At 68.7% G+C, this 111016-nt stretch carries 113 protein-coding genes, 1 tRNA gene and 2 pseudogenes (2 of these 116 only partly in view); 56 read left to right on the top strand and 60 right to left on the bottom strand.

The annotated features are described in order from the left end of the window. Together ccmA and QE363_RS01240 are read right to left on the bottom strand one after the other, a co-directional pair. Positions 1–428, bottom strand: the 5' portion of a protein-coding gene (gene ccmA / locus QE363_RS01235; protein WP_309690971.1) for a heme ABC exporter ATP-binding protein CcmA. It extends 163 nt beyond the left edge of the window; 428 of the gene's 591 nt are visible here — the first part of the coding sequence; its start codon is at positions 426–428; its stop codon lies off the left edge, out of view. Continuing rightward, positions 425–844 carry a metallopeptidase family protein gene (locus tag QE363_RS01240; RefSeq protein WP_309690974.1) on the bottom strand — a complete coding sequence of 140 codons (420 nt, stop codon included), beginning with the start codon at positions 842–844 and terminating at the stop codon, positions 425–427. The genes ccmA and QE363_RS01240 overlap by 4 nt, the downstream gene beginning before the upstream one ends. On the opposite strand from QE363_RS01240, the gene QE363_RS01245 reads away from it, so the two are divergent. After that, entirely contained in the window at positions 814–1191 is a 378-nt protein-coding gene (locus tag QE363_RS01245) for a 4a-hydroxytetrahydrobiopterin dehydratase (protein WP_307101539.1), read from the top strand. The genes QE363_RS01240 and QE363_RS01245 overlap by 31 nt on opposite strands. 154 nt (positions 1192–1345) lie before the next feature. On the opposite strand, the gene QE363_RS01250 is transcribed toward QE363_RS01245, so the two are convergent. After that, complete coding sequence (locus QE363_RS01250; RefSeq protein WP_309690981.1) at positions 1346–2347, bottom strand: fumarylacetoacetate hydrolase family protein; 1002 nt, start codon at positions 2345–2347, stop codon at positions 1346–1348. 278 nt (positions 2348–2625) lie between these two features. Here QE363_RS01250 and QE363_RS01255 point away from each other — a divergent pair, with 278 nt between their 5' ends. After that, complete coding sequence (locus QE363_RS01255; RefSeq protein ID WP_309690983.1) at positions 2626–4011, top strand: DEAD/DEAH box helicase; 1386 nt, start codon at positions 2626–2628, stop codon at positions 4009–4011. A gap of 197 nt (positions 4012–4208) precedes the next feature. Continuing rightward, positions 4209–4475 (top strand): hypothetical protein, encoded by a 267-nt coding sequence (locus QE363_RS01260; protein WP_307101545.1) that lies wholly within the window; start codon positions 4209–4211, stop codon positions 4473–4475. 39 nt (positions 4476–4514) lie between these two features. On the opposite strand, the gene QE363_RS01265 is transcribed toward QE363_RS01260, so the two are convergent. Next, positions 4515–6473, bottom strand: coding sequence for a potassium transporter Kup (locus QE363_RS01265; protein ID WP_309698032.1), 1959 nt, complete (start codon positions 6471–6473; stop codon positions 4515–4517). 146 nt (positions 6474–6619) lie between these two features. On the opposite strand from QE363_RS01265, the gene pdeM reads away from it, so the two are divergent. Then, positions 6620–7282, top strand: coding sequence for a ligase-associated DNA damage response endonuclease PdeM (gene pdeM, locus QE363_RS01270; RefSeq protein ID WP_309690988.1), 663 nt, complete (start codon positions 6620–6622; stop codon positions 7280–7282). Between the two features lie 3 nt (positions 7283–7285). Here the strand turns inward: pdeM and msrA are convergent, their stop codons facing one another. From msrA to pabB, 4 genes are all read right to left on the bottom strand, one after another. Continuing rightward, positions 7286–7951, bottom strand: coding sequence for a peptide-methionine (S)-S-oxide reductase MsrA (gene msrA / locus QE363_RS01275; RefSeq protein ID WP_309690991.1), 666 nt, complete (start codon positions 7949–7951; stop codon positions 7286–7288). Positions 7952–8098: 147 nt separating this feature from the next. Next, positions 8099–8236, bottom strand: coding sequence for a hypothetical protein (locus tag QE363_RS01280; protein WP_307101551.1), 138 nt, complete (start codon positions 8234–8236; stop codon positions 8099–8101). Positions 8237–8480: 244 nt separating this feature from the next. Then, positions 8481–9680, bottom strand: coding sequence for a pyridoxal phosphate-dependent aminotransferase (locus tag QE363_RS01285; RefSeq protein WP_309690995.1), 1200 nt, complete (start codon positions 9678–9680; stop codon positions 8481–8483). Positions 9681–9734: 54 nt separating this feature from the next. Next, entirely contained in the window at positions 9735–11483 is a 1749-nt protein-coding gene (gene pabB / locus QE363_RS01290) for an aminodeoxychorismate synthase component I (protein WP_309690997.1), read from the bottom strand. Positions 11484–11564: 81 nt separating this feature from the next. On the opposite strand from pabB, the gene QE363_RS01295 reads away from it, so the two are divergent. Then, a complete protein-coding gene (locus QE363_RS01295; RefSeq protein ID WP_307101557.1) occupies positions 11565–12236 on the top strand; it encodes an MBL fold metallo-hydrolase in 672 nt (223 codons plus the stop codon). A gap of 148 nt (positions 12237–12384) precedes the next feature. Here QE363_RS01295 and QE363_RS01300 read toward each other — a convergent pair whose 3' ends face one another. Beyond that, a complete protein-coding gene (locus QE363_RS01300) occupies positions 12385–14013 on the bottom strand; it encodes a M28 family metallopeptidase (RefSeq protein WP_309691025.1) in 1629 nt (542 codons plus the stop codon). Further along, positions 14013–14447, bottom strand: a complete 435-nt coding sequence (locus QE363_RS01305; RefSeq protein ID WP_307104673.1) for an MAPEG family protein — start codon at positions 14445–14447, stop codon at positions 14013–14015. Before QE363_RS01305 ends, QE363_RS01300 begins: the two co-directional genes overlap by 1 nt. Positions 14448–14652: 205 nt before the next feature. Between QE363_RS01305 and rpmF the strand changes: the two genes are divergently transcribed. The 5 genes from rpmF to QE363_RS01330 all read left to right on the top strand — a co-directional run bounded on the left by rpmF (position 14653) and on the right by QE363_RS01330 (position 17603). Continuing rightward, positions 14653–14832 carry a 50S ribosomal protein L32 gene (gene rpmF / locus QE363_RS01310; RefSeq protein ID WP_230482852.1) on the top strand — a complete coding sequence of 60 codons (180 nt, stop codon included), beginning with the start codon at positions 14653–14655 and terminating at the stop codon, positions 14830–14832. Between the two features lie 38 nt (positions 14833–14870). After that, entirely contained in the window at positions 14871–15899 is a 1029-nt protein-coding gene (gene plsX, locus QE363_RS01315; RefSeq protein WP_309691027.1) for a phosphate acyltransferase PlsX, read from the top strand. Next, on the top strand, positions 15896–16864 hold the full coding sequence (locus QE363_RS01320; RefSeq protein WP_309691029.1) for a beta-ketoacyl-ACP synthase III: 969 nt from the start codon (positions 15896–15898) through the stop codon (positions 16862–16864). The genes plsX and QE363_RS01320 overlap by 4 nt, the downstream gene beginning before the upstream one ends. 90 nt (positions 16865–16954) lie before the next feature. Continuing rightward, on the top strand, positions 16955–17254 hold the full coding sequence (locus QE363_RS01325; RefSeq protein ID WP_307101566.1) for an integration host factor subunit alpha: 300 nt from the start codon (positions 16955–16957) through the stop codon (positions 17252–17254). Continuing rightward, positions 17238–17603: a MerR family transcriptional regulator gene (locus tag QE363_RS01330; protein ID WP_307101568.1), complete on the top strand. Its 366-nt coding sequence runs from the start codon at positions 17238–17240 to the stop codon at positions 17601–17603. The genes QE363_RS01325 and QE363_RS01330 overlap by 17 nt, the downstream gene beginning before the upstream one ends. A gap of 105 nt (positions 17604–17708) precedes the next feature. On the opposite strand, the gene QE363_RS01335 is transcribed toward QE363_RS01330, so the two are convergent. The 5 genes from QE363_RS01335 to pheS all read right to left on the bottom strand — a co-directional run bounded on the left by QE363_RS01335 (position 17709) and on the right by pheS (position 24381). Further along, positions 17709–18230, bottom strand: coding sequence for a hypothetical protein (locus tag QE363_RS01335; protein ID WP_309691033.1), 522 nt, complete (start codon positions 18228–18230; stop codon positions 17709–17711). Between the two features lie 57 nt (positions 18231–18287). Next, positions 18288–19814 carry a peptide chain release factor 3 gene (locus tag QE363_RS01340; RefSeq protein ID WP_309691036.1) on the bottom strand — a complete coding sequence of 509 codons (1527 nt, stop codon included), beginning with the start codon at positions 19812–19814 and terminating at the stop codon, positions 18288–18290. A 256-nt stretch (positions 19815–20070) separates the two neighbouring features. Continuing rightward, entirely contained in the window at positions 20071–20952 is an 882-nt protein-coding gene (locus QE363_RS01345) for an aldose 1-epimerase family protein (RefSeq protein ID WP_309691039.1), read from the bottom strand. Then, entirely contained in the window at positions 20945–23308 is a 2364-nt protein-coding gene (gene pheT, locus QE363_RS01350) for a phenylalanine--tRNA ligase subunit beta (RefSeq protein WP_309691042.1), read from the bottom strand. Before pheT ends, QE363_RS01345 begins: the two co-directional genes overlap by 8 nt. Continuing rightward, positions 23305–24381, bottom strand: coding sequence for a phenylalanine--tRNA ligase subunit alpha (gene pheS / locus QE363_RS01355; RefSeq protein WP_309691045.1), 1077 nt, complete (start codon positions 24379–24381; stop codon positions 23305–23307). Before pheS ends, pheT begins: the two co-directional genes overlap by 4 nt. A 277-nt stretch (positions 24382–24658) precedes the next feature. Between pheS and QE363_RS01360 the strand changes: the two genes are divergently transcribed. After that, the gene (locus QE363_RS01360; RefSeq protein ID WP_309691049.1) at positions 24659–25831 is read left to right on the top strand and encodes a GGDEF domain-containing protein; all 1173 of its coding nucleotides are present in this window, start codon (positions 24659–24661) and stop codon (positions 25829–25831) included. A 21-nt stretch (positions 25832–25852) separates the two neighbouring features. Here QE363_RS01360 and QE363_RS01365 read toward each other — a convergent pair whose 3' ends face one another. Further along, positions 25853–27064 (bottom strand): LL-diaminopimelate aminotransferase, encoded by a 1212-nt coding sequence (locus QE363_RS01365; protein ID WP_307101582.1) that lies wholly within the window; start codon positions 27062–27064, stop codon positions 25853–25855. Between the two features lie 120 nt (positions 27065–27184). Between QE363_RS01365 and QE363_RS01370 the strand changes: the two genes are divergently transcribed. The 9 genes from QE363_RS01370 to QE363_RS01410 all read left to right on the top strand — a co-directional run bounded on the left by QE363_RS01370 (position 27185) and on the right by QE363_RS01410 (position 34532). After that, positions 27185–28900, top strand: a complete 1716-nt coding sequence (locus QE363_RS01370; RefSeq protein ID WP_309691054.1) for a class I poly(R)-hydroxyalkanoic acid synthase — start codon at positions 27185–27187, stop codon at positions 28898–28900. Positions 28901–28981: 81 nt separating this feature from the next. After that, complete coding sequence (locus tag QE363_RS01375; protein WP_309691057.1) at positions 28982–29797, top strand: phasin family protein; 816 nt, start codon at positions 28982–28984, stop codon at positions 29795–29797. A gap of 399 nt (positions 29798–30196) precedes the next feature. Continuing rightward, positions 30197–30451 (top strand): hypothetical protein, encoded by a 255-nt coding sequence (locus QE363_RS01380; RefSeq protein ID WP_309691059.1) that lies wholly within the window; start codon positions 30197–30199, stop codon positions 30449–30451. Positions 30452–30465: 14 nt separating this feature from the next. Then, entirely contained in the window at positions 30466–31407 is a 942-nt protein-coding gene (ribD, locus tag QE363_RS01385) for a bifunctional diaminohydroxyphosphoribosylaminopyrimidine deaminase/5-amino-6-(5-phosphoribosylamino)uracil reductase RibD (protein WP_309698035.1), read from the top strand. A 1-nt stretch (position 31408) separates the two neighbouring features. Beyond that, positions 31409–32011 carry a riboflavin synthase gene (locus QE363_RS01390; RefSeq protein WP_309691062.1) on the top strand — a complete coding sequence of 201 codons (603 nt, stop codon included), beginning with the start codon at positions 31409–31411 and terminating at the stop codon, positions 32009–32011. Further along, positions 32001–33152, top strand: coding sequence for a 3,4-dihydroxy-2-butanone-4-phosphate synthase (ribB, locus tag QE363_RS01395; RefSeq protein ID WP_309691063.1), 1152 nt, complete (start codon positions 32001–32003; stop codon positions 33150–33152). Before QE363_RS01390 ends, ribB begins: the two co-directional genes overlap by 11 nt. Continuing rightward, positions 33152–33571, top strand: a complete 420-nt coding sequence (ribH, locus tag QE363_RS01400) for a 6,7-dimethyl-8-ribityllumazine synthase (protein WP_056436225.1) — start codon at positions 33152–33154, stop codon at positions 33569–33571. Before ribB ends, ribH begins: the two co-directional genes overlap by 1 nt. After that, complete coding sequence (locus QE363_RS01405) at positions 33568–34116, top strand: GNAT family N-acetyltransferase (RefSeq protein ID WP_309691074.1); 549 nt, start codon at positions 33568–33570, stop codon at positions 34114–34116. The genes ribH and QE363_RS01405 overlap by 4 nt, the downstream gene beginning before the upstream one ends. After that, entirely contained in the window at positions 34113–34532 is a 420-nt protein-coding gene (locus tag QE363_RS01410) for a hypothetical protein (RefSeq protein ID WP_309691076.1), read from the top strand. Before QE363_RS01405 ends, QE363_RS01410 begins: the two co-directional genes overlap by 4 nt. 141 nt (positions 34533–34673) lie before the next feature. Here QE363_RS01410 and QE363_RS01415 read toward each other — a convergent pair whose 3' ends face one another. Further along, positions 34674–35768 carry an alkene reductase gene (locus tag QE363_RS01415; protein WP_309691078.1) on the bottom strand — a complete coding sequence of 365 codons (1095 nt, stop codon included), beginning with the start codon at positions 35766–35768 and terminating at the stop codon, positions 34674–34676. A gap of 65 nt (positions 35769–35833) precedes the next feature. Here QE363_RS01415 and QE363_RS01420 point away from each other — a divergent pair, with 65 nt between their 5' ends. The 6 genes from QE363_RS01420 (at position 35834) to QE363_RS01445 (ending at position 42062) form a co-directional block, all read left to right on the top strand. Further along, positions 35834–36814 carry a DMT family transporter gene (locus QE363_RS01420; RefSeq protein ID WP_309691081.1) on the top strand — a complete coding sequence of 327 codons (981 nt, stop codon included), beginning with the start codon at positions 35834–35836 and terminating at the stop codon, positions 36812–36814. Continuing rightward, complete coding sequence (locus QE363_RS01425) at positions 36811–37485, top strand: COQ9 family protein (RefSeq protein ID WP_309691084.1); 675 nt, start codon at positions 36811–36813, stop codon at positions 37483–37485. Before QE363_RS01420 ends, QE363_RS01425 begins: the two co-directional genes overlap by 4 nt. A 207-nt stretch (positions 37486–37692) precedes the next feature. Further along, positions 37693–37944 (top strand): ferrous iron transport protein A, encoded by a 252-nt coding sequence (locus QE363_RS01430; RefSeq protein ID WP_373424655.1) that lies wholly within the window; start codon positions 37693–37695, stop codon positions 37942–37944. Positions 37945–37966: 22 nt separating this feature from the next. Further along, a complete protein-coding gene (locus tag QE363_RS01435) occupies positions 37967–39826 on the top strand; it encodes a ferrous iron transporter B (RefSeq protein WP_309691086.1) in 1860 nt (619 codons plus the stop codon). Positions 39827–39847: 21 nt separating this feature from the next. Beyond that, positions 39848–40447: a single-stranded DNA-binding protein gene (ssb, locus tag QE363_RS01440; RefSeq protein ID WP_309691089.1), complete on the top strand. Its 600-nt coding sequence runs from the start codon at positions 39848–39850 to the stop codon at positions 40445–40447. 91 nt (positions 40448–40538) lie between these two features. Next, entirely contained in the window at positions 40539–42062 is a 1524-nt protein-coding gene (locus QE363_RS01445) for a PAS domain-containing protein (RefSeq protein ID WP_309691092.1), read from the top strand. An 81-nt stretch (positions 42063–42143) separates the two neighbouring features. Here the strand turns inward: QE363_RS01445 and QE363_RS01450 are convergent, their stop codons facing one another. The 3 genes from QE363_RS01450 to QE363_RS01460 all read right to left on the bottom strand — a co-directional run bounded on the left by QE363_RS01450 (position 42144) and on the right by QE363_RS01460 (position 44363). Beyond that, positions 42144–42536: a response regulator gene (locus QE363_RS01450; RefSeq protein WP_309691094.1), complete on the bottom strand. Its 393-nt coding sequence runs from the start codon at positions 42534–42536 to the stop codon at positions 42144–42146. Positions 42537–42609: 73 nt separating this feature from the next. After that, positions 42610–43206 carry a methionine biosynthesis protein MetW gene (gene metW / locus QE363_RS01455; protein ID WP_309691097.1) on the bottom strand — a complete coding sequence of 199 codons (597 nt, stop codon included), beginning with the start codon at positions 43204–43206 and terminating at the stop codon, positions 42610–42612. Beyond that, entirely contained in the window at positions 43203–44363 is a 1161-nt protein-coding gene (locus QE363_RS01460) for a homoserine O-acetyltransferase (RefSeq protein ID WP_309691100.1), read from the bottom strand. The genes metW and QE363_RS01460 overlap by 4 nt, the downstream gene beginning before the upstream one ends. Positions 44364–44427: 64 nt before the next feature. On the opposite strand from QE363_RS01460, the gene hisC reads away from it, so the two are divergent. Then, positions 44428–45546 carry a histidinol-phosphate transaminase gene (hisC, locus tag QE363_RS01465; protein WP_309691103.1) on the top strand — a complete coding sequence of 373 codons (1119 nt, stop codon included), beginning with the start codon at positions 44428–44430 and terminating at the stop codon, positions 45544–45546. Further along, positions 45546–46457 (top strand): prephenate/arogenate dehydrogenase family protein, encoded by a 912-nt coding sequence (locus tag QE363_RS01470; RefSeq protein WP_309691106.1) that lies wholly within the window; start codon positions 45546–45548, stop codon positions 46455–46457. Before hisC ends, QE363_RS01470 begins: the two co-directional genes overlap by 1 nt. 100 nt (positions 46458–46557) lie before the next feature. On the opposite strand, the gene QE363_RS01475 is transcribed toward QE363_RS01470, so the two are convergent. Genes QE363_RS01475 through ftsE form a run of 4 tightly spaced genes read right to left on the bottom strand, consistent with a single transcriptional unit; the run spans position 46558 to position 49419 of the window. Continuing rightward, entirely contained in the window at positions 46558–47268 is a 711-nt protein-coding gene (locus QE363_RS01475) for a lysophospholipid acyltransferase family protein (RefSeq protein ID WP_309691107.1), read from the bottom strand. After that, complete coding sequence (locus QE363_RS01480) at positions 47265–47801, bottom strand: YdcF family protein (RefSeq protein WP_307101622.1); 537 nt, start codon at positions 47799–47801, stop codon at positions 47265–47267. The genes QE363_RS01475 and QE363_RS01480 overlap by 4 nt, the downstream gene beginning before the upstream one ends. Continuing rightward, positions 47798–48685 (bottom strand): FtsX-like permease family protein, encoded by an 888-nt coding sequence (locus tag QE363_RS01485; protein ID WP_309691110.1) that lies wholly within the window; start codon positions 48683–48685, stop codon positions 47798–47800. The genes QE363_RS01480 and QE363_RS01485 overlap by 4 nt, the downstream gene beginning before the upstream one ends. After that, complete coding sequence (gene ftsE / locus QE363_RS01490) at positions 48682–49419, bottom strand: cell division ATP-binding protein FtsE (RefSeq protein WP_309691113.1); 738 nt, start codon at positions 49417–49419, stop codon at positions 48682–48684. The genes QE363_RS01485 and ftsE overlap by 4 nt, the downstream gene beginning before the upstream one ends. Before the next feature lie 155 nt (positions 49420–49574). Between ftsE and QE363_RS01495 the strand changes: the two genes are divergently transcribed. Then, entirely contained in the window at positions 49575–50309 is a 735-nt protein-coding gene (locus QE363_RS01495) for an MJ0042-type zinc finger domain-containing protein (RefSeq protein ID WP_309691116.1), read from the top strand. 38 nt (positions 50310–50347) lie between these two features. On the opposite strand, the gene QE363_RS01500 is transcribed toward QE363_RS01495, so the two are convergent. Continuing rightward, positions 50348–51739, bottom strand: coding sequence for an MATE family efflux transporter (locus QE363_RS01500; protein WP_309691119.1), 1392 nt, complete (start codon positions 51737–51739; stop codon positions 50348–50350). 135 nt (positions 51740–51874) lie between these two features. On the opposite strand from QE363_RS01500, the gene QE363_RS01505 reads away from it, so the two are divergent. Beyond that, positions 51875–51961, top strand: a tRNA-Leu gene (locus tag QE363_RS01505). A gap of 332 nt (positions 51962–52293) precedes the next feature. On the opposite strand, the gene QE363_RS01510 is transcribed toward QE363_RS01505, so the two are convergent. Next, complete coding sequence (locus tag QE363_RS01510) at positions 52294–52884, bottom strand: PilZ domain-containing protein (protein WP_309691123.1); 591 nt, start codon at positions 52882–52884, stop codon at positions 52294–52296. Positions 52885–53087: 203 nt separating this feature from the next. On the opposite strand from QE363_RS01510, the gene QE363_RS01515 reads away from it, so the two are divergent. Beyond that, on the top strand, positions 53088–55298 hold the full coding sequence (locus QE363_RS01515) for a PBP1A family penicillin-binding protein (RefSeq protein ID WP_309691127.1): 2211 nt from the start codon (positions 53088–53090) through the stop codon (positions 55296–55298). On the opposite strand, the gene QE363_RS01520 is transcribed toward QE363_RS01515, so the two are convergent. The 3 genes from QE363_RS01520 to QE363_RS01530 are packed head-to-tail and all read right to left on the bottom strand — an operon-like array spanning position 55274 to position 56957. Then, the gene (locus tag QE363_RS01520) at positions 55274–55942 is read right to left on the bottom strand and encodes a M48 family metallopeptidase (RefSeq protein ID WP_307101637.1); all 669 of its coding nucleotides are present in this window, start codon (positions 55940–55942) and stop codon (positions 55274–55276) included. The two genes, QE363_RS01515 and QE363_RS01520, sit on opposite strands and share 25 nt — an antisense overlap. After that, on the bottom strand, positions 55939–56367 hold the full coding sequence (locus QE363_RS01525) for a YcgN family cysteine cluster protein (RefSeq protein ID WP_309691131.1): 429 nt from the start codon (positions 56365–56367) through the stop codon (positions 55939–55941). Before QE363_RS01525 ends, QE363_RS01520 begins: the two co-directional genes overlap by 4 nt. Further along, a complete protein-coding gene (locus QE363_RS01530; protein ID WP_309691134.1) occupies positions 56367–56957 on the bottom strand; it encodes an SCO family protein in 591 nt (196 codons plus the stop codon). The genes QE363_RS01525 and QE363_RS01530 overlap by 1 nt, the downstream gene beginning before the upstream one ends. Before the next feature lie 69 nt (positions 56958–57026). Here QE363_RS01530 and QE363_RS01535 point away from each other — a divergent pair, with 69 nt between their 5' ends. Then, positions 57027–57626: an ankyrin repeat domain-containing protein gene (locus QE363_RS01535; protein ID WP_307101643.1), complete on the top strand. Its 600-nt coding sequence runs from the start codon at positions 57027–57029 to the stop codon at positions 57624–57626. Positions 57627–57680: 54 nt separating this feature from the next. On the opposite strand, the gene QE363_RS01540 is transcribed toward QE363_RS01535, so the two are convergent. Further along, on the bottom strand, positions 57681–58085 hold the full coding sequence (locus QE363_RS01540; protein WP_309691140.1) for a DUF1489 domain-containing protein: 405 nt from the start codon (positions 58083–58085) through the stop codon (positions 57681–57683). A gap of 175 nt (positions 58086–58260) precedes the next feature. On the opposite strand from QE363_RS01540, the gene QE363_RS01545 reads away from it, so the two are divergent. Then, entirely contained in the window at positions 58261–60408 is a 2148-nt protein-coding gene (locus QE363_RS01545) for a TonB-dependent siderophore receptor (protein ID WP_309691144.1), read from the top strand. Positions 60409–60638: 230 nt separating this feature from the next. On the opposite strand, the gene rplT is transcribed toward QE363_RS01545, so the two are convergent. Beyond that, positions 60639–61004 (bottom strand): 50S ribosomal protein L20, encoded by a 366-nt coding sequence (gene rplT, locus QE363_RS01550; protein ID WP_307101652.1) that lies wholly within the window; start codon positions 61002–61004, stop codon positions 60639–60641. 21 nt (positions 61005–61025) lie between these two features. After that, positions 61026–61229, bottom strand: coding sequence for a 50S ribosomal protein L35 (rpmI, locus tag QE363_RS01555; protein ID WP_007406658.1), 204 nt, complete (start codon positions 61227–61229; stop codon positions 61026–61028). 176 nt (positions 61230–61405) lie between these two features. Here rpmI and QE363_RS01560 point away from each other — a divergent pair, with 176 nt between their 5' ends. Beyond that, a complete protein-coding gene (locus QE363_RS01560; RefSeq protein WP_309691178.1) occupies positions 61406–63523 on the top strand; it encodes an AsmA family protein in 2118 nt (705 codons plus the stop codon). A 39-nt stretch (positions 63524–63562) separates the two neighbouring features. On the opposite strand, the gene QE363_RS01565 is transcribed toward QE363_RS01560, so the two are convergent. Then, positions 63563–64384, bottom strand: coding sequence for an inositol monophosphatase family protein (locus tag QE363_RS01565; protein ID WP_309691181.1), 822 nt, complete (start codon positions 64382–64384; stop codon positions 63563–63565). A 94-nt stretch (positions 64385–64478) separates the two neighbouring features. Here QE363_RS01565 and QE363_RS01570 point away from each other — a divergent pair, with 94 nt between their 5' ends. After that, positions 64479–65012, top strand: a complete 534-nt coding sequence (locus QE363_RS01570) for a peroxiredoxin (protein ID WP_307101657.1) — start codon at positions 64479–64481, stop codon at positions 65010–65012. A 144-nt stretch (positions 65013–65156) separates the two neighbouring features. Continuing rightward, positions 65157–66182: a diguanylate cyclase domain-containing protein gene (locus tag QE363_RS01575; protein ID WP_309691185.1), complete on the top strand. Its 1026-nt coding sequence runs from the start codon at positions 65157–65159 to the stop codon at positions 66180–66182. Between the two features lie 392 nt (positions 66183–66574). Here QE363_RS01575 and QE363_RS01580 read toward each other — a convergent pair whose 3' ends face one another. Then, the gene (locus tag QE363_RS01580) at positions 66575–67195 is read right to left on the bottom strand and encodes a YbhB/YbcL family Raf kinase inhibitor-like protein (RefSeq protein WP_309691188.1); all 621 of its coding nucleotides are present in this window, start codon (positions 67193–67195) and stop codon (positions 66575–66577) included. 18 nt (positions 67196–67213) lie between these two features. After that, positions 67214–68245, bottom strand: coding sequence for a DUF1176 domain-containing protein (locus QE363_RS01585; protein ID WP_309691191.1), 1032 nt, complete (start codon positions 68243–68245; stop codon positions 67214–67216). Positions 68246–68323: 78 nt separating this feature from the next. Between QE363_RS01585 and QE363_RS01590 the strand changes: the two genes are divergently transcribed. Further along, entirely contained in the window at positions 68324–69193 is an 870-nt protein-coding gene (locus QE363_RS01590; protein WP_309691194.1) for a 3-hydroxybutyryl-CoA dehydrogenase, read from the top strand. A 137-nt stretch (positions 69194–69330) separates the two neighbouring features. Here QE363_RS01590 and QE363_RS01595 read toward each other — a convergent pair whose 3' ends face one another. The 4 genes from QE363_RS01595 to mgtE form a co-directional block, all read right to left on the bottom strand. Further along, on the bottom strand, positions 69331–70659 hold the full coding sequence (locus QE363_RS01595) for a carbohydrate porin (protein WP_309691196.1): 1329 nt from the start codon (positions 70657–70659) through the stop codon (positions 69331–69333). A gap of 26 nt (positions 70660–70685) precedes the next feature. Next, positions 70686–70832: a hypothetical protein gene (locus QE363_RS01600; RefSeq protein WP_307101670.1), complete on the bottom strand. Its 147-nt coding sequence runs from the start codon at positions 70830–70832 to the stop codon at positions 70686–70688. Positions 70833–71089: 257 nt separating this feature from the next. Beyond that, the gene (locus tag QE363_RS01605) at positions 71090–72349 is read right to left on the bottom strand and encodes a NupC/NupG family nucleoside CNT transporter (protein WP_309691199.1); all 1260 of its coding nucleotides are present in this window, start codon (positions 72347–72349) and stop codon (positions 71090–71092) included. A 240-nt stretch (positions 72350–72589) separates the two neighbouring features. Continuing rightward, positions 72590–74002 (bottom strand): magnesium transporter, encoded by a 1413-nt coding sequence (gene mgtE / locus QE363_RS01610; RefSeq protein ID WP_309698037.1) that lies wholly within the window; start codon positions 74000–74002, stop codon positions 72590–72592. A 116-nt stretch (positions 74003–74118) separates the two neighbouring features. Here mgtE and QE363_RS01615 point away from each other — a divergent pair, with 116 nt between their 5' ends. Next, positions 74119–74574, top strand: coding sequence for a peptidylprolyl isomerase (locus tag QE363_RS01615; RefSeq protein ID WP_056436311.1), 456 nt, complete (start codon positions 74119–74121; stop codon positions 74572–74574). A 219-nt stretch (positions 74575–74793) separates the two neighbouring features. On the opposite strand, the gene QE363_RS01620 is transcribed toward QE363_RS01615, so the two are convergent. Further along, entirely contained in the window at positions 74794–75573 is a 780-nt protein-coding gene (locus tag QE363_RS01620) for a crotonase/enoyl-CoA hydratase family protein (RefSeq protein WP_309691202.1), read from the bottom strand. A gap of 42 nt (positions 75574–75615) precedes the next feature. Here QE363_RS01620 and QE363_RS01625 point away from each other — a divergent pair, with 42 nt between their 5' ends. Together QE363_RS01625 and QE363_RS01630 are read left to right on the top strand one after the other, a co-directional pair. Next, entirely contained in the window at positions 75616–76047 is a 432-nt protein-coding gene (locus QE363_RS01625; RefSeq protein ID WP_309691206.1) for a PaaI family thioesterase, read from the top strand. Further along, the gene (locus tag QE363_RS01630; RefSeq protein ID WP_307101677.1) at positions 76044–76457 is read left to right on the top strand and encodes a PaaI family thioesterase; all 414 of its coding nucleotides are present in this window, start codon (positions 76044–76046) and stop codon (positions 76455–76457) included. Before QE363_RS01625 ends, QE363_RS01630 begins: the two co-directional genes overlap by 4 nt. Here QE363_RS01630 and QE363_RS01635 read toward each other — a convergent pair. The 7 genes from QE363_RS01635 to QE363_RS01665 all read right to left on the bottom strand — a co-directional run bounded on the left by QE363_RS01635 (position 76436) and on the right by QE363_RS01665 (position 85077). After that, a complete protein-coding gene (locus tag QE363_RS01635; protein WP_309691210.1) occupies positions 76436–77188 on the bottom strand; it encodes an SGNH/GDSL hydrolase family protein in 753 nt (250 codons plus the stop codon). The genes QE363_RS01630 and QE363_RS01635 overlap by 22 nt on opposite strands. Further along, complete coding sequence (locus tag QE363_RS01640) at positions 77185–80589, bottom strand: glycosyl hydrolase 2 galactose-binding domain-containing protein (protein WP_309691212.1); 3405 nt, start codon at positions 80587–80589, stop codon at positions 77185–77187. Before QE363_RS01640 ends, QE363_RS01635 begins: the two co-directional genes overlap by 4 nt. 238 nt (positions 80590–80827) lie before the next feature. Beyond that, a complete protein-coding gene (locus QE363_RS01645; RefSeq protein ID WP_309691214.1) occupies positions 80828–82075 on the bottom strand; it encodes an adenosylmethionine--8-amino-7-oxononanoate transaminase in 1248 nt (415 codons plus the stop codon). Beyond that, entirely contained in the window at positions 82072–82692 is a 621-nt protein-coding gene (gene bioD, locus QE363_RS01650) for a dethiobiotin synthase (RefSeq protein WP_309691216.1), read from the bottom strand. Before bioD ends, QE363_RS01645 begins: the two co-directional genes overlap by 4 nt. Then, positions 82689–83798 carry an 8-amino-7-oxononanoate synthase gene (locus QE363_RS01655; protein WP_309691217.1) on the bottom strand — a complete coding sequence of 370 codons (1110 nt, stop codon included), beginning with the start codon at positions 83796–83798 and terminating at the stop codon, positions 82689–82691. The genes bioD and QE363_RS01655 overlap by 4 nt, the downstream gene beginning before the upstream one ends. 162 nt (positions 83799–83960) lie before the next feature. Next, a complete protein-coding gene (locus QE363_RS01660; protein WP_309691219.1) occupies positions 83961–84689 on the bottom strand; it encodes a class I SAM-dependent methyltransferase in 729 nt (242 codons plus the stop codon). A 4-nt stretch (positions 84690–84693) separates the two neighbouring features. Continuing rightward, positions 84694–85077 carry a GtrA family protein gene (locus tag QE363_RS01665; protein WP_307104683.1) on the bottom strand — a complete coding sequence of 128 codons (384 nt, stop codon included), beginning with the start codon at positions 85075–85077 and terminating at the stop codon, positions 84694–84696. A gap of 119 nt (positions 85078–85196) precedes the next feature. Here QE363_RS01665 and QE363_RS01670 point away from each other — a divergent pair, with 119 nt between their 5' ends. Next, positions 85197–86966 carry an AcrB/AcrD/AcrF family protein gene (locus QE363_RS01670; protein WP_309691221.1) on the top strand — a complete coding sequence of 590 codons (1770 nt, stop codon included), beginning with the start codon at positions 85197–85199 and terminating at the stop codon, positions 86964–86966. Positions 86967–87075: 109 nt separating this feature from the next. Here QE363_RS01670 and QE363_RS01675 read toward each other — a convergent pair whose 3' ends face one another. From QE363_RS01675 to QE363_RS01690, 4 genes are read right to left on the bottom strand one after another with little or no spacing between them, the layout of a single operon-like run. Further along, on the bottom strand, positions 87076–87699 hold the full coding sequence (locus QE363_RS01675; RefSeq protein WP_307101691.1) for a MarC family protein: 624 nt from the start codon (positions 87697–87699) through the stop codon (positions 87076–87078). A gap of 4 nt (positions 87700–87703) precedes the next feature. After that, a complete protein-coding gene (gene folD / locus QE363_RS01680; protein WP_309691225.1) occupies positions 87704–88582 on the bottom strand; it encodes a bifunctional methylenetetrahydrofolate dehydrogenase/methenyltetrahydrofolate cyclohydrolase FolD in 879 nt (292 codons plus the stop codon). Beyond that, the gene (locus QE363_RS01685) at positions 88579–88881 is read right to left on the bottom strand and encodes a DUF167 family protein (RefSeq protein ID WP_309691228.1); all 303 of its coding nucleotides are present in this window, start codon (positions 88879–88881) and stop codon (positions 88579–88581) included. The genes folD and QE363_RS01685 overlap by 4 nt, the downstream gene beginning before the upstream one ends. Further along, on the bottom strand, positions 88881–89192 hold the full coding sequence (locus QE363_RS01690) for a YggT family protein (protein WP_307101698.1): 312 nt from the start codon (positions 89190–89192) through the stop codon (positions 88881–88883). The genes QE363_RS01685 and QE363_RS01690 overlap by 1 nt, the downstream gene beginning before the upstream one ends. A 121-nt stretch (positions 89193–89313) precedes the next feature. On the opposite strand from QE363_RS01690, the gene QE363_RS01695 reads away from it, so the two are divergent. Next, positions 89314–91173, top strand: coding sequence for an AsmA family protein (locus QE363_RS01695; RefSeq protein WP_309691233.1), 1860 nt, complete (start codon positions 89314–89316; stop codon positions 91171–91173). Between the two features lie 137 nt (positions 91174–91310). On the opposite strand, the gene QE363_RS01700 is transcribed toward QE363_RS01695, so the two are convergent. Next, positions 91311–92288, bottom strand: a complete 978-nt coding sequence (locus QE363_RS01700) for an NAD(P)H-dependent glycerol-3-phosphate dehydrogenase (RefSeq protein WP_309691236.1) — start codon at positions 92286–92288, stop codon at positions 91311–91313. Continuing rightward, a complete protein-coding gene (tsaD, locus tag QE363_RS01705) occupies positions 92285–93310 on the bottom strand; it encodes a tRNA (adenosine(37)-N6)-threonylcarbamoyltransferase complex transferase subunit TsaD (RefSeq protein WP_307101706.1) in 1026 nt (341 codons plus the stop codon). The genes QE363_RS01700 and tsaD overlap by 4 nt, the downstream gene beginning before the upstream one ends. Before the next feature lie 66 nt (positions 93311–93376). Between tsaD and hemC the strand changes: the two genes are divergently transcribed. The 4 genes from hemC to QE363_RS01725 are packed head-to-tail and all read left to right on the top strand — an operon-like array spanning position 93377 to position 96738. Continuing rightward, positions 93377–94288, top strand: a complete 912-nt coding sequence (gene hemC, locus QE363_RS01710) for a hydroxymethylbilane synthase (RefSeq protein WP_309691241.1) — start codon at positions 93377–93379, stop codon at positions 94286–94288. Positions 94289–94292: 4 nt separating this feature from the next. Then, positions 94293–94976, top strand: coding sequence for a uroporphyrinogen-III synthase (locus tag QE363_RS01715; protein ID WP_309691244.1), 684 nt, complete (start codon positions 94293–94295; stop codon positions 94974–94976). Continuing rightward, complete coding sequence (locus QE363_RS01720; protein WP_309691247.1) at positions 94973–95929, top strand: hypothetical protein; 957 nt, start codon at positions 94973–94975, stop codon at positions 95927–95929. The genes QE363_RS01715 and QE363_RS01720 overlap by 4 nt, the downstream gene beginning before the upstream one ends. 56 nt (positions 95930–95985) lie before the next feature. After that, a complete protein-coding gene (locus tag QE363_RS01725) occupies positions 95986–96738 on the top strand; it encodes a hypothetical protein (RefSeq protein WP_309691250.1) in 753 nt (250 codons plus the stop codon). Positions 96739–97173: 435 nt separating this feature from the next. Here the strand turns inward: QE363_RS01725 and QE363_RS01730 are convergent. Then, positions 97174–99490 (bottom strand): annotated as a pseudogene (locus QE363_RS01730) (DNA translocase FtsK). Between QE363_RS01730 and QE363_RS01735 the strand changes: the two are divergent. The 4 genes from QE363_RS01735 to QE363_RS01750 are packed head-to-tail and all read left to right on the top strand — an operon-like array spanning position 99390 to position 101809. Continuing rightward, positions 99390–99605, top strand: coding sequence for a hypothetical protein (locus QE363_RS01735; RefSeq protein ID WP_309698254.1), 216 nt, complete (start codon positions 99390–99392; stop codon positions 99603–99605). The pseudogene QE363_RS01730 and the gene QE363_RS01735 overlap by 101 nt on opposite strands. A gap of 10 nt (positions 99606–99615) precedes the next feature. After that, complete coding sequence (locus QE363_RS01740) at positions 99616–100830, top strand: UbiH/UbiF/VisC/COQ6 family ubiquinone biosynthesis hydroxylase (RefSeq protein WP_309691253.1); 1215 nt, start codon at positions 99616–99618, stop codon at positions 100828–100830. Between the two features lie 18 nt (positions 100831–100848). Continuing rightward, entirely contained in the window at positions 100849–101262 is a 414-nt protein-coding gene (locus QE363_RS01745) for a VOC family protein (protein WP_309691255.1), read from the top strand. Beyond that, positions 101246–101809, top strand: coding sequence for an MAPEG family protein (locus QE363_RS01750; protein WP_309691257.1), 564 nt, complete (start codon positions 101246–101248; stop codon positions 101807–101809). Before QE363_RS01745 ends, QE363_RS01750 begins: the two co-directional genes overlap by 17 nt. A gap of 122 nt (positions 101810–101931) precedes the next feature. Here QE363_RS01750 and QE363_RS01755 read toward each other — a convergent pair whose 3' ends face one another. The 4 genes and pseudogenes from QE363_RS01755 to gltX all read right to left on the bottom strand — a co-directional run bounded on the left by QE363_RS01755 (position 101932) and on the right by gltX (position 105017). Continuing rightward, complete coding sequence (locus tag QE363_RS01755) at positions 101932–102099, bottom strand: Trm112 family protein (RefSeq protein ID WP_309691260.1); 168 nt, start codon at positions 102097–102099, stop codon at positions 101932–101934. After that, positions 102096–102701, bottom strand: coding sequence for an LON peptidase substrate-binding domain-containing protein (locus QE363_RS01760; RefSeq protein WP_307101727.1), 606 nt, complete (start codon positions 102699–102701; stop codon positions 102096–102098). The genes QE363_RS01755 and QE363_RS01760 overlap by 4 nt, the downstream gene beginning before the upstream one ends. Before the next feature lie 6 nt (positions 102702–102707). Beyond that, complete coding sequence (locus tag QE363_RS01765) at positions 102708–103604, bottom strand: tetratricopeptide repeat protein (RefSeq protein ID WP_309698040.1); 897 nt, start codon at positions 103602–103604, stop codon at positions 102708–102710. Between the two features lie 86 nt (positions 103605–103690). Then, a pseudogene (gltX, locus tag QE363_RS01770) lies at positions 103691–105017 on the bottom strand (glutamate--tRNA ligase). Positions 105018–105114: 97 nt separating this feature from the next. On the opposite strand from gltX, the gene QE363_RS01775 reads away from it, so the two are divergent. Then, positions 105115–106050, top strand: a complete 936-nt coding sequence (locus QE363_RS01775; RefSeq protein WP_309691267.1) for a ribose-phosphate pyrophosphokinase — start codon at positions 105115–105117, stop codon at positions 106048–106050. A 193-nt stretch (positions 106051–106243) separates the two neighbouring features. On the opposite strand, the gene QE363_RS01780 is transcribed toward QE363_RS01775, so the two are convergent. Together QE363_RS01780 and QE363_RS01785 are read right to left on the bottom strand one after the other, a co-directional pair. Beyond that, positions 106244–106576: a pilus assembly protein PilZ gene (locus QE363_RS01780; RefSeq protein WP_307101732.1), complete on the bottom strand. Its 333-nt coding sequence runs from the start codon at positions 106574–106576 to the stop codon at positions 106244–106246. Positions 106577–106602: 26 nt separating this feature from the next. Further along, positions 106603–107136 (bottom strand): sterol desaturase family protein, encoded by a 534-nt coding sequence (locus tag QE363_RS01785; protein WP_309698042.1) that lies wholly within the window; start codon positions 107134–107136, stop codon positions 106603–106605. Between the two features lie 195 nt (positions 107137–107331). Here QE363_RS01785 and sucC point away from each other — a divergent pair, with 195 nt between their 5' ends. The 5 genes from sucC to QE363_RS01810 form a co-directional block, all read left to right on the top strand. Next, positions 107332–108531: an ADP-forming succinate--CoA ligase subunit beta gene (gene sucC / locus QE363_RS01790; protein ID WP_309691271.1), complete on the top strand. Its 1200-nt coding sequence runs from the start codon at positions 107332–107334 to the stop codon at positions 108529–108531. A 153-nt stretch (positions 108532–108684) separates the two neighbouring features. Continuing rightward, positions 108685–109434, top strand: coding sequence for an electron transfer flavoprotein subunit beta/FixA family protein (locus tag QE363_RS01795; protein ID WP_309691274.1), 750 nt, complete (start codon positions 108685–108687; stop codon positions 109432–109434). Then, complete coding sequence (locus QE363_RS01800; protein ID WP_309691277.1) at positions 109431–110360, top strand: electron transfer flavoprotein subunit alpha/FixB family protein; 930 nt, start codon at positions 109431–109433, stop codon at positions 110358–110360. Before QE363_RS01795 ends, QE363_RS01800 begins: the two co-directional genes overlap by 4 nt. A gap of 185 nt (positions 110361–110545) precedes the next feature. After that, positions 110546–110854: an acylphosphatase gene (locus QE363_RS01805; RefSeq protein ID WP_405053156.1), complete on the top strand. Its 309-nt coding sequence runs from the start codon at positions 110546–110548 to the stop codon at positions 110852–110854. Continuing rightward, positions 110848–111016, top strand: partial view of a membrane dipeptidase gene (locus tag QE363_RS01810; protein WP_309691280.1) — the beginning only. It continues 296 nt past the right edge of the window; the window shows 169 of its 465 coding nt (coding positions 1–169); the start codon lies at positions 110848–110850; its stop codon lies off the right edge, out of view. Before QE363_RS01805 ends, QE363_RS01810 begins: the two co-directional genes overlap by 7 nt.

Here is a 111016-nt window from a genome sequence, read left to right on the forward strand (position 1 = left end):
AGCAGCCAGAGCGGCGCATCGGCCGCCAGCACCCGCGCCAGCGCCGCGCGCCGCCGCTGCCCGGTGGACAACAGCCGCACCGGCACCTCGGCCAGCGTCGCCAGCCCGACCTCGGCCAGCGCCGCGGCCACCCGGGCGGATGCCTGGTCGCCGCCATCCAGCTTCGCCCAGAAGGACAGCGCATCGACGAGGCGCCTGTCCAGGTCGAGCGCCAGATCCTCGGCCATCAGCGCCGCCCGCCCGCTTCGCACGACATGTCCCTCGAACGGGGCGATCAGCCCGGCGGCGAGGCGCAGCAGGCTGGACTTGCCGATGCCGTTGGGGCCGGTGACGAGCGCCGCCCCGCCGGGGCCCAGCGCCAGCGACAGCCCGGCGAACAACAGCCGCCCACCGCGCGCGCAGGCGACCTGGGACAGCTGCAATATCACGCGGCCGGACCGTCCATCGCCTCTTCGAGCGCGTGCATATCCTCGTCCGACAGGCCGAAATGATGGCCGATCTCATGGATCGTCACATGCACGACCAGATCGTCCAGCCGCACCCCGGTCTCGACCCATTCGTCCAGGATCGCGCGGCGATAGAGATGGATGCGGTCGGGCAGCGCGCCCGAATCCATGCTGCTCTTCTCGCCCACCGGCCGTCCGTGATACAGGCCGGTCAGGTCGAGCGGATGGTCAAGCCCCAGCGCGGCCAGCGTCTCGTCATCGGCGAATTCCTCGACGATCAGCACCACATCGCCCAGATGCGCCGCGAACGCGGCGGGAAGGCGCCCGATGGCGTCGCGCGCGATCGCCTCGATCACATCGGCCCCCGGTGCCGCGCCGATCCCGTCTTGCCCGCTCATGCGCGTCGTCATACCGCTGTGCCGGTCAAAAGAACAAGAGAAGCAAGGGGACGGCAATGGTGGAGCGGCTGAGCGAGCTGGACCGGGACGAGGCGCTGGACGGCCTGCCCGACTGGGACTGGGACGAGGGACGCGACGCGATCAGCCGCCGTTTCGTCTTCGCCGATTTCAACGAGGCGTTCGGCTTCATGACCCGCGTGGCGCTGCTGGCAGAGAAGGCGGACCATCATCCCGAATGGTCGAACGTGTGGAACCGGGTCGACATCGTGCTGACCACCCATGACGCGGGCGGCCTGTCGGCACGCGACATCGACATGGCCGAGGCGATCGACGCGCTGGTGGAGTAAGTCCAATCCTCCCCAAGCTATGCTTGGGGAGGGGGACCGCCGCGAAGCGGTGGTGGAGGGGCGCCGTCGCAGACGGCGGCTGACGCCGCCGCCCCTCCACCACCCGGCTGTGCCGGGCGGTCCCCCTCCCCATCCAAGATGGGGAGGATCTGGATCAGCCCACAGTCTGCTCGATCGCGCCGAAGATCGGATGGTGGCGGTCGTCCTCCATCCAGATGCGGACGGTATCGCCCTTCTTCAGAAACGGCGTGACGGGCTCGCCGCCCCGGATCGTCTCGATCATGCGCAGCTCGGCCAGGCAGCTATAGCCGACGCCGCCCTCGGCGACGGGCTTGCCCGGCCCGCCATCGGCGTCGCGGTTGGACACGGTGCCCGAGCCGATGATCGTCCCCGCCCCCAGCGCGCGCGTCTTGGCAGCATGGGCGACCAGCGTGCCGAAGTCGAAGGTCATGTCCTGCCCCGCATCCGCGCGGCCGAAGGGCTGACCGTTGAGATCGACCTTCAGCACCCGGTGCAGCTTGCCGTCCCGCCACCAGTCACCCAGCGACTCGGGCGTCACGAAGACCGGCGAAAAGGCCGAGGCGGGCTTGGACTGGAAAAAGCCGAACCCCTTGGCCAGTTCGCCGGGGATCAGCCCGCGCAGCGACACGTCGTTGGTCAGCCCGACCAGCCGGATCGCCGCCAATGCCTCCTCGCGGCTCGCCCCCATCGCCACGTCGCCGGTGACGACGACGACCTCGCCCTCCAGGTCGCAGCCCCAGCTTTCGTCGGCCAGCGGGATCGCGTCGCGCGGGGCCAGGAATCCGTCCGACCCGCCCTGATACATTAGCGGATCGTGCCAGAAGCTGTCGGGCAGTTCCGCCCCGCGCGCCTGGCGGACGAGCGCGACGTGATTCACATAGGCCGATCCGTCCGCCCATTGATAGGCGCGCGGCAGGGGCGAGGCGGCGTCATGCTCGTGGAATCGTTCGCGCGGGATCACCTCATGGTCGAGGTCGGTCGCCAGATTGGCCAGCGCGGGGGCGACGGCATTCCAGTCGTCGAGGGCGGCCTGCAAGGTCGGGGCGATATGGCCCGCATCGGCATACCAGGCGAGATCGCTCGACACGACGACCAGCTTGCCGTCGCGACCACCCTTGAGACTGGCGAGTTTCATGCAGGACTCCTCTTCGCTAACTGGTATCGGATGTAACCATCCGCCCGCGGTTGTCACGCACCGCGACAATGATCCTGCCCGAAACTTGACTTTTCGCAAGGCGGGGCGCACATGCCCACCCGTCGAAGGCGTCCACTTGCAGCGTGAACGGACTCTCCAGTCCCGGCTCCGCCCCGACCCTGTCTCCAGGCTTCCCTTGTCACGCGGGGTGTCATCAACCCCGGCGCCGCCTCTCGCGGCCCTTCGTGACTCGCGCGCCCATGTCAGAAAGTCATTTCATGTCGTTTTCCGAACTCGGCCTTGCCGAGCCGCTCGTCCGCGCGCTCGAAGCCAAGGGCTATTCCGAACCCACCCCGATCCAGCGCGACTCGATCCCGACGCTGCTCGAAGGCCGCGACCTGCTGGGCATCGCGCAGACCGGCACCGGCAAGACCGCCGCGTTCGTGCTGCCGTCAATCCAGCGGCTGGTCGAGGCGAACAAGCGCGTCCTGCCGACCCATTGCCGGATGCTGGTCCTGGCCCCCACGCGCGAGCTGGCCAGCCAGATCGCCGAGAATGCGAAGGGCTATGCCAAGTTTTCCAAGCTGGCGGTCGCGACCGTCTTCGGCGGCACCAGCCTGAACAAGAACCGCCAGGACCTGTCGCGCGGCGTCGACATCCTGGTCGCGACGCCGGGCCGTCTGATCGATCTCGTTGAGCAGGGCTTCCTGAACCTGTCGATGATCGAGATCCTGGTGCTGGACGAGGCCGACCAGATGCTCGACCTGGGCTTCATTCATGCGCTGCGCCGCATCGTGAAGATGATCCCGCGCAAGCGCCAGACCCTGTTTTTCTCGGCCACCATGCCCGCCGCCATCCGCGATCTGGCCGACAAGTTCCTCGATAATCCCGCGACCGTCACCGTGACCCCGGTGTCGACCACCGCCGAGCGCGTCGACCAGTCGGTGACGTTCGTCACGCAACAGGAAAAGCAGGCGCTGCTGACCATCCTGCTCGCCGATCCCGCGATCGAGCTGGCGCTGGTCTTCACCCGCACCAAGCATGGCGCGGACCGCGTCGTGAAGCTGCTGGCGGGCAACGGCATCGCCGCCAACGCGATCCACGGCAACAAGAGCCAGGGCCAGCGCGAGCGCGCGCTGGGCGAGTTCCGCTCGGGCCAGACCCGCGTGCTGGTGGCGACCGACATCGCGGCGCGCGGCATCGACATTCCGGGCGTCAGCCACGTCTTCAACTTCGAGCTGCCCAATGTCGCGGAACAATATGTCCACCGTATCGGCCGCACCGCGCGCGCCGGCCGTTCGGGCATGGCGATCGCCTTCTGCGCCGAGGATGAGCGGCCCTATCTGAAGGATATCGAGAAGCTGACGCGGCAGAAGATCACCGTCGTCCCGCTGCCCGCCGATTTCGTGAAGCGCGCCGAGACGATCAAGTCGCAGCGGGTCAAGGCAATCGGCGCCGACCCCGCGCCGCGCGTCGACCGCCCGCGCGATCCGGCGCGGCCGCGCGCCACGCATTCCCCGCGCGCGACCGACTCGCGCGCACCCCAGGGTCGCCAGCCGCGCCGTCGTGGCGGCGGTGGCGGAGTTGGTGGTCCGGGCGGCGGCGGTGGCCGCGGTCGTGGCGGCCGCTCCGGCGGCGGTGCGGGTCGCGGCGCCCAGGGCTGACCGCCTTCTTAGCCCCTCCCGCAAGCGGGAGGGGTTGGGGAGGGCATGGAAGTCTCACCGAGACGGTCGCTTGTGGCATTCCCTCCCCCATCCCCTCCCGCAAGCGGGAGGGGCGTGCCCAGCCCCAGACGCTGGCACCATTCCCGCCTCTCCCGCGTTGATTGCGTAACGATTTCCACGCGTCAGGAGAGATTGCCATGGATATTGCCCACACCCCCGCCGCCGAACGCATCGCACGCGTGCTGTGCGGCCAGCGGCTCAGCGCCAATGCGGGGGGCGATGCCGAGTCCGCCGGGCGTCTCGTCGACGATCACTGGCGCGAGCATATGGCCGATGCGCTGGCGGTGCTGCGCACGCTGCGCGAGCCCGATCAGGCGATGGCCGATGCGGGCGATCCCGCCATCTGGGAAAAGATGATCCTCGTGGCGGTCGAGGCCGCCAAGCCGCCCAAGGTCACGCTGTAACCGCTGTTTATCCCCAGGCGAGCCTGGGGAGGAACAGGCCTAGACCGTGACCTGCTCGCCCAGTTCGAGGACCTTGCCCGGCGGAATCCGCAGGAAGTCGGTCGGGTCGCTGGCGTTGCGCTGCAGGAACATGAACACCCGATCCTGCCAGGGGGGCATGCCCTTTTCCGCTTCGGGCTTGAGCGTGTTGCGACCGATGAAATAGCTGGTCTTCATCGGGTCCAGCCCCGAATGCCGGGTCTCGACGCCCAGGTCCTTCAGGTCGCGCGGCACGTCGGGCGTTTCCATGAAGCCATAGGTCAGCGTGACGGTCGCGAAATTGTCGTCCAGCCGCTCGACATGCGCGCGCCGCTCGGGCGGGACCACCGGACGGTCGGCGGTGCGGATGGTCACCACCAGATTCTGCGCGTGCAGGATCTTGTTGTGCTTCAGATTGTGGAGCAGCGCGCCGGGGGCCGAGGCGGGGTTGGCGGTCAGGAACACGGCGGTCCCCGCCACCCGCTCGGGCGGCCGCTTGGCGAGCGCGGCGGCGAGGTCGGCGAGCGGAATCGCCTGCCGCTTCTCGAAGGCCGAAACGATGCCCCGCCCGCGCACCCAGGTATGGATGATCAGGCCGACGCCCGCACCGACCAGCAGCGGCACCCAGCCCCCCTCGATCACGCGCAGGATATTCGCGCCGAAGAAGACGAGGTCGAGCGCCAGGAAGGGCAGCAGCGCCGCCACCGCAACGCCGCGCGACCAGCCCCAGCGATGCCGCACCACCAGATAGGCCAGGCAGGTGGTCACGACCATCGTGCCCGTCACCGCGATGCCATAGGCCGCCGCCATAGCCGAGGAGGTCTTGAACTGGATCACCAGCACCAGCACGCCGAACAACAGCATCCAGTTGATCGCGGGCAGATAGATCTGCCCCCGGAAATCGGCCGAGGTCTGGCGGACGCGAAGGCGCGGCAGCAACCCCAGCTGGATCGCCTGCTGGGTCAGCGAGAAGGCGCCGGTGATCACCGCCTGCGCCGCGATCACGGTGGCGAGGCCCGCCAGCACGATCAGCGCGGGGCGCAACGGCTCGGGCGCCATCAGGAAGAACCAGTCCTGGTTGGCGAAGGGCTGGCCGCTCGCCGCCGCCTGTTCCAGCGTCGACAGCGCGAACGCCCCCTGCCCCAGATAGTTGAGCGCCAGCGCGGGCAGAACCAAAGAGAACCAGCCGATGCGGATGGGCAGCCGCCCGAAATGGCCCATATCGGCGGTCAGCGCCTCGGCCCCGGTCACGGTCAGGAACACCGCGCCCAGCACGAACAGCCCGACCAGCCCATGGCTCGCCAGGAAGCTGACGCCGTAGCCCGGCCAGACGACCCGCGCGATCGAGGGTTCGTCGGCGATATGCCAGACGCCCAGCCCGCCGATGACCAGGAACCACAGGATGCAGATCGGGCCGAACAGCTTCGACACCTGCGCGGTCCCGCGCGACTGGATGCAGAAGAGCACGACCAGGATGACGATGGTGCACAGCCGGATGATATTCTCGTCGAAGATCGTCGCGGCGGCGGGAATGGTGCGCAGCCCCTCCATCGCCGACAGCACCGACAGTGCGGGCGTGATGATCGCATCGCCATAGAAGAGCGAGGCGCCCGCCGCGCCCAGCACCAGCGCGACGCGCGACCGCACGCCGGACGCGCGTCGGGCGAGCGCGGCCAGCGCCAGCACCCCGCCCTCGCCCTGATTGTCGGCGCGCATCAGGAAGACGACATATTTGATCGTCACGACCAGGATCAGCGACCAGAGCGCCAGGCTGAGCACGCCCAGAATCTCGCTGGGGTCGATGCCGTCGCCCGCCGACTGGCCCAGCGCCTCGCGAAAGGCGTAGAGCGGGCTGGTGCCGATATCGCCGAAGACGACGCCGATCGCGCCGATGGTCAGCGCGACCAGCGCGGGGTGGGGCGCATGCGACGATGCGCCGCTCTCCGCCGACTCCACGGATGCGGTCTGGATGCCCGTCATATCGGTCGCCGTCCCCGTCATGTCCGCCGGAACCCCCTGTGCCAAAAGGACGGCGCGCTTTACGCTTCTGCGCGCCCGACGCAAGGGCTTTCCCATAGCCTGTGCAATCGCTTGATCTTGCCAGGCGTCAAGCGCATGGACAGGAAATGGTTCCCTTTTCGTTCGGCGGCCAGGCGTTCAAGGCCCTGGCCGATGGCGCGCTGTTCTGGCCCGCGCGGGGCGCGCTGCTGGTCGCCGATCTCCATCTGGAGAAGGCGAGCTGGTATGCCGGGGGCGGGCAGATGCTGCCGCCCTATGATTCGCTCGCCACGCTGACCGAGCTGACCGCGCTGGTCCGCCAGACCGGCGCGCGCGAGGTCTGGTGTCTGGGCGACAGCTTTCACGATGCGGAGGGGTGCGACCGCCTGCTGCCCGAGGCGCGCGCGATGCTGCTGGCGCTGACCGGCGCGACGCGGTGGATGTGGATCACCGGCAATCACGATCCCGTCCTGCGCGATCGCTGCGGCGGCGCGGTGATGGACGAAGCGGCGGTCGACGGGCTGATCCTGCGCCACGAGGCCGATCCCGCCGAGACGCGGCCCGAACTGTCGGGGCATTTCCATCCCAAGCTGCGCCTGCGCGTCCGGGGCAAGATGGTTGCGCGCCGCTGTTTCGTGGGCACCGCGCGCAAGCTGGTCCTGCCCGCCTTCGGGGCGCTGACCGGGGGGCTGGACGTCGACCACCCCGCGCTGGTCCAGGCGGTCGGTCGCCCGGCCGAGGCGCTGGTGCCCGTGCGCGACCGGATGCTGCGCTTTCCGGTCGCGGCCTGAGGCCTATCCCGTGCGCGCCAGATCGGGGAAGCCCGCGCGAAAGCCCGCCACCTTGGGCTTGTCCCAGCGCATGATATAGGGATGGCCGGGATTGCGGTCGTAGAAATTCTGGTGATCCGCCTCGGCGGGGAAGAAACGCCCCTGCTCGATCCGCGTGGTGATCGGCCGGGCAAAGGCATGGGCCTGGCTCAACTGCGCGATATAGGCGCGTGCCACCCGCGCCTGTTCGGGCGACTGGGCGAAGATCGCCGAGCGATAGCTCGGACCGCGATCGGGCCCCTGTCCGCCGACCTGGGTCGGATCGTGCGCGATCGAGAAATAGACGCGCAGCAGCGTGGCATAGGAGACCTGCGCGGGGTCGTAGGTGATCCGGATCGCCTCGGCATGGCGGGTCCGCTCGGTCGAGACGGCGGCATAATTGGCATCGGCCGCCCCGCCCCCGGCATAGCCCGCGGTGACGCCGCGCACGCCCTTCACCCGCTCGAACACCGCCTCCATGCCCCAGAAACAGCCGCCCGCCAGGACCGCCACCTGCGGACGCCGCGCGGCGGGCAGGTCGAGCGTCGCCTTGGGCAACGGCACGGCACGTTCGGCGTGCGCGGGAAGCGAGGACAAGGCGACCGCTCCGAATGCGGTCGCGGCCAAGGCGATGCAGAGGCTATTGCGCATCACCGAGATATGGGGTGTTTTCAGGGTTCGGCCAGGGGCTGGCGTTGTAGCGTGGGCTTCGACTTCGCTCAGCCTGAACGGCTGTTGTGATGGCCTTCGCCCTTCGCTGCGTTCAGCCTGCGCGAAGTCGAAGGCCAGGCCCGTCGCTTAGCGAACCGCCTCGACCGGGGCCGAACCGTAACGGCTGGGCGCTTCGGCGGGGTGAAGTACGATGAGGCCCAGGGCACCCAGCGCAAATCCGCCGGCGAACTGCCACACGAAGCTGGACTTGAGGAGGGCACGCATTCGTCTTCACCTGTCTAAAACGGGTCGCCCCCGAATGGGCGGCGATCTTCCGGGCGCCATCTGGTCGATCCGCGTCCTTCCGACAATGGCATTTATAGAAACACAGCATTAACGGCACGTGGACGTGTCGTTCATGCCACAGTTAGGCCTTATTGCTGCGGCGCACATAGGGATAGGAAAAAGCCCGCAGGTACAGCCTTTTGGCCATACCCACGGGCTTTCGCACCGCCGCAAGGGCGGGAAATTATTTCAGCGCGGCGCAGGCCGTCTGGATGCGGGTGCACGCTTCCTTGAGCAGCGCGTCCGAGGTCGCATAGCTGATTCGCATCGCGGGCGAGAGGCCGAACGCCGCGCCCTGCACCGCCGCGACCTTCGCATCGTCGAGCAGATAGCCGACAAACGCCTCGTCGCTGTCGATCAACCGGCCCGAGGGCGTGGTCTTGCCGATCAGCGGCGCGAAGGACGGATAGACATAGAAGGCGCCTTCGGGCGTCGGGCAGGTCATGCCGTCGATTGCGTTGAGCATCGACACGACCATGTCGCGCCGCGCCTGGAACGCCAGGTTACGCTCGGCCAGGAAGCTCTGGTCGCCGGTCAGCGCCGCGGTCGCCGCCGCCTGCGCGATCGAGCAGGGGTTGGAGGTCGACTGCGACTGGAGCTTGGCGATCGCCTTGATCAGCCAGGGCGCGCCGCCCGCATAGCCGATGCGCCAGCCGGTCATCGCATAGGCCTTGGAACAGCCGTTGACGGTCAGCGTGCGCTCGTACAGCTCGGGGCAGACCTGCGCGATGGTGGCGAAGCGGAAGCCGTCATAGACGATATGCTCGTACATATCGTCGGCGAAGACCCAGACATGCGGGTGACGCAGGATCACCTCGCCCAGCGCCTTCAGCTCGTCGGCGGTATAGCCCGCGCCCGTCGGGTTGGACGGCGAGTTCAGGATGACCCACTTGGTCCTGGGCGTGATCGCGGCGTCGAGCGCCTCCGGGGTCAGCTTGTAACCCTGTTCCGGCCCCGCCTTCACGATCACCGGCACGCCGCCCGCGAACTGGACGACGTCCGGATAGCTGACCCAATAGGGCGCGGGGATCACCACCTCGTCCCCGGCGTCGATCGTCGCGACCATCGCGTTGAACAGGGTGTGCTTGCCGCCGACATTCACGCTGATCTGATCGGCCTTGTAGGTCAGGGCGTTGTCGCGTGCGAACTTCTGCGCGATCGCGGCCTTCAGCTCGGGCGTGCCGTCGACGTTCGTGTACTTGGTCTTGCCGTCGCGAATCGCCTGGATCGCGGCCTCTTTCACGAAGTCCGGCGTGTCGAAATCGGGCTCGCCCGCGCCCAGCCCGATCACGTCGACGCCGGCGCGCTTCAGCTCCATCACGCGGCTGGTGATGGCGAGCGTGGGGGACGGGCTGATACGGCCGAGCGCGGCGGAGGGCTGCATGGAACGGAACCTTTGCGACAGGAGAGTGCGGGCGCGCTTTAGCGCCCTCCTGCCTCAATCCGCAACCATCTGTGCACGAAACAATCCGCGAAGCGCGTTGCCAAGCAAGAATCCGTCTTGCAGATCGGCACGGGTCAACGGCCCCTCGACCGCGCGACCGCTCTCGATCAGATGGCCGCGCAGCACGCCGGGCAGCAGCCCCTGCGCCAGCGGCGGCGTCACCAGCTTGTCGCCGCGCGCGACGAACAGCGAGGTATAGCTGCCCTCGGTCAGATAGCCGTCGGGCGTCTCGAACACGACCTCGGCCGTGCCCGCCGCCACCCGCGCCGAGTCGTAGAAGCCGCGCGCGCTGGTCTTGTGGCGCAGCCGCAGGTCGGACGTGGCGACGGGCAGCGGCACGATCCGCACCGGCACCACCCCGTCGAACGGCGCCGGACGCGGCGCGACCTCGACCACCACCGCGCCGCTGCGCGCCAGCAACAGCCGGATGCGCCGGGTATCGCGCAGGCGGAAGGTCGCCGCCTGCAACTCGTTGCGCGCGTCATGCCGGTCGAAGGTGAAGCCCAGCGCCGCCGCGCTCGCCTTCATCCGGGCGAGATGCTCCTCCAGATGCTGGATGCCGTCGACGGGATCGAAGGCCATGGTCTCGATCAGATCGACATCGCTGCGCCCGCCGTCCAGGAAGGCGGCCTTGGCGAGGCATTCGTCCCACTCGTCCGCCGCCACCGAGTCGGCGACGACCCCCGATCCCAGCCCCAGCGTCGCATGGTCGGCGCCGTGCGGCCAGGTCAGGGTGCGGATCGCGACGTTGAACATCGCATCGCCATCCGCGTCGAGGCGCCCGATGGCGCCGGTATAGAGGCCGCGGGGCGAATCCTCGATCTCGGCGATCGCCTGCATCGCGCGGATCTTGGGCGCGCCGGTGATCGAGCCGCAGGGGAAAAGCGCGGACAGCACATCCAGGGCGTCCTGCCCTTCGGCCAGATCGGCGGTGACGGTCGACACCATCTGGTGGACGGTCGGATAGGGCTCGACCGCGAAAAGCTCGGGCACCGCGACGCTGCCCGGCCGCGCGACTCGCGACAGGTCGTTACGCATCAGGTCGACGATCATCAGATTCTCGGCGCGCTGCTTGGGGTCGTCGCGCAGCTCCTGCGCCGCGCGCGTATCGGCGGCGGGGTCGTCGTCGCGCCGTGCGGTCCCCTTCATCGGCCGCGCGGTCAGGCGGCCGTCCTCCAACGCGAAGAACAGCTCGGGCGACAGCGACAGGATAGTCGCCTCCTCCGTCGCCACCACCGCGCCCCAGCCCGCGCGCGACCGGGCGCGCAGCCCCGCATAGAGCGCCAGCGGATCGCCCGCGACCGGCACCTGCGCGCGAAAGGTCAGATTGACCTGATAGAGATCGCCTGCCGCGATCAGCGCCTGCACCTCGGCGAATTGCCGGGCATGGCGCTGCGCATCGCCCTCGGGAACCAGATCGCCCGCCCAGGCGCCGGCGGGGTCGGGCAGCAGCGCCGCGACATCGACCGTCGCATGATCGCGGAACAGCCCGAACCACAGCAGCGGCCCGTCGACCGCGCGGGCCGCCACCCCCGGCTCGAACGCCGCTCCCGCCTCATAGGCCAGATAGCCGGCGGCATGCAGCCCCTGTCGCTGCGCGCGGCGTAGCGCAGCCAGCGCGGGGGCGACCTGTTCGGGGCGATGCGCGGTCACGATGTCGACCGGCGCGGTATAGAGACGCGCGGCCGCTCCCCCGTGGCGGGCATCGTCCAGCAGGACGAACGGAGGGGGGTTCACGATCATGAAGGGCCATGCATGCACGGCCCGCCCCCGCACATGCAAGTATCGATTGGCCGATCCTGTGCCATTGCCTATCTCGGGGGGATGACCGACCCCTTGCAAAATCCGCCGCTGCGCGCCGCGATCGTCCCCGTCACCCCGCTTCAGCAGAATTGCTCGATCGTCTGGTGCACCGCGACGATGAAGGCGGCGGTGGTCGATCCCGGCGGCGATCTGCCGCGCATCCGGGATGCCATCGCCAAGACCGGCGTGACGGTGGAAAAAATCCTGCTGACCCATGGTCATATCGACCATGCGGGCGGCGCCAAGGCGCTGTCCGATATGCTGGGCGTGCCCGTGGAGGGTCCGCAGGAGGAGGATCGCTTCTGGCTCGCGCGGCTGGACGAGGACGGCCAGGCTTATGGCATCCCTGCCCAGGTGCTGGAGCCGACCCGCTGGCTGTCGGAGGGCGACACGGTGACGATCGGCGACCTGACGCTCGATGTGTACGAGACGCCGGGGCATACGCGCGGGCATGTGATCTTCCACCATGCGCCGTCGCATTTCGCACTGGTCGGCGACGTGCTGTTCCAGGGCTCGGTCGGGCGCTCGGACCTGCCCGGCGGGGATCACGACACGCTGATCCGCTCGATCGTCGAGAAGCTCTGGCCGCTGGGCAACGAGACCGCCTTCATTCCCGGCCATGGCCAGCCCAGCACCTTCGGGCATGAGCGGCAGAGCAATGCCTTCGTTGCGGACCGGGTCTTGGGGCTTTGACCCGCCGCCCCAGCGCAGGCTGGGGCCTTTGTCATCTGGGGTGAGGTGGGGCGTGGGCTTCGACTACGCTCAGCCTGAACGGGGTTTGGGGTAAAAGCTCACCCTACCCCGTTCAGCCTGAGTGACGTCGAAGGCCAAGGGAATCACCTCACCGCCGGACGGCTTCACTCTCCGCCCGAATCGCCTTGAACTCGGACCCCGCGCGCCACTCGGGCCAGTCCCGTCCATCCGCCAGATCGCGCCCGATCCGGTAGAACAGGCCGACATCCGCCGCCGCCCCGCGCAGGTCCCAGGTCGAATCCCAGGCGTCGCAGGTCTGGTGGTAGCAGCGCATATAGGCGTCGAGCCATGCCTGCCCCGCCGGGCGTCCCCCGGCCACCAGATCGGGCGCGCCGCTGATCGCCATCAGCAGCAGCGTCGGCACACCGCGCCGCGCGACCGAGAAGTGATCGGCACGGTAGAACAGCCCGCGCTCGGGCAGCGCCTCGGGCGTCACCGTGCGTCCTTGCGCGGCGGCGGCGACCTTCAGCCGGTCCTCCAGGTCGTTCTGGCCGTCCCCGACCAGCATCACGTCCCGCGACGGTCCCGCCGTCTGGAGGATGTCCAGCGTCAGGTTCGCGACCGTCTTGGCCAGCGGCGTGACCGGATTGACTGCATAGGTCTCGGACCCCAGCAGGCCGCGCTCCTCGCCGGTCCACAGCGCGAAGACGAGGCTGCGGTCGGTGCGCGGCGCCGCCTTGAACGCGCGCGCCAGTTCCAGCACGCCCGCCACGCCCAGCGCATCGTCATTGGCGCCCGGCCGGATCACCCGGCCCTGCGCGTCCGGCGCGCCCTTGCCATAGGCGTCCCAATGCGCGCCGAACATCACCACCTCGTCGGGGCGCGTCCTACCGGGCAGCCTGGCCAGCACGTTGCGGCTCTCCGCGCGCACCGTCTTGACCGGCAGATCGGCGGAGAATCGCTGCCCCTCCAGCGTGACGGGGCGGAAATCGGCCCGCCGCGCGCGGGCACGCTGCTGCGCCAGGTCGAGCCCGGCGGCGGCGAACAGCTTCGTCGCCGCCTCGCCCGACAGCCAGCCCTGAAGCAGCACGCGCGAGGTCGGATCGGCGCGGACGATATCGTAATTCTCGCCCGCCGGGGCCGTCACCGTCGCCCAGCCATAGCCCGCGCCCGGCGTGTCATGGACGATCAGCGCGCCGATCGCGCCCTGTCGCGCGGCTTCCTCATATTTATAGGTCCAGCGGCCATAATAGGTCATCCGCCGGTCGCCGAACTTCCCCTTGGCGTCGTCGCCGGGGGCAGCCTCGAAATCAGGATCGTTGACCAGGAAGACCGCGATCTTGCCCTTCAGGTCGACGCCCTTGAAATCGTCCCAGCCGCGCTCGGGCGCGTGGACGCCGTACCCGACGAACACCATCGGCGCGTTCGCGATCGCCACCCGGTCGACGGGCCGCACGGTCGAGACATAGACGCCCTGCCCCTGAACGAGCGGCATCGTGCCCGCGCGCATCGTCCCCTGCCCGATCTGGGTGCGGATCAGCGGCACCGGCTGGGTCCATTGTCCGTTCGGACCGCCGGGTTGCAGCCCCATCGCCTTGAACTGCGCGACCAGCCAGTCGACGGTCTTCGCCTCGCCGGGGGTGCCCGGCGCGCGCCCCTCAAAGGCGTCGGAGGCGAGCGTCTTCACATCCGCCGACAGCCGCGCGGGCGAGATGGGGTCGGGGGCGGCGGCAGTCAGCGCGACGGCGGCCAGGCCGATCAGGGGAAAGCGAATCATCAGCGGTCGATCCTTACGACGGTGGTGGTCGCGACAGGCACGGCCTGCGCGGTATAGACGATCCCGATCGCCCAGCCGGCCAACAAGGCCAGGATCGCCCAGGTTCCGATCGCCCCGCCCGCGCGACCGACATTGGGCGCGGGCCGCGTCATGCCCCAGCCATGGCCGATCCGCGCGACGATGAACGCGCCGCCCAGCACCCACAGCCAGAAGCGCGCGCCGCCCGCCAGCTCGATCAGCCCCATCAGGATCAGGACGAAGGGCGCATATTCGACGAAGTTGGCCTGGGCGCGCATCCCCGCCACGAGTCGCGAATCGCCCCCGTCACCGATCAGGATCTTGCCGCGAAACCGCCCGACGACGATTCGCAGCGCGAGCCACAGATTGACCAGCGCGGCGGCCGCCGCGATGCTGAGCGTGACCGGCAGGACCATAAGCGCCATATTCTCCGTCGATTGAACCCGAACACCGCGTGCCATTCTGCGGCGATGCTTGCAACATCGGCAAAACTCGCTATAGGCGCGGGGCTTCGCGATGCGTCCGGCTGGGTGCTCACGCGGCCGGGTCTTCGATCCGGGCGCGCAATGGGTGCTGACCGTGGCGTATTCCACCCATTGTTCGAATTGATAAGGTGCCGCAATGGCCGTCCCCAAGAGAAAGACTTCGCCCTCCAAGCGCGGCATGCGCCGTGGCCACGACTCGCTGTCGATCGCCGCGTTCCAGGAATGCCCGAACTGCGGCGAGCTGAAGCGTCCGCACAATCTGTGCACCGCTTGCGGCCACTATAACGGCCGTGAGGTCGTGTCGGTCGAGGGCTGATCCCCTCTTCCTGGCAATAACGACCGTTAGAGGAACGCATGGCCGATAACGCCTGGATCGCCGTCGATGCGATGGGCGGCGACGACGGGCTGGCCGTGATGCTGGCCGGTGTCGCCAGAGCGCGACGCCGCTTCGAAGGCATGCGCTTCCTGCTGGTCGGGGACGAGACGCAGATTGCGGAGGGGCTGAAGTCCCATCCCAACCTGTCCGCCGCGTCCGAGATCGTGCACGCACCCGAGGTCGTCGGCTCGAGCGACAAGCCGAGCCAGGCGATCCGGCGTGCGCGCGTCACGTCGATGGGCATCGCCATCGATCTGGTGAAGCGCGGCCGCGCCGCCGCCGCCGTCTCGTCGGGTAACACCGGCGCGCTGATGGCGATGGCCAAGCTGTCGCTGCGCACCCTGCCCGGCATCGACCGGCCCGCACTCGCCGCGCCCTTGCCCACGCTCGGCGACAATGACGTCGTCATGCTCGACCTCGGCGCCAATACCGAGTGCGATGCGCGCAACCTCGTCCAGTTCGCGGTGATGGGCGCGGCCTATGCCCGCACGCTCCTCGAACTCGACAATCCACGCGTCGCGCTGCTGAACATCGGGTCCGAGGACCAGAAGGGCACCGACGAGATTCGCGACGCCGCCGCCGTGCTGCGCGGGCAGAGCCATCTCCCGCTCAACTTCACCGGCTTCATCGAGGGCAACCAGCTTGCCCGTGGCGAGGTCGATGTGATCGTGTGCGACGGCTTTGCGGGCAATATCGCGCTCAAGACCGCCGAGGGCACCGCGCGATTCGTCGGCGACCTGCTCAAGCGCGCCTTCCGCTCCTCGACCCGGTCGAAGATCGGCTTCCTGATCTCGCGCCCCGCCACCGAATTGCTGCGCGACCATCTCGACCCCAACAACCACAATGGCGCGGTCTTTCTCGGCCTGAACGGGCTGGTGGTGAAGAGCCATGGCGGCGCGACCGAACTGGGCGTCGCCACCGCGATCGGCAATGCGGCCAAGATGGTCCGCGCCGACCTGACCCGGCGGATCGCCGAGGATCTCCTGAACTTCGAGGCTGCGGCATGATACGCTCGATCGTCACCGGCACGGGCTCGGCGCTTCCCACCCGGCGGGTGTCGAACGCGGAACTGGCGCAGGAGGTCGACACTTCCGACGAGTGGATCGTCGAGCGGACCGGCATCCGCTTCCGCCATATCGCAGGCCCCGAGGAGACGACCGCGACGCTGGCCGCCGACGCCGCCAAGGCCGCGATCGCCGCCGCCGGCCTGTCGGCCCAGGACATCGACCTGATCGTCCTGGCCACCGCCACCCCCGACCAGACCTTCCCCGCCACCGCGACCAAGGTCCAGGCGATGCTGGGCATCAACGACTGCGTCGCGTTCGACGTCGCCGCCGTCTGCTCGGGCTTCCTCTATGCGGTGCAGGTCGCCGACGCGATGCTGCGCAGCGGCGTGCAGCGGCGCGCGCTGGTGATCGGCGCGGAAACCTTCAGCCGCATCCTCGACTGGGAGGATCGCACCACCTGCGTCCTGTTCGGCGACGGCGCGGGCGCGATGGTGCTGGAGGCGCGCGAGAGCGACGACGCCCAGGGCCGCGGCATCCTGGCGACCCGGCTGCATGCCGACGGCCGCCACAACGGCCTGCTCTATGTCGATGGCGGTCCCTCGACCACCGGCACGGTCGGCAAGTTGCGGATGAAGGGGCGCGAAGTCTTTCGCCACGCCGTCGTCAATCTGGCGCAAGTCATGGAAGAGGCGCTGGGTCTTGCCGGTCTGTCGTCGTCCGATGTCGACTGGGTCGTGCCGCACCAGGCCAATGCCCGCATCCTCGACGCGACCGCGCGCAAGTTGGACCTTCCCGCTGGAAAGGTTGTCGTCACGGTCGACCAACATGCCAACACCTCCGCCGCCTCGGTTCCGCTGGCGCTGGATACGGCGGTCCGGGACGGACGAATCAAGGAAAATGATCTGATCGTTCTGGAGGCAATGGGCGGCGGCTTTACCTGGGGGGCAGCGGTAATCCGCTTCTGAACAATCGATTTTGCTTAACCGAGATAAATCCCTTTCGGTCGCATATTGCGCTGTGTTAGGCGCAATCTGAGACACCATTGGGGGATGGACATGACTAAAACCGGAACTTTGACCCGCGCCGATCTTGCCGAGTCGCTTCATCAGGAAGTGGGGCTCTCGCGCTCCGATTCCGCCGAAGTGGTCGAACAGATCCTCGTCGAGATGTGCGACGCCCTGTCGCGCGGCGAGAATGTCAAGATTTCCGGTTTTGGCACCTTCGTGCTGCGTGACAAGGGAGAGCGGATCGGCCGCAATCCCAAGACCGGGATCGAGGTGCCGATCGCACCCCGCCGCGTCCTGACCTTCCGCGCCAGCCAAATGATGCGCGATCGCATTGTCGCGGCGGGATAGACCCGAGCGTCCTTCCGACGGCGGAAAGGCCGATGGTGCCCTGCGCACCATCGGTGAGGCGTCGCGCGAGACCGGCGTGGCGCAGCATGTGCTGCGCTATTGGGAAGGCCGCTTCCCACAGCTCAAGCCGGTGCAGCGGGCGGGCAATCGCCGCTATTATCGCCCTGACGACCTGACGCTGATCCGCCGGATCGACCGGCTGCTCAACCAGCAGGGCTATACCGTGCGCGGCGTCCAGCAGCTGTTCGAGGGCGAGGCTAAGGCGAAGGACGATCCCGCGACGATGCTGCGCGCGATTCGCGACTCGCTGGCCGAGGGATTGGCCTGGGACGACCGGGCGGAGCGCTAGGCGTCGGGGCGTGGCCTTCGACTTCGCTCAGGCTGAACGGATAATCGTACCTTATCCCAAACCCCGTTCAGGCTGAGCGTAGTCGAAGCCCACGCCCCGCCCTCATCAAGCGGAGACGACCACCCCGCCCTGCTCGCCCAGCAGCAGGTCCCGGCATGCCCGGTTATAGGCGTGTGCCCGCCACCAGAACCATCCGCCATTGCCCACGCCCCAGGCCGCGACGCCCAACGCCGCCCAAGGCACCGCGCGCGCCACGCGGCCGCCGCGCGCCGCGACCCGGCCCGCCGCCAGCCCGCCCTGGCCGATCCGGCGGGCGGTCTTGGCCAGCCGTCCCGCCGCCCGCGCCTGTGACAACAGCCCCGATCCGCCGCGCAGGTCGCCCAGGATCGCGGCCGGGCCGACAAAGCCCTTGAGCTTGCCGACGATCTCCTGTGCCTCGATCGCCATGCCGGGTTCCAGCTGACGCCGCTGCGCGCCGGTCAGGGCATAGGCGTCGGCGATCTGGTCGATCGTCTCGGCCAGGCTTTCGGTGCCGATGGTCAGCGCCTTGGCCCCCGCCTTCAACGCGCGGCGGCGGATCAGCTTCTCATTGGCCTCGAAGGTCGCTTCGATCGCGGTACGGTCCATGATGGGTCCCTGTTCGTGCATGGACCGTTGAAGCCGCGAAACGGCCCGCCGGTTCCCTTATCGTTCGCGCGTCGCGAGGAAACGGACCTTGGGATAGCGATCGGCGACATAGCCGACCTCCCAGGCGCTCTTGGCGAGGAAGACGGGGTTGTCGTCGCGATCCTTGGCCATCGCCGAGCGGTTCAGGTCCATGAACGCCTTCAGGTCGGCGGGGTCCTCGGCGGTGATCCAGCGCGCGGTGTCGAACGGCGCGGGCTCTAGGCCAGCGGCGACCTTATATTCCGCATCCAGCCGCGACAGCAGCACGTCGAGCTGGAGCTGCCCGACCACGCCGATGATCCAGTTCGACCCGATCTCAGGGTAGAAGACCTGGGTCACGCCCTCCTCGGCCATGTCGTCCAGGGCTTTCCGCAGCTGCTTGGTCTTGGTCGGGTCCTTCAGCGCGACGCGGCGCAGGATTTCGGGGGCGAAATTGGGCAGGCCGGTGAAGCGGACATCCGCCCGCTCCGACAGCGTGTCCCCGACACGGAGCGTGCCGTGATTGGGGATGCCGATGATGTCGCCCGGAAACGCCTCGTCCGCGACTTCGCGATTCTGCGCGAAGAACAGGATCGGCGAATGGACCGCGATCGGCTTGCCATGACCCGTCGGGGTCAGTTTCATGCCGCGCTTGAAGGTGCCCGAGCAGAGCCGCATGAACGCGATCCGGTCGCGATGCTGCGGGTCCATATTGGCCTGCACCTTGAACACGAAGCCGGTGACTTCCTTGTTCTCCGGCGCGACGGGGGCGGGTTCGGCAGGCTGGGGCCGGGGCGGCGGCGCGTGGCGGCTGAGCGCGTCGATCAGCTCGGCGACCCCGAAATCCTTCAGCGCGGAGCCGAAATACACGGGCGTCAGGTCGCCGTTGCGATAGGCCTCGCCATCGAACGCGGCATAGCCTGCCTGCGCCAGCTCGACCTCCTCGGCGATTTCGGCGGGCAGCGTCGGCGCGGCGTCGACCTTGCCCAGGAACGCCCGGCTGTCGCCCTCGGGACGGCTGACCTTGCCGGTGGTCAGGTCGAGGATACCCTCGAACAGCCCGCCCATGCCGACCGGCCAGCTCATCGGCGCGACGTCGAGCGCCAGGATGTCGGCGATCTCGTCGAGCAGCTCGAAGGGCGGGCGCCCCTCGCGATCGACCTTGTTGACGAAGGTGATGATCGGCACCGAGCGCAGGCGGCATACCTCGAAGAGTTTGCGCGTCTGCGCCTCGATACCGCGCGCGGCGTCGATGACCATCACGGCCGAGTCGACCGCGGTCAGCGTGCGATAGGTGTCCTCCGAGAAATCCTCGTGGCCCGGCGTGTCGAGCAGGTTGAAGGTCACGCCGTCCTTCTCGAACGTCATGACCGAGGAGGTGACCGAGATGCCGCGCTGCTGCTCGATCTTCATCCAGTCCGACCGCGCGCGTCGGTTCTGGCCCCGCGCCTTGACCTCGCCCGCCAGATGGATCGCGCCGCCGAAATAGAGCAGCTTTTCAGTCAGCGTCGTCTTGCCGGCGTCGGGGTGCGAGATGATCGCGAAGGTACGGCGGGGGGAAGTCATGGGCGGCTCTGTCGAATAGGGAATTGGCGCATCCGAGCGCCCGAGATGATCCGCCTGTTACAGCAAATTGTGGCACAAGACAGGCCCCGGATTTTGGGGGCCGATCATGCCGCCCCTCCGCATCCACCTCACCCCGGCGAAGGCCGGGGTCCAGTTGCCAAGCGGGTCATGATAGGACGTGAAACTTCGCCACGGACGTCATAGCAACTGGACCCCGGCCTCCGCCGGGGTGGGGGCCAAGCGGTTGAGCGAGCCCTTACCCCGCCAGCGTCATCGTCATCTGCATGACCTTCTCACCCCCGACCGGCACGACGAAGACGCCGGGCTTGTCGACGAACTCGCCGTCGAATCCTTCAGGGTCGGCGATGCCGTGCCAGGGCTCGACGCAGACATAGGCGGCGCCGGGCTTGGTCCAGATGCCCAGCTTGTCGGTGTCGGGGAAGGCGATGCGCAGCTGCGGCGCGCCGTCCGCGCCGTAGGTGACGTGGCGGCTCTCGACCGGGTCCCAGACCAGCGCGTCGTTGGTGAACAGATCGTCCGCCAGATGCAGCACGCGCCCGTCGAGCGGGCTGTCGCGGAGCGGCTTGGCGATCAGGCCGTCGGGCGCGATCTCCCGCAGCCGGGCGGGCTCTTCCTTCTCGAAGATGATCCGGTGGTCTGCGCGTGCCTGGCCATAGGGCAGCGGCCAGGCAAAGGCGGGGTGGAAGCCGAAGCTGGCGGGCATCGCCACCTCGCCCCGGTTGAGGACGCGGACCTCCATCACCAGCGTCGCTCCCTCCAGCCGGAACTCCGCCTCCAGCCGGAAGGCGAAGGGATAGGAGGTGCGGGTTTCCTCGCTGTCGCCCAGCGAGAAGACTGCGCGGGTCGCCTCGTGCGTCACCAGCTCGAACGTCGAATGGCGGGCGAAACCGTGCTTGGCCATCGGGTAGTGCTGGCCGTTCAGGCGGATGCCGTCGCGGGTCACGCCGATCACCGGGAACAGCAGCGGCGCGCGGCCGGTCCAGAAGGCAGGATCCGCATTGGTCATCAGCTCACGGCCCGCTGCGTCCTTCAGCGAGGACAGCTCCGCGCCGAACGGATTGATGGCCGCCGACAGATGGTCGTTGCCGATACGGACCCAGTTTTCCTCATTAGCCACGGAGTTGCGCTCCCTGCTTGGCGGCCGCGGCGACGATCTTGTCGGCGATGGCCTTGAGTTCCTCGTCGGTGAAGCTCTTCTGCGAGGGTTGCAGAAGCACCTCGACCGCGACCGACTTGTGCCCCTCGGGCACGCCAGCCCCTGCGAACACGTCGAAGACGCGCGCGGCGGTGATCGCGGCCTTGTCCGCGCCGCGCACCGCGCGGATCAGTTGGTCGGCCGCCAGATCGGTGGGCACCAGGAAGGCGAAGTCGCGCTTCACGGATTGCAACGCCGGGGGCGTGTAGGCCGGGCGCATGAAGCCGGTCGCGCGCTTGGGCGGGATCGCATCGAGATACAGCTCGACCGCCGCCACCGTGCCGTCCAGATCGAACGCCTTCAGCACCGAAGGATGGACCATGCCGAACGCCGCCAACACCGTCTTCGGCCCCAGCCGCAGCGTGCCCGACTGGCCGGGATGCCAGGCCTCGCCCGCCTCGCCCATTACCTGCAAGTTATCCACAGGCGCACCGGCCTGGGCGAGCAGCGCGATCGCCTCCGCCTTGGCGTCATAGGCGTCGAAGCCCTGCGCCTTGCCCGAGCGCCAGTTGCGGGGCGCCTTGTCACCCGCCAGCACCACGCCCAGCGTCGGCCGCTCGGCCTCCTGCAGATAGCGGCGGCCGATCTCGAACAGCCGCACGCTGGTCGCGCCGCGCTTGATGTTGCGCTCGGTCGCGGCGAGCAGGCCGGGGAGGAGCGAGGGCCGCATGACCTTCAAATCCTCGCTGATCGGGTTGGCGAGCGTGAAGGCGCCGCCGCCGAAGGGCGCGGCCTGCGCCTCGCTGATGAAGCTCCACGTCACCGCTTCGTCGAGGCCACGCGCGGCGGCGGCGCGACGGGCGCGACGCTCCAGCTTCTGCTGCGGCGTGGCGGTGGGACGCGCGACGCCGGGGGTGCGGGGGAGTGCCACCGGAGGAACATGGTCGATCCCCTCGATGCGGATGACTTCCTCGACCAGATCGGCGGGGCCGTCCACGTCGCGACGCCAGCTCGGTGCCGTGACCTGCCAGTCGGCAGTGACGGTGAAGCCCAGCAATTCGAGGATCGCCTTTTGCCGATCGGCCGCGATGGCGAGGCCGCCCAGCGTCTCGGCCAGATTGGGGTCATAGGCGATGGTCTTGGCCACGACCGGCGGCTCACCGGCCCGCGTGACGTTGCTCGCCTTGCCACCGCAGATATGCTGGACGAGGAAGGTCGCGATGGCGAGGCCGTCGTCCAGGAAGGCCGGGTCCACGCCCCGCTCGAACCGGGTGCGGGCGTCGGAGGTCAGGCCGAGTTTCTGGCCGGTTCGCGCGATCGCCTCGGGGGCGAAGTATGCGCATTCGATGATGACGTCGGTGGTCGTCTCCGACACGCCCGAATGCTCGCCACCCATGATGCCGCCGATATCGTGGACACCCGCATCGTCGGCGATGACGGTCATGCCTTCCGACAGGGTATAGGTCTTGCCGTTGAGCGCCTCGACCGTCTCGCCCTTGCGGGCTTTCCGCGCGACCAGAGCGCCCGACAGCTTGGCCTTGTCATAGACGTGCAACGGTCGGCCGAGATCGACCGTCATGTAATTGGTGATGTCGACCAAGGCCGAGATCGGCTTCTGCCCGATCGCGGTCAGCCGCTGGCGCATCCATTCGGGAGCCTCGCCATTGGTCAGGCCCGACACGCCCTGCGCGTAGAAGGCCGGGCAGCCTTCAGCATCCTCAATCCGCACATCGGGACCGGCGCCCTCGCCTGCGACCGACGGCACGGTCGGCGCGATCAGCGTGCCGAGACCGGCGGCGGCGAGGTCGCGCGCGATGCCGTGGACGCCCATGCAATCCTGGCGGTTGGGCGTGATCGACACGTCGATGACCGGATCGTTGAGGCCCGCATAGTCCGGGAAGGACGTGCCCACCACCGCATCCTCGGGCAATTCGATGATGCCGTCATGGCCCTCGCCAATCTGCAACTCGCGCGCCGAGCACATCATGCCGTTCGACTCGACGCCGCGGATGGCCGCGACCTTCAGCGTGACGTCGAGGCCGGGGACATAGGCTCCCGGCGCACCGAACACGCCGACCAAGCCCGCGCGCGCGTTGGGTGCGCCGCACACGACCTGCATCGGGCCGTCACCGGCATCGACCGACAGCACCTGCAACTTGTCCGCCTGCGGATGCCGCTCGGCCGACAGGATGCGCGCGACGCGGAACGAGGACAGCGCCTCGCCCGGATTGTGCACGCCCTCAACCTCCAGGCCGATACGGGTCAGCCCCTCGACGATGGCGTCGAGCGAGGCGTCGGTGTCCAGATGGCTCTTCAGCCAGCCCAGGGTGAACTTCATGCGCCGACTCCTCCCGACAGCGTGGGTACGTCGAGGCTCGCGAACCCGTAATGCTTCAACCAGCGGATATCGCCGTCGAAAAAGGCGCGCAGATCGTCCATCCCGTATTTCAGCATGGCGAGACGATCGATGCCGCAGCCGAAGGCGAAGCCCTGCCACTCATTGGGGTCGAGCCCGCATGCCTCGATGACCTTGGGGTGCACCATGCCGCTGCCCAGCACTTCCATCCAGCCGCCGCCGGACCCGCCGATGACGCGCTTGCCCTTCTCGATGGTGTAGCCGACATCGACCTCGGCCGAGGGCTCGGTGAAGGGGAAATAGCTGGGGCGCAGGCGCAGCACGATGTCGTCGCGCTCGAAGAACGCCTTGAGGAAGGTCTCCAGCGTCCATTTCAGATGACCAAGCGTGATGCCCTTGTCGATCACCAGCCCCTCGACCTGGTGGAACATCGGCGTGTGCGTCGCATCCGAGTCGGAGCGATAGGTGCGGCCCGGCGCGATGATGCGGATCGGCGGCTTCTGGTCCAGCATGGTGCGGATCTGCACCGGCGAGGTATGGGTGCGCAGCACGCGGCGCACCGTCCGCTCGTCGCCGCCCGCCTCGACACCCGCCAGGTAGAAGGTGTCGTGCATCGCGCGCGCCGGATGCGTCTCCGGAATGTTGAGCGCGGTGAAATTGTGCCAGTCGGTCTCGACCTCCGGACCCGTCGCGACCGCGAAGCCCAGATCGGCGAAGATCTCCGCCAGTTCGTCCATGACCTGGCTGACCGGATGAACGGTGCCGAAGCCGCTTCCCTCGACCGGCAGGGTCATGTCCAGCCGTTCCGAGGCGAGGCGCGCGTCGAGCGCCGCCTGTTCCAGCGCCGCCTTGCGGGTGCCGAGTGCCTCGGTCACCGCCTCGCGCAGCGAATGGATCTTGGGCCCTTCGACCTGGCGTTCCTCGGGGCTCATCTTGCCCAGCGTCTTCAACAGCTGGGTGATGCGACCCTGCTTGCCCAGCGCGTCCACGCGGATCGCCTCCAGCGCGTCGAGCGCGGGCGCATCGGCGATGGCAGCGAGCAGGGGCTCACGCATTTGTTCGAGTTCGTTGCTCACTCTTCACTCCGTCGGCCCCATCGGCCGCGCTGACGGGGCATCATCCGCCCCTTTGCGATATCGCGCCCGCCGTAGCGGCTGGGGGCGGCCGGGATCAATCCTTCGTGACGAATCGCGTGCGATCGGATCGTCCACGGCCCAAAAAATCCGATTCGGCCCCAATGGACCGAGAAGCGAAATGATTTTCTAAGCTCTGTCGTGCTAGGCCCCGGTCGCAACGGCCCGACATGTCGATCGCGCCAGCCATGAGATGGGAATGCTCGCGCTCGATATCGCCAGTCTGCAGGTCGTGGGGGCGTTCAGCAATCTGCTGTCCGGGGCGATCCATCTGATTCCCGGCGTGACCGGGTCCGAACGCCGGAAATGGGCGCTGTACTGGGGCAGCGGCAAGCTGCTGATCGGCGCGTCCAACGTGCTGATCCTGGTGATCGGCAACGGCAATACCGCGTTCTTCGAGCGGCTTCTCAACATCGTGATGATGATCGGCCTGTGCCTGAGCCTGCACAGCGTCGCGGTGTTCGGCGAGCGCGCCGTACCGCGCCTGCTGGTCGCGATACTCGCCGCGCTGATGCTGGCTGCGGTCGCGCTGACGATCGGCGATGCCCAGGAATTCCGCTGGACCTTCGTCACGCTCGGGCTGACGCGCGGCCTGAGCTATCTGGGGATCATGGCGCTGGCGATCGGCATCGCGCGGCGCGAGCGGTTGCGGACCGGATGGATCATGGCCGCCCTGTTCGCCGCGGTCGCGCCGGTCTTCCTGCTGCGTGCGGGCACGTTGATGGTCACGCTGATCGTGCCGTCCTGGTCGATCGAGGGCCAGCTGGTCGAGGAATGGATGATCGGCGTCGGGCTGATCCTGCTGACGCTTACCCATTTCTCGCTGCTGCTGATGGAGTCGGAACGGACCCAGGCCCTGTTGCGCGAGCAGGCGAGCCGCGACAGCCTGACCGGCGCGCGCAACCGGTTCGCATTGGGCCGGATCGAGGCGGGGTTGCAGGGCCCCTGCGCGCTGGCGCTGATCGACATCGATCATTTCAAGGCGCTCAACGACGGACAGGGGCATGCCACGGGCGACGCGGTGCTGCGGCTGCTCGCCGATCTGGCGCAGCGCGAACTGGGCGAGCGGGGCATGGTGATCCGGCTCGGCGGGGACGAGTTCGCCTGTATCCTGCCGGGGGCCTCGCAGGCGGCGGCGCAATCCGTCGCCGCGCGGCTGTCGGCCCGGTTCGACCGGGCGGTGGCGGCGACCGTCGACGGGCCGCTCTACCCCTCGCTCAGCATCGGGGTGGTCGCAGGCCTGGTCGACCGCGACCTGGACCGGCTGATGGCCGAAGCGGACCGCGCCATGTACGCCGTCAAGCGCGCCCGCCATCCTGCCCACCATTCCGGCCGCCAGCCCGAAGGCCGGCGGATGGCGGCGGCGGGCTGATCGACCCGTCGCCGCCAGGCATCACACCGCCTTGGCCGAACCCGGCGTGTTGACGCCCATGGATTGCAGATAGCGCTTGATGTTGCGCGCCGCCTGGCGAAGCCGCTGCTCGTTCTCGACCATGGCGATGCGCACGAAGCCCTCGCCATTCTCGCCATAACCGACGCCCGGTGCGACCGCGACCTTGGCCTCGGTCAGCAGCTGCTTGGAAAATTCCAGGCTCCCCAGATGCGCGAGCGCCGGGGGCAGCGGGGCCCAGGCGAACATCGAGGCGCGGGGGGAGGGAATGTCCCAGCCCGCGCGGCCGAAGCTCTCGACCATCACGTCGCGGCGCTTGTGATAGAGCTGGCGGTTCTTCTCGACGATATCCTGCGGCCCGTTGAGCGCCGCGCAGGCCGCCGCCTGGATCGGCGTGAAGGCGCCATAGTCGAGATAGGACTTTACCCGCGTCATCGCCGCGATCAGCTTGCGGTTGCCGACCGCGAAACCGATTCGCCAGCCCGCCATCGAATAGGTCTTGGACAGCGAGGTGAACTCGACCGCGACGTCCTTGCCGCCCTTGACCTGAAGGATCGAAGGCGTCGGATTGCCGTCATAGTAAAGCTCGGAATAGGCCAGGTCGCTCAACACCCACAGTTCGTGCTTCTTCGCAAAGGCCACCAGCCGCTCGTAAAAGGCCAGGTCGACCGTCTCGGCGGTCGGGTTGGACGGGTAGTTGACGACCAGCACCGAGGGGCGCGGCACGGTGAAGTGCATCGCGCGCTCGAGGCTCTCGAAATAGGCTTCGTCGGGCGTGGTCGGCACCGCGCGGATCGTCGCGCCCGCGATGATGAAGCCGAAGGTGTGGATCGGATAGGAGGGGTTGGGCGCCAGGATCACGTCGCCCGGCGCGGTGATCGCGGTCGCCAGCGACGCGAGGCCCTCCTTCGACCCCATGGTCACGACCACCTCGGTCTCGGGGTCGAGATCGACGCCGAAGCGGCGGCCATAATAGTTCGCCTGGGCACGGCGCAGGCCGGGAATCCCCTTGGACTGGGAATAGCCGTGCGCGTCGGGCTTCTTGGCGACCTCGACCAGCTTGTCGAGGACATGGTCGGGCGGCGGCAGATCGGGGTTGCCCATGCCCAGGTCGATAATGTCCTCGCCGCCCGCGCGCGCCGCGGCCCGCATCGCGTTGACTTCGGCGATGACATAGGGCGGCAGGCGCTTGATGCGGTAGAACTCTTCGGACATGGGTCCCTCTGTGTAACGATTTGGGACCCGGACCTTAGCGTCTTTCGTTTCCCGACGCGACCCGACATGACGGCGCAATATCCTGACGCTAAGACGGGGTCATACGAACGAGAGGATGCGATGACGGCCCGCCCCGCGACAGCCCCCACCCTTCCCACGCTGGAGGAGTTGCAACACTGGACCTGGGTGATGGGCCGCGCGCAGCAGATGATGATGGAGGCCGCTCTCTCGCCCCCGCCCGAGGGGGTGCCGGTGGTGCCGGGCTTCAACGATCCCGCGACGATGGGCCGCGTCCGCGACTTCTGGTCCGATTCGATGAAGCTGTGGCAGCGATTCGTCGACCCCGCCGCCGAGCCCAGCACCGCCCCCAGGCCCGACCGCCGGTTCAAGGCTGAGCAGTGGCAATCGCCGCTCTTCGACTGGATCCGGCAAAGCTATCAGGTCATCTCCGACCATATGCTGCGCGGCGTCGATGCGATCGAGGGCGTCGAGCCGAAGCAGAAGGAGCAGATCCGCTTCGCCGCGCAAGGGTTCATCGACGCGATGAGCCCGACCAACTTTCCCGCGACCAATCCGGAGGTGCTCGATAAGATCGTCGAGACGCGCGGCGAGAATCTGCTGAAAGGCCTCCAGAACATGCTCGCCGATCTGGGGCGCGGCCAGCTGACCCATAGCGACGCGCGCGCGTTCGAGGTCGGGCGCAACCTGGCCGCGACGCCGGGCAAGGTGGTGAAGCGCACCGACCTGTACGAACTGATCCACTATACCCCGACCACCGAACAGGTGGCGGCGGTGCCGATCGTCATCTTTCCGCCCTGGATCAACCGCTTCTACATCCTCGACCTCGCGCCCGAGAAAAGCCTGATCAAATGGCTGGTCGACCAGGGGTTCAGCGTCTTCATGGTGTCGTGGAAATCGGCCGATGCGACGATGAAGGACGTGATCTGGGACGATTACGTCACCGCGCAGGTCGAGGCGGTCGACACGGTGCGCGACCTGCTGTCGGTCGAGTCGGTCCACACGGTCGGCTATTGCGTGGCGGGCACGACGCTGGCCGCGACGCTCGCCTGGCTCGCCGCGCAGGGGCAGGCGGAGAAGGTCGCCAGCGCCACCTTCTTCACTGCGCAGGTGGATTTTTCCAAGGCGGGCGAGCTGCTCCACTTCGTCGATGACGAGCAGCTGAAGCTGATCGGCACGCTGTCGCCCGAGGGGTATCTGGACGGGCGCTATCTGGCGATGACGTTCAACCTGCTGCGCGGGCGCGACCTGATCTGGAACTACGTCACCAACAATTATCTTCTAGGGCGCGATTATGTGCCGTTCGACCTGCTCCACTGGAATGGCGACGTCACCAACCTGCCCGCCAAATGGCATCTGAGCTATTTGACCGACCTGTACCGCGACAATCTGCTGGTGAAGCCCGGCGCGATGGCGGTGGCGGGCGTGCCGCTCGACCTGAGCCGGGTCACGACCCCCGCTTATGTCCAGGCGGGGCGCGAGGACCATATCGCTCCGCCCGAAAGCGTGTGGAAGATCACCGACGCCTTTACCGGCCCCTTGCGCTTCGTGCTCGCCGGGTCGGGTCATATCGCAGGCGTGGTCAACCCGCCGGCGGCGGGCAAATATCAATATTGGACCAATGACCAGCCCGCCGCGACGCTCGCCGAGTTCGTGGCCGGGGCCCGCGAGAGCAAGGGCAGCTGGTGGCCGGATTGGGCCGGATGGCTGCGCGAGCGCGACTCGGCGACGGTCGAGGCCACCGGCGCGCGCATACCCGGCCAAGGCCCCCTGCCCGCGCTGGACGACGCACCGGGACGCTACGTCCGACAGCGCTAAAATCGATTGCTGCACTGCACAAAGGCTGTTGATAACTTCGGCCGAAACCATTATTGTGCAGCGCAGCAAATCGGGAGAGTGGTGTTGGATAAGAGCAAGCCGACCGGTCCCGCCGCCAAGGCGGCGGCAAAGCCGCGTCGCACGACCAAGCCGGTCACGGCCAAGACACTGCCCGGCCTTCCCTCCGACACCGCCGTCGACGCCCCCGCCGCCAAGCCGGTGGTCGCCGCCCCCAAGGTCGCGGTTCGGGCACCCAAGGCTCCGACGGTCGCCCAGGCGCCCGAGCCGGTTCCGGTGACTCCCGAACCGGCGCCCGCGGCGGTCGCCCCCGAGGCTCCGGCCGAAGCGCCCGCGCCCGCCCCGGCGGAGCCCGCGCCCGACGCCGCGCCGACCGCTTCTGTTTCTTCCCCGACCGCCGCGGTTTCGGCGGACTCAAAGCCCAAGGAAATCATCATGGACGCCACGAGCACCATCGAAAACGCGACTGCCAAGACCCAGGCGATGTTCGGCGACGCCCAGGCCCGCACCCAGGCCACCGTGGAGAAGAGCGCCAAGCTGTTCGAGGACATGGTCGCCTTCAACAAGGGCAATCTGGAAGCGGTCGTCGAATCGTCGAAGATCGCCGCCAAGGGCGCCGAGACGCTGGGCCAGGGCGCGGCCGACTATGCCAAGCGCGCGTTCGAGACCGCGACCCAGACGCTGCAGACGCTGTCGTCGGTCAAGTCGCCGACCGAGTTCATGAAGCTCCAGTCGGACTTCGCCCGCTCGTCCTTCGACTCGCTGGTCGCCGAGACCTCGCGCTCGACCGAGCACATGATCAAGCTGGCCGGCGAGATCGCCCAGCCGCTGAGCAACCGCTTCGCGGTCGCCGCCGAGAAGATGAAGACCGTCGCGTAAACGCTGCGGTTTCCTTTGCGGAATGGAAGGGGGCGGTCGCTGCGGTGGCCGCCCTTTTTCGTGCTGTTCGAGGCGGCATGGCCCGGGGCCTTCCCTCCCCCATCCCCTCCCGCCTGCGGGAGGGGCGTGCCCAGTTCGACCCATGAGCGCCTCCGCAAGCACCCGCTTCTTTGCTTATGCGGAGCGCCCGCCCCACAACGCTCCCCTCCCGCAGGCGGGAGGGGATGGGGGAGGGCAAAGGGGGCTCACCGAGACCAACCCGTCCCCACTGGCGTCCCAGGCCCGCAACGCCTATCTTCCCCCGCATGTCGTTCTTCGGCCGCTTCTCGCCCGTCCGCGCCATTCGCGACCTGCGCCTGTTCCTGTCGCAACGGCCATCCCTATGAACTCGTCTTCCTGATGATCGCGGTCGGCATCACCGGCTTCTTCATCTATGCCTTTGCGCGCGACGATTATGTGCCGGTGCCGTACAAGCCCGACATCATCTATGTCGAACAATGGCCCGCCGACCGCACCGATGTGCAGATCAAGGCGCAGCAGAAGATCGACTATGTGAAGAAGAAACAGCGGATCGCCGAGGAAAAGGCCGCCAGGGATCAGCGCCAGGCCGAGTTCAAGAAGGTCGACGACGCGCTGAACAAGTGGGGCATCTGACCGATCATCGCTGGATGGGGGCGGCGCTGGCACTGGCGGATCGCGGTGTCGGACGGACCGCGCCCAATCCCAATGTCGGCTGCGTGCTGGTTCGCGAGGGGCAGGTCGTCGGGCGCGGCTGGACCCAGCCGGGCGGCCGCCCCCATGCCGAGGCGATGGCGCTGGCACAGGCGGGCGAGGCCGCACGGGGAGCGACGGCCTATGTCACGCTGGAGCCCTGCGCGCATGTCTCGACCCGTGGCCCCGCCTGCACCGACCTGCTGATCGCCGCCGGGGTCGCGCGGATCGTGGCGGCGATGGGCGATCCCGATCCGCGCACCGACGGCATCGGCTTTGCCCGCGCCCGCGCCGCCGGGATCGCCGTCACGACGGGCGTGCGCGAGGCGGAGGCGCGGGGCATGATCGCGGGCTTCCTGACCCGCCGCGCGAAACGCCGCCCCTTCGTCACGCTGAAGCTCGCCACCTCGCTCGACGGCCGGATCGCCCGGCCCGATGGCGAGAGCCGCTGGATCACCGGGCCGCAGGCGCGTGCGCATACCCATCTGGAACGCAGCCGCCATGAGGCGATCCTGGTCGGGCGCGGCACGCTGGAGGCCGATTCGCCCCGGCTCGACGTCCGCCTGCCCGGCCTGGAGCCGCGCAGCCCGCGCCGCATCCTGTTGTCGCGCACGCCCGCGCCGGGCTGGGAGACCATCCCCTCGCCCCATGGCATCGCCGATCTGGCGGGTGTCGACCGGCTAATGGTCGAGGGGGGGGCGCAGGCCGCATCCGCCTTCCTCGCCGCCGATCTGGTCGACCGGCTGCTCCTGTACCGCGCACCGATCCTGATCGGCGAGGGCCGCGCGGCGATCGGCGCGATCGGGCTGGCCCGGCTGGCCGATGCGCATGGCCGCTGGCACCTTGCCGACTCGCGGATGCTTGGCAGCGACCGGTTGGAGGTCTACGAGCGCGACTGATATGTTTACCGGGATCGTCACCGACATCGGCTCCGTCACCGCCGTCGAGGCGCGCGGCGACACGCGAGTCGTCATCGCCACCGCCTATGATACGGCGACCATCGACCTGGGCGCGTCGATCGCCTGTTCGGGCGTCTGCCTGACCGTGGTCGAGAAGGGCCCCGACTGGTTCGCGGTCGACGTCTCGGCCGAGACGATCGGGCGCACCGCCGACCAGTGGACGAGCGGCCGGCGCCTGAACCTGGAACGCGCGATGAAGCTGGGCGACGAGCTGGGCGGCCATATCGTCACCGGCCATGTCGACGGCGTCGGTACGGTGGTATCGGTGGCGGAGGAAGGCGGATCGCACCGCGTCTTCGTGACCGTTCCGTCCGACCTCGCCCCCTTCATGGCGACCAAGGGGTCGGTGACGGTCGACGGCGTCTCGCTGACCGTCAACAGCGTCGAGGACGGCTCCGACGGCACGGTCATCGGCCTGAACATCATCCCGCACACCGCCGCCGTCACCACCCTGGGCGGCATCGCCGAGGGCCAGCGCGTCAATATCGAGATCGACGTGCTCGCCCGTTACCTGCAGCGCATGGAGCATTATCGTGGCCGCTGATCCCGACGCCTTGGCCGGTCTGCGGCGTGGGTTCCTCTCCAGCCCTGAAGAGATCATCGACGAGGCGCGCAACGGCCGGATGTTCATCCTGGTCGATGACGAGGACCGCGAGAATGAGGGCGACCTGGTCATTCCCGCGCAGATGGCGACGCCCGAGAAGGTCAACTTCATGGCGCGGCACGGGCGCGGGCTGATCTGCCTGGCGATGACGCGCGAGCGGGTCGACACGCTCGGCCTGCCGCTGATGAGTCCCAAGAACGGGACGCGGCACGAAACCGCCTTCACCATCTCGATCGAGGCGAAGGAGGGCGTGACCACCGGCATCTCCGCCGCCGACCGCGCGCGGACCATCGCGGTGGCGATCGACGCGAGCCAAGGCCCGGAGTCGCTGGTGACGCCGGGCCATGTCTTCCCGCTAGTCGCGCGCGATGGCGGCGTGCTGGTGCGCGCCGGGCATACCGAGGCGGCGGTCGATGTCGCGCGCCTCGCCGGGCTGAACCCCTCGGGCGTGATCTGCGAGATCATGAACGAGGACGGGACGATGGCGCGGATGGACGACCTGGTGTCGTTCGCGCAGCTCCATAACCTGAAGATCGGCACGATCCGCGACCTGATCGCCTATCGCCGCCGCTACGACCATCTGGTCGAATTGCAGTCCGAGGCCACCTTCGAGAGCGAATGGGGCGGCACCTGGACCGCGCGCGCCTATCGCAACAAGGCGACGGGCACCGAACAGGTGGCGCTGGTCAAGGGCAAGCTGGACACCGCCCAACCCGTGCTGGTGCGGATGCACGCGCTGTCGCCCTTTGCCGATGTGTTCGGCGAGGCCGGATCGCGCGGCGCGCTGCTCGCCAAGTCGATGCGGATGATCGCCGAGGAAGGCTCGGGCGTGATCGTCGTCATCAACCGCCCGCGCACCGACGCCTTCACCACCGCCGTCCGGCTGAAAGCGGGCGAGGAGGTGCAGATCGACATGGAGGAACTGCGCGATTACGGCGTCGGCGCGATGATCCTGGCCGAAATGGGCGTGCAGGACATGGTGCTGCTGACCAACACCCATCACACGCTGATCGGGCTCGACGGGTACGGCCTGTCGATCGTCGGCGAACGTCGCATCGCAAATTTTGAGGGAGACGCCTGATGGCGCATGTGTTGATCGTCGAGGCGCGCTTCTACGAGCATCTGAACGACCTGCTCCTGTCGGGCGCGCGCGCCGCGATCGAGGAGGCGGGCCATAGCCATGAGACGATCACCGTCCCCGGCGCACTGGAGATTCCCGGCGCGGTGGCGATGGCGGCGGACACGGGCCGCTACGACGCCTTCGTCGCGATCGGCGTGGTGATCCGCGGCGAGACCTATCATTTCGAGATCGTGTCGAACGAGAGCGCACGCGGCCTGATGGCGCTGACCATGGACGGGCTGCCCATCGGCAACGGCATCATCACCACCGAGAACGAGGCGCAGGCGCTGACCCGCGCCCGCCCGGACGAGAAGAACAAGGGCGGCGAGGCGGCCAAGGCGGCGCTCGCGATGCTGGCGCTGAAGGGTCGGTTCGGGTGACGTCGCCCGTCCTCCAGACCGAGCGGCTGACCCTGCGGCTGCCCTCGGCGGAGGATTTCGAGGCCTGGGCGGCGTTCCATGCCGAGGCGGACACGATGCGCTTCCTGGGCGGCGTGCAGGCGCGTGGCGCGGCGTGGCGAAGCCTGTGCACCATGGTGGGCGCGTGGAGCGTGCGCGGTTTCGCGATGTTCTCGGTGATCGAGCGCGACACCGGCCGCTGGGTCGGGCGGATCGGGCCCTGGCAGCCCGAGGGCTGGCCGGGGCGCGAAGTGGCCTGGGGCGTGGCGCGGGAATTCGCCGGGCGCGGCTATGCCCATGAGGCGGCGGTCGCGGCGATCGACTATGCGGTCGACGTGCTGGGTTGGGACCATGTGATCCACACCATCGACCCGGAGAATAGGGGCTCGATCAAGCTGGCGCAGCGATTGGGCGCGGTGAATGAGGGGCCGGTCCGGCTGCCCGCACCGCTGGAGAGTTTCCGGGTGGACGCCTGGGGCCAGAGCGCCGACCAGTGGCGCGCCCGGCGGGGACGTGCCGCGGAATGACCGACATGCCGCCCACCCGCTTTCGCGTCGTCGAGCGGGGCCGGCGGCTGGAGGTGATCGACACGCAAGGCGGCAAGCCTGTGCGCAGGACCGGAACGCCACGTCCGGCCACCATAGCAGGGAAACCGCGCTTCCGGCTGCCGCAGAAGTTGCGCTTCGATGGCGGGGGAAACTGGGCGACCGACAGCTTCTACGACGCCAAGGGGCCGCGCACGCTGACCCTGGATTCAGGCGCGATGCAGAAGCTGCGTTATGCGGGTGCGGGGCTGGTGGCGATGGTGGTCATCTGGGTGGTGCTGGCATTCGCCATTCCCATCGTCTGGGGAGCACCGCTGCTGCTGTTCAATCCCAAGACCCGCGAGACGATGCGCGATCAGGTGACCGCCTTTCTCGACGGGCTGGATAGCGGGGATTAGTGCCCCACCTCCGTTCGCGCTGAGCGAAGTCGAAGCGCACGCTTCACGCTCGCGGCTTCGGACTTTCCTGGCCTTCGACGTCGCTCAGGCTGAACGGAGCAGGGATGCTGCGGGGGCGGAGAAAACCCCGCCCCCCATCACTCACGCCGCGCGGGCCTGCTCGTCGAGCGTGGGGTAATCGATATACCCCTCCGGCCCCTGGCTGTACCAGGTCTTCATGTCGCTCTCGTTCAACGGCGCATCGGTGCGCAGCCGTTCGGGCAGGTCGGGATTGGCCAGGAAGGTACGGCCGAACGCGATCCCGTCCGCCACACCCGAATCGAGCGCGGCTTGCGCCTTTTCCCGGCTGTCGAAATCGCTGTTCAGGATCAGCGGCCCCTGGAACACCTGGCGGATCTGCGGCGACAGCTTGGGTACGTCGGTGCTGCCATAGGTGCCGTCCGGGCCGATCTCGCGCAGTTCGAGAAAGGCGATGCCCAGGTCCGACAGCATTTTCGCCGCAGGCACGAAGACCGAGGCCGGATCGCTGTCGCCCACGCCCTGGCTGTCGCCATTGGGCGACAGGCGGACGCCGACGCGCTCCTTGCCCGCGACTGCGATCACCCGCTCGGTGATCTCGCGGAGCAGGCGGATGCGGTTCTCCGGACTGCCGCCATATTCGTCCTCGCGATGGTTCGCACCGTCGCGCAGGAATTCGTCGATCAGATAGCCGTTGGCGGCATGGATCTGCACCCCGTCGAACCCGGCGGCCAGCGCATTGCGGGTCGCATGTTCATAATCCTCGAGCAGACGCGGAATCTCGGACAGTTCGAGCGGCCGGGCGGTCTCGAAATCCTGCTTGCCCTCAAAGGTATGCGCCTGCCCCTCGGTCCGGGTCGCGGAGGACGAGACCGGCTGCATCCCCGTCACCGAGCTGTGCACCTGGCGGCCCATATGCCAGAGCTGCGCGACGATCCGGCCGCCCGCCTTGTGCACCGCCTCGGTCACCGGCTTCCAGGCCGCAACCTGCTCGTCGGTCCATAGGCCCGGCGCATAGGGCCAGCCCAGGCCTTCGCGGCTGATGCCGGTCGCTTCGGAGATGATCAGGCCCGCGCTCGCACGCTGGGCGTAATATTGCGCCATGATCGGCGTCGGCACCGCCTGGCGGGTGGCACGGGCGCGGGTGAGCGGCGCCATCAGGATACGGTTGGGGGCGTGGATCGCCCCGAGATCGATGGGATCGAACAGCGTTGGCATCAAAATGCAATCCTTCTGCGGCCTTTCCGGCCTGACGCAACGCAGATAGGACGTTAAGGGAGCCCATGCCCGTGTCTGCCCCCGCAAGAAAAAGTGAACAGACTGAAAGCGATCGTCTGTCGGACCGGTCCGGAACCAATGCGCCCGCGCCGCTGGCCTTCGCCGCCGTCATCCTGGCCAATGTCGCGCTCGCCTTCGGCCCGCTGCTGGTGCGGATGGCCGATACCGGGCCGGTCGCCTCCGCCTTCTGGCGCATCACCCTGGCCGCGCCGGTGCTGGCGCTGGTCGCGCTGATCGGCCCTGCCCGCCCCCGTATGCCGGGCAAGGCGCAGGCGGGGCTTTGGGGGCTGCTGCTGATCGGCGGCATCGCCTTTGCGGGCGATCTGGGCGCCTGGCATATCGGCATCCGCCAGACGACGATGGCCAACGCCACGCTGTTCGGCAATTCGGCGACCTTCATCTTCCCGCTCTACGGCTTTCTGGTCGCGCGCGCCTGGCCGTCGCGAAGCCAGGGGATCGCGCTGATCCTGGCGGCGGCGGGAGCGGGATTGCTGATGGGGCGCAGCTATCAGGTCGATCCGCGCCATCTGGTCGGCGATCTGCTGTGCGTGCTCGCGGGGGTGCTCTATGCGGTCTATTTCATCCTGATGTCGCGGGTGCGGGTCGCGATGCCGCCGATGCCCGCGCTCGCCTGGTCGACCATGGCCAGCATCGTGCCGCTGTTCGTCTTCGCGGTCCTGCTGGGCGAGCGGGTATGGCCCGATCATTGGAGCCCGCTGATCCTGCTGGCGCTGGGGAGCCAGATCATCGGCCAGGGGTTGATGATCTATGCGCTGGGGCTGCTGAGCCCGCTGGTCGTCGGCCTGGCGCTGCTGGTCCAGCCGATGGTGGCGACGGCGATCGGCTGGATCGTCTATGGCGAGACGCTGGCGCTGCCCGATCTGGCGGGTGTGGCGATGGTGGCGGCCGCTCTGGTATTGGTGCGGCGTGGATCGGCCAGGGCGGTGGCCCGGCCGGACGATAGGAACGACGGGAAACGCATATGACCGAGGCTGCCATGACCGATGTTCAGGACCTGACTCTCGACGAGGTGCGCGTCGCTCTGGCGGAGGGCATCGCGTCCAATGCCGCGTTCGACGGCTGGGGCGACGAGGCGCGCGACATGGCGGCGGATGCGGCGGGTATCGACCGCGACATCGCGCGACTCGCCTTCAAGGACGGCGCGGTCGCGATGATCGACGCCTGGTTCGCCCGGATCGACCAGGCGATGGTCGAGGCCGTCCCCGCCGAACAGGCCGCCGCGATGAAGATCCGCCAGCGCATCACCGCGCTGGTCGAGGCGCGGCTGGCGGCGGTCGCCCCGAATCGCGAGGCGCTGCGCCGCGCGCTGACGATCCTTGCCATGCCGCAAAACGCCGCGAGCGGGGCGCGACTCGGCTGGCGGACGGTGGATGCCATCTGGGCGCAGGCGGGCGACACCGCCACCGACTATAACCACTATACCAAGCGCGCGACGCTGTTCGCGGTCTATGGATCGACCATCGCGGTGTTCCTGAACGACGATAGCGAGGATCACGCCGACACCCGCGCCTTTCTGGCCCGCCGGATCGAGGGGATCATGCGGTTCGAGAAATGGAAGGCGGGCGTCGCCAAGCGGGGTGAGAATATGCCCAGCCTGTCGCGCTTTATCGGGCGGCTGCGCTATCCGGCGGTGTGATTTGGGTTTGGGGCTGACGGGTTCCCTTGGCCTTCGACTTCGCTCAGGCCGAACGGAGGTGGAGGTGCTAAGCTTCCAAACCTCCGTTCACACTGAGCGAAGTCGAAGTGCACGCCCCGACCCCCGCCTCAAGCCTGCCCCCCAACCAAACACCCATTTCATCAACGGGTAATTGATAATCAATCGCATGGCGGTTATGTATCGTCCATGGCGATGCTCAGCAGTCTCGAAACCCTTCCCCGGCGGCAACCGGCGACCGTGGCCGCGATCGACTGGACCCAGCTGGCGCTGCCCGAGGCGCGCCGCCTGCGCGAACTGGGCTTTGACGAAGGCGTGGGGGTAGAGGTGCTGCACCGCGCCTCGCTGGGCGGTGGTCCCATCGCCTGCCGGATCGGCCGGATGACGGTGGCGCTGCGTCGCCGGGTCGCCGCCTCGATCCGTGTCGCGACCGGCGCCTGAATTTTGAGGTTCGCCTGATCTGATGAACGCCGCACCGCTGGTCGCGCTCGTCGGCAATCCCAATGCCGGCAAAAGCGCCTTGTTCAACGCGCTCACCGGCGCGCGGCAAAAGGTCGGCAATTATCCCGGCGTCACCGTCGAGCGGCATTCGGGCCGCCTCGTCCTGGACGATGGCCGCCCGGTCGAACTGGTCGACCTGCCCGGTGCCTATAGCCTGGACCCCGGCAGCCTGGACGAACAGGTCACGCGCAACGTCGTGATGGGGTCGCAGGCAGGCGAGCGGCGTCCCGACGCGCTGGTCGTGGTGGTCGATGCCGCCAATCTCGACAATCACCTGCGCTTCGCATTGCAGCTGATCGCGCTGGGCCTGCCGGTGGTGGTCGCGCTCAACATGGTCGATCTGGCCGAGCGCGACGGCCTGACGCTGGATGCCGACATACTGGCACGCGAGCTGGGCGTGACGGTGATCCCGACCGTGGCGGTGCGCCGCCGTGGGCTCGATACGCTGAAGGCCGAGATCGACCGGCTGGTAACGCAGGAACGCGCACACACCGTCGCCGCCCCCGACCGGATCGACGACATCGTCACCCTGCAACGCCGCGCGCGCCAGATCGCCGCGGCCGCGACCGTCGCGGAGACGCCGGTCCGCCGCTGGACGAACATACTCGACTCGGTCGCGCTGCATCCCATCATCGGACCGATCCTGCTGGTCGGCCTGCTCTTCATCATGTTCCAGGCGGTCTTCGCCTGGTCCGAGACGCCGGTCAGTTGGATCGAGCAGGGCTTTGTCTGGCTGGAGGCGCAGGTCGGCGCATTGCTGCCCGAGGGGTGGTTCCGCAGCCTCATCACCGACGGCCTGATCGCCGGTGTCGGCGCGGTCATCGTCTTCCTGCCGCTGATCCTGATCCTGTTCCTGTTCATTCTGGTGCTGGAGGCGAGCGGCTATATGGTCCGCGCCGCCTTCCTGATGGACCGGCTGATGGCACAGGTCGGCCTGTCGGGCCGTGCCTTCATCCCGCTGCTGTCCTCCTTCGCCTGCGCGGTGCCGGGCATCATGGCGACGCGGACGATCGATGACGAGAAGGACCGGCTGACCACCATCCTGATCGCGCCGCTGATGACCTGTTCGGCGCGTCTGCCGGTCTATACCATCATCATCGGCGCGTTCATCCCGGACCGGCAGGTGCTGCCCTTTGTCGGACTACAGGGGCTGGTGCTGCTGGGCCTGTATCTGATGGGCATCGTCGGGGCGTTCGTCGCCGCGCTGCTGCTGCGTCGCACGGTCACCAAGGGCGCGTCCTCGGGCTTCATGATGGAGATGCCCAAATATCAGTGGCCGCATGTCCGCGACGTGCTGCTGGGGCTGTGGAGCCGCGCGCTGATCTTCCTGAAGCGGGCGGGCACCACCATCGCGCTGACCACGGTGATCCTGTGGGCGCTGCTCTCCTTCCCCAAGCCGCCCGAGGGGTCGGGCATCTCGCCGGTCGACTATTCGATCGCGGGCCGCATCGCCAACGGCATCGAGGTGGCGGTCCGCCCGATCGGCTTCAACCGCGACATCGCGCTGGCCCTCGTCCCCGCCATGGCGGCGCGCGAGGTGGCGGTGGCCGCCATCGGCACCGTCTATGCCATCGACGATACCGAGCATGAGGGCGGGCAGAAGGCGATGACCGAGAAGCTGAAGCGCAACTGGTCGCTGCCCACCGCGCTCGCCTTCCTGATGTGGTTCGTCTTCGCGCCCCAGTGTATCTCGACCATCGCGGTGACGCGCAGGGAAACCAATGGCTGGAAGTGGCCCGCCTTCATGGTGGCGTACTTGTTCATCACCGCCTATGTGATGGCAGGCATCACATATTGGCTGGCCGTTTTCGCCGGCCTCTGAACCAAGCACGGGACTGAATACATGGCGGGCAGCGTCAACAAGGTGATTCTCGTCGGCAATCTGGGACGCGATCCCGAGAGCCGCTCCTTCCAGAATGGCGGCAAGGTGGTCGAACTGCGCATCGCCACGTCCGAATCGTGGAAGGACCGCAACAGCGGCGAGCGCAAGGAAAAGACCGAGTGGCACACGGTCAAGATCTTCAACGAAGGCCTCGCCAACGTCGCCGAGCGTTTCCTGCGCAAGGGTTCGAAGGTCTATATCGAAGGCGCGCTGACCACCCGTAAGTGGCAGGACCAGCAGGGTAACGACCGTTACTCGACCGAGGTGACGCTGCAGGGCTTCAACTCGGTGCTGACCATGCTCGACGGCCCCGGCGGCGGTCAGGGCGGCGGCGGCCGTGGCGGCAGCGACTTCGGCGGTGGCGACGATTTCGGCGGCGGCGACTTCGGTGGCGGGTCGAGCGGCTTTGGCGGCGGTTCGTCGGGCGGCGGCTATGGCGGCGGCGGCGGTGCGCGCGGCGGCGGCTCGGGCAATCAGGGCGGCGGGAACGGCGGCAATCGTGGTGGGTTCGGACAGGGCGGCGGCTTTGCCGACGATCTGGATGACGACGTGCCGTTCTGATCGGCCGCGTCCATGAGCCACGGTGCGAGGGATGGACGAACAGGAGTTTAGGACCAGCGCGTTCACGGCCCAGGAGGATGGCGAGACCCGAATGCTCCATCCCCTGGCCTGTACGGAGACGCAGCGCACCGAAGTGATCGGGGCCTATGACCTCGCCGGCTATCGCGAAAGCGGTGGGCTGGACGATCTGGCCGCCTTCGCCGCCGAGCTGTGCGATACCCCCGTGGCGCTGGTCAGCCTGGTCGAAGCCGACCACCAGCAGTTTCTGGCGGCGGTCGGCTTCGACCAGCCGCAGACGGGGCGCGACACGTCCTTTTGCGCCCAGGCGATGATGGCCGCCGATCCGGTGACGGTGGTCCCCGACGCGCGCGAGGATGCGCGGTTCGCCGGTTTCTCGCTGGTCGTCGGCGCCCCCCATATCCGTTTCTATGCCGGGGCGCGGCTGCTGTCGCACGAAGGCGTGCCGCTGGGCGCGATCTGCGTCATCTCGCCCGAGCCGCGTCCGCAGGGCCTGACCGATTTCCAGCGGCGCGGGCTGGAAATACTGGCGACCGCCGTGATGGGCCGGTTGCAGGATCGCCGGGCGCAGCGCGAACATCTCCAGACGGTCGAGGAATCGGACGCGCGTATCGCCGACAGCGAGCGGCGCTTCCGCACCCTGGCCGACACCATGCCGCAAATGGTGTGGTCGACGCTGCCCGACGGCTATCACGATTATTACAATGCCCGCTGGTACGACTTCACCGGCATGCCCGACGGATCGACCGATGGCGCGGCATGGAGCGGCGTGTTCCATCCCGAGGATCAGGACCGGGCGCGGGCGCGGTGGCAGCACAGCCTGGCCACGGGCGAGCCCTATCAGATCGAATATCGGCTCCGGCACCGGGACGGCACCTATCGCTGGGTGCTGGGTCGCGCGCTGCCGATCCGCGACGCCCAGGGGCAGATCACCCGCTGGTTCGGCACCTGCACCGATATTCACGAACAGAAGCTGGCGCTCGAGGAACGCGAGATCGTCAGCCAGGAACTCAGCCACCGGATCAAGAACATCTTCGCGGTGATCTCCGGCCTGATCGGTTTCGCCGCGCGCAGCCATCCGGGCTTTGCGGGCATCGCCAGCGACCTGCGCGACCGGATCACGGCACTGGGCCGCGCGCACGACTTCGTCCGGCCGCATAGCGAACAGTCGCGCCCCCGGTCGCGGCAGGATTCGCTCCACGGCCTGCTGGACGATCTGTTCGAGCCCTATCGCGGCCGGAGCGAGACGCGCATCCGCGTGTCGGGCGACGATGTGCTGGTCGACGACCGGTCGGCGACGCCGCTGGCGCTGCTGTTTCACGAACTAGCGACCAATGCTGCCAAATATGGCGCGCTGTCGGTGATGGCGGGCATGGTCGACCTGAAGGTCCAGCGGCAGGGCGACATGGTGCAGCTCTGCTGGATCGAGCGCGACGGCCCGGTGCTGGAGGCCGCGCCGGTCCATGCGGGCTTCGGGTCGCAGCTGGTCGAGCTGTCGGCGGTGCGCCAGCTGGGCGGCGAGGTCGAACGCGACTGGAACCCGACCGGGCTGGTCGTCACGATCCGGGTGCCGCTGGCCTCCTTTCGCCGTCCGTAGGGGACGGGGCCCTGCCGTTGACGGCAAAAGGGCTGCCCGACCCTGGTCGCGGCAGCCCCCCTGATCGTCAGACCGGCCTGGTCAGCCAACCATCCCCAGCGGGATGACCTCCTCGCGCGCTTCGGCCTGTCCGCCGGTCGCCATGGCCGCCGCCGCCAGGATCGCGCGTTCGCTGAACGGCTTGCGGATATAGCCCAGCGCCTCGACACCGGCATCGATCTGCGAAGGGTTGGCGGTGACGAAGACGACCTTCACCCCGTAATCGGCGGCGATCCGGCGCGCGATCTCGGGGCCGGTCGCGCCGTCGCGCAGATTCACGTCGACAAAGGCGAAGGCGCAGCCGGGTGCGGTCTCCATGGCGGTGCGGCTATCTGCCGCTATGCCGGCCACCTGGTAACCGGCGTCGGTCAGGATGCGCTCCAGATCAAGAGCCACGAATATCTCGTCTTCCACGATCAGCGCGGTTCGGCTCATGTCAAAATCCCGTCACTTTCCCGCACAACAGCCTTGATCCAGATAAAGTTCCGAAATGGATACGATATTGTCGTCAGCGCCGTAACAGAAATACGGCATGCTCGGCCCGGAAGTTCGCCGCCGCCGCGCTGGTCGGACGGCCGCGCGAGAGGAACCAGCTGCCCTCCACGGTGATCCGCCGTTCGCGGACGAAGGCGCGGAAATCGTCGATCGTCACATGGTGGATGTTGGGCGTGTCATACCATTGTTCGGGCAACAGCCCCGTCACCGGCATCCGCCCGCCCCACAGCAGCGACAGCCGCACCCGCCAATGCGCGAAATTGGGAAAGGAGACGAAGGCGCGCTTGCCGATCCGCAGCAGATGGTCGAGCACCTGATCGGGCGCGCGCGCGGTCTGGAGCGTCTGGCTGAGGATCGCATAGTCGAAGCCCTTGTCGGGATAGCCCGCCAGATCGACATCGGCGTCGCCCTGCACCACCGCCAGTCCGCGCGCGACGGCGGCGGCGACATTGGCGGGATCAATCTCCAGCCCGCGCCCGTCGACCGCCGCCCGGTCGCGCAGCGCCGCCATCAGCTGGCCGTCGCCGCATCCGACATCCAGCACGCGCGCACCGCGCGCGACATGGTTCGCGATGATCGCCAGATCGGGGCGCAATGCCGTGTCGGTCATGGCTCGGCCCGCAGGAAGCCATCGATCACCCGGTTCATCTCGGGCGCTTCGAGCAGGAAGGCGTCATGGCCATAGGGGCTGGACAGCTCGACAAAGCTCGCCGCCGCGCCCGCCGCGTTCAGCGCCTGGACCACGGCACGCGACTCGGCGGTAGGATAGAGCCAGTCGGTGTCGAAGCTGACGATGCAGAAGCGCGTCCTCGTCCCCCGGAAAGCGTTGGCGAGCAGCCCGCCATGCTCCTCGGCCAGATCGAAATAGTCGAGCGCGCGGGTGATGTAGAGATAGGAATTGGCATCGAACCGATCGACGAACGCCAGCCCCTGGTGCCGCAAATAGCTTTCGACCTGGAAATCGGCATCGAAGCCGAAGCTCTTGGCCCCGTCCGGCCGGTCGGGCCGCGCCTGGAGCCGCCGCCCGAACTTCTCGGTCAGCCCCGCCTCGGACAGATAGGTGATGTGCGCCGCCATCCGCGCCACCGCCAGGCCCGCCGCGGGGGGATCATTGGCCTCGTAATAGGCGCCGCCGCGCCATTTCGGGTCGGCCATGATCGCCTGGCGCCCGACCTCGTGGAACGCGATATTCTGCGCCGAATGCCTGGCGGTCGAGGCGACCATGACGCAGGCGCGGACGCGGTCGGGGCAGGTCGCGGCCCAGCTGATCGCCTGCATCCCACCCATCGATCCGCCGACCACCGCCTTCAGCTGTCCGACGCCCAGATGGTCGAGCAGCATGGCCTGCGCCCGCACCATGTCGCGGATGGTGAGGACCGGGAAGCGCATCCCCCAGGGCTCGGCGGTGGAGGGGTCGATCGTCGCGGGGCCCGACGACCCCATGCAGCTGCCGATGACGTTGGAACAGATGATGAAGTGCCGCGCCGGGTCGATCGGCTTGCCCTCGCCCACCAGCCGGGTCCACCAGCCGGGCTTGCCGGTGCGCGGATGGGGGCTGGCGACATGCTGGTCGCCGGTCAGCGCATGGCAGATCAGGATGGCATTGGAGCCATCGGCGTTCAGCGTGCCATAGGTCTCATAGCCGATCTCGACCGGCGACAAGAGGCCGCCGCCGTCGAGCCGCAGCGGCCCCGGCAGCACGACATGGCGCGACAGACCGAAACGCCGGTCGTCGCTGGGGGGAGAAGCGGAAACGGAAGCGGCCATGGAGCCCTCTCCGCTAGGCCGCGATGCTTGGCAACGCAAGGCCATGGCCGCTATGGCGTTCGCCATGACCGAGCTTACCGCCCCCGAACCGATCTCCTGGGTCAAGGCGATCGCGCCTTATGTCCCCGGCCGCGCGACGACCGATGACGGACGCAAGGTCGTCAAACTGTCATCCAACGAAAATCCGCTGGGCACCAGCGACAAGGCGCGTGCCGCCTTCGCCGCCGCCGCCAACCATCTGGAGCGTTACCCGGACGCGGGCGCGACCGCGCTGCGTCAGGCGATCGGCGAGGTCCATGGGCTCGATCCGGCGCGAATCATCTATGGCACCGGCTCGGACGAGATCCTGCATTTGGCGGCGGGCGCGTTCGCCGGGCCGGGGGACGAGGTCATCCATGTCCGCTACGGCTTTGCGGTCTATGAGATCGCGACCCGGCGGGTGGGTGCGGAGCCGGTGGTGGTCGCCGACCATGACTATGCCACCGATGTCGATGCGATCCTGGCGGCGGTGACCGAAAAGACCAAGGTCGTCTTCGTCGCCAATCCCAACAATCCGACCGGCACCTATGCGGGCGCGGATGAGATCGCGCGGCTCCATGCCGGGCTGCCCCCGCATGTTCTGCTGGTGCTCGACCAGGCCTATGCCGAATATCTGGCCGAGGGCGAGGACGATGGCGGGCTGGCGCTGGCCGAGCGCGCGCCGAACGTGCTGGTCTCGCGCACCTTTTCCAAGATCCACGGCCTGGCCGCCGAGCGGATCGGCTGGGGCTATGCCGCCGCCCCGATCATCGACGCGCTGCACCGTATCCGGGCGCCGTTCAACGTGACGATCGCCGGACAGAATGCCGCGATCGAGGCGATCCGCGACCGCGCCTTCGTCGAGTCGTCGCGCGCGCACAATGCAAAGTGGCTGGCCTGGTTCGAGGCGCAGATCGCGGCGCTGGGCAATGCGGGGCTGCGCTGCGTGCCGTCGCACGCCAATTTCTCGCTGGTGCTGTTCGAAGGGCCGCTGACCGCCGAGCGCGCCTATCACGGGCTGATGGACGCCGGGTACATCGTCCGCTGGCTGCCGGGCCAGGGACTGGGCCAGGCCCTGCGCATCACCATCGGCACCGAGGACGAGGTGAAGGGCGTCGTCGCCGCGCTGCGCCGGATGGTCGAGTCCGAGGCAAAGGGGGCCTGATGCTGCCCTTTGCGCGGATCACCATCATCGGGCTCGGCCTGATCGGCTCCTCGGTCGCGCGCGCGGTGCGCAAGGCGATGCCGACCGCGCGGATCACCGCCTATGATGCCGACCCGCAGGTGCGCGAGACGGTGTGCGCGCTCGACCTGGCCGATGACGTCGCCGACACGGCGGGGGCGAGCGTGATCGACGCCGATCTGGTGATCCTGTGCGTGCCGGTCGGCGCGATGGGCGCGGTGGCGGCCGAATTCGCCGACGACCTGCCCGCCGAGGCGATCGTATCCGACGTGGGCAGCTGCAAGGCTTCGGTGCTGGCCGCGCTGAGCGAGGCGCTGCCCGGTGCCACCATCATCCCGGCGCACCCGGTCGCGGGCACCGAGCGCAGCGGGCCGGAGGCGGGCTTCGCCACCCTGTTCCAGAAACGCTGGTGCATCGTCACCCCGCCCGAGGGCGCGGACGCGCTGGCGGTCGAGCGGGTGGCCGAATTCTGGCGAAGGCTGGGCGCCGATGTCGAGCAGATGGCACCCGACCATCACGACCGGGTGCTGGCCGTCACCAGCCATTTGCCGCACCTGATCGCCTATACGATCGTCGGCACCGCCAGCGATCTGGAGGAGGTGACCCAGTCCGAGGTCATCAAATATTCGGCCGGTGGCTTTCGCGACTTCACCCGCATCGCCGCATCGGACCCGACCATGTGGCGTGACGTGTTCCTGACCAATCGCGAAGCGGTGCTGGAAATGCTCCAGCGCTTTTCGGAGGATTTGAGCCAGCTTCAGCGCGCGATCCGCTGGGGCAAGGGGGACGAGCTGTTCGACCTGTTCAGCCGCACCCGCGCCATCCGCCGCTCGATCATCGACCAGGGCCAGGACGATGCGAGAGAGGATTTCGGGCGCAGCCACGAAGGCTGACGATCCTCCCCGGCACGGGGAGGGGGACCATGGCGATAGCCATGGTGGAGGGGGATCGCCACAGAGGACACACCTTGCGGAAGCCCCCCTCCGTCAGGGCTTACGCCCCGCCACCTCCCCGTGCCGGGGAGGATTCCAACGCATTCATCGCCGCATGGACCCGCGCCTCCGCCTCGGCGCGCGGCAGGCCCGGCGGGATCACCTCGCCGAAGCGCAGCGTCACCACCCCCGGCCGCTTCAGGCCCTTGCGCGGCCAGACCAGCCCCGAATCGGTCGCCACCGGCACCACCGGCAGGCCCAGCATCCGGTAGAGTCCCGCGAAACCGGGCTTGAGCGGCGGCGTCTCGCCGGGCTTCACCCGCGTACCTTCGGGAAAGATCATGATCGCGCGGCCCTGCTCCACCGCCACTTTGGCGTCGCGCATCATGCCGCGCATCGCCCTGGCCGAGGCATTACGGTCGACCACGATCGCGCCATATTTGCGCACCGCCCAGCCCCAGATGGGGATATTGGCCAGCTCGCGCTTCAGGACCATGGCGGGCGCGCCCAGGATGCGTTGCAGCTCCATCGTCTCGAACATCGCCTGATGCTTGGCCGGATAGAGCGCCGGCGTCGTCGGCCGCGTCCCCTCCACCACCACGCGGATGCCCAGCAGATAGCGGGTGCAGATGCGGTGGAGCCGGGTCCAGCTCGTCGCCCAGTGGATCACCGCGCGCCGCCCGCTCAGCGCGATGACCGGCGACAGCAGCGCCATCACCGCCGACAGCGGATAGAAGATCGCCACGAACACGATGTTGCGAAGAAGAATCACGCGCCAATCCCCGTCCAAAGCGCGATCCGTCGCAGGATCAGCTTGTTATACTCATTGACCAGCGTGCCCAGCCGCGGCTCCGACGGCACGCCGTCGCCCAGCACCAGCACCTGTTTGCCCAGCGCCGCGGTCAGCTCCATCCGGGCGCGCGGCAAATGCCAGTCGGAGGTGACGAGCCGCACCGTGCGATAGCCATGCGCGCGCACCCAGTTCGCCGTTTCCTCGGCATTGGAGCGCGTGTCGACCGCCTCGCCCCCCAGATCGATGCAGCAGGCAAACAGCGCGGGCGAGGTGCGATAGGTGCGCGCCAGGTCGATCGGCCGCACGCCGGGCGCGACCCCGGTGACCAGCATCCGCTTGGCCTGGTGCGCCTGGAGCAGCGCGATGCCGCGATCGATGCGCCCCGGCCCGCCGGTCGGCACCACGATCGCATCGGTGGTGTTGTGCGCCAGCGGGTGCGGCAGGGTCAGCATGAAGGCCGCGAAACCCAGGCACCAGCTCAGCGCCGCCAGACCGATCAGTCGCACCATCACAGCATCCGCCGCATCTGCGCCAGCACCGCCGCGCGCGCCGCCGCCACCGCCAGCAGGACGAAGGCGAAGGGCAGCAGGACCAGCATCCCCATATCCCCCGCCCCCAGCCGCAAATTGCCGAGCAATTCGGATTCGAGCGCGCCGACCTGTCGCGCGATCAGCAGGATCGCCCCCGCCGCCGCGATGCCGCCCACGCCCGCGCCGATCCCCGCGTCCAGCGCGATCCGCCGCTGGAACAGCCGCGCGACCTGCCGATCGGTTGCGCCCAGCATGTGGATGACCTCGATCGTGCCGCGATGCGCCTCCAGCCCTGCGCGCGCCGCCAGCATGACGACCGCCGTGGTCGCCCCCAGCATCAGCAGGATGATCGCCCCGGCCAGCCAGGCGGCGGTGTCGAGCAGCCGCCCGACCGGCCCCAGCCAGGTCGCATGCGCATCGACCCGCGCCGCCGGGCTGGCCCGTGTCACCGCCGCCCCGACGCGGGCGATCACGCCCGAATCGTCGCTGGTCAGGTCGACATCGATCAGCGCGGGCACGGGCAGCCCCGCCGCTTCGGCATCGGTGCCCAGCCAGGGTTGCAGCATCCGCGCGAGTTCGGCCTGCGGCACCGGCGTCGCGCGCGCGACATCGGGCAGCCGGCGCAGCACCGCCAGCACGCGCGCGGCGGCGGCATCGCGGCGTCCGGCCTCGCCCTCGACGATCTGCACGGTCAGCCGCCCCGCCATCTGGCGGTCGAGCGAACCCGCCGCGCGCGCCGTCGCCAGCCCCGCCGCGCCCGCCAGCAGGGTCAGGAACAGCATGATCGCGATGACCCAGCTCATGACATGCGCGCCGCCGACATCGTCCAGCGCCCGCGCCTCCGCGCCGCCGCGCCCCCGCGTCACAATCCGCTCCGCACGATCGTCGAGCGGCGCGGCTCGGGCGGCGGGGGGGCGGGCTCGGGCGGAACGGTCGGGTCGACCAGCCGCCCGCGCTCCAGATGCATATGCTGCGCGTCCGGCACCCGGTCCATCAGGTGCCAGTCATGCGTCGCCATCACCACCGTCGTCCCCAGCCGGTGGAGCGAGTGGAACAGATGGAGCAGCCGCTCGGCCATGACCGGATCGACATTGCCCGTGGGCTCGTCGGCGACCAGCAATTCGGGGCGCGCGATCACCGCGCGGGCGATCGCCACCCGCTGCTGCTCGCCGCCCGACAGCGTGGCGGGGCGGGCGCCCGCGCGTTCGGACAGCCCGATCCAGGCCAGCATCTCGCGCACCGCGCGCGCAATCTCCGATTCGGCCATGCCCGCGACGCGCAGGGGCAGCGCGATATTGTCGGCGGCGCTGAGATGCGCGATCAGCCGGAAATCCTGGAACACCACCCCGATCCGCCGCCGAAAGCCGGGCAGCCGGTCGCGCGGCAGGATCACCGCATCCTCGCCGAACAGCCGGATGATGCCCCGGCTGGGCCGCTGCGACAGATAGAGAAGGCGCAGCAGCGAGGTCTTGCCCGCGCCGCTCGCGCCGGTCAGGAAATAGAATTGCCCCGGTCGCAACGCGAAGCTGACGTCGCACAGGGTCTCCTCCCCGGCGCCGTAGCGCAAGCCGACATTCTCGAACTGGACGATGTTCGCCATGCCCGCATGGCCTTGGCATGGCCCGCCGCGCGCTTCAAGTTCCACGCTTCAAGCTTGCCACGGCCATGGGCGGCGTGCTTACTGGCCTTTCATGGGGACCTGAACCGGATGGTCCCGTCCACCGACCCTTTCCATCCGTTGAAGTGCCGTTCCGCATGATCCTCGAATGCCCTGAATGCCGCACCCGCTATCTGGTGCCCGACAGCGCGATCGGGCTGGAGGGTCGCACCGTGCGCTGCGCCAATTGCCGGCACAGCTGGTTCCAGTCGCCGCCCGATCCCGACGAGGTCGCCGCGCCGGAGCCGGACGTCGCGGTGGAACGCGACAGGACCGAAGAGCCGGTCGCCGAACCGCCGCCCCCGCCGCCGCCCGTCATCGCTCCCCCGCCCGCGCCGCCGATCCTGAAGGCGGACGAGCCCGAATTCGATGCCTTCACGCACCGCCCGCCCTTTCGCGCGCGGCGCAACCCGGTGCGTCGCTGGACGATCGGCGCGGTCGCCGCGTGCCTGGCGCTGCTGGCGGCGACGGCAGCGATCCTGTGGACCGGCATGCCGGGCATCGGCGGCTGGCTGGGGTTCGGCACCACCGAATCGCCGCTGGAGCTGCGTTCCAACCCGATCGAGCGGCGCGAGCTGGAGAACGGGTCCGAACTGTTCGCCATTTCGGGGCAGATCATCAACCCGTCCTCGGGCGCGCAGCGGGTTCCCGACCTGCGCGCCGAGCTGAAGGATGCGCAAGGCCGCGTCGTCTTTTCCTGGGCGATCGCGCCGCAGCAGCGGACGCTGGGCCCCGGCGCGTCGATGGACTTCAACTCGGCCAAGCTCGACGTGCCGCCCAGTTCCAAGCGGCTGGACCTGAGCTTTGCGGGCGAGGCCAACCCGGCGAACTGATTGCTGTCGTGTCGGCGTGGCCTTCGATTTCGCTCCGTTCAGCCTGAGCGAAGAAGGCCATGCGAAGCCCGCAACCGCCGCGCGACGATCGCGAAGCGCGATCCGTGCAGGACGGCGGCGACCAGCATCCCCGCGCCCGACGCCCAGGCGAGCGCCGGGGCGCCCCATCCGGCGTCGACCAGCCACCAGCCGACCCCGCCGGTGACGATGAAATAGGCGATGATGCTGTTGATCCCCGCCGCCACTTGGTCGCCCAGCGAGCGCAGCGCATAGACCAGCACCACCTGCATCCCGTCGAACAGGATGAAGGGCGCCCAGATCACCAGCATCGCCACCGCCACCGCTTTCGCCTCGGGCAAGGCGGGGAACAGCCCGACGACCGCGCCGGGCCAGAGCGACAGCGCCAGGCCGCACGCCCCCATGGCCAGCGCCGCCAGCCCGACCGCAATCAGCGTGCGCGGGACCGCGGCCCAGGCCGCCCCCTCGCCCACCGCATTGCCCGCGCGCACCCCCGCCGCCGATCCCAGCCCGAGCGCCAGCGCGAAGGTGACATTGTGGAGCGAGAAGACGATCTGGAAGCCATGCGCGGTCGCATCGCCCAGCCGAGTCGACAGCGCGATCAGGATGGCGAACCCCGCCAGCTCCAGCCCCGAGGCGATGGCGGGGACGAAGCCGAATCGCGCCAGTTCCACCGCCCCCGCCAGCGTGGGGGCCCAGGCCGCGCGGTCCAGCCGCCGCACGCCGCGCGCCGCACCGCGCGGCAGCGTCACCGCGCTCGCGACCATCGCGACCGCTCCCAATGCCGAGGCGATCACGGTGGCCAGCGCCGCCCCGACCGCCCCCAGCGCGGGCAGTCCCATCTCACCACCCGCCAGCCCCCAGGCGAGCAGCGCGTTGATCGGCAGGATCGACAGATTGACCATCGTGACCCGGCGCGGCCGGCTGATCCCCTCCAGAAAGAAGCTGGCGGCGATCAGCACCATCTGGAACGGATAGCCCAGCGCCATGACCGTCACGACGCGCGCGCCGGGCACGACCAGCCCCGGCGCCACGCCGATCCCGCGCAGCAGCGCCGCACCACCCAGCCCCAGGATCAGCATCGCCGCGACGCCCAGCACGATACCCAGCACCAGCCCGTCGCGCAGCGCCTGGCCGGTCGCGGGCAGGTCCCCCGCGCCATCGGCCCGCGACGCACGCACCAGTACGCCCGACAGCCAGGCCAGCCCGGTGACGATCGCGACATAGGTCAGCGACCGGCTGGCCGAGAGCGCCGCCACCTCATGCTCGCCGACCCGGCCGACGACGATCACGTCGGTGACGTGCAGGATCGTCCAGTTGAGGCTGGTCAGCATCACCGGCCAGGCCAGCGCCAGCAGGCGACGCACCTCGTCACGGTCGAGGATCGGGGCGTGGCGGGGGAAAAGCGTCATGGCCCTTCCCCTATTCGCGATGAATGACGCGCGATAGCGCCGCATCCCGCCAAAAAGGCCATTGCGCAGTCCCCGGCGCTTTGCTAGGGGCACCCGCCTACCAGCCCTCCGGCTTGCCGGTGGTAACTATCGAGTGCGGTCGTGGCGGAATTGGTAGACGCGCAACGTTGAGGTCGTTGTGGCCGAAAGGCCGTGGAAGTTCGAGTCTTCTCGACCGCACCAGATTTTCCCAGGCGTCCCGATCGGTCGACGCCCTCCCCCCATCCGAAATCCCCCAGGGTCGATCGCCACTTAGCGATGCCTATCCTTCCCTCGCCCCTCGTAGAGGGGAGAGGGTTGCGCAGACTTGGTCTTTGCGAGAGCAAAGGCTTAGTCGGAGCTGGGTGAGGGGTGGGCGCTCGCCAAGCGAGCGCGCGAGCCTTTGGGCTCGCTCAACCCCTCACCCAAGCTGCGCTAGCCAGCAGGCTGGCAAGCTTCGCTAACCCTCTCCCCTGTCCAGGGGAGAGGGGAAGAAGCAATTCCGAATGTCGATCGGCCCGAAGGCCCGACGCGGCTCAGGGCCGCGCGACGATCGCCGCGAGCGTGTCGATGGGCAGCGGTGAGACGAAGCGGAAGCCGAAGCGGCCGTCCTTCACCCAGCAGATCGTGCCGAAGATCGGCGTGCCCATCGGCCGCAGGATGATCTGCCCCGCCAGACCCGGCTGGACCGGATGCGCGGCGGCCAGCTTGGCGCCGCCCGCCGACACGTCGACCATCTCGGCGGCGAACTTGCGGTCGCCCAACCGGACATCGGCGGTCAGCGTCACCGGAAAGCGGGGCGGGCGCGGGATCGTGCCGTCGGCATTTTCGGTCGAGAATATCTGCTCATAGGGCTGGGGCGAATCGAACTGGACGCCCGCCTTCTTGCCGCGCACCCAGCGGACCGTGCCGCGCGCCGGGGCCAGCCCGCGCACCTCGACACAGATCGAGTCGCCGACCTGCGGCGGATCGACGAACCGCGCCATCAGGCCATGGGCGGAGATATTATGGACCAGGCACACGCCGGGCACGTCGCCGCACAGCTTGCCCAGGAGGAGGACGGCCGAATGCCGCTTGCCCACCCGCCGTTCGGCGGTCGCGCCCTGCTGCTGCTCGACCTGTTCCATCGTCGTCCTTTCCGCCACCTTCTCCCCCGAGGATGGCATCCCGCCCTACTACCGGAACCGGTATAAAAAATTAAGAGCGGCATTTCAGGCCGAACCGCTTCGGCGCGGCGCCTTTGGCCGGGGCGTTCAGCGGCGCGCAAGCCGCCATCGGGCATCGGCGGCTTGTGGTCATGTTCAAAGCCCTGTAATTCGCGATCCGTCCCATGCCTCGCGCGTCGTCTTCCCGGTCCCCCCGGCCCCGCTCGTCCAAGCCCCGCTCTCCCTGGCGGCGCCGGATCGTCGTAACCCTGCAGATCCTGATCGGCCTGGCCGTGCTGGCGGTCGGCGCGCTGGCGATCGCGGTGTTCGTCGCCAAGTCGCAACTGCCCAGCTTCGACGAACTGAAATCCTCGCCCAACGGCCAGATGATCCGCGTCCATGCCGCCGACGGCACGGTGATCGTGTCGCTCGGGCCGAGCTATGGCGAATGGTTGCCCTATGACCGGATTCCCGAGGTCATGCGCGACGCGACGATCGCGGTCGAGGATCGCCGTTTCCGCCAGCATCCCGGCGTCGATCCGATCGGCATCGCCCGCTCGGTCGAGGTCCGGCTGGAAAAGGGACGCTGGAAACAGGGCGGCTCGACCATCACCCAGCAGATCACGCGCACCATCTTCCTGAACAACCAGAAGAAGTTCGGTCGCAAGTTCCGCGAGGCGATCCTGGCGCTGGCGATGGAGCTGAAATTCTCGAAGGACCAGATCCTCGAGCTGTATCTGAACAAGGTCTATTATGGCGGCGGCGCCTATGGCATCGACGCGGCCAGCCGGAAATTCTTCGGGCACGGCGCGGATCACTTGAGCCTGTCCGAGGCGGCGGTGATCGCCGGGCTGGTCAAGGCGCCCTCCAACTATTCGCCGACCGCCGATGCCGCCGCCGCGGTCGGCCGTGCGGGCGTGGTGATCGACCAGATGAAGCGCAACGGCTTCATCACCGCCGACCAGGCGGCGAATGCCGACCCGCAGACGCTGAAGCTGGCACCCGAGCCAAAGCAGAATTCGGTGCGCTACTTCACCGACTGGGCACTGCCCCAGCTCGACCTGCTGATCGACGAGCAGACCGCGCCGCTCGACGTGTGGACCACGCTCGACCTCAACATGCAGCGGGCGGCCGACGCGGCGATCCGCGCCAATGCGCCCGAGGGGACTCAAGGCGCGCTGGTCAGCCTGGACCGCGACGGCGCGGTGCGCGCGATGGTGGGGGGCAAGGATTATGTCTCCACCAACTATAACCGGGCAGTGACGGCGGTCCGCCAGCCGGGTTCGGCGTTCAAGCTGTTCGTCTATCTCGCCGCGCTGGAGGCGGGTCACAAGCCCGAGGACCAGGTCGTCGACGAACCCGTCACCATCGACGGCTGGTCCCCGCGCAACGATTCGCGCCGCAATTCGGGCAGCGTCAGCCTGCGCACCGCCTTCGCCTATTCACTGAACACGGTCGCGGCGAAGCTGGGCCAGGAAGTGGGCTTCCAGACGGTCGCCGACATGGCGCGCCGCTTCGGCATCACGACGCCGGTCAACACCCACCCCTCGATGGTGCTCGGCACTTCGGAAGTGCGGGTGATCGACATGACCAGCGCCTTTGCCAGCATCGCGAACAAGGGGGTGAAGGTGACGCCCTATGGCATCACCAAGGTCGTGGCCAATGGCCAGACCATCTATACCCATGAGGTCGACCGCAGCCATGTGCTGGTCGCCCCCTATATCGCCGCCGAGATGACCGACCTGCTCCAGACCACGGTCAACACCGGCACCGGCCGCGCCGCGCAGATCGGGCGGCCGGTCGCGGGCAAGACCGGCACGACGACCAGCCTGAAGGACGGCTGGTTCCTGGGCTTCTCCAGCGGGATCACCACCGGCGTGTGGATGGGCCGCGACAATGCCAAGCCGGTGGCCGGCCTGCATGGCGGCGCCGCGCCCGCCAAGGCCTTTGCCGACTATATGAAGGTCGCGGTCGCCGACCGCCCGATCGAACAGTTCGACACCCAGGTCACCCTGCCCGAATGGCAGCTGGAACCCGACGAAGAGAGCTATTTCGGCCAGCCCGACAATGGCACGGCCGGGGTCGATGCCGACGGCAACCCGCTGCCCGCCCCCGTTCCGGGCGAGTCGCAGCCGGGTGACGAGACGATGGAGATCCCGACCCGCCGCGATCCCGCCACGCCGCCGCAGCCGCTCCAGCAACCCGTGCCCGGCACGACCACGCCGCAGGCGCCCGCACCGGTGGTGCCGCAGCAGCGGCTGGATCAGGCGTGGATCGACCGGGTGACCGGACGGGGCGGGGCAGGCGCGGCGCGCGATCCCCGCCCCGCCGCTCCCCCGCCGCGTCCGTCAGCGCGCGACCGTCAGGACCGTCAGGACGACCGGCCATACCAGTGAAGCCCCGCGCCATGCTGCCGCAGCCAGGCGGTGGCGGGCGCTGGATCGGCCCCCAGCAGCTCGGCGACCAGCGCGTGGAAGGCGGGGGCGTGGTTCATATGGACCCGGTGCGCGACCTCATGCGCCACCGTCGCACGGCGGACAAAGGCCGGGGCCAGGATCAGCCGCCAGCTATAGCGGATCGCCCCTGACGAGGCGCAGCTGCCCCAGCGCGCTTTCGGATCCGCGACGCTGACCCGCGATACCGCGACGCCCGCGGTCCGCGCGATCTCCGCCGTCTCGCGCGACAGGGTTTCCAGCGCCTGCCGTTTCAGCCAGGTCTCGACCCGGCGGTTCAGCGTCTCGATCGGGCCGGAGGCGGACAGGCGATCATGCTCGCACTGGATCACCCGGCGGCTGCCAGGCTCCCAGGCCAATGTCAGCACCGTGTCGCCGAACGGGATCAGCGCGCCGGGGACGAAGGGGCGCGGTTCGGGCAGGCGCGCACGCTGGTCGGCGATCCAGTCCTTCTTCTCCTCGGCCCAGGCCAGCGCGGTCTTCAGCGGCGCACGCTTGGGCACCACCAGCCGCGCGGTGCCGGTGGCGGGATCGACGCTCAGCCGGATGCGCTTGGCAGTCGGGTGACGCACCACCTCGTCGATCACAATTCCCGCTCCACGATATGATTCTCGAAATCGCCCGCATCGTCCTCGCTGATCGTCCAGCCGCGGACCGATTGCCCGGCGCGGTGCACCGCCTCGCGGTCGCCGCAGACCAGATAATGCCATTCGGGCAGCGCCTCGCCCGCCGCGCGCAGGCGATAGGCGCAGGTCGAGGGCAGCCAGTCGATCGAGCGGACATTGCCCATGGTCAGCCGCACGCACTCGCTGACAAAGGCGCGGCGGTGGCGATAGTTGGAGCATTGCCCGCTGCGCCGGTCGAGCAGGCGGCAGGCGACGTTGGTCGGCACCAGCTCGCCCGTCTCCTCATCCTCCAGCTTGTGGATGCAGCATTTGCCGCACCCGTCGCACAGCGCCTCCCACTGGGCGCGGTCGAGGCTTTCGATCGGCTTTTCCCAGAAACGCTCCATCAGCGCACCCACTGGTCGAGCGTCGCGGCGACCGCCTGCGGCCCCTGATCGGACGGGACCAGCGCCAGCGGCTTGCCGTCCGGGTCCATCAGATAGGCCTGGTTGCTGTGGTTGACGAGATAGCCGCCACCGGCCGACGGCGCGCCCTTCTGCGCCCAGACGGCATAGGCCTTGCGCGCCGCATCGACCTGCGCCGGGGTGCCGGTCAGCCCGACGAAGCGCGGGTGGAAGGTGGTGGCGAAGCGGCCGACGATTGCGGGCGTGTCGCGCTCGGGATCGACCGTGACGAAGATCGGCACGATCTTCGCGGCCTTGGCGGGGGCGCTCGCCTCCAGCGCCTTCAGCCCGGCGCCCAGCACCTGCATGTCGGTGGGGCAGACATCGGGGCAGAAGGTGTAGCCGAAATAGACGATGCGGTAGCGCCCGGCGAAGTCGCGATCGGTGACGGTCTTGCCGGTGGCATCGACCAGCCGGAACGGGCCGCCGATCCGCGCCCCCGCCAGCGGGGGTTGCGCCTGGGGATCGGACGCGCCGCACCCGGCCAGCGCGACGGCCAGCGGAACCAGCAGGGACAGATATAATCGGGTCATGACGCCGACAGCCTTGCTGTGATAAATCGCCGGTTGCAAGCCATGCTCCATTGCTCAGGATCGATCCCCATGTCCCTTCGCCCCCTGCTCGCCGCCGCGCTTCTGGGCGCCATCGCCACGCCGGTCGCGGCGCAGATGATGCAGTCGGAAAGCTACAAGTTTCTCCAGGCGGTGCGCGAGGCCAAGGGCAATGACGTCACCAACATGCTCGACCGTCCGGGCGCCAGCATCATCAACACCCGCGACGTGACCAGCGGCGAGGGCGCGCTGCACATCGTCATCAAGCGCGGCGACGAGACGTATCTGCGCTTCCTGCTGCAAAAGGGCGCCGATCCGAACCTGCGCGACGGGCGCGGCAACACGCCGCTGCTGCTGGCGGTGGCGGGGGGACAGCCCGAGATGATCCGCATCCTGACCGCGGCCAAGGCCAATCCCAACCTGCCCAATGCGGCGGGCGAGACCCCGCTGATCCGCGCGGTGCAGCGCCACGACATGGCGATGGTGCGCGAGCTGATGAATGCGGGCGCCGATCCCGACCAGCCCGACAATATCGCCGGCCTGTCGGCGCGCGACTATGCGACGCAGGACAGCCGCAACGTCGCGATCGCCAAGCTGTTCGCCGAAACCCCCAAAAAGGCGCGCGCGGCGGTGGCCGGGCCGAAACTCTAAGCACTGAGCACGAATCCTCCCCTGCAAGGGGAGGAAGATCATGAGTGCCGCCCCCTAGATCAGCCCCAGCTCGACCAGCTTGCCGACCAGCACCGGCGGCATCGTCTCGATCCCCGTCGCGGCCCCGCTCAGGTCGGGCGGGGCATCCCCCGCCTCCAGATAGCGCCAGCCCTGATGCGCGCGGCGCGGCAGCGCCTGGACCAGCACCAGCGCGGGGTCGATATGGATGGCGCAGCGCCCGCCCTCCGCCTCGCCGAACGACAGGATCGGCGAGCGCGCGACCAGCTGGTGCTTCAGGATCCAGAACAGCGAGCCCTGCCCCGCCACCTCTTCATGCCGCTTGGGCAGATAGCGGGTGGTGAGGAAGACCGGCCCGTCCTGCGCCCGCATCGCCAGTCGTTCGGCCAGGTGATCGATACTGGCCGCCCCGAACGCGACCTTGGTCAGATGAAGCGCCATGTCGGGGGCCCATGTGGGGGCGCGCGGGCGGCATGGCTAGGGCGGAGAGCCCCGAATTGCGCCGCGTCATCCATGGGCGAAGTCGCTGATCGCAAAAGCCTTTCCCACTTTCGATACTGACTTGCAATAACAGACCGCCACTCCTAGGACGCGCCGCATCACAGGGAGTCCCCGAATGCCGTTCTTGATGACGCTGGCGGCCAATGCCGCCGCCATGGCCGCACCCTTGCCGTCCACCGTGCCGGTGGCGACCGATCCCCAGACCGCGCGCGACGATATCGTGGTCACCGGCCAGCGGACCGAGGGCTCCGACGACTATACGATCGGGGGCCAGACGACCGCGACGCGCATCCCGCTGACGCTGCGCGAGACGCCGCAGTCGGTCAGCATCGTCACCCGCCAGCAGATCCAGGATTTCCAGCTCAACGACGTCAACCAGCTGCTGACGACGGTGCCGGGCATCAACGTCCAGGCGAACGAGACCGACCGCGTCTATTATTCGGCGCGCGGCTTCGACATCCAGACCTTCCAGATCGACGGCATCGGCATTCCCTTTGCTTTCGGAATCCAGACCGGGTCGATCGACACCGCCATCTACGATCATATCGAGGTGGTGCGCGGCGCGCCCGGCCTGTTGTCGCCGACGGGCAATCCCTCGGCCGTCATCAACTTCGTCCGCAAGCGCCCGACCAAGGACCTTCAGGCGACCGCCAGTGCGCAATATGGCTCGTTCAACAGCCTGCGCCTGGACGCGGATGTCAGCACGCCGCTGACCAAGGACGGCCATGTCCGCGCCCGCGTCGTCGGCGTGCTGTCGGACGCGGACAGCTATCTCGACCGCTACAGCTTGCGCCGCTGGACCGGGTATGGCGTGGTTGAGGCCGATCTGGGCCCCGATACGGTGCTGAGCGGCGGGTACGGCCATCAGGATCACCAGAGCCACGGCGCGATGTGGGGCGCGTTGCCGCTGACCTATACCGACGGCACGCGTATCGACATGCCGCGATCGACCAATGTCGCGCCTGAATGGGCGGGCTGGAACGTGATCGACCGGCAGATCTTCGGCGACCTGACCCATCATTTCGGCCATGACTGGGTCGCGCGGATCAGCGCGGTGCGCCGCGCGACCAGCGAGGCGGACGAGCTGTTCTACGTCTATGACAATCCGGTGCGCGGCGCGCCCAACGGCATCGCCCCCGATCCCACCAAGCCCGGCCAGTTCCTGGGCATCAAAAGCTATCCCGGCGCCTTCCGCGCGCAGACGCGCAACCTGACCGTGGAGGCCTATGCCACCGGCCCCTTCTCGCTGTTCGGGCGCGAGCATCAGTTGATGTTCGGCGTCAATCGCAGCGCGCAGGATTACAAGCAGCAATCCTCTTACGACTATTCGCAGATCGGCCTGGCCCTGCCCTTCCCGGATCTGTTCCAGGGGACCTTCCCCAAGGTCAATTTCCCGACGACCTTCTCGACCGACTATGCGTTGAGCCAGAATACCCAGACCCGGCGCGAGACCGCCTATGGCCTGGTCCGCTTCAGCCTGGCCGATCCGTTGAAGCTGATGCTGGGCGGCAACGTCACCCATGCGCGCAGCGTCGGCTTTTCCTACGGCGTCGACACCAATTTCGACAATACGCGCTTTTCGCCCTTCGCGGGCGTCACCTATGACCTGAGCCGCGCGCTCAGCCTCTATGCCAGCTATACGACGATCTTCAATCCGCAGGACGCGATCGGCCAGGACGGGCGCATCCTGGCCCCCATCAGCGGCAAGAATATCGAGGCGGGGATCAAGGGCGACTGGTTCGGCGGACGGCTGAACGCCAGCGCCGCGATCTTCCGCGTCCATCAGAACAACACGGCCGAGAGCATCGGCTTCTTCAACGGCCGCACCCTCTATCGCGGGGTGAACGCCCGGTCGGAGGGGATCGAGCTGGAGATCGGCGGTCGCCTGGCCGAAGGGATGCAGGTGACTGGCGGCTATACGCTGATGCGGATCGAGGATCAGAAGGGCGATCCCGCGCGACTGTTCGTGCCGCGCAACACCGGGCGGCTGAACATCGTCTATGCCCCGCCCGCCCTGCCCGCGCTGAAGCTGGGTGCGTCGGCCCAGTATCAGAGCGTGATCTATACCCAAACCCGCTCGGTGCGACAGGACGGCTATGCGCTGGTCGACCTGATGGCGAAATACGACATCACGCCGCGCGTCGCGGTGTCGGCGAATCTGCGCAACCTGACCAACGCGAAATATCTGACCGCGCTGACCTTCGACGGCGGCTATTATGGCGCGCCGCGCTCGATCCTGGGGACGATCAGCGTCCGGTATTGAGGCCGCTGCGTTCCTCCCCTGCAAGGGGAGGGGGACCGCCGCGAAGCGGTGGTGGAGGGGTGTCACCCGTGGCGAGGCAAGCGAATCCTCGCCGACCGGGACACCCCTCCGTCAGGCCTTCGGCCTGCCACCTCCCCTTGCAGGGGAGGAATATTCCCAAAGGAAAAGGGCGCCGGTGGAACCCACCGACGCCCTTTCCTGATTTCCGGCGCTAGTCCGTCAGTCGCGAATTACGCGGCCTGCGGCAGAGCGGCCTTCGCCTGCGCGACAATCGCCGCAAAGGCTTCGCCCTCGTGCATCGCGATGTCGGCCAGGACCTTCCGGTCCAGTTCGACGCCCGCCAGCTTCAGGCCGTGCATGAACTGCGAATAGGTCAGGCCCTCGGCCCGGACACCGGCGTTGATGCGCTGGATCCACAGACCACGGAAGGTCCGCTTCTTAACCTTGCGGTCGCGATACGCATATTGACCGGCCTTTTCGACGGCCTGGCGTGCGATGCGGATGGTGTTCTTGCGACGGCCATAATAGCCCTTCGCCTGATCCAAAATCCGCTTATGCTTCGCCTTGGTGGTCGTGCCCCGCTTGACGCGTGCCATATCTCTCTATCCTTCCAGAAATCAGTTCAGGCCGTAAGGCGCCCAGGCCTTCACGGTCTTGGTGTCGGCATCGGACAGGACCGAGGTGCCGCGGTTCTGGCGGATATACTTGCCGTTATGGCTGATCAGGCGGTGGCGCTTGCCGGCGACGCCGTGCTTGAGCTTGCCGGTCGCGGTGAGCTTGAAGCGCTTCTTGACGCCGCTCTTGGTCTTGAGCTTGGGCATTTTGGTCCTTTCGCTGTGAGCAAGGCAGAAACGGCCGCGGCAGCCCTGATGGCCGGGCCGTTCGTGACACCTCGCTCGGGAAGCGGGCGGCTTAGACGAACCGGGCGCGGATTGCAACCGAAGAGGGCGGGCCGCCGCAAAGGAACAAGCGCCTCGCTCGGGCGATTGGGGATGCCATGGATCAGGCGCCAGCGGCCGACACCTCCGCCAGCCCGACCGCCGCCCGTGCGGGCTGGCGGCGATGGGCGTTGCGGGTCGCGATCGGGCTGCTGCTCGCCATCGCCGCGATCTGGCTGGTGCTGTTCGTCACCAAGGGGCGGTTCCTGCGCCACCCCTTCGAGTCGATCGCGGGCAGGCTGACCCACCGGACGGTGACGGTGGGCGGCGATTTCCAGCTCTATTTCGCGCCGTGGCGGATCAAGTTCGTCGCCGAGCGGATCGCCATCTCCAACCCCGGCTGGGCCAGCCGCCCCTATCTGTTCACCGCCGACCGGATCGATTCGCGGATCGCGCCGCTGTCGCTGTTGTTCGGCAAGCGGCGCTTCACCTGGCTGGCGCTGACCAACGGCGCGGTCGATCTGGAATGGACGCCCGACCACCGCACGAACAGCTGGACCTTCAGCGAGAAGAAGGGCGGCAAGCCGCTGGAGTTCCCGCGAATCGACACGGCCGAGATTAACGGCACGACGGTGCGCTATCGTGATCCCCGGATGCGCGTGACCGCCGACCTGGCGCTGGAGGATTTCCGGTCGCAGGACGCCCGAATCGGCAAGGCAGTCGGGCTGCGCGGCAAGGGCGTGATCCGCGCGACGCCCTTCACCCTGACCGCGCAGTTGCTGTCGCCCGACGCCACCGCCAATCGGGGCAGGAACGAACTGATCGCGCGGATGCGCGCGGCGGGCAATGTGGTCGATGTCGCAGGCACCCTGCCCTCGATCGCCGATATCGAGGATGTGCCGCTGCGCACCCGCGCGCGGGGCAAGGACCTGTCGACGCTGCTCGAGGTCATCGGCGTCGTCATCCCGCGCACCCGCACCTATGACCTGCGCGCGCAGCTGGTGAAGGACGGTGACGTCTATCGCTTCACCCGCATGAAGGGGACGTTCGGCGACAGCGACCTGGCGGGGACGCTGACCGTCACCCATGGCGAGCGGCTGCATCTCGATTCGCAGCTGACCACCGGCAAGCTCGACATCGTCGATGCCGCGCCCTTTATCGGCTATAACCCCGACATCGTCGCGACCAGGGGCGCACAAGCCGCCGCCGCCGCGACCGGGGCGGGGGCGCAAAGGCTGTTGCCCGATGCCGCGCTGCCGGTGGCGACGATGCAGCGGTTCGACGCCAACCTGAAATGGACGATCCGCACCGTCCGCTCGCGCCGCGTGCCCATCTCCGACGTCGACCTGACGCTGGCGCTGGATCGCGGCAAGCTGACCCTGTCGCCGCTCCGCTTCGCGATGGCGCGCGGCGACGTCGCGTCCGACCTGCTGTTCGACACGCGCCAGCGGCCCAGCCTGGTCCGTTACGACATCCGCCTGTCGCCGACGCCGCTCGGGCGGTTGCTGGCGGGATGGGGCGTGGCGGAGGCGGGGACGACCGGCACGGTCAAGGGCCGCATCCAGCTTCAGGGGCGCGGCGACACCATCCATGATTCGCTGGCCAGCGCGAACGGGCGGATGGCCTTCATCCTGCCCGCCGGCTCGCTATGGACCCGCAACGCGCAGCTGGCCGAGCTGGACCTCGGCACCTTCGTCCAGAAGATGTTCGAGGATCGCCTGAAGGAGCCGGTGCGGATCAATTGCGGGCTGATCGCCTTCACCGTGCGCGGCGGGATCGCGGCGGCGGACCCGATCCTGATCGACACGTCCAAGAACGTCATCGTCGGGCGCGGCGGCTTCAGCTTCCGCAACGAGGCCATCGACATGGCGATCCGCGCCGATGCCAAGAAGTTCAGCCTGTTTTCGGGCCAGTCCCCGGTCGGCCTGACCGGCAGCTTCGCCAGCCCCGGTATCGATCCGATCAGCGGCGACCTGCTGGCGCGCGCCGGGGCCGGGCTGGGCCTGGCGGTCGTGGCGACGCCGCTGGCGGGGGTGCTGGCCTTTGTCGATGTCGGCGATGCCAAGGCGGCGGCCTGCGGCCCGGTCCTGTCCGGCGCCCGTGCCAGCGCGCAGCGGACCACCAAGGGGCAGCCGCGCCAGGATGTCGGCAACGGCACCACCGCCAAGTCGAAGGACGGCCGTCAGAGCGAAGGCGAGGCCAAGAGCCAGCGCAAGAAGTTCCTGGGGATCTTCTAAACCGTGCCGACCCAGCGCGCTTCGATGACTGGCCTGCGATCAGTGATCGTGATGGTCATGCCCGTGCGGCACGTTGCGCAACGCCTCCAGCACCTCTTCGGTCCGCGCCGGATCGCCGATCGCCAGCACATGCCCGGCGCTGTCGGCGGTCAGCGGATCGCCGTTCCAGTCGCACATCCGGCCCCCGGCGCCCTCGACCACCGGCACCAGCGCCGCGAAGTCGTGGAGCTTCAGGCCCGATTCGCACACGATGTCGACATGGCCGCTGGCGAGCAGACCGTAATTATAACAGTCCCCGCCATAGACCGGCCCCTGGCGCGGGCTGTCGCCGCTGATCGCCGCGACCAGCGCCATGAAATGCGGCACGTCGTCATCCTCGAACAGATGCGGGCTGGTCGTCGCGATCGTCGCGCCCTCCAGCGCCGGACAGCGGCGCGTCCGCGCGGGCTGGCCGTTGAACAGCGTCGGGCGGCCCATCACGCCCAGCCAGCGTTCCTTCGCGATCGGCTGGTCGATGATGCCCAGCACCGGCCAGCCATTGTCGACCAGCGCGATCAGCGTGCCGAAGATCGGCCGCCCCACGGTGAAGCTGCGCGTGCCGTCGATCGGGTCGAGCACCCATTGCCGCCCGGTGACGCCGTCCTTGACGCCATATTCCTCGCCGTGAATCCCGTCGCCCGAGCGCTCCGCCTCCAGGATGCGGCGCATCGCCGCCTCGGCCTCGCGATCGGCGAGCGTGACAGGGGAGCGATCCTCCTTGATCTCCAGCCCCATCTCGCGGCGAAAATAGGGTCGGATGGCGGCGCCGGCGGCGTCGGCCAGCTTCAACGCCAGATCGATATCGGCTGTATGAACGGACATGATGCAACCGATAGGATAGCGACGCACGATCAGCAATGGACGGCATCCCGGCGACAGGATAGGCGTTAACCATATTACCGGAAGGATTGGGGTGATGAAGGCAGTCTTGGGCGTTCTTCTTGCAATGGCGGCGTTTCCCGCCGCCGCGGCCTTGCGTCCCGGCGCCACCGCCCCCGATTTCACGACGCGCGGCGCGGTCGCGGGCAAGGTCTTCACGCTCAAGCTGAAGGATCAGCTGCGCCACGGCCCGGTCGTCCTGTATTTCTTCCCCGCCGCCTTCACCAGCGGATGCAGCGCCGAGGCGCGCGCCTTTGCCGAGAAGATCGACGCCTTTCGCGCGGCGGGTGCGCGGGTGATCGGCATGTCGGCCGATCCGGTGGACAAGCTCGCCGCCTTTTCCAAGGCCGAATGCGCGGGCAAGTTCCCGGTCGCCAGCGCGGGGCCCGCGATCGTCAAGGGCTATGACGTCGCGCTCGGCCGCCAGATGGAAGGCCGCGATATCACCTCGCGCACCAGCTATGTGATCGGTCGCGACGGGCGCATCCTGTTCGTCCATGACGACATGAACCCCGCCGAACATGTCGCCACGACGCTGGCGGCGGTCCGCGGTCTGGCGGCCAAGCGCTAAGGCACCGGACATGACAGGGGGCATGCCAGCAAGGTGCAGGGCGATGACGGCACAGGGGTGCGCCGTCGATCGCCGTCTCGCGATGACGGGGAACGGGTCATACGCGGAACGGACATGCGACAGGTCGGGAGGGGGCGGATGTCGATGAGCACCGACCTCTATCGACGGATCGGCCGGTTTCTCGACGATCATCGCCTGTCCCCCGATCCCTCGCATTATGCGTTCGTCCACGCCATCCTGACCGATCCGAACGGCGGCCTGGCGCGCGCCGCCGCGTCGCTGATCGATGGTGGCGTGCGGCTGCACCAGGACGATATCGTCCGGCTGGGGGGAGGCACTCCGGCGACCCGTCCGGAACCGGTCGAGCCGAAGGTCGAAGCCCCGCCCGTGCGCGATCATGCGGTGCCCACGGTCGACAGCCAGTCCGACTCGCTGGCCGCGCAGACTCAGGGCCATGTCGAGACGTTCCTGGCCATCCTCCGCTCGGTCCAGGCCGACGCCACGGCCTTCGGCGCCGACCTGGCCCGCAGCGCCGCGAAGATGGACCGTGCCGAAGCGATCGGGCTGTCGGCGCTGGCCGCGCTGACCGGCGAGATGCTGGAGCGGATCCACGCCAGCGAACGGCGGCTGCAACAGGCGACTGCCGAGGCGGACGCGCTGCGCGAAAAGCTGGCGGAGGCGCGGGCGACCGCCCGGCGCGATCCGCTGACCGGGCTGGCGAACCGGCTGGCGTTCAACGAGTCGCTCGGCCAGTGTTTCGAGGCGGTCGATCCCTGCCATCTGGCGCTGTGCGATATCGACCGGTTCAAGCGGATCAACGACGAGCATGGCCATGCGGTGGGCGACCGGGTGCTGACCGCGATCGGCCAGATCCTGGCCGAGGAAGGGCAGGGCCATCTGGTGTGCCGCCATGGCGGCGAGGAATTCGCCATCCTGATGTCGGGCATCTCCAAGCGGGACGCCACCGCCCTGGTCGAACGCGCCCGGCAGGCGGTGCGCGAGCGGCGGCTGCGCGTCCGCGAAACCGACCAGTCGATCGGCCAGATCACCATCTCGGCGGGGATCACGACCTTCCGTCCGGAGGATACGCAGGAGACGCTGTTCGCGCGTGCCGACGAGCTTTTGTACCGGGCCAAGAATGATGGCCGCGATCTGGCCTATGCGGATTGACGGATTGCGCCATCCCGTGGCGGATTTTCCGGTATCGGCTTGGCGCAATTTGCCAGATTTTCTTAGGTTGAATAATTATTCGTTGAATATCAAAGCTTTATAAAACTGGCACGCTCTCTGCAAAGCTCCCGGCATCGGTCGCCAAAGGGTTGGCGACCCGATCGAAAAGGGAGTTCCACCATGTTCCAGACCATCCAGGCCCGCCAGTTCCTCGTCTCCTGCATCGGCGCGCTGCTGTTCGCCGGACTGGCCATCACCTCGGCGACGCCGATCCTGCCGATCGCCTGAGGCGTGACGCGCGATCGCGTCGGGATCGACGCCGCCGCTCCTGTCATCCTCGTCCCGCGGCCGGATCGTCGCCTGTCGATGCCCGGCCGCCCGCTCTTCCCCGATCAGGCGGGCGCGACCGCCCCGACCGGCCCCACCGGCGCCTCCTCCTCGCGCGAATAGGTGCCGGTCAGCACCCCGGCGGCCAGCACATGCCCCGCCATCGCCTCGATCATCGCGCTGCGTCCGGGACTCTGCCCGCCGATATCGACCGCCGAGTCGAGCGCGAACAGCTGAAAGACATAGCGATGCTCGCCATGCCCGCGCGGCGGGTCGGGCGGCAGCCAGCCTTCGCCCAGATAGGAATTGCGCCCGACATCGCCCTGTCCGGGTGAGCCCGCGCCGTCCGCGACGATCGCACCCTCGGCCAGATCGCCCGCCCGCGGCGGCAGGTTCCAGACGATCGCATGGACCAGCGGCTGCGGCGTCGGCGCATCGGCATCCTCGACCAGCAGCGCCAGCAGCGCGGTCCCCTCGGGCGGGTCGCCCCAGACCAGAGGCGGCGACACGCCCGCGCCATCGGCGGTGAAACGCTCGGGCAGCCGCGCCTGGTCGGCAAAGGCCGGGCTGCTCAGCGCCAGGCTGGCGGGCGGGGCCAGTTCGGGGCGGACGACCGCAACCGATTCGACCCCGGCGCGCCACCCGCTCATCGCCTTGCCCAGCCAGGCGGGCAGATGTTCCAGCATGATCCTGTCTCCCTCGGCCTATCGCGCGGACACGGGTCGCGCCCGCCAGACCTGCAACGTGTCGATCGCGCCGCGACATTCGGTCATGCTCGCCGCCTCGAGCAGCCGAAATCGGGTGCCGTCCCAGCCGAAGCTCTGGCGATCGCCGCAATCGCCCAGCCCCCGGCCCTTGCCCCAGCTCGACAGGCGGCCTGCGGGCGACCACTGGGTGTTGACCAGCGTCACCGCGCCGCCCGGTTGCGGTTCGCCGGCAAAGGGAAAGGCATAGTCGAACCGCGCGGGCGCCAGCCGCCCGTCACGCCAGATCAGCGGCTTGACCAGATAATTATACGCCCCCGCCCCGCACGACAGCAGGACCAAAGTCGCGCGTCCGTCCAGCCGATAGGATTCGGCGCTGACCGGACTGCCCAGGCTGTTCAGGCAGTCGAGCCGCCGCCGCATGTCGTTGATCGCGGCCGAGGGGATGGCGGGCGCGTCGCCCGGCGGCGGCGTCACCACCCGCACCAGGGGCAGTTCGGGCGGCTTGCCGCGATAGCGCGCCGCCCCCCTCGCAACGAAGGCGGCGGTGGTGCCCGCCCGTCGCTGCCGATCGTCCATATAGCGCAGCGTGGCGGCGACGCCGTTCAGCGAGACGGGCTTCGCATCGGGTGTCAGGATCGCCGCCCGCCGCCCCCGGACCAGCGCCGCGACCAGCCTGTCGGCCGCCGCCCCGCTCACCCGGCCCCGCGCTTCGCGGGCAAGTGGAACGGTGGCGGCGGGGCGGCCATCGACCCGGATCGTGGCGACCCGCGCCTTACCCGTCATGTCGGCCAGCTCGACCGCGACCATGCCGTCGGCGGCGCGCCGGATCAGCAATCCGGCATCCTGCAACATGCCGTCCTGCGGCGACAGCGACGCCGCCTCGCACCCGCCGCCATTGTCGCAGGCGACGATCCAGTCGCGAAACAGCTTCGGCTTGGCCGGGACCGGCGTGTCCGGCGTGTCCGGCGCGGCGGCGGCCACAGGCACGGCAAGCGCCAGGAAAGCCGTGAAGGCAGCGGTGCGAATCATGGGCGTATCAACCCCTTTGCTGGCGGTGACGTTCCGAAACGGATAGGGCAACGGTCAAAGAACAAGGAGAGCAGAGCGATGAAGTCAGTGGGCGTGATCGGTGCCGGTCAGATGGGTGCGGGCATCGCGCAAGTGTCGGCGGCGGCGGGCCATGCGGTCAAGCTGGCCGATGTGTCGGCGGAACGGGCCGAGGCGGGCAAGGCGGGAATCGCCAGGGCGCTCGACCGGCTGGTGACGAAGGAAAAGATCACCCGCGCCGATGCCGATGCGCTGCTCTCCCGCATCGCGCCGGTCGGCGACCTGTCCGCCATGGCGGATTGCGAACTGGTGATCGAGGCCGCGACCGAGCGCGAGGCCATCAAGCGCGCGATCTTCGAGGAGGTCGGCAAGGTGATGTCCGACACCGCGATCCTGGCGACCAACACCTCGTCCATCCCGATCACCCGGCTGGCGCAGGCCGCGCCCGATGCGGGCCGGTTCGTCGGCGTCCATTTCTTCAATCCCGTGCCCGTCATGGGGCTGATCGAGCTGATCCGCGGCCTCGCCACCTCGGACGAGACGGTCGCGCGGGTCGAAGCCTTCGCCCAGGCGCTGGGCAAGCGCGTCGTCCATGCCAATGACGCGCCGGGCTTCATCGTGAACCGCGTGCTGATGCCGATGATCAACGAGGCGATCTTCGCATTGGGCGAGGGCGTGGCGACGATCCCGGACATCGACGCGGCGTGCCAGCTGGGGCTCAACCACCCGATGGGGCCGCTGACGCTGGCGGATTTCATCGGGCTCGACACCTGCCTGGAGATCACCCGCGTCCTGTTCGAAGGGACGGGCGACCCCAAATTCCGCCCCGCCCCGCTGCTGATCAAATATGTCGAGGCGGGCTGGTATGGCCGCAAGACCAGGCGGGGCTTCTACGACTATTCGGGCGCGGAGCCCGTACCGACGCGCTAATCCCCCGATCCTCCTCATCGGAGATGGGGAGGTGGCAGGCCGAAGGCCTGACGGAGGGGCCTCGTCGCGGGCGAGGATGTCCCTCCACCACGCCCTCCGGGCGCGGTTCCCCTCCCCAAGCCGAGCTTGGGGAGGATTTAGAATGCGCCGTGGACGCGAAGCGCGAAGACCTCCGCAGGCCCGCGATCGCGGTTATAGCCGGGGTTGCCGACATATTGCGCATCCAGCGTCACCGCGAGCGCGCGGGTCAGCGCCACGTCGTAATAGGCCTCGGCGATCTCCTCCGCGCCCGCATTGGGCAATCGTCCGTCGCCGACCAGCACGCCCAGGCCGCCCGCCGCCAGATAGCGGCGATGCTCGGCCGAAATGCCGTTGGCGACCAGCGCCAGCCCGACCCGGTCCTGCGCCCGGCCCCAGCCCTTGCCGTTCAGCGCCGCGCCGATCTGCGCCGTCCGGTCGATATCGGTGAAGTCATAGGGCTCGATCGACCCGTCGCTGACCCCGACCCGCGCGAACAGGCCCAGCGTATCGGTCAGCGCCTGGTCCATGTTCATATAGCCGCCGATCCGCGTCAGCCGCCGCCGGGTAAAGGACGGATCGACCACCTTGCCGGTCGCGGCGGCATAGGCCAGCGCCTCGTCGAAGCGGCTGAAATTGCCCCGGTTGCGGAAGAGGCCGAAGCGCACCGATCCCGGCCGCCCCGCCAGCCGGTGGCGATGCTCGACCTCGGCATCCAGCTGATACTGGCCGAAGCCATGTTCCAGCCGCTCGCCATTGGGGATGGTCGACAGGTTGAACAGTCCGGTGCGCAACGTCCAGTCGCCGCGATAGAGTTCCGCGGCGATGCCGGTGGTATAGCCCCAGGCATCGGCGGCGTAATCGAAGCTGCCGGTATCGACGACCGACCAGTTGAGGAAATCGCCGCGCGGGTCGTGCGCATAGGGGTTGGTGTCGAACACGTCGCCGACGCCGAACTTGCCGATGGTCAGCACGACCCGGTCGACGCTCCGCGATCCGCCGAGCTGGTTGGCAACCCCCGCCACCGCCTCGCGCGCGCCGCCCAGCCCCAGGGTCTGGCGGAAAAAGGCGCGTTGCAGCCGGAAATAGGGCTCGGCCTTGCCGACCTTATAGGCCTCCGCGCTGGGAAAGCCCGCGACGCCCAGCGTATTGGACAGGCCGAAGCCCTGGTCGATCTCTGGATTCACCCAGATCTCGCCGCCGCCCCAGGGCCGCGCGCCGAGATAGGCGGTGACGTCGGCGGTTTCCTTCAGCTGGTGCGGGGTCAGGCTGTTCGTCCCGGCATAGGGCGAGGCGAAACCGCCCACGCCCTGCGCGACGAGGGTCGCCTGGCCGTGGATGGCGAAATCCTGCGGCGTGTCGGTCGGCGGGGCAAGCTCCTGCGCGGCGGCGGCGCGCGCGAACAGCAACAGGCCGCACAGCGCGGCCCGCGAAACGAAACGGGTCATCGGGGTCTTCCTTGAAAGCGGGGCGGTCAGGCCGAGGGGCGGGTCCGGCGGATCGCCTGGGGACGGCTGGACGCCACGGCGCGGAGCAACCGCGCGCGCTCAAGGGGAACGCTGGCCATGACGGTGGCGAGCGACTGGGCGCGGACATGCGCGCGGAACATCATGCGGGTCATGACAGACCTCCTTCGGGTTCGTGTGGTCGAGCCCGGCGGAAGGTCGGCGAGGAACGGCGTTAGCGGGCCGACATCGTCGACCCCGTCAGGCCCGTCAGACGGTCGGCAAGAACGTGGACGCCGAAGCGTCTACTGTCCTCGTCGCCGGACAAGGGACTAGATCGGGGCATTGTGATCCTGTGCAGTGAGTCGGCCACGAGCGCGACCGACCGGGCGCCCATAGCGCGCCCACCTGCAGGATCAACCCCGAAAGCGCCCTACCCGATCAGGAGGCCCGCCAGCGCGGCCGACATCAGGTTGGCGAGGCTCCCCGCGATCAGCGCGCGGATGCCCAGCCGCGCGATGGTCGGGCGCTGGTTCGGCGCCAGGCTGCCCGTCACCGCCATCTGGATCGCGATTGAGGAGAAATTGGCAAAGCCGCACAGCGCGAAGGTGACGACCGCGACGGTGCGCGGCGAGAGCTGCGCTGCCTGCTTGCCCAGGTCGATATAGGCCACGAACTCGTTGAGCACGATCTTCTCGCCGAACAGGCCGCCCGCGATCCCCGCTTCCTTCCACGGCACGTTGAGCAGCGCCATGATCGGCTGGAACACATAGCCGAGCAGCGCCTGGAAGCTGAGCCCCGGAATTCCGACCAGATTGCCCAGCCCGCCGAGCAACCCGTTCGCCAGCGCGACCAGCGCGACGAAGGCCAGCACCATCGCGCCGACCGCCACCGCCAGCTTCACGCCGGTCTGCGCACCCTGGGCGGCCGCCATGATGATGTTGGCGGGCTTTTCCTCGTCATGCGTCGCCTCGGCGAGCGCAATCTTCTCGTCCTCGATCACATCGCCCAGCGGCAGCTGACCGGCGGGCGGTTCGGGCCGGTCGGGCATGATGATCTTGGCCATTAGGATGCCGCCGGGCGCCGCCATGAAGCTGGCCGCGAGCAGATATTCGATCGAGATGCCCATCGAGGCATAGGCCGCCAGGATCGTGCCCGCCACGCCCGCCATGCCGCTGGTCATTACGGTGAACAGCTGTGCGGGGGTGAGGCTGGCCAGATAGGGCCGGATGACGAGCGGGGATTCGGACTGGCCGACGAAGACATTGGCGGCCGCGCAGAGCGATTCCACCTTGGACACGCCGATCACCTTCTCGATCGCGCCGCCCAGCCAGCGCACGACCAGCTGCATGATCCCCAGATAATAGAGGATCGAGACCAGCGCGGCGAAGAAGATGATGACCGGCAAGGCCTGGATCGCGAAATTGCGCCCCAGCGGATCGGAGGCGAGCGCGCCGAACAGGAACTTCGTCCCCTCATTGGCATAGCCGAGCAGCCCGGCGACCCCGGCGGACAGCGTCTGCAGGACCTTCTTGCCCCAGGGGACATAGAGGACGAGCACCGCGATCCCCGCCTGCAGCGCAAAGGCCGCGCCGACCACGCGCAGGCGGATGGTGCGACGATCGGTGGACAGGGCGACCGCGATCGCCAGGATGACAAGGATACCGGCGATACCGATGGCAAAACGATTCATGCGCGCTGCTTAACTATCCGCGTTGACGGGTGGTGACACGACGCGGCCCCCCGGCTGCGCGGGGGTGCATCATAAGCATGGTCCGGGGCGACCGCCATAGTTTTGATAGGAGGAGGTAATTCCTCCCCTATAAGGGGAGGTGGCAGGGCGAAGCCCTGACGGAAGGGGGGTCGGCCTATCGATAGCGGGACACCCCTCCGACGCGCTGCGCGCGCCACCTCCCCTTGCAGGGGAGGAATGTCACCCCGTCAGCCCGGCCGCCGTCGCCAGGCCCAGAAAGGCCAGGAACCCGATCGAATCGGTGGTCATCGTCACGAACACCGACGACGCCACCGCCGGGTCGGCGTCGAACCGGTCGAGCGTCACCGGCACCAGCACGCCCGCCAGCCCCGCGACCAGGATATTGGTCATCATCGCCGCCGCGATCACCATGCCCAGTGCCGGATTGGCGAAGACCAGGCTGACCCCCACCCCGATCACCGCCGCGACCGTCACGCCGTTCATCATCGCCACGCGAATCTCGCGCAGGATCGCGCGGGTCGTGTTGGAGCGGGTCAGCTGGTTGGTCGCCAGCGCGCGCACCGTCACCGCCAGCGTCTGCGTCCCCGCATTGCCGCCGACCCCCGCCACGATCGGCATCAGCGTCGCCAGCGCCACCATGCGCGCGATCGTCCCCTCGAACGCGGCGATCACCGAGGAGGCGACCATCGCGGTGACGAGGTTGGCGATCAGCCAGCGGACGCGGCTCTTGTAGCTGTCGAGGATCGGCTCGTTGATGTCGCCCTCGCCCGCCCCCGACAGGCGCAGCACGTCCTCGCCCGCTTCCTGCTGGATGATGTGGACGATGTCGTCGACGGTGATCATGCCGACCAGCCGCCCGCTGCCATCGACCACGGCGGCCGAGATCAGCGCATATTTCTGGAAGCGCAGCGCGACCTCTTCCTGGTCCATGTCGACCGGGATCAGCGTCTGTTCGCGCTTCATCACGTCGCCGATCGCGATCCCGCCCGGCGCGCGCAGGATCCAAGACAGCTGGCACGTCCCGATTGGGCGATGGCCGGGATCGACCACAAAGATTTCCCAGAAATCGGTGGTCAGTTCCTCGTCGCCGCGCAGGAACTCGATGGTTTCGGCCACCGTCCAATGCTCGGGCACCGCGATCAGCTCGCGCTGCATCAGGCGGCCGGCGGACTCCTCGGGGAAGGACAGCGCCTCCTCGATCGCGGCGCGGTCATCTGGGTCGAGCGCGCGCAGCACCGCGCGCTGCTCGTCCTCGTCCATGTCCTCGATGATCGCCACCGCGTCGTCGGTGTCGAGTTCGGAGGCGATGTCGGCGACTTCATGCGGTTCGAGCGCCTGGATCAGCTGCTCGCGCACATAGTCGTTCATCTCGGCGAAGACGTCGCCGTTCAGCAGGTCCGCGACCGCGCGCGCCAGGCTGACCCGCTCTTCGTCGTCGACCAGCTCGAACAGGTCGGCGATATCGGCGGGGTGGAGCGGCTCGACCAGCGCCCGCGCGCCCTCGTCGTCGCCGTCCTTCAGCGCGTCGAGCACGGCGGTGACATATTCGGGCTTCAGCCGGTCGTCCTCGTCCAGCTGGGTTTCCGGCAACGGGGTCTCGGTTTCGAGGTCGGGGAGTTCGGTGTCGCTGATCTCGGCCTCCCTCGATGGAACATGAACGCGGCGTCATGCCTCTATCGCGCGGTGCCCGCATTTGCCAGCGGGCACAGGAATGCCTACCTGCGGCACATCAACCAAGGAAGACCCTTATGGCCGAGACTTTTTCCAAGCTGACCCTGACGCTCGAGAGCGGCGATGTCGTGATCACGCTGCGCCCCGACCTGGCGCCCGAGCATGTCGCGCGCATCGGCGGGCTCGCCAATGAAGGTTTCTACGACGGCGTCGTGTTCCACCGCGTGATCCCCGGCTTCATGGCGCAGGGCGGCGACCCCACCGGCACCGGCATGTCGGGTTCGGACAAGCCCAATTTGAAGCAGGAATTCAACGCCGAGCCGCATGTCCGTGGCACCTGCTCGATGGCGCGGACCAATGATCCGAACTCGGCCAATTCGCAGTTCTTCATCTGCTTCGACGACGCGCGCTTCCTCGACCGCCAGTACACCGTCTGGGGCCAGGTCGAGAGCGGCATGGAGCATGTCGACGCGCTCCCCAAGGGCGAGCCGCCCCGCAATCCGGGCAAGATTTTGAAGGCGACCGCGGAGTAATTTTCGCGAGCGCTGAGAAAGGGGGGAGTCTCGAAAGGGGCTCCCCCCTTTTTTGTAGGGTCCTGCCACCTGCCAAAGAGCACGCCCCTCCCGCAAGCGGGAGGGGATGGGGGAGGGCATGGGGTCTCGCAGAAAAGAACCCTTGCGGCCCTTGCCCCTCCCCAACCCCTCCCCCTGCCGGGAGAGGGGCTATCGTGTGGGGAGAGGGAGCAGCCCCTCTCAGTCCCGAAACACCGGCCGCCGCCGCGCCATATTCGCGGCAACCGCCTCGCGGTGGTTCGCACCCCGCATCAGCGCCACCTGCTCGGCGCTCTCCATCGCCAGCATCTCCTCCGGCGCGCACCCCATCGCTCCGAACAACCGTTTCGCACTCCGCACCGCATCGGGGCTGCGCTCGGCGATTCGGCGGGCGAGCGCCAGCGCCTCGGCCCTGGGATCCTCGACCAGCCGGGTCACGAGTCCCGCCGCCTGCGCCTCGGCCGCGTCGAACTCGCGCGCGGTATAGACCCATTCGCGCAGCACATCCTCGCGCACGCCCTGCCACAGCGCGAAGCCGCCCATGTCGGGGACGATCCCCCAATGCACCTCGCGAATCGCAAAGCGCGTCGCGGGATGCGCCAGCCGGATTTCGGCACCCGCCATGATCTGCGTCCCCCCGCCGAACGCCACGCCGTGCACCGCCGCGATCACCGGCACTGCCAGCGTCCGCCAGCCCCACGCCACCTGCTGCACCCGATTGGCCGGGCCATGGCTGCGCGCCGACAGGTCCAGCCCGGCCAGATCGCCCCCCGCCATCGCCGCCATGTCGAGGCCGGAGCAGAAACCCTCCCCCTCGCCCGACAGCACCACCGCGCGCACATCGGCCCGCGCCGTCAGCATGTCGATCGCCCCGGCCAACGCATCGAACATCGCGCGGTCGATCGCGTTCAGCTTTTCGCCGCGCGCCAGCCGGACATCGGCGACGCCCTCCGCCACCGCGATCGTCACCCGGTCGTTCATCCCACTCTCCTTTTGCGCATCGTTGATGTAGACCATCGGCCCATGGGGTTCGATATTGAACGCTTCACGGCGATGGGCGGCTTTGGCGGCCATGGACGGCATCTGGGGATGCAGTACCGGACGCATGGGGACGACTGGGCGGAGCTGGCCCTGCCCTATGGCGCGCGGCTGATCGGCGATCCGGCCAGCGGGGTCATCGCCTCAGGCCCGATCGTCGCGATGATGGACATGGCGACCAGCCTGTCGGTCTGGCTGAAGCGCGGTGCGTTCGAGGCGCATGTCACCGTCGACCTGCGCGTCGACTATCTGCGCCCCGCCGTGCCGGAGCGGACCGTGATCGGGCGCGGCGAATGCTATCGCATCACCCACAGCATCGCGTTCGTCCGGGGCATCGCGCATGACGGCGATCCCGAGGATCCGGTGGCGCATGTCGCGGGCACCTTCATGCGGCTGAACGCGGGGGTGGAGGCATGACCCCGCCGCGCACCGCGATCGGCACGCAGATGGTGCTGCCGCCCTATGCCGAGTGGCTGGGCTGTTCGATCGAATGGGTCGAAGAGGTGCCGGAGCTGGTGATGCCGTTCGGCGACCATGTGATGGGCTGGCCGGGGCTGCTTCAGGGCGGCGCGATCGCGGGGCTGCTGGAGGTGGCGGGGATCGCCGCGCTGACCCATCGCCTGTCCCTGGAGGGGGCGGCGCGGATCAAGCCGGTGACGGTGACGACCGACTATCTGCGCACGGGCCGCGACCACCCGACCCGCGCGGTCGGCACCATCCTGCGCCTGGGCCAACGGATCGCCAATGTCGAGGCGACGGCCTGGCAGGAGGATCGCGACCGGCCGATCGCGACCGCGCGGCTGAACTACCGCATCCTGCGCGACTGAGGCTTGGCCAGCGCCCGCCGGATCGCAGCATCGGCAACAGGGGCCATCGCGGCATAGCCCGCCGCATTGGGATGCACCCCGTCGGTGCCATAAGCGGGGTTCAGCGCGTCGCCGACATGCAGCACCGACCAGTAATCGGCATAGGTCGCGCCGATGCGCGCCGCATAATCCTTCAGCCAGCCGTTCATCGCGGCGATGCGCGGGGCCGGGTTCACCCCCGGCTTCCACTCGAAATGATCGGCGGGCGGGATCGAGGCCAGGATCACCCGGATGCCATGCGCCTGGGCCAGTTCGACCATCGACATGATGTTGCCCTGCACCTGCGCATCGGTCGTCGGGCCGGTATTGCCCGCAATGTCGTTGGTGCCCGCCATGATCTGCACGACCGCAGGCTTCAGGTCGATCACGTCCTGCCGAAAGCGCAGCAGCATCTGCGAGGTGGTCTGCCCGCTGATCCCGCGCCCGATCCGGCCGGGCGTGAAGAAACCCGGCGCCCGCTCCACCCAGTTCTGGGTGATCGAATCGCCCATGAAGACGATGCGCGGACGGCCCGGCACCGGCGCCGCGAGCGTCGCATTGTCGTCGCGGTAGCGCGCGAGATAGCCGAAGTCGTTGTGCAGCCGCTCCTCCCATTCGCGCGCCCAGCGCTGGCCGTCGGTTTCCTTCCCTTGCGCGGTCGCGGGCGCGGCCAGGGTCAGCGCGAGCAGCGCGGCCAGGGTGAGGCGGCTCACGGACGCAGGTCCGCGCCGGTGGCGGTGACGTTCCAGCCGCGCAGCGTGACGCTGGGCCTGTCCGCCTTGGCGGTGGGGTAGCGGACTTCGATCACGCGGCTTTCTCCCGGCAACAGGGTGACGTAATTGTCGCTGAAATAGGCGGGCAGTACTTGTGTCCCGTCGGCGTTCATCACGGTCAGCTTGGTCTCGATCGCAGGGACCGTGCCGCTGTTGGTCAGGGTGACGTTGGCGATCGTCTCCTCGCCCTGCCCCTGCAACGCCGTGCTGGCCGTGACCGTCGCCGCGCCCATCGTCGTCAGCGCGCGATAACGCGCATCGTCCTGCGCCTGCCAATAGCTGTTGGTCGACAGCAGCTGTCCGCCCGCATCGCTCGCCTCCAGCCGGACGAGCACCGGCCCGCGCTTCATCGCCGAGGCCAGGTCGAGGGTCAGGACCGGCGTCACCCCCTCGGCATTGGCGGCGAGCTTCGTCTCCTGGTCCGATTCGACCCGGCCATCGAGCCCGACGACCCGCGCGCGCACCTGCACGCCCTTCAGCGCGTCGCGGGTGTTGTTGACCAGCACGACGCGGTGGTCGGGCAGGTTCATCTGGACATGGATCGGCTCGGCGGCCTTCTTCACGCCGTAGAAGGCGGCATGGGTGTCATAGTCGGACGAGAAGATCTGCCAGGCCGAGGACGGCCAGGCGGGTTGCGTCATCCACAGCATCCGGCCCGAATTCTCGGTCCAGAGCCCCGCATTCATCCCCTCGAAGATGGCGCGATAGGATTCATATTCCATCATCTGCGCCTTGCGCTCGAAATCCTCGAGCCCGGTGGCGGGACCGAAGCGGCGTTCGAGCGCGGCGGTGAAGCTCTTGACCGCGCCGTTCCCGGTCTGGTGCCAGTCGTGATAGGCCCAGACATCGCCGATCGGCCAGCGATCCGCCTCGGCCGGGATGGCGCGCTTCCACGCCTCCAGCGTCGGCAGCGAGGGGGTGCCGACCTCGACCGAAAAGCCCTTGGCGAGCGTGGTGAAATAGTCGGCGGGCGGCCGCCAGTCATAGGGGCCCGACCCTTGCAGGTTCACCGCGTTGGACGAAGGCATATAGAGCCGGGTCCCGTCCTCGGCGCGCAGCAGCGTGTCCAGCCCGGTATTCAGGATCGGCTGCGGCACCCCCTCGTTCCGGCCGAACCAGGCGACGATCGAGGGATGGTTGCGATAGCGGCGCACCACGTCCGCCGCATTGGCGAGGAACAGCTGCGGGTCCTCGGCCTCCATATTGTAATCCTGGGTCGACTCCCAGAAATCGGACAGGACCATCAGGCCATATTCGTCGGCCAGGTCGAAGAAGCTGTCCTCGGTATTCTGCCCCACCCAGTTGCGAACGATGTTGAGATGCGCGTCGCGGTGGAGGCGGAAGAAGGGCTCCAGATGCGCACGGTCGATGCGCTTCATATAGTCGTCCATGCCGATATTGCCGCCGCGCGCCGCGATCCGCACGCCATTGACCCGCAGGACGAGATAGGGGGCGAGGCGCGGATCGTCCTGCACCTTGGCGACCGCCGCCGACTGGGACGCGCCGGGGGTGAAGCTCATCGCCCAGCCATTGGCGGTCTTGCGGATGCCCGCATGGCTGGTGTCGACCACCCGCTGGCCGCCCCGCACCCGGTTGAGGTCCAGCGTCACCCGCTCCAGATCGCCGTCATCGTCGAACAGCGACAGGTCATAGGTCACCTGCCGCATGCCGAAGCGCAGGCCCTTGCTGTCCGACAGCGCGCCGTCGACCGCCGCGGTCAGCGCCAGATCGTGCAGCGCGGGGTCGCCATAGCCGTTGGGCCACCACAGGCGCGGATTCTTGACCGACAGCTGCGGGAATTCGGACGGCGACAGGACGGCGCGGATCGTCTGGCCCGGCGCGACCGTCACCGGCTTTTCGACCACCACGTCATCGAACACCGCGCGGACGGTCGCCGTCACCGGCGCCTGGCCGGTATTGGTGACGGGCACCGCGATCTCGACATCGGCGACCGAATTGTCGGGCTTGGGCAAGGTCGTGACCACCTGCGGGTCGCCGATCACCGCCGGGCCGGTCGCGGCCAGCGTCACCCCCTGCCACAGCCCGGTATTGCGGTCGCGGACGCTCGGGATCCAGTCCCAGCCCTCGGTCGCGACGAAGGTGGGGCCGTCCATCATCTGGACGCCGCCATTCTCGCCCACGCCCGCCGTCATCGATTCCTCATGCGCGATGCCGGGGTGCGGCGGCGGCGAGACGCGCACCGCAATGGCGTTGCGCCCGGCGGCCAGCGTCACGGGGAAGCGGCCCCGGATGAACGCGCCCTTCATCGTCCCCGCCATCCGGCCGTTGACCCAGACCTCGGCCGAATAGTTCACGCCGTTGAAGGTCAGCCACATCTGCCGCCCGGCGGCTTGCGGAGGCGTGTCGAACTCGGTGCGATACCAGTAATCCTGGCGCGCCAGCGTCTCGGGGATCGCCAGATTGTTCAGCCCCACCGCCGGATCGGGATAGACGCCGCGATCGACCAGCGTGGTCAGCACCGTGCCCGGCACGGTCGCGACATACCATTTGTCGGCGTCGAAATTGCCCTGCGACAGGTCCGCGCCGCCGGGGCCGACCTTGGCCGCCTCGATCAGCCGCCAGCCATTGACCGCCCATTGCCCGGTCGCGGTGGACACCAGCGCCGCCGCCTTGGGCTCGGGCTTTGCCGTCCCGCTGGTCGGGATCGGCGCCCTGGACTGGGGCAGGGTCCAGGCATCCTGCGGTGCGGTCTGGCCCTGCATCTGGCGGGTCTGAAAGGGCCAGCTCGGGCTGCCGGTCTGGAGCGCCAGCTTCGCCGGGTCGGGCGCCCGCCGCGCGGCGACGCGGATGGCGAGCGGATCGACCGCCTCACGCACCATGCGGAAGTCGATCACCTTGCCCGCGAAGATCGGCTGGTAGCTGCGCGGCGCCAGGGTCGCGACGCCCGTAACGGGCTCCAGCGACAGGCCGCGCTGCACCACCTGCCGCCCGTTCACGAACAGCCGGACGACCTTGCCGTCATAGCTGGCGGCGATATGCGTCCATTTGTTGCGGTCGGCATCGCCGCCGCCCTGCACCACCCCCGCCTCGGTGACGAGCGCGGGCTGGCCGTCGACCAGCGCCAGATAGCGGCGGGGCCCCCGGGTCGGATCGCCGAAGCCGCCGATCAGCATCGTCGTGCCCTTGCCCGCGACGCTGCGCGGCTGGACCCAGGCGGACAGCGTCCAGGTGGCGGCGGCCACCGGCGTCGTCTCGATCGCGCGGGCGTAGGAATCCCCCCCCGGCGGCAGGTCCGCATTGATCGGGCCCAATGGCTGGGCGGGGGGAGACGCGGGAGCCGTCTGCGCGGATACGCCCAGGCTCCAGCATAGCGCCGTCATCGATGCCAGAGCCCCTATCGCCCTTGCCGCCGCCACGCCCATGCCTGCTCCCTTTTGAATTGCCGCCGGATAAAGCAAATGAAAAGCCGTAAAGTCAAAGGGCGCAGCATATGTTCCTCCCCTGAAAGGGGAGGTGGCAGGGCGAAGCCCTGACGGAGGGGTGTCGCACTCTCGATAATGGGGACACCCCTCCGTCACGCTTCGCGCGACACCTCCCCTTGCAGGGGAGGAATAGGGGTTATCCCCCGAAACGATCGATCGCCTCGCCGATGCCGGTCCAGACTTTACCGAGCTGCGCCGGAGTGATCGAATAAGGCGGCATCACATAGATGGTGTTGCCCATCGGCCGGACCAGCAGATCGGCCTCGCGGAAATGCGCGAGCAGCCGGGGGGCCAGGTCGGAGAGATAGTCCTGCCCCGCGCCCAGTTCGAACGCGGCGATGGTGCCGAGCTGGCGGGGGCTATGGACCGCCACCCTGTCCGCGATTCCCGCCAGATGGCGGCCTTGCGCCGCCGCCAGTGCGTCAATGCGGTCCTGCACCGGCTCCTCGCGCCAGATCGCCAGATTGGCCGCCGCCGCCGCGCAGGCGATGGGGTTGGCGGTGTAGCTGGACGAATGGAAGAACTGCTTCGACCGATCGCTCTCCGACCAGTGCGCCTGAAAGATCGGCTCGGTCGCCAGCGTCACCGCCAACGGCACCGCACCGCCGGTCAGCCCCTTGGACAGGCACAGAATGTCGGGCACCACCCCCGCCTGGTCGCAGGCAAACAGCGTGCCGGTGCGGCCCCAACCGGTCATCACCTCGTCGGCGATGAAGAGTACCCCGTGGGCGGTACAGATCTCGCGCATCGCCGCCAGCGTCTCAGGGGTGTAGAACAACATGCCCCCCGCCCCCAGCACCAGCGGCTCGACGATGAACGCCGCCGCGCCCGCCCGGCATTCCGCCTCCAGCACATCAAGCGTGGCCTGCACATCGCTGGGAAAGGGAATGGTGCCGACATCGAAGAGCAGCGGCGCATAGGCGCGGTTGTACACGCCGCGCGCGCCCACCGACATCGCGCCGATCGTGTCGCCATGATAGCTGTGTTCGAGGACCAGGATATGATGGCGCGGCTCGCCCCGGTTGAGCCAATAACCCAGCGCCATCTTCAGCGCGACCTCGACCGCCGTCGAACCCGAGTCGGAGAAGAAGACCCGCGTCAGTTCGGGCGGGGTGATCCGCACCAGCTCGGCGGCGACCGTCTCGGCGGGGTCATGGGTCCAGCCCGCGAAGATGATCTGGTCCAGCTTGCCCGCCTGCTCGGCGATGGCGGCGCTGATGCGCGGATGGTTGTGGCCGTGGGTCGTCACCCACCAGCTGGAAATGGCGTCGATCACCTGCCGCCCATCGACCGTGGTCAGCACCGCGCCGGAAGCGGTGGCGACCATTGGGATCGGCTCGCCCAGCCCATGCTGGGTGAAGGGGTGCCAGACCGGCGAGGTCATCGGAAATCCCCCACATCGAAGTGGGCGGCGAAAGCCTCTGCCAGCGTCTCTCGGGTCAGCTCGGCAAGCCGCGGCAGGCGGCCGAGCCGCTTCACCCCGCCGATCGCGGCGATGGTCGCCTCACTGTCCTCGACGCCCTCACCGACGAACGCCACGCCCAGGATCGGCACACCACGCGACCGCAACGCCTCGATCGACAACAGGCTGTGGTTGATCGTCCCCAGCCCCGTCCGCGCGACCAGCACCACGGGCCGCCCCCAATGCGCGAACAGGTCGGCGAACAGCAGCTGCCGGGTGACGGGCACCAGCACGCCCCCCGCCCCCTCGGCGACCAGCGGTCCGTCGACCTGCGGCAGCGCGAGGCGTGCGCGGTCGATCTCCACCCCGTCAATCTCGGCGGCGCGGTGCGGCGAGCAGGGGGTCTTCAACCGATAGGCGGAAGGGAGGACCGGACGGCCGCTGAGCCGTGCCACCGTCTCGGCATCGCCATGCCCGTCCTCGTCGGTGCCCGCCTGGACGGGTTTCCAATAGCTCGCCCCCAGCGCAGCCGTCAGCGCGGCGGAGAAGACGGTCTTGCCGATCTCGGTATCGGTGCCGGTGACGATGATGGTGCTCATGCCAGAACCTCCTGCAATGCTTGGTCGAGGGCGAGGAGGTCCGCCGCCTCGACATTGAGGGTGATCGACAGCCGCAGCCGCGCCGCGCCCACCGGCACGGTCGGCGGGCGGATGCCGCGAATGTCGAAGCCGCGCGCCTGCAACGCGTGCGCCGCGCGCATCGTCCGGCCATTGTCGCCCAGGATCAGCGGCATGATCGGCGTGCCGCGTGCGGAGGCGCCGTGCCTTGCCAGATGCTCGCCCGCCAGCGCGATCCGCGCGTGGAGCGCCGCGCGCCGCTCGGGTTCGTCTGCCAGGATGCGCAGGGACTCGCGCACCCCGCGCGCCATCAGCGGCGAGGGCGCGGTGGAGAAGATGAACCCCCGCCCGCGATTGACCAGATAGTCGCGGACGATGGCGGGCCCGGCGACCAGCGCGCCCTCGCACCCCATCGCCTTGCCACAGGTATGCAGCGTCACCACCCGCTCGCCCGGCGACGAAAGCCCCTGTCCCCGGTCGCCGAAGACGCCGGTGGCATGCGCCTCGTCCACCACCAGCATCGCGTCGTGCCGCTCGGCGACGGCCATCAGGTCGGGGAGCGGGGCGGTGTCGCCGTCCATGCTGTAGAGGCTTTCGACCGCAATCCAGGGCGTGCCCTTGCCGCCCTGCGTGCGCCAGGTCCGGATCGCCTGCTCGAACGCGTCCGCGTCGTTATGCGCCGCCGCCACCGAGGTCGCGCGCGACAGCGTCATCCCCTCATGCATGCTGGCATGGACCAGCGCGTCATGGACGATCAGGTCGCCGCGCTGGGGCAGCGTCGCCATGATCGCGACATTGGCGGTATAGCCCGAGGAGAAATAAAGGCTCGCCTCCGCGCCGAAAAAGACGGCAGCCTCCGCCTCCAGCGCCTCATGCTCGGGGTGGTTGCCGCGCAGCAGCCGCGAGCCCCCCGAGCCGACGGGCACGCCCTGCTCGATCGCCCGCGCCATCGCGGCGGCGAGGCGGGGGCTGTTTGCGAGGCCCAGATAATCGTTGGAAGCGAAGTCCTTGCCCGCCATCGGGGCCAGCACCCGCAATCGGTCCCGCGCGGCCAACCGGGCCAGATCGGCGCGATGAAAGTCCAGCATGGGGGATTCCCTAGAGCGGGATGCCCGAGAGCGGAACCGGAATTTGCGGGGGATTCCCTTGGCCTTCGACTTCGCTCAGGCTGAACGGAGCGAGGTGCTTATGGCCAACTATCCCAACCTCCGTTCAGCCTGAGCGAAGTCGAAGGCCACGCCCCTCCCGCGTCAAACAGGCTCCGCCAACGTCACGATCGAAACCCCCGGCGTCATCGGCGCGCGGCCGACCAGATGCCGCTCCAGCCGGAAGATCGCCTCGAACGCCTTGTTGAGCGGCGCGGGCGGGGGCGAGTCGTCGCTGTCGTCGCGGCCCGTCAGCCGCCCGGCGATGCGTGCCGCAGCCGCCAGCGGGAAGAGCAGCGAGTTGAAATAGGTCAGCTTGCGGGGGCGCAGACCCGCCTTCTCGATCGCCGAGACCAGAGTTGCCTTGGAATAGCGGCGATGGTGGTGGTTCACCACGTCATGCGCCGACCACATCCATTGATGCGCCGGCACCGCGATCAGGATCTTGCCGCCCGGTTTCAGGCAGGACTTCATCGCAGCGAGCGCGGCGACATCGTCCTCGATATGCTCGACCACGTCGAGCACCGCGATCAGGTCGTACGCGCCGCGTTCGATCCCCGGCAGTTCGGGCAGGGGGGCGGCCCCCACCGGCTTGCCGAGTCGCTCCGACGCGATCTCCCGCGCGGCGGGATCGATCTCGATCGCGTCGACCGTGCCGAAACCGGCCAGCATCGGCAGATTGTGCCCGGTGCCGCAGCCGATCTCCAGGATGCGCGCCTCGCCCGGCAGCTTGCCATAGCGGGTCAGATAATCGGCCAGGATGTCGCGGCGCGCGCGATACCACCAATGGGTGGAATCATGCGCGGCCATGCGGTCGTAAACGATACGGTCCATGAACTTATCCGAAGACCCATTGGCGGTTGAGCGCGAAGGTCGCGATCGGTGTGATCGTGACCACCGGGATCAGCGCGACCCAGGGTTGTTGATGCAGAAGCCCGGTGGCGATCCACGTGAAGACCGCATTCAGCACAAGTCCAAAGCCTTGTACCACCAGGAATTTCAGATGCTGCCGCCCGCTGGAGTCGCGGGTGCCGTGCCCGCGAAAGCTCCACGCGCTGTGCAGGAAGAAGCCGAAGATCACCGCGACCAGAAAGGCGGGCGGCACCGCCAGCACCGCCTTGTCATGCGGCAGGACCCAGGACGTCAGCGGCAGATAGACCGCCGAATAGACGACCGTCGACAGTCCGCCCGCAATGCCGAAGCGGATCAGCTGGCCCAGCATCCCGCTGTCCCGCCACCGCCCGATCCGCTGCTGAAGAGTCGCCACGCCGCCGTCTTGCCCTTTACGTCGCCCGCGATAGAGCGGAGCCCGAAGTCCTGCGCCTTAGGCCGCAGGCGGTTATGAGGGAAGCGTCTTTGGAACGTCTGAAGGGCGAGATCGACCGCAACTGGCGGCAATGGGTCATGGTCGCCTGGGTCGCGATCGCCGCCTGGTACGTCTATGACCGCTGGGGCCAGATCCGCTGGTGGTCGCTGGGCGACACCGACGACAATATGCGGCTGATGCAGGTGCGCGCCTGGATGGCGGGGCAAGGCTGGTACGATCTGCGCCAGTACCGGATGAACCCGCCGGTCGGGTTCGACATCCATTGGAGCCGCATCGTCGACCTGCCGATCGCCGGGCTGATCCTGTTCTTCCGCCTGTTCACCACCCCCGCCTGGGCCGAGCGGCTGGCCTGCGGGATCGCGCCGACCATCCCCCTGTCGATCGCGATGCTGGGAATCGCGGCGACGATGCGCCGCCTGATCGCGCCCTATGCCTGGCCGCTGGGGATCGCGCTGCTCTATTGCGCGGGTTCGACCCAGTTGATGTTCATGCCGATGCGCATCGACCATCACGGATGGCAGCTGGCGATGCTGGCGGTCACGGTCGCCGGGCTGTGCGATCCGCAGGCGCGGCGCGGCGGTGCGCTGGTCGGCCTGGCCAGCGCGGTGTCGCTGTCGATCGGGCTGGAGATGTTGCCCTATGCCGCGATGGCGGGGGCGATCCTGACGCTGCGCTGGGTCTGGGACCGGGACGAGGCGTCGCGGCTGGCGGTCTATGCGCTGACGCTGGGCGGGGGGAGCGCGGCGGGGTTCGCCGCCTTTGCCTCCAACGCCAATTACGCCATGCGCTGCGACGCGCTGACCCCGGTCTGGCTGTCGGTGACGGTGGTGGCGGGGGCGCTGCTGTTCCTGCTGGCACGGATCAATCCCGAGTCGCGCGCCGCGCGGCTGGGCCTTGCCGTGCTGGCGGGCGCGGTGATCGCGGGCGGCTTCGCCTGGCGCTTTCCGCAATGCCTGACGCGGCCCGAACAGGTCAGCCCCGAATTGCAGCGCAACTGGCTGAACAATGTCCGCGAGGCCAAGCCGATCTACAAGCATCCGCTGCGCATCGCGCTGCCCATGGTCATCATGCCGATCATCGGGATGATCGGGGCGATCGTCGCGGCGGTGCGGCGGCGCACGATCGGGTGGACCGCGATCGCGCTGTTCACCACCTTCGCCTGCGCCATGCTGTTGTGGCAGGCGCGCGCGGCCCCGGCGGCGCAGATGCTGGCGGTGCCGGGCGTCGCGGCGCTGCTCTGGATCATCCTGCCCTGGATCAACCGCCTGCCCTCGCCGCTGCTGCGCGTGCCGGTGATGGTCGCGGCGATCCTGGTGCCGAGCGGCATCGCCACCGCGCTGATCTTCAACCATCTGCCGGTCGGGCAGGCCAATGCCTATGCCGCGCGGGTCAACCGCGCGACGGGGCAGTGCGTGCGCACTTCGGTGCTGGCGCGGCTCAACGCCTATCCGGCAGCGACGGTCTTCACCTTCGTCGATCTGGGGCCGCGGCTGATCGTGACCACCCATCATGACGCGATCGCGGGGCCCTATCACCGCAACGGCGACGCGATCCTGGACGTGCAGCACGCCTTTCAGGGCGGGGAGGCGCAGGCGCGCGCGATCATGAAGCGGCACGGCGCGACGCTGTTGCTGCTATGCCCCGACATGTCCGAGTCGACCAACTACCGCGCGCGGGCGCCGGGGGGCTTTTACGACCGGATGGCGCATGGCTGGGTGCCTGGCTGGCTGACCCCGCTGCCGCTGCCCAAGGGGTCGCCGCTGCGGCTGTACCGGATCGACTGATCCGCTTGCGGCGCGGTGGCAGGCCGTCGGGCCTGATGGAAGGGGGGCGGCCTCATGGGCGGCACGCCCCCTCCACGGTCCCACCTCCCCTGGCCGGGGAGGAATGCCATCACTTCAGGCTGGCGGTGACCCCGTCGATCACGAACTGCACCGCCAGCGCGGCGAGCAGCACGCCCAGCACGCGGGTGATGACCGCCTCGATCTTGGCGCCCAGCAGCCGCATCAACGGCCCCGCCGCCAGCAAAGCGACCAGCGTCAGGAGCAGGATCGTCACCATCGCGCCCAGCACGACCAGCGACGCCTCCAGCCCCTGGTTGCGGCTCATCAGCAGCATGACGGTCGCGATCGAACCGGGACCTGCGATCATCGGCATCGCCATGGGGAAGATCGACACGTCCTCCGCCTCGTGCGGATCGTCGGCGACCTTGGCCGCGCGGTCCTCGCGCCGCTGGGTGCGCTTCTCGAACACCATCTCCAGCGCGATCAGGAACAGCATGATACCGCCTGCGATGCGAAAGGCGGGCATCTCGATGCCAAGCCCGTGGAGCAGCGCCTCGCCGAACAGCGCGAAGACGAACAGGATGACCGAGGCGACCATGACCGCGCGGATCGCCATGGCGCGGCGGTGCTGCGGCGTCGCCCCCGCCGAAAGCCCTGCATAGATCGGCGCGCAGCCCGGCGGATCGATCACCACGAAGAAGGTGATCAGCGACGAGATGAAGAGTTCGAGCACCGGCTCAGAGCGCCGTCTGGTCGATCGCGACGCCCTCGCGCCGACCCGCCGAGACCAGCGTGTTGCGCAGCAGGACCGCGATCGTCATCGGCCCGACGCCGCCCGGCACCGGGGTGATCGCGCCCGCGCGCGCGGCGGCGGCGTCATATTCGACATCGCCGACCAGGCCCGTCTCGGTCCGGTTGATGCCGACGTCGATGACGCTGGCGCCGGGCTTGATCCATTCGCCCTTGACCAGCCCCGGCACGCCCACCGCCGCCACGACGATATCGGCGCGGCCGACCACCTCGGGCAGATTGCGGGTACGGCTGTGCGCGACCGTCACGGTGCAGCTTTCGCCCAGCAGCAGCTGCGCCATCGGCTTGCCGACGATGTTCGAGCGGCCGACGACCACCGCGTCCATCCCCGACAGGCTGGGGTGAATGCTCTTGAGCAGCATCAGGCAGCCGAGCGGGGTGCAGGGCACGAAGCCCTCGACGCCCGTCGCCAGCCGCCCGGCATTGACCGGGTGGAAGCCGTCGACATCCTTGTCGGGGTCGATCGCCTGGATCACCGCCTGCGCGTCGATCTGGCCGGGCAGCGGCAGCTGGACGAGGATGCCGTCGACGGTCGGGTCCTGATTGAGCTGTTCGACCAGCGTCAGCAGGGTCGCCTGGTCGGTATCGGCGGGCAGGCGATGCTCGAAGCTCTCCATCCCCGCCTCGCGCGTCGCCTTGCCCTTGGACCGGACATAGACGCTGGAGGCCGGGTCCTCGCCGACAAGGACGACGGCCAGCCCCGGCGCGCGGCCGGTGGCGTCGCGGAAGGTCGCGACCTGGGTGGCAATACGGGTGCGGAGGCCGGCGGCGAACGCCTTGCCGTCGATGATCGTGGCGCTGGTCATGGCGCACCGCCATAAAGCGCCTCGGCCAGACGCGCCAGTGCGTCCGGGTCCCCGGCGATGTGAAGGCGCTTCAATCGCGCCGTTTCGCCCGCCACGATCGTCACCGCGCGCTTGGCCACGCCGAAATGCTTCGCGACCAGCGGGACCAGCGCCGCATTGGCCGCGCCGTCGACCGGGGGTGCGGACAGCCGCGCGGCGAAATGGGCGTCGGTGCCGCTGGTCAGCGCATCACGCCCGCCGCGCGGGGTGACGCGCACCGCGATGCGGATACCGTCGTCGCAGGGCGACCAGGCGGGCATCAGCCGACGACGACCGCGCCCCCGTACATCTGTTGCGCGATCGCGGCGTTCAGGATCTTGTCGAGGATGACCACCGCGAGCAGCACGACCATCGGCGACAGGTCGAGCGCGCCGAAATCGGGCAGGATGCGCCGGATCGGACGATAGAGCGGATCGGTCATCTTCTGGAGCGCATACCAGACCGAACGGATGAAATCGTTCGAGGTGTTGATGACGTTGAAGGCGATCAGCCAGGACAGGATCGCCTGAACGATGATCACCCACCAGACGACGTTGAGGAGAATCTGCAAGATCTGAAGGATGAGGACCAACGGAGGGAGCTCCCGATTACAATGGCCCCATATCTAGGGCGGGCGGGGCGTCGGGGCAATCATCGCGCCGTCCGGTCCTGACGCAGGTGGAACGAACCGCCGGTCTGCGCGTCCCGTCGTCATGATTCAGGTGAAGAATCGCCCGGAGGGGCGGCGGCGCTGGGTGAGGATCGCGGTGGGGGTGCTGGTCGCGCTGCCGCTGTTGCTGGTGCTGGTCCTGGCGGTCTTTCCCTGGGGCATGCTGCGCGGGGCGGTGACGCGCGAGGCGACCGAGCGATTCGGGCGGCCGGTGACGATCGGTTCTGTCCACCGGGTCGACGCGATCGGCTTTCACCCCGTCATCGCGGTCGAGGATCTGCGCATCCCGCAGGCCGACTGGGCGGGCCGCGGCGATTTCGTCCGCCTGTCGCGCGCCGAAATCCGTTTCTCGGTCTGGCCGCTGCTTACGGGCCGCTTCAAACCCGAGGATATTCGCGTCTCGGGACTGCGGCTGGCGCTGGTCCGCGACAAGCAGGGCCGGACCAACTGGTCCCGCCCCGGCGAGCCGGAAGAGGGGGGCAGCTCCACCGATCTCCAAGGGCTGACCATCACCGACGGCGTGGTCGGATATCGCGACGCCAAGCAGGACCGGACTGCCACGCTGCGCATCGCCGCCGATCCCGACAAGGGCGTGCGGGCCGAGGGCGACGGCACGGTGCGCGGCGCGCCGGTCCGCATCGCTTTTACCGGCGCGGCGGTGAAACCGGGGCGCTGGCCCTTCCAGGCGACGATCAGCGGCACGCAATTGTCGATGAAGGCGACCGGCACGATGGCCCGGCCGCTCGATACCGATGCGATGACGCTCGACCTGACGGCCAAGGCCGACGACCTGAAGCGGATCGACGCGGTGATCGAGGCGGGGCTGTTCCAGACCGGCGCCGTCGAACTGGCCGCGCATGTCGAGCATCAACGCCCGCGCTGGACGATCACCAACCTCAAGGGACGGATCGGACGCTCCGACCTGAGCGGCCGGCTGACCGTCAACAAGCGGCAGGGGCGCACCATCCTGGACGGCGACGTCACCGCGCGGCAGCTGGATTTCGACGACCTGTCCTCGCCCGAGGGGCTGGCCGAGGCCGCCGCGCTCGAACGGCGGATCGGGCCGCGCCTGGTGCCCAACACCCGGATCGACATCGGCAAGATCGATACGACCGACGGCATCATTGCCTTCCGCGTCGGCCGGGTGGTCAGCGCCAAGGGAGCCTCGCCGATCACCGGATTCACCGGGCGGATGGCGATGGACCATCAGCGGCTGACGATCGACCGGATTCGCATGACCCTGCGCCAAGGGGTAGTGACCGGCCGCGCGGTGATCGACCAGCGCGGCGGGCGCAAGGTGCCGCAACTGACGCTGGACCTGCGGCTGAGCGGGGCGAGCGTCCTGTCGCTGTCGGGCCAGACCGAGATCACCGGACAGGTCGCGGCGCGGGCGAAGCTGGCGGGTGCGGGCGAGACGGTGCGGGACGCCATCGGCCGGTCGAGCGGGCGGATCGGGCTGGTGGTGGCGAACGGCTCGCTGCCCGATCGCTATGCGGCGGCGCTGGGGTTCGATGCCGGGGCGGCGCTGATGGCGGGATCGTCGGAGCGGGCCAATCTGCGCTGCCTGATCGTCGGGGTGGACATGCGGAACGGCACTGGCCGCGCCGATCCGCTGATCGTCGACACCTCGCGCAGCCGGCTGGACGGGACGGGCACCGTCACCTTCCCCGACGAGCGGCTGGCGCTGCGGCTGACCGGCGCGCCCAAACAGGGCGGGGTGTTGCGCCTGGCGGGGGCCGCGACGGTGACGGGCACGCTGGAGAAGCCCGACCTCGTCATCCCGAAGGAGGTGAAGTCGGTCGGCAACATCTTCAAGTCGATCGGCCGCGCGATCACCGGCGATTCGGGGCCCAAGGCACAGAATGCGGCATGCGGGGCGCTGGCGCGGCAGGTTTTGCGGTAATTTCGCCTCCCCCGCTCCTCCCGCGCTCCGTTCGGCCTGAGCGCAGTCGAAGGCCACGCCATCATGCCAGCCAAGGGGTTTGCTGGCGGTGGATTCCCTTGGCCTTCGACTTCGCTCAGGCTGAACGGAACTTGGGATCAGTGCCCCTCGGCCTTGAGCGGCCGGGCCAGCAGCATGCCGATGATGTCCTTCACCGCCGCTCCTTCCAGCAACCGGCACACAGCCGCGCAGACCGGCATGTCGACTCCCGCCTCCATCGCCGCCTGGCGCAGCACGGGGGCGGTGAAGGCGCCTTCCGCCACGGTCCGCCGGTCGGCCAGCAGCTCCGCTGCCGAGCGGCCCTGCCCCAGCCCGACTCCCAGTGAGAAATTGCGCGACGCGGTCGACGAACAGGTCAGCACCAGATCGCCCAGGCCCGACAGCCCGGCCAGCGTCTCGGCACGACCGCCGCGCGCCAGCCCGAACCGCGTCATCTCGGCAAAGCCGCGCGCGATCAGTGCGGCGCGCGCATTCTGGCCCAGCCCCGCGCCCTCCACCACGCCGCAGCCGATGGCGAGGACGTTCTTGATCGCGCCGCCAATCTCCGCCCCCGTCACGTCGTCGGTGGCATAGGGTCGGAAATGCGGCGCGGCGATGCGCGCGGACAGGCGTTCGCGCAGCGCGGGCTCTTCGCAGGCCAGCGTCACCGCAGTCGGCAGCCCCGCCGCCACCTCATGCGCGAAGGTCGGCCCCGACAGCACCGCGATCGGCGCGTCGGGATGGAGCGCGCGGGCCACCTCGCCGACCAGCCGCCGCGTCCCCGCCTCGATCCCCTTGGAGCACAGGACCAGCGGCGTCGCGCCGACCGGCATCGTCGCCAGCACCGGGCCCACCGCCTGGGCGGGCGTGACGACGAGCAGCGCATCCATATCGGCCATGGCCGCCGGATCGCTGACCGCCTCGATACCCGGCGACAAGGCGATGTTCGGCAGATAGAGCGGATTGGCATGGGTGGTGTTGATCGCCTCGGCCACCGCCGGGTCGCGCGCCCAGAGCCGCACCGGCCGGTCGCCATAGGCGGCGACCTGCGCCAGCGCGGTGCCCCAGGCCCCCGCCCCGATCACCCCGATCCTCATGCCTTCACCCCCGCGCCGCGCACCGCCTCGGCCGCCGGATCGAGCGGCCAGCGCGCCCGCGCCGGCGTGTCGAGCGGATCGGTCAGCCCTTCGCGGAACCGCTCGACCCCCGCCCAGGCGATCATCGCGGCATTGTCGGTGCACAGCCATAGCGGCGGCGCGACGAAGCGCAGGCCATGCTCGGCGGCGAGCGACTCGAGTGCGCCCCGGATCACCCCGTTCGCCGCGACCCCGCCCGCCACGACCAGCGCGGTGACGGGGGGAACCTCGGCCAGCGCGCGGCGGGTGCGGTCGAGCAGACAATCGACCACCGCCTGCTGGAAGGATGCGGCGATATCCTCTGGCCGGTGATGCCCGACCGCGCGTGCGACCGCGCTCTTGAGGCCCGCAAAGGAGAAATGCGGCTCGGCCGCGCCCTTCAGCGGGCGGGGCAGCGGCACCGCATAAGGATCGCCCTCGCGCGCCGCCGCCTCGACGCGCGGACCGCCGGGATAGCCGAGACCGAGCAGCTTGGCGGTCTTGTCGAACGCCTCGCCCGCCGCGTCGTCGATCGTCGTCGCCATCCGGCGATAGCGCCCGACGCCCTCGACCAGCAGCAGCTGGCAATGCCCGCCCGACACCAGCAGCAACAGATAGGGATAGGCCAGCTCGCGATCGGACAGGCGCGGCGACAGGGCGTGGCCCTCCAGATGGTTGACCGCGATCAGCGGCTTGCCCGCCGCATGCGCCAGCGCCTTGCCGGTGACGAGGCCGACCATCACCCCGCCGATCAGCCCGGGCCCGGCGGTCGCGGCGATGGCGTCGACATCGGCCAGGGTCACGCCCGCATCGGCGAAGGCGGCCGCGACCAGCGGCTCCATCGCCTCGACATGCGCGCGCGCGGCGATTTCGGGGACGACGCCGCCGAACGGGGCATGCGCCGCCTCCTGCCCCAGCAGACGATGCGCCAGCACGCGCCCGTCATCGGTGACGAGTGCGGCGGCCGTCTCGTCGCACGAGGATTCCAGTCCCAGGATCAGCATGGCCGACCCCATACCCCCTCGCATCCTTATTGTCGAAGGGGGGCGTATTGCGGCAAAGGCCGGACCATGGTTCGTTTTCGGCTCGGTACGCGCGGTTCGCCGCTGGCCCTCACCCAGGCGCGGATGGTGCGCGCCGCGCTGGCGGAGGCGCAAGGGTGGGACGAGGACGCGGTCGAGATCGTGCCGATCAAGACCACCGGCGACCGGGTGCAGGACCGCGCGCTGGCCGAGATCGGCGGCAAGGCGCTGTGGACCAAGGAACTGGACCGTGCGCTGTTCGACGGCGAGATCGACGCCTCGGTCCATTCGATGAAGGATGTCGAGACGGTCCGCCCCGACTGGCTGCACATCGCCGCGATGCTGCCGCGCGCGGATGTCCGCGACCGGCTGATCGGCGCGGAGACGATCGCGGGCCTGCGTCCCGGCGCGGTCATCGGCACCAGCAGCCCGCGCCGCCGCGCGCAGCTGTTGTCGCACCGGCCCGACCTGACCATCACCCTGCTGCGCGGCAATGTCGATACGCGGCTTGCCAAGGTGGCCAGCGGCGAGATGGACGCCACCCTGCTCGCCGCCGCCGGGCTCGACCGGCTGGGGCGCGATGTCGGCCACGCCGTGCCGACCGACCAGATGCTCCCCGCCCCCTCGCAAGGCGCGGTCGGGATCGAGACGCGCGCCGACGATGCCGCCGCCACCATGTTGATCGGGTCGATCGACCATGCCGAAACCCATGCCTGCGTCATGGCCGAACGCGCGCTGCTCGCCGCGCTTCAGGCGGATTGCCACAGCCCGGTCGCGGCGCTCGCCTCGCTGTCGGGGGAAATGCTGACCCTGCGCGCCGAACTGCTGGCCGAGGACGGCTCGGCGCGGGTGAGCGGCTGGGTCGAGGGCGGGCTGGACGAGGCGCTGGGCGCGCGGCTGGCGACCGATCTGCTCGACCGCGCGCCGCCCGTGGTGCGCCGCTTGTTTGCCGGCGGCTGAGGCGATGACGGTCGTCGTGGTCCGGCCGGAGCCCGGCAATGCCGCGACGATCGCCGAACTGCGCGCCCAGGGGCTGGCGGCGCGCGCGCTCCCCTTCTTCGCGGCACAGGCACTCGCCTGGACGCCGCCCGCGCCGGACGATGTGGGGGCGCTGCTCTTCACCAGCGCGCAGGCGGTGCGGCTGGCCGGACCGGGGCTGGCCGCGTTCAGCGACAAGCCCGTCGTCGCGGTCGGCCCCGCCACCGCCGAGGCGGCGCGTGCGGCGGGCCTGACGGTGGCGCTGACCGGCGAGCGCGATGCAGCCGCCGTGGTCGAACAGGCCCGCGCGGCGGGGCTGGCCCGGCTGCTCCATCTGGCGGGGCGCGACCGGGTGGAGACGGGGGCGATGGTCCGCATCGTCTATGCCGCCGAACCGGTGGCGGTCGACCGGGACGCAGTCCGCGCGCTGGCGGGGACGGTCGTGCTGCTCCATTCGGCGCGCGCGGCGGCGCGGCTGGCCATGCTGGTCGACGATGCGGGGGTTTCGCGCGGGGCGGTGGCGATCGTCGCGATCAGCGCGAAGACGGCGGCGGCGGCGGGCGAAGGCTGGGCGGCCAGCCGGATCGCCGCCGCCCCGCGCGACGCCGCGATGGTCGCCGCCGCGCGGGCGTTGACCCGGACCGCCGCCACGGGGATAAGCGGGGCATGAACGAATTCGCGCCTTCCGACCGACCGCCGTCGCGCGGGCCCCGTACGGGCGCGACCATCGCGCTGGTCCTGCTCGCCTTTGCCGCCGGGTTGCTGCTGATGGCCTATGCGATGCGCCACCTGAGCTGGTTCGGCGGCACCACCGCCACCGCGCCGCACGCCACCGCCGCCAAGTCCGGCACCGCGACCGATACCGCCGCCACCGAGGCGGCGCATGCCGCCGCCGATCCGGTCGCGCTCGCCACCCGCGAAGCCGCGCTGGCCGCGCAACTCGCCACGCTGGAGGCGCGCGCCGCCGCGATCGCGACCGACTCGACGGCGGCGGGCACCCAGGCCGCCCGCGCCGAATCGATCCTGGTCGCCGCCGCCGCACGGCGCGCGATCGATCGGGGGCAGCCGCTGGGCTATCTGGAGGAACAGCTCCGCATCCGCTTCGGGGGCAGCGAGCCGCGCGCCGTGTCCGCGCTCATCATGGCCTCGCACCAGCCGGTGACGCTGGAGACGCTGCGCCAGGGGCTGGACACGCTGGGGCCCGACCTGATCGTCAATACCAGCAATGGCTGGTGGGAAGGGCTGCGGCAGGAACTGGGTCGTCTGATCGTGATTCGCGAGGCGACGGCGCCCTCGACCAATCCCACCGAGCGGCTGGCGCGCGCGCAGCGGCTGCTCGACGGCGGACAGGTCGAGGCCGCGCGGGCCGAAGTGACCCGGCTGCCCGGCGCCGCCACCGCCCAGACCTGGCAGCGCGCCGCGCGGCGCTATGTGCTGGCCCGCCATGCGCTCGACCTGATCGAGAATGCCGCGCTGGTCGCCTCGATCGCCACGCCGTCGCCGATCATCACCAGCCCGGTGACGGTGCCCGGCCCGGCGGCCGCGACGGGCAATCCCCCGCCCGCCGCCGAGGACACCACGCCCCCGCCAACTACCTCCGCGCCGACCACGCCGTCCATCTGAACGGAGCCCGATCGCGGCCGACGCGTTGGTCCGGGGCAACCCTCCGGAGATATGCGATGATCCGCTCCCCCTATTGGATCGCCCTTGGCATCGCCCTGCCGCTGGCGGGGTGCGGCGATGGCGGTGAGGCGGGGAGCCTGCGCAACGGCGCCGCGACCCAGGCCCCCGCGCCGACCGCCAGCCCGGCGGGCACGCCCCGCACCCTGCCCGCCCCGATCAAGACCGCCACCGAGCCGGACCGGATCCTGGCCTGCGCGGCCGAGCGGGGTCGCGCCGCCGCCGACCGGCTGGTGAGGATCTGCACCTCGGTCAGCCCTGCCACCCATCCGCCGTGCAACGTGGCGAATAGCTGCGCGATGATCGAGGACGAGATCGCCCGCAGCTGCGCGCTGCTGGGCGACGATGCCGCGGCCACGCCGGGCTGTTCGGTCGCCCCCAAGAGCGACGCGGCGGCGGCGGCGGTCGTGCGGCGCTATTACGCGGCGATCAACGCGCACGACTATGCCACCGCCTGGACGCAATGGGGCCCCGATGGCCGTCCGGGCCAGCGCTTCGCCGATTTCCAGAAGGGCTTCGCCCGGACCCGCGCGACCAGCGTGACGATCGGGCAGATGCCGCCCAGCGAAGGGGCGGCGGGATCGATCTATGCGACCATTCCCGTCACCGTCGATGCGCAGCTGACCGATGGGCGGCAACAGCGTTTCGCCGGGCAATATGTGGTTCGGCGGGTCAACGACGTGCCGGGCGCAAGCGCGGACCAGCTGCGCTGGCATATCGATTCGGCGATGTTGAAGCCGGTCGCACCGTAAGCCCATCCTTCCGTCCGGCCCGAGCGTCGTCGAAGGCCTGGGGAATCCCGCGTGGTGAGCGGCGAGCGTACCCTTCGACTTTGCTCTGTGCGAATGGAGACTGGGGGTAATTGCCCGCCCCGCCCCTGAAACAGAGGGGTCGCGTGGATTCAGCGCAACGTCATTGCCCCCCCAGGGTCTATCGCCACCCAGCGATGTCTTCCCTTCCCTCGCCCCTCGCAGAGGGGAGAGGGTTGCGCAGACTTGGCCTTTGCGAGAGCAAAGGCTTAGTCGGAGCTGGGTGAGGGGTGGGCGCTCGCTCCGCGAGCGCGCGAGCCTTTGGGCTCGCTCAACCCCTCACCCAAGCTGCGCTAGCCAGCACGCTGGCAAGCTCCGCTAACCCTCTCCCCTGGACAGGGGAGAGGGGAAGAAGCAATTCTGAACGGCGATCCGCCCCTAGATCGGATGCCCCTCGGTATCGCGCAGCACTTCGCGGCGACCGACATGGTCCGGCCGGCCGACGATGCCGTCGGTCTCCATCCGCTCGATCAGCCGCGCCGCCGAGTTGTAGCCGATGCGCAACTGCCGCTGGAGCCAGGAGGTCGAGGCCTTCTGGCTTTCGCACACCAGCTGGATCGCGGCGCGATATTGCTGGTCCTCGGCCGAATCCTCGCCCGTGGGTGCGCCGTCCAGCGCGAAGCTCTCCGCCGGTTCCTCGGTGACCGAGGAGATATAGTCGGGCTGGCCCTGCGCGCGCCAATGGTCCGCGACCCGGTGCACCTCGTCGTCCGAGACGAAGGGGCCGTGGACGCGCACGATGCCCTTGCCGCCGGGCATGTAGAGCATGTCGCCGCGCCCCAGCAGCTGCTCGGCGCCCTGCTCGCCCAGGATGGTGCGCGAGTCGATCTTGGAGGTGACGTGGAAGCTGATCCGGGTCGGCAGGTTCGCCTTGATGACGCCGGTAATGACGTCCACCGACGGACGCTGCGTCGCCATAATCAGGTGGATGCCCGCCGCGCGCGCCTTTTGCGCCAGCCGCTGGATCAGGAATTCGACTTCCTTGCCCGCCGTCATCATCAGGTCGGCCAGCTCGTCGACGATCACCACGATCTGCGGCAGCGGTTCGTATTCGAGCTTTTCCTCCTCATAGACCGGCTGGCCGGTCTCGGGGTGATAGCCGGTCTGGACCTTGCGGCCGAGCGGCTGGCCCTTGGCCTTGGCCGCGCGCACCTTGTCGTTGAAGCTGGCCAGGCTCCGCACGCCGACCGAGGACATTTGCCGATAGCGGTCCTCCATCGTCTCGACCGCCCATTTCAGCGCGCGGACCGCCTTGGCCGGATCGGTGACGACCGGCGACAGCAGATGCGGAATGTCGTCATACATCGACAGTTCGAGCATCTTGGGATCGATCATGATCATCCGGCACTGCTCGGGCGTCAGGCGATAGAGCAGCGACAGGATCATGCCGTTGAGGCCGACCGACTTGCCCGAACCCGTCGTACCCGCGACCAGCAGGTGCGGCATCGGCGCCAAGTCGGCGACGACCGAGTCGCCCGCGATATTCTTGCCCAGGATGATCGGCAATTGCGCGGCCTGGTCGGCAAAGCTCTGCGACGCGACGAGTTCGTGCAGCGACACCATCTCGCGCTTGGCGTTGGGCAGTTCGATGCCGATGACGTTGCGCCCCGGAATCACCGCGACGCGCGCCGAGATGGCCGACATGTTGCGCGCGATGTCGTCGGCCAGCGCGATGACGCGATTGGCCTTGATGCCGGGCGCCGGCTCCAGTTCGTACATGGTGACGACCGGGCCGGGGCGCACCTCGACGATCGAGCCCTGGACGCGGAAATCGTCGAGGACGTTTTCCAGCAACCGCGCATTGCGCTCCAGCGCCGCCTTGTCGATCGTCCCCGCCGGAGAGGGCGGCGCGGGGGTCAGCAGGTCGAGGCCGGGGCAGCTGATAGGGCGCGTCGCGATCCGCCGCCGCCTTGGGCCGCGCGGGCGCAGGCGCGACCTGCCGGTCGGCGATGACGGGGGCGGGGCGATCCTCGCGCACCGGCACCGCCTTGCGCGCCAGGGTCAGCGGCTCCTCTTCGTCCTCCTCGTCGTCATAGAGCGCCGCGTCCTCATCGTCCCAGGCCACGCCCTCGCCATCCTCGCTCAAGGCGCGACGGCGGCGCAGGCGCGCCAGCCCGCGCTCGGCGATGTCGAGTTCCAGGCTGCGTCCCCAGATCAGCGCGCCGCCGACGCCCAGCGCCAGCCCGATCGCCGCCGATCCCCAGGTGACGACCGCCGCCTGTCCGCTGAACGCCAGCGCCCAGCGCACCAGGTTCGCCACCGACAGGCCGATCACCCCGCCCCATCCGGCGGGCAGCGCCAGCACCGCCGAGTCGGAGACGAAGGATAGCGCGCACGCCATCATCGCGGTGCCGATCACCGCCTGGCGCAGCATCCGCACCCAGCGCCCCGCCGGGCGGTCGCGCCACAGCCGGGTCGCGACGATCGGCCCGACCGGCAGGATCAGCGCGACGGCGGGCCCGAACAGGGTCAGCGCGATATCGGCGATCCACGCGCCGGGCAGCCCCATCCAGTTGGCGGGGGCCGCGCCCGACGCGGTGTTGAGCGCGGGATCGCTGGCGCGGTAGCTGGCCAGCGCCAGCACCAGCATCAGCGTGACGGCGAACAGCGCGATCGCGGCGACCAGCGCGCCGCTGCGCACCGCGCCCGCCTTCACCGTCTCGCGCCATAAAACCGGCTGCGCGCGGCTGGCCATGGGATGTAATCCTTCAGGAATGTCCGAAAATGCGGGAAAATTCATCGCCCCTGACGGTTCCTACGTCAAGGCGCGGGACGGTCTGCACATTGTTTGCCGCCGCATGAAGGTCTAGGAGCATGGGCATGGATAGCGACGTCATCATCCTCGGCGGCGGCCTGGTCGGCGCGACTCTGGGTGTCGGTCTGGCCGCGCATGGCCTGTCTTCGATCATCGTCGATCCGGCCGATCCGGCGGTCGTGCTGGCCCCCGGTTTCGACGGGCGCGCCTCGGCGGTCGCCTCGGCCAGCTGGCGGATGCTCGATGCGATCGGGATCGGCGCGAAGCTGGCGGGCAAGGGTTGCGAGATCCGGCACATCCGGGTCAGCGACGGGCTGGAGCCGGGCGCGCTCGACTTCATCCCCGATGCCGATGACGGCGCGCTGGGCACGATGTTCGAGAACAAGCTGCTGCGCCGCGCGATCCACGAGGCCGCCAACGAGGCCGAACGGGTCGACCTGCGGATGCAGACCCGCGCGGTGTCGGTCGAGCGTGGCCCGGCGGGCGTCACCGCGATTCTCAGCGACGGCACCACCGTCCGCGCGCCGCTGCTGGTCGCCGCCGAGGGTCGCCAGTCGCCGACGCGCGAGGCGGCGGGGATCAAGGTCGCGCGCTGGTCCTATGACCATAAGGCGATCATCAGCGCCTTCCACCATGAGGTGGCGCACGAGAATATCGCGTTCGAGATCTTCTATCCCAGCGGCCCGTTCGCGCTGCTGCCCCTGCCCGATGACGAGATCGGGCATCGCTCGGCGATCGTCTGGTCGGTGCCGGGGCGCGACGGCGACGCGATGCTGAAGCTGTCCGACCGCGCCTTCCTCGCCGAAGCGGAGAAGAGCATGGGCGGATTCCTTGGTACGCTCAGCCATGCGTCCGCGCGTTCGGCCTATCCGCTAGGCTTCCACCGCGCCGCGACGATGACGGGCGAGCGGCTGGTGCTGGTCGGCGACTCGGCGCATGGCATCCACCCGATCGCGGGCCAGGGCGTGAATCTGGGCTATCGCGATGTCGCCGCGCTGGTCGAGGTGCTGGTCGAGGGCAAGCGGACCGGCATGGACCTGGGGGATGCCGCGCTGCTCCAGCGTTATCAGCAGTGGCGCGGGCTCGACACGCTGATGGTCTCGGTGGCGACCGACAGCTTCAACCGCATCTTCGGCGTCCCCGGCAAGACCGCCAGCGCGGTCCGGCGGCTGGGCATCACCGCGATCAACCATATCCCGCCGCTCAAGAACCGCTTCATGGCCGAGGCGCGCGGCGAGACCGGGCAGCTGCCCCGGCTGTTGCAGGGCGTGATGGTGTAACCGATCAGGAGCGATTCGATGCGGCACGAGATCATCCCCTGCCTCCGGTACGAGGATGCCCCGCGCGCCATCGAATTTCTCTGCACCGCCTTCGGCTTCGTGCGGCAGGCGGTCTTTGCCGATCCCGACGATCCGACCATCATCCATCATGCCCAACTGGTGTGGCAGGACCGCATGGTGATGGTGTCGAGCGCGCTGTTCACGCCCCATGCCGTCGCGGCGGGATCGAAGACGCCGACCCAGGCGGGCGGGGTGACGATGGACCTGTATCTGGTCGTCGCCGATGTCGATGCCCATGCCGACCAGGCACGCGCCGCGGGTGCGACGATCATCGCCGAGCCCGAGGACAAGCCCCATGGCGGCCGCGGCTATGCCGTGCGGGACCCGGAAGGCCATGTCTGGAGTTTCGGCAGCTATGATCCCTGGGCCTGATTATCCCACCCGACCCGTCCGCCATCCGATCCGCGACCGCCGCCAGACCGGCGTAGCCCGTGGCATGGCCGCCGCGCTGTCGGTCGTGCTGTTGACCCTGGCGGTCAGCTTGAGCCTGGGCCATCCCCTGTCCGCGACCGACCGGGTGCTGCGCGCGGTGGCGGCTTCGACGGTCGCGGCACTGTGGCTGGCGGCGGCGATCGGCCATGTCGCGGCGCTGCGCTTCGACTCGCCCGCCGATATCGACAGCGCGGCGAGCGGCAGTCCCGATTCGCCGCGAGTAGCGGTGGCCATTGCGGTGCTGCGCAACACGCTGGAACAGGTGGTGCTGGCGATCCCGGCCTATCTGGCGCTCGCCTGGGTGGTGGAGGGATCGGGGGCGATGGTGCCGATGCTGGCGGCGTTGTTCTCGGTCGGGCGGACGCTGTTCTGGGCGAATTACGCGCGGGGTGCGACGGCGCGGGCGTTTGGATTTGCGCTCACCTTTTATTCCAGCGTGGCGGCGCTGGTCATCGTGCTGGTAGCGTTGCTGGGCAGACTCATCTGACCAGCCCCCACCCTCCGTTCAGCCTGAGCGAAGTCGAAGGCTAAGGGAAACCTTCGCAATGAGCGCGGAACGTGCACTTCGACTTCGCTCAGTGCGAACGGAGGTGCGGTGCAGAGTGGGGATCAGAGTTCCCGCGCTTCCTCGACCAGCATCACCGGCACGCCGTCGCGGATCGGATAGGCCAGCCCCGCCGCCTCCGACACCAGTTCGCGCGCGGCCTCGTCATAGCGCAGCGGCGTCCGCGTCACCGGGCAGACCAGCCGTTCGAGCAGCCAGGGGTCCAGGCTCATTGCAGCGTCACCCGATCCTCGCCGTCATGGCGACCGAAAAATTGCATCAGCTGGATGATCAGCTCGGCGCGCTGCTCCAGATCGGGCGCCTCGAGCAGCGCCTGCTTGGCGGCGATGTCGAAGGGCGCGATCTGCGCGATGCCGTTGACCAGGCTCTCGTCATCCAGCCGCCCGACCGCGTCCCAGTCGACCGCATAGCCCTGAAGCTCGGCGAAGCGGCGCGACTCCTGCTCCAGCGAGGCGCGGCGGCCGAGCGACAACAAATCCTCGTCCACGACCGGCAGCAACTCCGCCTCGACCTGGCGGAAGGGCGTCGTCACCGTCAGCTCGCGGACGATGCGGAACAGCGACACCCCCTCCAGCACGAGGTTGTAGCGGCCATCCTCCATCGCCTCGACCTCGGCGATGCGGCCGACACAGCCCATCTGGTAGAGGCTGGGCGTATCGCCATCGCCCGAGGGCTGGACCATGCCGATCCGCCGGTCGCGCGCCATCGCGTCGGAGACGAGCGCCCGGTAGCGCGGCTCGAAGATGTGCAGCGGCAGCGGCATCCCCGGAAAGAGGATCGCACCCGCCAGCGGAAAGATCGAGAGCCGCGCCATGGGGCGTTATCCGAACAGGATGGCGGACAGCCGCCGCCGCTGCTGCGACACCCAGGGATCGGTCAGGCCGACCACCTCGAACAGCTTGAGCAGCTGCTGGCGCGCGGCGTCCTCGTTCCAGCTGCGGTCGGCGGCGACGATGTGGAGCAGATTGTCCGCCGCACCGTCACGGTCGCCCGCCGCCATCTGCGCGTTCGCCAGCGCGAACCGCTTCTCGTGATCATCCGGATCGGCCGCGACCTCGGCCGCCAGACCGGCATAATCCGCCGCCGGCGGGGCCGAACGCGCCAGCGCGACGGCGGCCATCGCGCGGTGGATGGCGGGGTCTTTGGCCAGCTCCTGCGGCAGCGCCTCGGTCGCGGCCTCCGCCTCCTCGATCCGACCCGCGCCGAGCAGCGCGCGGATATGCCCCGACAGCACGGCGGGATGGTCGGGCGCCATGTCGAGCAGCTGCTGGAAGATCGACACCGCGCGCTCGGCGTCACCGGCCTCCAGCACTTCCTCGCCCATCGCGATCAGCGGTTCCAGCTCGGCCGCCGCGTCCGCCGCCTCCGACTGGATCGGCAACTGCTTGAGCAGCTGGTCCAGCGTCGCACGCAGCGCGCTGTCGGTACGTGCGCTGGTCAGGTCGGCGACCAGCTGGCCCTGGAACATCGCATAGACGGTGGGGATCGAGCGGATCTGGAATTGGTTGGCGATGAACTGGTTCTTGTCGGTGTCGATCTTGGCCAGCACCACGCCCTTGTCGGCATAGTCGGCCGCGACCTTTTCCAGCGTCGGGCCCAGCGCCTTGCACGGCCCGCACCATTCGGCCCAGAAATCGAGGATGACCAGCTTGGTCATCGACGGCTCTACGACATCGCGGCGGAAGGCGGTGACGGCCTCCTTCTCGGCGGGCGACATTCCCAACGTGGCCAAAAGACGCTCCTTTACGTGTTGCCCACCCTATGTGGGCGAGGGCGGTCGGTAATGAAAGGCCGAAGCCGCAATCAGCCGTTCAGCCGTGCGATCGTCCGGTCGCGCCCGATCAGCGGCAGGAGCGCGGCCATGTCCGGCCCCTGCGCGCGGCCGGTCAGCGCGAGGCGCAGCGGCAGGAACAGCGTCTTGCCCTTGCGCCCCGTGGCGTCCTTCAGCGCGGCGGTCAGCGCGTGCCAGGGGTCGTTCGCCCAGTCGATCCGCGCGGCGACCTCCGCCGCCTGCGCCAGATAGGCGCGGTCGTCCCCGGCGGGCTCCGGCGCATCGACCGGCCCCTCGATCACCTGCCACCAGTCCGCCGCCTCGGCGACGGTGGCGAGGTTCGGGCGCACCGCCTCCCATTCCGCCTCGCCCATGCCGGTGGGCAACCGCTCGGCGACCGCTCCATAAGGCGTCTGGTGCAGGATACGCGCATTCAGCTGCGCCAGTTCGCCCTCGTCGAACCGCGCGGGCGCCCGGCCGAAGCGCGTGAAGTCGAACCCGGCGATCAGCGGCGCCATGTCGGCGACCGGCTCGACCGGATCGCTGGTCCCGATCCGTGCGAGGAGCGCGCGCACCGCCTGCGGTTCGATGCCGATCTCGCGGAAGTGATCGACGCCCAGCGAGCCGAGTCGCTTGGACAGCTTGCCCTCGTTGCCGGTCAGCAGCGCGGCATGGGCGAAGCGCGGCAGTTCGGCCCCCAGCGCCTGGAACATCTGGATCTGGAGCGCGGTGTTGGAGACATGGTCCTCGCCACGCACCACCTGGGTCACGCCCATGTCGATATCGTCGATGACCGAGGGGAGCATGTAGAGCCACGTCCCGTCCGCCCGGCGGATCACCGGATCGCTCATCGTCGCGGGGTCGAAGCGCTGGGCCCCGCGCACCGCATCGTCCCATTCGATCACCGCGCCGTGATCGAGCTTGAACCGCCAGTGCGGGCGAACGCCCTCGCCTTCCAGCTTCGCCCGATCCTCGTCGGTCAGGGCCAGCGCGGCGCGGTCGTACACCGGGGGGCAGGCCGCGCCCGAGCTGAATCTTGCGCTTCAGGTCGAGCTCCTGCGCGCTTTCATAGGCGGGATAGACATGGCCGCTCGCGACCAGCTCGGCAAAGCGCGCCTCGTATAGCGCGAAACGCTGCGACTGGCGGACCTCCGCATCCGGGATCAGCCCCAGCCACTGCAAATCCGCCCGGATCGCATCGACATAGCGTTCCTCGCTCCGCTCGGCATCGGTGTCGTCGATGCGCAGCAGGAAGCGCCCGCCGGCCTTTCGCGCATATATCCAGTTGTGCAGCGCGGTGCGGATATTGCCGACATGCAGCCGCCCGGTGGGCGAGGGAGCGAAACGGGTCACGGTCATGCCTGGCGCCATAATCCGGGAATCGCCTTTGCGCTATTGTGACAGCGCGATTAAAGGGGCCGCGAGTAACGGGCTGTCTGCGGGGACGGGTGACACCATGAAATTGATGACCGGCAATTCCAACCTGCCGCTGGCGAAGGCGATCTCCTCCTATCTGGAGGTGCCGCTGACGGAAGCGCTGGTGCGCCGCTTCGCCGACGAGGAGATCTTCGTCGAGATCCAGGAGAATGTGCGCGGCGAGGACGTGTTCGTGATCCAGTCGACCGGCTATCCGGTCAACGACAACCTCATGGAACTCCTCATCATGATCGACGCGCTGAAGCGCGCGTCGGCCAGCCGCATCACGGCGGTGATCCCCTATTTCGGCTATGCCCGCCAGGACCGGAAGCCTGGGCCCCGCACGCCGATCTCGGCCAAGCTGGTGGCGAACCTGATCACCGTCGCGGGCGCCGACCGCGTCCTGTCGGTCGACCTGCACGCCGGGCAGATCCAGGGATTCTTCGATATCCCGACCGACAATCTCTATGCCGCGCCGGTCATGTCGGCGGACATTCTGGCGCGGTTCAAGAACGACAATCTGATGGTCGTGTCGCCCGACGTCGGCGGCGTGGTCCGCGCGCGCCAGCTCGCCAAGCGGCTCAACAACGCGCCGCTCGCCATCGTCGACAAGCGTCGCGAGCGCGCGGGCGAGTCGGAGGTGATGAACATCATCGGCGACGTCGAAGGGCGCTTCTGCATCCTGATCGACGATATCGTCGACTCGGCGGGCACGCTGTGCAACGCGGCGGCCGCTTTGCGCCAGGCGGGGGCGCAGGACGTCGTCGCCTATGTCACCCACGGCGTCCTGTCGGGCGGCGCGGTGGCGCGCGTCGATGGTTCGGAACTGCGCGAGCTGGTCATCACCGACTCGATCGGCAACCACGACTCGATCGGCACCACCGCCAAGATCCGGCACCTGCCCATCGCCCCGCTGCTGGGCGAGGCGATCAAGCGCATCGCGGACGAGACGAGCGTGTCGAGCCTGTTCGATTGAGTCTTTGACGGGTGCAAGTCGCATGCGTTTCGTGCGCGGCTGGCCCCCACCCCAAACCCCTCCCCCCTACCGGGAGGAGGGGCTTAGAATACACGCAAGCCGGTCGAACCAGGCACGCCCCTCCCGCAGGCGGGAGGGGATGGGGGAGGGTCGAGTCTAGGCGAGACGATCACGGCGCCCGCTCTAGAAGGAGTCAGCGATTGCCCAGCGCGACGATATGCTCGAACACCGCCGGGTGAAGCGGCTTGGAAAAGGCACAGCCATATTTGAACCGGTCGCGCCAGGCGATCACCGCCTCCAGCGGGGCGAGCCCCGGCAGGGTCAGCCAAACGATCGTACCCGGCCATAGGGTGAAGCTGGTCTCGGCCCGGAAGCCCTCTTGCGACAGGTCGACCACGTCGATCTCGAACCGGGTCTGCCCCTTGTCGCGCAGATGGGCCCGCATCCGCACCGCCTGCCGAAGCGAGCGGCGAAGTTCCTGGCCTTGGACGGGCTCGAAGGGCGGTGTGAAGACCGGTTTTTCCATGACGCTCCCGCTATGGCCAAACAAGGTTACTTTTCCGTCAACGCGGCATCCCGGACGTCCGCCGCGCCGGCCGGTCGCCGCACCCCGGCATGCGCCCGGCGCTTCAACTCCGCCTTCAACGCTTCGGGGCGCGGCGCGACCAGGAAACCGAAACTGACCGTGCCCTGCTTGGTTTCCACGACATGGTGCAGCCGATGCGCCTGGATGATCCGCTTCATGTAATCGGACTTGGGCAGATAACGGGTCGGCAGTCGCTTGTGCACGATCACGTCGTGGAACCCGAAATAGATTGCGCCATAGGCCGCGATCCCTGCCCCGATCCAGGTGAAGCCGCTCCACCAGCCCAGCTGCGCGCCGCCCAGGATCATCACGAAGGACGGCACGGCGAAGATCGCCGCGTACAGGTCGTTCAGCTCCCAGTTGCCGGTGCGCGGACGATGATGGCTTTCGTGCAGGAACCAGCCCGGCCCATGCATGATCCAGCGATGCGCCGCATAGGCGAATCCCTCCATGAAGATCACGGTGCCGAGGAACAGGAGAATGCCGAGAGCCCAGTGCATCGGACCGATATAGAACAGCCGCACGGAATTTGCTCGCATTTCCATACATCGCGCGGATCGAACGGCATGACGCGCCGCATTTCGCACTTGCGATGCAATTGCAATAGAACGCTTTCGGGGTGGATTTGTGGCCCGGCCTGTGCTTTAGCGCGAAGCAATTTCCCTAGAACCACCCGAGAGGCGGAAGGCTAGCGCATGAACATCCACGAATATCAGGCCAAGGAATTGCTCGCCAAGTTCGGCGTGCCCGTCCCCGCCGGCTTCGCCGCGATGACCGTCGAGGAGGCCGTCGAGGCGTCGTCCAAGCTCCCCGGACCGCTCTACGTCGTCAAGGCGCAGATCCATGCGGGCGGCCGCGGCAAGGGCAAGTTCAAGGAACTCGGCCCCAACGCCAAGGGCGGTGTCCGCCTGGCCAAGACCGCCGAGGAAGTCCGTGCGCACGCCACCGACATGCTGGGCAACACGCTGGTCACCATCCAGACCGGCGAAGCGGGCAAGCAGGTCAACCGCCTGTACGTGACCGACGGCGTCGATATCGCCAAGGAATTCTACCTCGCGCTGCTCGTCAACCGCGCGACCGGCCGTGTCTCGATGGTCGCCTCGACCGAGGGCGGCATGGACATCGAGACCGTGGCGCATGACACGCCCGAGAAGATCCACTCGATCGACATCGACACCGCGACCGGCTTCATGCCGCATCACGGCCGCGCCGTCGCCGCCGCGCTGGAGCTGACCGGCGACCTCGCCAAGCAGGCCGCGAACGTCGCGTCGAAGCTGTACGCCGCGTTCCTGGGCACCGATGCCGAGCAGATCGAGATCAACCCGCTCGCCGTCACCGAGGACGGCAAGCTGATGGTGCTCGACGCCAAGGTCGGCTTCGACGGCAACGCGATGTTCCGTCACAAGGACCTGATGGAACTGCGCGACACCACCGAAGAAGACGCGATGGAGCTGGAGGCGTCGAAGTACGACCTGGCCTACATCAAGCTCGACGGTGACATTGGCTGCATGGTCAACGGCGCCGGCCTCGCCATGGCGACGATGGACATCATCAAGCTGAACGGCATGTTCCCGGCCAACTTCCTCGACGTCGGCGGCGGCGCGAACAAGGAGAAGGTCACCGCGGCGTTCAAGATCATCCTGAGCGATCCGGCCGTGAAGGGCATTCTGGTCAACATCTTCGGCGGCATCATGCGCTGCGACATCATCGCCGACGGCATCGTCGCGGCGGCGAAGGAAGTGAACCTGCAGGTTCCGCTGGTCGTCCGCCTCGAGGGTACGAATGTCGAGAAGGGCAAGGAAATCCTCGCCAATTCGGGTCTCGCCATCGTCCCCGCCAACGATCTGGGCGACGCCGCCAAGAAGATCGTCGCCGAGGTTCAGAAGGTCGCCTAAACCGCACCTTCGGCCCTGACGGACCGATATAGGGGGGCTCGGGCGGAAACGTCCGGGCCCCTTTCTCGTTGGTCGGGCGTAACTCTTGCGATGCGGTCGCAAGCCCGCCAAAGACGGCGGCATGATGGGCTATCCAGCCGGGAAGGAATCGCGATGAAGATCGTCGTGCCCGTGAAGCGGGTGTTGGATTATAACGTGAAGCCGCGCGTGAAGGCGGACGGGACGGGCGTCGATCTGGCGAACGTGAAGATGAGCATGAACCCGTTCGACGAGATCGCGGTGGAAGAGGCGATCCGGCTGAAGGAGAAGGGGGCGGCGACCGAAGTGGTCGTCGTCTCGATCGGCGAGCCCAAGGCGGCGGACACGCTGCGCACCGCGCTCGCCATGGGCGCGGACCGGGCGATCCTGATTACCGCCGACCAGGCGCCCGAGCCGCTGGGCGTCGCCAAGCTGCTCGCCAAGGTGGTCGAGGAGGAACAGCCCGGCCTCGTGATCCTGGGCAAGCAGGCGATCGACGGCGACAACAACCAGACCGGGCAGATGTTGGCGGGCCTGCTCGGCTGGGCGCAGGGGACGTTCGCGTCGAAGGTCGAGATCGAGGGTGACAGCGCCAACGTCACCCGCGAGGTCGATGGCGGTCTGGAGACGGTGGCGCTGACGCTGCCTGCGATCGTCACCACCGACCTGCGCCTCAACGAGCCGCGCTATGCCTCACTGCCCAATATCATGAAGGCCAAGTCCAAGCCGATGGCGACCAAGACTGCGGCCGATTACGGCGTCGACATCGCGCCCCGGCTGACGATCACCCATGTCGCGGAGCCCGGCAAGCGCCAGGCGGGCGTCAAGGTCGGCTCGGTCGATGAGTTGGTCGAGAAACTGAAAGCACTGGGAGTGGCCAAGTGAAGACGCTGGTTTGGGTCGAGCATGACGGCGGGACCGTCAAGGATGCCACGCTGGCAACCGTCACGGCGGCCGCCAAGCTGGGCGAGGTGCACTTGATCGTCGCAGGGCAGGGTGTGGACGGCGTCGCGCAGGCCGCCGCGAAGATCGTGGGCGTCGGCAAGGTCCATGTCGCCGACGATGCGGCATACGCCAACGCGCTCGCCGAGAATGTCGCGCCGCTGGTGGCCGAGTTGATGGGGCATCACGACGCCTTCCTCGCGCCGTCGACCACGACGGGCAAGAATATCGCCCCGCGCGTCGCCGCCCTCATCGACGTGATGCAGATTTCGGACATCCTGTCGGTCGAGGGGCCGGACAGCTTCACCCGCCCCATCTATGCGGGCAATGCGATCGCGACCGTCAAGACCAGCGACACCAAGCTGGTCCTGACCGTCCGCACCACTGCCTTTGAAAAAGCGGCGGCCGAGGGTGGCTCGGGCACCATCGAGGCGGTCGGCTCGACCGGCGATGCGGCCAAGTCCCGCTTCGTCGGCGCGGAAAAGGCCGAGAATGCCCGGCCCGAGCTGACCAGCGCCAAGGTCATCGTCTCGGGCGGCCGCGCGCTGGGCTCGGAAGAGCAGTTCCACGCGCTGATCGATCCGCTCGCCGACAAGCTGGGCGCGGCTGTCGGCGCATCCCGTGCGGCGGTCGATGCGGGCTATGCCCCCAACGACTATCAGGTCGGCCAGACCGGCAAGATCGTCGCACCCGAAGTCTATGTCGCGGTCGGTATCTCGGGCGCGATCCAGCATCTGGCGGGGATGAAGGACTCTAAGGTCATCGTCGCGATCAACAAGGACGAGGATGCGCCGATCTTCCAGGTGGCGGACATCGGTCTGGTCGGCGATCTTTTCACCGTCGTCCCGGAACTGACCGACAAGGTCTGAGAATAGTTGGCGCGGAGGACGCGGAGAGGGTTTCTCCTCCACGGAAACCAACATTCCTCCCCGGCAAGGGGAGGTGGCAGGCCGAAGGCCTGACGGAGGGGTGTCAGCGCCAACGAGAGTGCGACACCCCTCCACCAGCTTCGCCGGTCCCCCTCCCCTTGCTGGGGAGGAATAAGAACTTCCCTTTGCCCGCCACCCGCGCGACACTTGCCGCCATGATCGGCCGTCATCTTCGCATCACCGGACGCGTGCAGGGCGTCGGATATCGCTACTGGTTCCTCGGCCGTGCCGAAGCGCTGGGGCTGACCGGCTGGGTTCGCAACCGGGACGACGGCTCGGTCGAAGCGGTGGTGCAGGGCCCCGAGGACAAGGTCGCGGCAATCGTCGCCGAGGCCCGGTCGGGACCACCCGCCGCGCGGGTCGATCAGGTCGACACGATCGGGCAGCCGGTCGATGCCATGCTCACCCGATTCGAGCAGCGGCCGACATGCTGATCGCGCTTTTCCTCGCCCAGGCCGCCGATCCCGCCGTCACGCGCCGCGTCGACTCGGTCCTGGCCCGTGCGCCGATCGTCGACGGGCATAACGACCTGCCCTGGGAGTTGCGCGACACGGGCGTCACCCCCGAGTCGCCCTCGCTCGCGACCGACACCGCCG

Source organism: Sphingomonas sp. SORGH_AS_0870 (genome assembly GCF_031453175.1).
Taxonomy (GTDB): Bacteria; Pseudomonadota; Alphaproteobacteria; order Sphingomonadales; family Sphingomonadaceae; genus Sphingomonas.

Coding starts and splice junctions, on each gene's coding strand:
- QE363_RS01240 (WP_309690974.1), bottom strand. CDS start 844: ATGAGCGGGCAAGACGGGATCGGCGCGGCACCGGGGGCCGATGTGATC.
- QE363_RS01250 (WP_309690981.1), bottom strand. CDS start 2,347: ATGAAACTCGCCAGTCTCAAGGGTGGTCGCGACGGCAAGCTGGTCGTC.
- QE363_RS01255 (WP_309690983.1), top strand. CDS start 2,626: ATGTCGTTTTCCGAACTCGGCCTTGCCGAGCCGCTCGTCCGCGCGCTC.
- QE363_RS01260 (WP_307101545.1), top strand. CDS start 4,209: ATGGATATTGCCCACACCCCCGCCGCCGAACGCATCGCACGCGTGCTG.
- QE363_RS01265 (WP_309698032.1), bottom strand. CDS start 6,473: ATGACGGGCATCCAGACCGCATCCGTGGAGTCGGCGGAGAGCGGCGCA.
- pdeM (WP_309690988.1), top strand. CDS start 6,620: ATGGTTCCCTTTTCGTTCGGCGGCCAGGCGTTCAAGGCCCTGGCCGAT.
- msrA (WP_309690991.1), bottom strand. CDS start 7,951: ATGCGCAATAGCCTCTGCATCGCCTTGGCCGCGACCGCATTCGGAGCG.
- QE363_RS01280 (WP_307101551.1), bottom strand. CDS start 8,236: ATGCGTGCCCTCCTCAAGTCCAGCTTCGTGTGGCAGTTCGCCGGCGGA.
- QE363_RS01285 (WP_309690995.1), bottom strand. CDS start 9,680: ATGCAGCCCTCCGCCGCGCTCGGCCGTATCAGCCCGTCCCCCACGCTC.
- pabB (WP_309690997.1), bottom strand. CDS start 11,483: ATGATCGTGAACCCCCCTCCGTTCGTCCTGCTGGACGATGCCCGCCAC.
- QE363_RS01295 (WP_307101557.1), top strand. CDS start 11,565: ATGACCGACCCCTTGCAAAATCCGCCGCTGCGCGCCGCGATCGTCCCC.
- QE363_RS01300 (WP_309691025.1), bottom strand. CDS start 14,013: ATGATTCGCTTTCCCCTGATCGGCCTGGCCGCCGTCGCGCTGACTGCC.
- QE363_RS01305 (WP_307104673.1), bottom strand. CDS start 14,447: ATGGTCCTGCCGGTCACGCTCAGCATCGCGGCGGCCGCCGCGCTGGTC.
- rpmF (WP_230482852.1), top strand. CDS start 14,653: ATGGCCGTCCCCAAGAGAAAGACTTCGCCCTCCAAGCGCGGCATGCGC.
- plsX (WP_309691027.1), top strand. CDS start 14,871: ATGGCCGATAACGCCTGGATCGCCGTCGATGCGATGGGCGGCGACGAC.
- QE363_RS01320 (WP_309691029.1), top strand. CDS start 15,896: ATGATACGCTCGATCGTCACCGGCACGGGCTCGGCGCTTCCCACCCGG.
- QE363_RS01325 (WP_307101566.1), top strand. CDS start 16,955: ATGACTAAAACCGGAACTTTGACCCGCGCCGATCTTGCCGAGTCGCTT.
- QE363_RS01335 (WP_309691033.1), bottom strand. CDS start 18,230: ATGGACCGTACCGCGATCGAAGCGACCTTCGAGGCCAATGAGAAGCTG.
- QE363_RS01340 (WP_309691036.1), bottom strand. CDS start 19,814: ATGACTTCCCCCCGCCGTACCTTCGCGATCATCTCGCACCCCGACGCC.
- pheT (WP_309691042.1), bottom strand. CDS start 23,308: ATGAAGTTCACCCTGGGCTGGCTGAAGAGCCATCTGGACACCGACGCC.
- pheS (WP_309691045.1), bottom strand. CDS start 24,381: ATGCGTGAGCCCCTGCTCGCTGCCATCGCCGATGCGCCCGCGCTCGAC.
- QE363_RS01360 (WP_309691049.1), top strand. CDS start 24,659: ATGCTCGCGCTCGATATCGCCAGTCTGCAGGTCGTGGGGGCGTTCAGC.
- QE363_RS01365 (WP_307101582.1), bottom strand. CDS start 27,064: ATGTCCGAAGAGTTCTACCGCATCAAGCGCCTGCCGCCCTATGTCATC.
- QE363_RS01370 (WP_309691054.1), top strand. CDS start 27,185: ATGACGGCCCGCCCCGCGACAGCCCCCACCCTTCCCACGCTGGAGGAG.
- QE363_RS01380 (WP_309691059.1), top strand. CDS start 30,197: ATGATCGCGGTCGGCATCACCGGCTTCTTCATCTATGCCTTTGCGCGC.
- ribD (WP_309698035.1), top strand. CDS start 30,466: ATGGGGGCGGCGCTGGCACTGGCGGATCGCGGTGTCGGACGGACCGCG.
- QE363_RS01390 (WP_309691062.1), top strand. CDS start 31,409: ATGTTTACCGGGATCGTCACCGACATCGGCTCCGTCACCGCCGTCGAG.
- ribH (WP_056436225.1), top strand. CDS start 33,152: ATGGCGCATGTGTTGATCGTCGAGGCGCGCTTCTACGAGCATCTGAAC.
- QE363_RS01410 (WP_309691076.1), top strand. CDS start 34,113: ATGACCGACATGCCGCCCACCCGCTTTCGCGTCGTCGAGCGGGGCCGG.
- QE363_RS01415 (WP_309691078.1), bottom strand. CDS start 35,768: ATGCCAACGCTGTTCGATCCCATCGATCTCGGGGCGATCCACGCCCCC.
- QE363_RS01420 (WP_309691081.1), top strand. CDS start 35,834: ATGCCCGTGTCTGCCCCCGCAAGAAAAAGTGAACAGACTGAAAGCGAT.
- QE363_RS01425 (WP_309691084.1), top strand. CDS start 36,811: ATGACCGAGGCTGCCATGACCGATGTTCAGGACCTGACTCTCGACGAG.
- QE363_RS01430 (WP_373424655.1), top strand. CDS start 37,693: ATGGCGATGCTCAGCAGTCTCGAAACCCTTCCCCGGCGGCAACCGGCG.
- QE363_RS01435 (WP_309691086.1), top strand. CDS start 37,967: ATGAACGCCGCACCGCTGGTCGCGCTCGTCGGCAATCCCAATGCCGGC.
- ssb (WP_309691089.1), top strand. CDS start 39,848: ATGGCGGGCAGCGTCAACAAGGTGATTCTCGTCGGCAATCTGGGACGC.
- QE363_RS01445 (WP_309691092.1), top strand. CDS start 40,539: ATGCTCCATCCCCTGGCCTGTACGGAGACGCAGCGCACCGAAGTGATC.
- QE363_RS01450 (WP_309691094.1), bottom strand. CDS start 42,536: ATGAGCCGAACCGCGCTGATCGTGGAAGACGAGATATTCGTGGCTCTT.
- metW (WP_309691097.1), bottom strand. CDS start 43,206: ATGACCGACACGGCATTGCGCCCCGATCTGGCGATCATCGCGAACCAT.
- QE363_RS01460 (WP_309691100.1), bottom strand. CDS start 44,363: ATGGCCGCTTCCGTTTCCGCTTCTCCCCCCAGCGACGACCGGCGTTTC.
- hisC (WP_309691103.1), top strand. CDS start 44,428: ATGACCGAGCTTACCGCCCCCGAACCGATCTCCTGGGTCAAGGCGATC.
- QE363_RS01470 (WP_309691106.1), top strand. CDS start 45,546: ATGCTGCCCTTTGCGCGGATCACCATCATCGGGCTCGGCCTGATCGGC.
- ftsE (WP_309691113.1), bottom strand. CDS start 49,419: ATGGCGAACATCGTCCAGTTCGAGAATGTCGGCTTGCGCTACGGCGCC.
- QE363_RS01495 (WP_309691116.1), top strand. CDS start 49,575: ATGATCCTCGAATGCCCTGAATGCCGCACCCGCTATCTGGTGCCCGAC.
- QE363_RS01500 (WP_309691119.1), bottom strand. CDS start 51,739: ATGACGCTTTTCCCCCGCCACGCCCCGATCCTCGACCGTGACGAGGTG.
- QE363_RS01510 (WP_309691123.1), bottom strand. CDS start 52,884: ATGGAACAGGTCGAGCAGCAGCAGGGCGCGACCGCCGAACGGCGGGTG.
- QE363_RS01515 (WP_309691127.1), top strand. CDS start 53,088: ATGCCTCGCGCGTCGTCTTCCCGGTCCCCCCGGCCCCGCTCGTCCAAG.
- QE363_RS01525 (WP_309691131.1), bottom strand. CDS start 56,367: ATGGAGCGTTTCTGGGAAAAGCCGATCGAAAGCCTCGACCGCGCCCAG.
- QE363_RS01530 (WP_309691134.1), bottom strand. CDS start 56,957: ATGACCCGATTATATCTGTCCCTGCTGGTTCCGCTGGCCGTCGCGCTG.
- QE363_RS01535 (WP_307101643.1), top strand. CDS start 57,027: ATGTCCCTTCGCCCCCTGCTCGCCGCCGCGCTTCTGGGCGCCATCGCC.
- QE363_RS01540 (WP_309691140.1), bottom strand. CDS start 58,085: ATGGCGCTTCATCTGACCAAGGTCGCGTTCGGGGCGGCCAGTATCGAT.
- QE363_RS01545 (WP_309691144.1), top strand. CDS start 58,261: ATGCCGTTCTTGATGACGCTGGCGGCCAATGCCGCCGCCATGGCCGCA.
- rplT (WP_307101652.1), bottom strand. CDS start 61,004: ATGGCACGCGTCAAGCGGGGCACGACCACCAAGGCGAAGCATAAGCGG.
- rpmI (WP_007406658.1), bottom strand. CDS start 61,229: ATGCCCAAGCTCAAGACCAAGAGCGGCGTCAAGAAGCGCTTCAAGCTC.
- QE363_RS01560 (WP_309691178.1), top strand. CDS start 61,406: ATGGATCAGGCGCCAGCGGCCGACACCTCCGCCAGCCCGACCGCCGCC.
- QE363_RS01565 (WP_309691181.1), bottom strand. CDS start 64,384: ATGTCCGTTCATACAGCCGATATCGATCTGGCGTTGAAGCTGGCCGAC.
- QE363_RS01570 (WP_307101657.1), top strand. CDS start 64,479: ATGAAGGCAGTCTTGGGCGTTCTTCTTGCAATGGCGGCGTTTCCCGCC.
- QE363_RS01575 (WP_309691185.1), top strand. CDS start 65,157: ATGAGCACCGACCTCTATCGACGGATCGGCCGGTTTCTCGACGATCAT.
- QE363_RS01580 (WP_309691188.1), bottom strand. CDS start 67,195: ATGCTGGAACATCTGCCCGCCTGGCTGGGCAAGGCGATGAGCGGGTGG.
- QE363_RS01585 (WP_309691191.1), bottom strand. CDS start 68,245: ATGATTCGCACCGCTGCCTTCACGGCTTTCCTGGCGCTTGCCGTGCCT.
- QE363_RS01590 (WP_309691194.1), top strand. CDS start 68,324: ATGAAGTCAGTGGGCGTGATCGGTGCCGGTCAGATGGGTGCGGGCATC.
- QE363_RS01595 (WP_309691196.1), bottom strand. CDS start 70,659: ATGACCCGTTTCGTTTCGCGGGCCGCGCTGTGCGGCCTGTTGCTGTTC.
- QE363_RS01600 (WP_307101670.1), bottom strand. CDS start 70,832: ATGACCCGCATGATGTTCCGCGCGCATGTCCGCGCCCAGTCGCTCGCC.
- QE363_RS01605 (WP_309691199.1), bottom strand. CDS start 72,349: ATGAATCGTTTTGCCATCGGTATCGCCGGTATCCTTGTCATCCTGGCG.
- QE363_RS01615 (WP_056436311.1), top strand. CDS start 74,119: ATGGCCGAGACTTTTTCCAAGCTGACCCTGACGCTCGAGAGCGGCGAT.
- QE363_RS01620 (WP_309691202.1), bottom strand. CDS start 75,573: ATGAACGACCGGGTGACGATCGCGGTGGCGGAGGGCGTCGCCGATGTC.
- QE363_RS01625 (WP_309691206.1), top strand. CDS start 75,616: ATGGGGTTCGATATTGAACGCTTCACGGCGATGGGCGGCTTTGGCGGC.
- QE363_RS01630 (WP_307101677.1), top strand. CDS start 76,044: ATGACCCCGCCGCGCACCGCGATCGGCACGCAGATGGTGCTGCCGCCC.
- QE363_RS01640 (WP_309691212.1), bottom strand. CDS start 80,589: ATGACGGCGCTATGCTGGAGCCTGGGCGTATCCGCGCAGACGGCTCCC.
- QE363_RS01645 (WP_309691214.1), bottom strand. CDS start 82,075: ATGACCTCGCCGGTCTGGCACCCCTTCACCCAGCATGGGCTGGGCGAG.
- bioD (WP_309691216.1), bottom strand. CDS start 82,692: ATGAGCACCATCATCGTCACCGGCACCGATACCGAGATCGGCAAGACC.
- QE363_RS01655 (WP_309691217.1), bottom strand. CDS start 83,798: ATGCTGGACTTTCATCGCGCCGATCTGGCCCGGTTGGCCGCGCGGGAC.
- QE363_RS01660 (WP_309691219.1), bottom strand. CDS start 84,689: ATGGACCGTATCGTTTACGACCGCATGGCCGCGCATGATTCCACCCAT.
- QE363_RS01665 (WP_307104683.1), bottom strand. CDS start 85,077: ATGCTGGGCCAGCTGATCCGCTTCGGCATTGCGGGCGGACTGTCGACG.
- QE363_RS01670 (WP_309691221.1), top strand. CDS start 85,197: ATGAGGGAAGCGTCTTTGGAACGTCTGAAGGGCGAGATCGACCGCAAC.
- folD (WP_309691225.1), bottom strand. CDS start 88,582: ATGACCAGCGCCACGATCATCGACGGCAAGGCGTTCGCCGCCGGCCTC.
- QE363_RS01685 (WP_309691228.1), bottom strand. CDS start 88,881: ATGCCCGCCTGGTCGCCCTGCGACGACGGTATCCGCATCGCGGTGCGC.
- QE363_RS01695 (WP_309691233.1), top strand. CDS start 89,314: ATGATTCAGGTGAAGAATCGCCCGGAGGGGCGGCGGCGCTGGGTGAGG.
- QE363_RS01700 (WP_309691236.1), bottom strand. CDS start 92,288: ATGAGGATCGGGGTGATCGGGGCGGGGGCCTGGGGCACCGCGCTGGCG.
- tsaD (WP_307101706.1), bottom strand. CDS start 93,310: ATGCTGATCCTGGGACTGGAATCCTCGTGCGACGAGACGGCCGCCGCA.
- hemC (WP_309691241.1), top strand. CDS start 93,377: ATGGTTCGTTTTCGGCTCGGTACGCGCGGTTCGCCGCTGGCCCTCACC.
- QE363_RS01715 (WP_309691244.1), top strand. CDS start 94,293: ATGACGGTCGTCGTGGTCCGGCCGGAGCCCGGCAATGCCGCGACGATC.
- QE363_RS01720 (WP_309691247.1), top strand. CDS start 94,973: ATGAACGAATTCGCGCCTTCCGACCGACCGCCGTCGCGCGGGCCCCGT.
- QE363_RS01725 (WP_309691250.1), top strand. CDS start 95,986: ATGATCCGCTCCCCCTATTGGATCGCCCTTGGCATCGCCCTGCCGCTG.
- QE363_RS01740 (WP_309691253.1), top strand. CDS start 99,616: ATGGATAGCGACGTCATCATCCTCGGCGGCGGCCTGGTCGGCGCGACT.
- QE363_RS01745 (WP_309691255.1), top strand. CDS start 100,849: ATGCGGCACGAGATCATCCCCTGCCTCCGGTACGAGGATGCCCCGCGC.
- QE363_RS01750 (WP_309691257.1), top strand. CDS start 101,246: ATGATCCCTGGGCCTGATTATCCCACCCGACCCGTCCGCCATCCGATC.
- QE363_RS01755 (WP_309691260.1), bottom strand. CDS start 102,099: ATGAGCCTGGACCCCTGGCTGCTCGAACGGCTGGTCTGCCCGGTGACG.
- QE363_RS01760 (WP_307101727.1), bottom strand. CDS start 102,701: ATGGCGCGGCTCTCGATCTTTCCGCTGGCGGGTGCGATCCTCTTTCCG.
- QE363_RS01765 (WP_309698040.1), bottom strand. CDS start 103,604: ATGTCGCCCGCCGAGAAGGAGGCCGTCACCGCCTTCCGCCGCGATGTC.
- QE363_RS01775 (WP_309691267.1), top strand. CDS start 105,115: ATGAAATTGATGACCGGCAATTCCAACCTGCCGCTGGCGAAGGCGATC.
- QE363_RS01780 (WP_307101732.1), bottom strand. CDS start 106,576: ATGGAAAAACCGGTCTTCACACCGCCCTTCGAGCCCGTCCAAGGCCAG.
- QE363_RS01785 (WP_309698042.1), bottom strand. CDS start 107,136: ATGCACTGGGCTCTCGGCATTCTCCTGTTCCTCGGCACCGTGATCTTC.
- sucC (WP_309691271.1), top strand. CDS start 107,332: ATGAACATCCACGAATATCAGGCCAAGGAATTGCTCGCCAAGTTCGGC.
- QE363_RS01795 (WP_309691274.1), top strand. CDS start 108,685: ATGAAGATCGTCGTGCCCGTGAAGCGGGTGTTGGATTATAACGTGAAG.